Origin of the sequence: Streptomyces sp. NPDC056161 (genome assembly GCF_042268025.1) — a bacterium.
Classification (GTDB): domain Bacteria; phylum Actinomycetota; class Actinomycetes; order Streptomycetales; family Streptomycetaceae; genus Streptomyces.
The window spans coordinates 1-115,343 of sequence record NZ_JBHJUV010000005.1 but is presented as its reverse complement, the minus strand read 5'-3'; the positions used below and the strand labels follow the sequence as shown (position 1 = coordinate 115,343).

Genomic DNA, 115,343 nt, shown 5'->3' with positions numbered 1-115,343 from the left:
ACGAGCGCGGTCAGGGCGGTGCCTGCGAGCCGCTGCCCGCCGGCCCCCCTGTTCCGCCGTCTTCGCCGCTGTGTTGGCCGCATCTGCCGCCGTCCTTCCTCATCGATCGTCAAAAGAAGGGCAAACCGCGAACCAAATCGGGCATGCCCATGGCGGATCTTGGGCAGCTCAGGTGAACTCCAGCGAGTCATCTGTGAACAATCAGCCGAATGAACTTCCGGCAGGGGGCACCGCACCGCGCCGGACGGTATAAGGACCTGACGGTCCGGCACGGCGGGACCGTCGGCCGCGGATTCCCCTAAGGGGTCGGCCCCGACAACTCGGCGGGCTCGCCCGGCGATTCGCTCAGGGCCGTGCCGGGGTCCTCCCCCTCCTTGCAGATGATCCGTGCGACGGCGCGGGACCCGAGGATGGCGTCACCGCCCGAACGTCGATCTTCGCAAGGAGCCCCCATGCGAGCGCACAGCCGCAGAGCCGTCCTCACCGCTTCCCTCGCCGTGGCGGCGGGCACACTGACGCGCCCGGCCTTCGCCGCGCCCGGTGCCACCGCGCACACCTCCGCGGCGCCCGACGCGAAGGCGCTGAGCGCCGCTCTCGCCGGGCTGCCCGGAACCGACGCGACCGCCGCCCTGGTCCGGGTCGGCGGCACCGGCGGCAGTTGGCGGGGCAGCGCGGGCGTCCACGATCTGGCGAGCGGACGGGCGGCCGACCCCGACGCCCTGTTCCGGGCCGGTTCGACGACGAAGGTGGTGACGGCGGCGGCCGTGCTGCGGCTCGCGGCCCAGGGCGCCCTCGACCTGGACGTACCGGTCCAGCACTACCTCCCCGCCCTGCTCGGCCCGGCGTTCGAACCCGTCTCCGTACGCCGGTTGCTGAACCACACCAGCGGCATCAGGGCGGGTGACGGCTGGGGCGAGGACTTCGAGGACCAGTACGCGCACCGCTTCGAGACGTTGTCCCCGGCCCGGGTGGTGGCGTCGGCGGTGGCGAAGGGTCCGGAGTCCGCCCCGGGTGAGCGACAGCAGTACCTGAACATCAACTACACCGTCCTCGGGATGCTGATCGAGGAGGTGACGGGGCGCTCGTACGCCTCCGAGGCGGCCCGGCTGGTGCTGCGCCCCGCCGGGATGACGCACACGTACTTCCCGGGCACCGACCCGCGCGTCCGCGGCCCGCACAACCACGGCTACCAACTGGTGCGGAACGCCGACGGGACCACCCGGTTCGTGGACGTCACGGACTGGAACCAGTCGGACCGCTTCGCGGCGGGCGACATGATCTCGACGGCGGCGGACCTGGAGCGGCTGATCACGGCGCTGTTCCGGGGCCGGATCGTCCCACGGCCGCAACTGGGGGAGATGTTCACGCTTCCGCGGGGGATCGCCGACGCCTCCTACAGCGCCGGACTCCAGCGGTTCGAGTACGGGCACACGGCCTACTGGATCAAGTCCGGTGCCCGCTACGGCTACAGCACGGCGCTCGCCGCCACCCGCGACCTGCGTCGCACACTGGTGTACTCCGTCAACTCCACCGATGCCAAGGGCACGTCGATGAACCCCGTCGCCGAGCGCATCGCCATGGCGGCGCTCAAGCCGTAGCGAGCCGGGGCGGGGCCGCGCGCCGACGGGCGTACGGCGTGCGGGTGTGCGGATGTGCGGGCGTAGGGATGTGCTGATGTGCGGGCGTGCGGATGTGCGGGCCAAGGGCAGGGCGGTCACTGGCAAAGCAGGGGGAAAGGAATCGCTCCACGGCCCGTCGCCCGCCGTGTGATGGCCGGGTGGCAACGCGGTGTTCACGCGGTCGCCGTCGAGGGCCGCCAGTGTGCGGTGCCAGTCAGCTCACCTGCACGTCAGAGAGGCCACCATGACCGCACAGGCAGACACGTCGGACGGAGCGCCGCAGTCCTCCGAAAGGCTCAGCCGCCGCCACGCCCTGGGCCTGCTGGGTACCGCGGGGGCCGGCGCCGCCGTAACCCCGTTGCTGGGCGCGGGCCCGGCCGAGGCCGCCGTCCCGCTCGGCGCGCCGGCTCTCCACCTCACCGCGGACGCGTCCGGCGCGCCCCCGGTCCAGGGCCTGCACCTGACCTTCGGCGCGGACCCGTGCACCCAGATGACCGTGTCGTGGATCACCGACACGCCGGTGACCAGGCCGGAGGTGCACTACGGCACGCTGAAGCACGGTTTCGGGTCCAGCGTGGCGGCCCGCACGGTGAGTTACCTGGACGGCACGTCCAACCGTACGGTGCACGTCCACCACGCCACGCTGAACCGGCTCACCCCGGGCACCGACTACGTCTACCTCGCCACGCACGAGGGGACGACGCCCGACAGCGGTACGTTCCGCACGACCCCGCGCGGACGGACGCCGTTCACCTTCACCAGCTTCGGCGACCAGTCCGCTCCGCAGGTGACGTGGGCGGCGGACGGCACCGTGGCGCTCGACGCGAACTCGACACCCGCCACGAAGGACATCGTGACCGGCATCGAGCAGGTCGCCCCGCTGTTCCATCTCCTCAACGGCGACCTGTGCTACGCCAACCTCGACGTCGACCGGGTCCGCACCTGGAACAACTTCTTCACCAACAACACCCGTTCCGCGCGGTTCCGCCCCTGGATGCCGGCCGCGGGCAACCACGAGATCGAGAAGGCGAACGGCCCGCTCGGCCTCGGCGCCTACCAGGCGTACTTCTCTCTCCCCTCCACCGAGACCGACCCGGAACTCGCGGGCCTGTGGTATGCGTTCACGGCCGGTTCGGTGCGGGTGATCGTGCTCCAGAACGACGACAACTGCCTCCAGGACGGCGGCGACGTCTACATCAGCGGGTACTCCGGCGGACGCCAGCTCGCCTTCCTGGAGAAGGAGCTGAAGGCGGCGCGCTCCTCCCGGGACATCGACTGGGTGGTCGTCGCCATGCACCAGGTCATGATCAGCTCCTCGGACGCGAACGGTGCCGACCTGGGCCTGCGCCAGAAGTACGGTCCCCTGTTCGACCGATACGGCGTGGACCTGGTGCTGTGCGGTCACGAGCACAACTACGAACGGTCGCTGGCCGTCCGCGGTGTCGTCGCGGGCAGCGAGACCCTGACGCCCCGTCCGGCCTCCCAGGCCACCGACTCCATCGACACCGGGCTCGGCACCGTGCACATGGTGCTCGGCGGTGGCGGTGTCTCGGGAACCACCAACGAGAAGTTCTTCACCGACGGCACCGCGAAGGTGATCACCGCGGTGTCCGCGACGGCGGGCACGAACGGCAAGCGCACCTCCACCTACGTCAAGGAGCAGGCGGTCTGGGTGGGCGTCCGCGACGTCGAACACCCCTACGGCTTCGCGGCCTTCACCGTCGATCCGGGCCGGCACGCCGGTGACACCACCCGGATGCACGTGACGTACTACAACGTGAACAAGCCGCACGGCGAGCTGTCGGTGTTCGAGACCTTCACCCTGCACCGCAAGCGCTCCGACGGCCACGCCGGCTGACCCTGCGCGGGTCTGCCGCCGACGCCGACGCATACGGGCCGGGCGGCTGCCGCGGCCGTCCGGCCCGTGACCCACCGCATTTCCGCCGCCGCGCAGCGGCCTCGCGGCGATGCCGGCACGGGGCGGGGCGGTTCACCGACCGGCGAGATCCTCCCCTTGCCCGCTCCCGCTTCTGGTTGGCTGGGCGGCATGACATCTTCTGTGTTCGAGACCGCCCCGCCCGATCCGGCCGGGTATCTCAACCGGGTCGCCGGGTCCGAGCTGGGCCGCTCCTACAAACGACGCATGCTCGACGAACTGGCCCCGCGCCCCGGGCAGACGGTCCTCGACCTCGGCTGCGGCAGCGGTGCCGATCTCGAAGCGCTCGCGGCAGCGGTCACCGCGTCGGGCACGGTCATCGGCATCGACCACGACCAGCACATGGTGGACACGGCCCGAGCGCGCGCGGCCGGTCCGGCCACGGTGGACGTCCGGCTCGGCGACCTCCACGATCTGCCGTTGCCCGACGACGCGGCCGACCGGGCGCGCACCGATCGCGTACTGCAACATGTCGCCGATCCCCGTACGGTGCTCGGCGAGATCCGCCGGGTCCTGCGGCCGGGCGGACGGCTGGTCATGGGCGAGCCCGACTGGGAGACGCTGGCCGTCGACCATCCGGACGGCGACCTGACCCGTGCCTACACCCGCCATGTGGCCGAGCGGGTGATCCGCAACGCGGGAATCGGCCGACAGCTCCCCAGGCTGGCGGCCGAGTCCGGTTTCCATGTGCCCGAGGTCGTCCCCGTCACGCCGGTCTTCCGGGACGTCCGGGCCGCCGACCAGATCCTCGGCCTGGAGCGCTGCACACGGCGGGCCGTCGCCGCCGGCTACTTCACTGCCGAGGCGGCACGGACCTGGCTGACGCACCTCACGCAGGGCCCCTTCCTGGCGACGGTGACGTTCTACGTCGTCGTCGCCGAGGCGTGAGGAGGCACGGGCTCCGGTCGTGACCCGGCGCCCCGCGCCGGGCCGGCGCCTACTTCCCGGTGCCCACGGGGTCGACGGTGATGGCGGAGCCGGAGCCGTCGGTCACCGGGACGTTGATGCTGACGGGCAGGGTGAAGGAGTGGGTCTCGTCGGGCGGGGTGACGACAAGGCTGGTGAAGGTCGCGCCGGTGCCGCCCGAGTCGTTCGGCGGGTAGTGCAGGGTGAACCGGGTCTCCTCGCCGGGCTGCACGCTGACCTGCGGCGCGGAGAGCTTGCTCCGGTCGGCGCTGACGGTGCCGTCCTTGCCCTTGAGGTCGGCGCCGGGGAAACCGTGGAGGGTGCAGGCGGCGGAGCCGGTGTTCTTGAGGTTGACGATGAGGGTGCCTTCCGCCATGCCGCCGGAGGTGCTGAAGCCGAGCCGCGAGGTCTGGCAGGCGCCGGGGGCGCCGCCCGCGACCTGTCCGCCGTTGACGGCCTCGTGACCCGTGGACGCGCTGGGGGAGCCCTGCGTACCGGAGTTCCGGGAAGCGGAGTCCCCCGCGGAGGGGGAATCGCCCGCACCGGAAGACCCGCTGTCGTCGCCCTGGCAGGCGGTGACCGACAGGCCCGCGGCGACGGCGATGGCGAGGAGGGAGAGCTTCTGGGCGCGCATGGTTGCCTTTCAGGGCGTTCCCGCTCGCTTTGCAGGAGCGAGCGGCGGTGACGGCTTGCTGATCAACTAGACCACCCGGACGTTTGAAGGGTTCCGATCAACATCGCATCGACATCGCATCGGCATCGCTCCCCTACATTCCGGCCACACCGGGCTTCGCGGGGCCGGGCAACGCCCTGCGGAGCCGGGGCCGCCGGGGCCGGAGCGCGGGGCCACCGCCCGCGCGACGGCAGCGGCCCCGAACCGGCACTCGGACCGGGCGGCCGGGTGGTCCGAGCCGCCCGGCCGTCTAGCCGAACTGTCCGACCTGGTAGTCCCCGGCGGGCTGCCGGACGATGACATTCAGCCGGTTGAAGGAGTTGATCAGAGCGATCAGGGAGACCAGGGCGGTGAGTTGCTCCTCGTCGTAGTGCTTGGCGGCGTTCGCCCAGACCTCGTCCGTGACGCCCGCCGAGTCGGCGATACGGGTGCCCTGTTCGGTCAGCTCCAGTGCGGCACGTTCGGCATCGGTGAAGACCGTGGCCTCCCGCCAGGCCGCGACCATGCTGAGCCGCACCGCGGTCTCACCGGCCGCGGCCGCCTCCTTGGTGTGCATGTCGAGGCAGAAACCGCATCCGTTGATCTGACTCGCGCGGATCTTCACCAGTTCCTGCGTCGCCAAGGGCAGCGACGTCTCCCCCAGCGCCTTGCCCGCAGCGGTGAAGTGCTTCAGGATCTTGGCCACGGTCGGGTCGGCCAGGACGTTCAAACGGGCTTCCATCGTGTGCTCCTCTGTCGTTGTCGACGGCTGCACACAGAGGACGGAAGGAACCGGCCCGATGTGACATGGGCCGATGTGATCTGGGTCTCCGACGGCACCTGCCCATACCCGGATCGTGCCCGTACGGCACCCGAATCCCCGGACCGCCACTTTGCGTTCAATGTGTCGTTGATGTGGCTGCATAGTTTCAGCCACCATGAACTCAGCTGACCAGCACACTGACGGGCTCACCCGGCGCGGTCTCATCGTCGGCGCCGTCGCCGCCTCGCTCGTCGCCTCCGGTGGTGTCGCGACCGCGAGCCCCGCCCGGCAGAGCGGAGCGAGACCGGCCGGGAGCGGCGGTACCGCTCCCGGCGATCCGGCCCGTGGCGATCTCGACTTCTCCGTCCCGCAGTACCGGACGACCGTGCCCGGAGAGTCGGTCGAGGTGGACCGCGTGGACCGTCCCGTGGCCCCGGGTATCGTCCTGACCACCTTCAACACCTTCGGCCGCAGCGGCTGGACCCGGGTGCACGTGCTCAACGCCGACCTGGGCGACCGGTCGGTCGGCGTCGACCTGGTCGCGGCCGACGTGAGCGACACCCGCCCGGTCTCGGCCGCCGCCGACGCGCAGCACTCGGTCGCCGCCGTCAACGGTGACTTCTTCGACATCACCGAGACCAACGCCTCCATCGGCCCGGAGGTCCAGAGCGGCCGGTTGCGCAAGGGAACGAACCAGCACTCCACCGTCGCGATGATCGGCGCCGACCGGGTGGCGCGGCTCGCCGACTTCATGATCTCCGGCACAGTCACCGTGGCCGGCACGAAGCGGACGCTGGCCGCGCTCAACTCCGCGGGCGTGCCCGCCGACGGCATCGCCGTGTTCACCCCGCAGTGGGGACCGGGCAGGCGCACGCTCATCTCGGGGTCGGGTCCCTACACCGAACTCGTCGTCGCGGACGGCAGGATCACCTCGGTGGGCAGCGCGCTGACCGACACGGCCGTACCGGACAACGGTCTGGTCGTCCTCGGCCGCGGCGCCGCCGCCGCCGCCCAACTCGCCGGCGCCCGCCAGGGCGACCCCGTCACCGTGGCGTTCGAGCCGAAGACCGACAGCCCGTCGGCGCCGCAGATGGCGCTCGGCAGCAACGCGGTGCTCGTCCGCGGCGGCACGGCGATCACCTTCCCTCCCAATGACGGCAACGACGCGCTCAAGCCGCGCACGGTCATCGGCTGGCTGGACGGCGGACGCCGCCTGCTGCTCGTCGCGATCGACGGCTCGGCCGAGTTCTCCGCCGGGCTCAGCTTCAACGACACGGCCAAGCTCCTGGTGCGGCTCGGCGCCACCGAGGCGTTCATGCTCGACGGCGGCGGGTCCACCGAGATGGTCGCCCGGCGTGCGGGCGACAGCGCGGTGAGCGTCGTCAACACCCCCTCGGACGGCGCCGAACGGCCGGTGCCCAACGGCGTCGGCCTGTTCGGCCCGAAGGGCTCCGGCATCCTGCGCGGACTCGACGTACGGCCGGTGGCCGACCGGGTGGTGCCCGGACTGACCCTGAACGTCGCCGTCAACGGCTACGACGAGACGTGGTCACCCGTGCCGATCGACCGGCACCCGGTCACCTGGACGGCCCGGCCGGGCTCGCTGGGCCGGGCGAACGACGGGGTCTTCCGGGCGAACAAGCCGGGCACCGGCACTCTGCGCGCCCAGTCCGGCCGCGCCCGCGGCGAGAGCGAACTGCGCGTCGTCGGCGAGCTTCACCGGCTGGCCTTCGCCCAGCGGGCGGTCACGATCGAGCCCGGCGCGACGACGGCCGTCGATCTCGTCGGCCACGACGCCGACGGCTTCGACGCCCCGGTGTCGGCCCACGACGTGACGCTCGACTACGACAAGTCCGTGATCAGTGTGACCGCCCGCGCCGACGGGCGTCTCGGCGTCACCGCGGCCGCGGACGCGGACACCAAGGCCGCGATCGTCACGGCCACCGTGGGACCGGTCGCGGCGAAGCTCGCGGTGACCGTGGGTCTGAGCGCTTCGTCGCTGGCCGAGTTCGAGCCGGGCGAGACCTGGACCGCGGTCTCCGCCCAGGGCACCGCGTCGGTCGACATCGTGCCGGCGACCGACCGGCCCGGCGCCGCCGCGGACAACCACGCCGTGCGCCTCACCTACGACTTCACCGGCAAACCCAGCACCTCCGCGGCCTATGTGGTGGCGTCCGCGCCGATCACCCTGCCCGCCGGGACCAAGAAGCTGTCGCTGTGGGTCAACGGCGACGGCCGGGGTCACTGGCTGCGCGCCATGCTGCGCTCGCAGGGCACCACGAATGTGCCGTTCACCTTCACCACCGCCGTGGACTGGACGGGCTGGCGCCAGGTCGTCGGCGACCTCCCCACCGGCTTCTCGGATCCCATCACCTTGCTGCGCCTCTACATCGCCGAGACGTCGCAGACCAACAAGAACGCCGGGCAGTTGGCGTTCGACGCGCTCACCGCCCAGGTCGGCCAGCAGCCCGACACCACCGAGGCACCGCAGCCGGACCCGTACGTGATCGAGCAGGGCGGCGTCCCGCACGGCCGGTGGACGTTCGCGGTCCTGTCCGATCTGCATGTCAGCGCCGCGGCGGGGACGGACTCCTTCTCGGCGCGGCAGGCGGCCCTCGCGCTGGACCAGGCCGTCGCCGACAAGCCCGACTTCATCCTCATCAACGGTGACTTCGTGGACAACAACGGCGCCGCGGACTTCGACCTCGCCAACAAGCTGCTGAGCGAGCACGTGCCGAGCGGGCTGCCGGTCCACTGGACTCCGGGCAACCACGAGGCCGGGCTGTCGGCCACCGGGGGGCTCGACGCCTTCCTGGCCGCGACGGGCCGGCCGAACAAGCAGGTCTTCGACCACAAGGGCACCCGGTTCATCCTGCTGGACTCGCACACCGGCGACATGCGCACGTCCGACTGGGACCAGGTGCCGTTGCTGCAGTCCGAGTTGGCGAAGGCGGCGAAGGACCGGTCGGTCACGGGCGTGGTCGTCTCCTTCCACCACCCGCTGCACGACCCGTCCGGTGCCGAGGCGTCGCAGCTGTCCGACCAGTTGCAGGCCGGCCTCATCAAGCGCTGGCTCGCGGATTTCCGGGAGACCTCGGGGAAGCCCATCGCCCTGTTCACCGGTCACGCCCACACCGCGTCGGTCACCCGCGCCGACGGCGTGCTCGAAGTCACCACTCCGGCCGTGGGCAAGACCCCCTACAGCTCGCCCGACCAGGGCGGGTTCTTCGGCTGGATGAACGTCGGTGTCGATCCGCACCCCGCCCGGATCAGGGCCGGACAGCCCAGCCCGGAGACCCGGGACTGGCTCCAGGCCGAGAGCCGGCCGCTGATCGACGGGATCACGCTGTCGGCGCCCGGCCAGATCCCGGTGGGTTCCCGGGCGGCAGTCTCCGCGACCGCCACCACCAGCGAGTTCGGCCTCACCTTCCCGTTGCGCTTCCCGGCCAGCGTCGTCTGGGGCGGGGACCCGGGGCTCGTGGTGGCCCGGTCCGCGTCCGAGGTCCGCACGGCCACACGCGGCCCGAAGACCCGTGCCGTGCTCGATCTGACGTCCGGCGCACTGATCGCCGTACGCCCCGGGACGGTCACCGTGACGGTGACGTCGGGCGGTCTGACCGGCACCGCGACCGTCGACCTCGTCTCGTAGCGGGGCGGGTTCCCGCCGCTCACGACCGACCCGTCGGCCGGCCCGTGAGCGGCACGGCGAACCCGGCCCGCGCCGGTGGACGCGTACGCCGGGCAGAGCACCGGAGTTCCGGCGTCTCCCGGCGTGGCCGCTACAGGGTGCGCCCCATCCGGTCCGCGACCAGTTTCACGAAGCGGGCGGGCTCCTTGGGGCGTCCGCCCTCGGCGAGCACCGCCAGCCCGTGCAGCAGTTCCGCCGTGTCCGTCAGCTCCGCACGGTCCGCGCTCTCCTCGTACGCCTGGTGGAGGCCCCGCACCAGCGGATGGCCGGGGTTGAGTTCCAGGATGCGCTTGCTCGTGGGCACCTCCTGCCCCATGGCGCGGTACATGTCCTCCAACGCGGGTGTGAGGTCGTCGGTGTCGGAGACGACGCAGGCCGGGGAGACGGTGAGGCGCGACGAGAGGCGTACGTCCTTGACGTCCTCGGCCAGTTGCTCCTTCATCCAGCCGAGCAGGCCGGCGTACTCCTCGCTCCGCTTCTCCTTCTCCTCGTCCACCCCCTCGTCGGCGTCGGTCCCGAGGTCGATCTCGCCCTTGGCGACCGACCGCAGCCGCTTGCCCTGGAACTCGCCGACGGCGTCCACCCAGACCTCGTCGACCGGGTCGGTGAGCAGCAGCACCTCGACGCCCTTGGCGCGGAACGCCTCCATGTGCGGGGAGTTCTCGATGTTCTGCCGGGACTCGCCGGTGATGAAGTAGATGTCGTCCTGACCGTCCTTCATCCGCTCCACGTACTCCTGGAGCGTGGTGGGCTCCTCCTCGCCGTGGGTACCGGCGAAGGACGCCACGGCCAGGATGGCGTCGCGGTTGTCGGAGTCGGTGATCAGCCCTTCCTTGAGGACCGCTCCGAACTCCCGCCAGAAGCCGGCGTAGCGCTCCGCGTCGGCCGCCCTCATGTCCTTGATCGCGGACAGCACCTTCTTCGTCAGCCGCCGCTGGATCAACTGGATGTGCCGGTCCTGCTGGAGGATCTCGCGGGAGACGTTGAGCGAGAGGTCCTGCGCGTCGACCACGCCCTTGACGAACCGCAGGTACGACGGCAGCAGCGCCTCGCAGTCGTCCATGATCAGGACGCGCTTGACATAGAGCTGAAGGCCGCGCTGGTGGTTCTGGGTGAACAGGTCGTGCGGGGCGTGCTCCGGCAGGAACAGCAGTGCCTGGTACTCGAAGGTGCCCTCGGCCTGGAGCCGGACGGTCTCCAACGGGGCGCGCCAGTCGTGGCTGATGTGCTTGTACAGCTCGTGGTACTCGTCGTCGGAGACCTCGTCGCGCGAGCGGGCCCACAGGGCCTTCATCGAGTTCAGGGTCTCCGGTTCGGCCGTGGCCTCGTCGCCCTCGCCCTTCTCCGGGGCCATCCGGATGGGCCAGGTGATGAAGTCCGAGTACCGCTTCACGATCTCCCTGATCTTCCAGGGGGCGGTGTAGTCGTGGAGTTGGTTCTCGGGGTCGGCGGGCTTGAGGTGGAGGGTGACGGCGGTGCCCTGCGGGGCCTCGTCGACGGCCTCCAGGGTGTAGGTGCCCTCGCCGTGGGAGCTCCACCGGGTGCCCTGGGTCTCGCCGGCCCGGCGGGTCACCAGGGTCATCTCGTCGGCCGCCATGAAGCCGGAGTAGAAACCGACGCCGAACTGGCCGATGAGCCCTTCGGCGCCGCCGGTGTCCTTGGCCTCCCGCAGTTCCCGGAGGAACTCGGCGGTCCCCGAGTTGGCGATGGTGCCGATGAGCCGCCCGACCTCGTCGTACGACATGCCGATGCCGTTGTCGCGCACGGTGAGCGTGCGGGCTTCCTTGTCGGCCTCGATCTCGATGTGCAGATCGGAGGTGTCCGCGTCGGGTGCGTCGTCACGCAGCGCCGCCAGACGCAGCTTGTCCAGTGCGTCGGAGGCGTTGGAGACGAGCTCGCGCAGGAAGACGTCCTTGTGCGAGTAGACCGAGTGGATCATCAGCTGGAGCAGCTGACGGGCCTCTACCTGGTACTCAAACGTTTCGGTCGGCATGTTCGGTGTGTCCCTCACAGGTCCTGCTCGCCGGATCTGGTGAACATCACTGTAAAGCACCAAGTCAGCGCACAGCCGCCGTTGTTCGTCGAACGGGGCGCCCTCTTGTGTCCGGCGGGTGGATGTTCCATGCTCTGCGCCGTCCACCGTCCACCGTCCACCGCGTCTCCGGGACTCGTATGAACCCCACAGGTACCCCGGGCCCGCCCGCCGAGCCCGGTCCCGGCCTGCCCGGAGGGCCGGGCGGGACGGCCGCGGATCGCGGTGCGGACGGCGGCGAGCCGGGCGCGGCGCCGGGGCTGTCCCGCACGGTGCGGATCGGCTACGGGCTCGGTTCCCTCGCGACCGGCACCTTCGGCACCGTTCCCGGGCTGATCCTGCTCTACTACCTGACCGATGTGCTGGCCGTCGCGCCCGCGGTGGCCGGGGCGGCGGTCTTCCTGCCGAAGGCATGGGACGTCGTGGTCAACCCGCTGGTGGGGGCGGCGGCCGACCGCAGCCGGGCACAGGGCGGCTCCCGCCGGCCCTTCCTGCTGGCCGGGGCGCTGACCCTGCCGCCGCTGTTCGCGCTGGTCTTCGCCGCTCCCCCGCTGCACGGCGCGGGCGCCGCCGGATACGTCGCCGTGCTGTTCCTGCTGGCGGCGACCGCGTACGCGGTGTTCCAGGTGCCGTACGTGACGCTGCCCGTGGAGCTGAGTGATGCCGCTGTGGAACCGGCTCGCCCGCGCCCGGGGCACCGAGCGGGCCCAGTGGCACGCCTCGTTGCTGTTCACGGCCGGCGCCGCGGCGCTGTTCCCGGCCCGGTACACGCACGCCGCCGTCGGGTACGCGGCGGCGGCCCTGGTCGGTGTCGCCTACGCGGGCCTTCAGTTGCTGCCGCTGACCATGCTGGCGCAGACGCTGTCGGCGGACGCCGGGCGCACCGGGCGGCGCCGCGCCGCGACCTTCACCGGGCTGTGGACGGCGGCCGAGACGCCGGCGCTGGCGCTGGGACCCGCGGTGTTCGCGCTGGTGCTGGCGGTCACCGGGTTCCGCGCGTCCGACGCCGACGCCGACGAGGAAGTGGCCCAGCCTGCCGCGGCCCTCACCGCGGTCGCCGTAGGGACGAGTGTGCTGCCCGCCCTCGTCTCCCTGGCCGCGCTCCTGCTGCTCGGCCGCTACCGGCGGGAGTCCGCCGCCCCGGCCGCCGCCCTCACCCGCGCACAGAGAGAGAAGGACCGTGCCCCCTGACCCCGCCACCGAGACCGCCCCGGCCCCCGAGACCGACGTTCCCGCGCTGCCCGCGGGCCGCCCGGCCGACGAGTTGCTGGCCGAACTGCGCGAGCTGCGCGCCGGTGACGCCCCGACCCGGGGCGGCCGGACGTTCGCCTATGTCTACGACCCCGGGCTGCCCGACTTGGACGAGCTGGCCACCGCCGCGTACGGCGTCTTCGCCACGGTCAACGGCCTGGACCCGACGGTCTTCCCGAGCGTGGCGCGGCTGGAGAACGACGTGGTGGGCGCGGTGGCCGCGGTGCTGGGGGCGCCCGGCGCGCAGGGCAGTTTCACCAGCGGCGGCACGGAGTCGATCCTGCTGGCCGTGAAGACCGCACGCGATCACGCCCGTGCCGTGCGCGGGGTGACCCGGCCGCAGCTGGTGCTGCCGTCGACCGCGCACGCGGCCTTCCACAAGGCGGCCCACTATCTGGGTCTGGAGACGGTGGTGGTCCCGGTCGACCCGGTGACGTTCCGCGCCATCGCGCCGGCCGTCGCGGACGCCGTCACCGACCGGACCGCGCTGGTGGTGGCGTCGGCTCCGTCGTACGCGCACGGCGTGCTGGATCCGGTCGCCGAGATCGCGGCGGCCGCGGCCGAACGGGGTGTGCTGTGCCATGTCGACGCGTGCATCGGCGGCTGGTACCTGCCGTTCCTCGCCCGGACGGGCCGCCCGGTCGAACCGTTCGGCCTCTCGGTGGCGGGGGTGACCTCGGTCTCGGTGGACCTGCACAAGTACGGCTACGCCGACAAGGGGGCGTCCGTCGTGCTGTACCGGGACGGCGAACTGCGCCGCCACCAGTACTTCGCGCACGCCGACTGGCCCGGTTACCCGGTGGTGAACCCGACGGTACAGGGCACCAAGCCGGGCGGGCTGCTGGCGCAGGCGTGGGCCGTGCTGCACCACCTCGGCGACGCCGGGTACACGGCGCTGGCCCGCCGTGTCGCGCGGGCCGCCGAGGAGTTGCTGCCCGGTCTGCGGGCCACGGACGGCATCCGGGTGCTCGGCGAACCGGCGGGCAGTCTGGTCGCGTTCACCGTGACGGGCCCGGGCGGCGCCCCCGACCTGGGTCTGGTGCTTCAGGTGGCGGACGAGATGCGGGAGCGCGGCTGGTATCTCCAGCCGCAGCTCTCCCACGCCGGGCTGCCGCCGAACCTGCATCTGACGTTGACCCCGGCGACCGGCGACCGGGTGGCGGCGCTGCTGTCGGACCTCGCAGGGGCGGTCGCGGCGGCCCGGGAGAGCGAGCCGGTGACCGTGGATCCCGCAGTGGCGGAACTGGCCGTCGGGCTGGACCCGGACACGCTGACGCCCGAGGACGTGGCGGGTTTCCTGGCCTACGCAGGGCTGGGTGAGGGGCAGGGCCTGCCGGCCCGGACGGCGCCGGTGCTGCTCCTGCTGGACGCGCTGCCGCCCCGGCTCAAGGAGCGCCTGCTGACGGAGTTCATCGGTTCGCTGTTCCGTATCTGACGCCCCGTGGGCGCGGCGGGGGCTTCGACGGTCAGGTGCAGGCGCCGTCCCGGCGCGCGATGACCAGGGCCATGTCGTCGGTGCGCCGGCCCCCGGTGTACTCCCTGAGGTCGGCGGCGATCCGCCGGACCAGCGAGCCGGGTTCCTCGTCCGCCCAGGCCGCTACGCGCGCGCAGAGCGGGTAGAAGATCCCCTTGTCGTCGCGGGCCTCGCTCACTCCGTCCGTGTAGAGCACCAGGCGGTCGCCGCGGACGAACGGATACGTCGCGCAGACGTACGCGGAGGCGGACATGTCGCCGAGGCCGAGCGGTGGCGCGGGCTCGGGCACCGCCAGTGACCCGGGGGTGGAGCCGTGCAGCAGCAGCGGGGGCGGATGCCCGCAGCTGATCAGCCGCAGCACCGGTTCGTCGTCCGGGATGTCCACGATCACGGCGGTCACGAAGCGTTCGCCCAGGTCCTCCTCGGACTGCGAGAACTCCGCGAGTCCCCAGGAGACGGCGTCCTCCATGTAGGCGACCAGTTGCGGCAGCGAGACGTCCAGGTGGGCCGCGGCACGGAAGGCGCCCAGCACGATCGCCGTGTCGCTGATCGAGGCCAGCCCCTTGCCGCGGACGTCCCCGATGAGCAGCCGGGTGGAGCGGGTGGAGCGGGCGGCGGCGTAGAGGTCGCCGCCGACGCGGGCGTCGGCCTCGGCGCTGCGGTACACGGAGGCGAGGGTCATCGGACCGGCCCGGTCCGGGAGCGGGCGCAGCACGACGCGTTGAGCCGCGTCCGACACCGAGCGCACCCGGACCAGTTCCCCCTCCCGTCTGACGCGCAGACGGGAGAAGACGACGAGGAAGACGCAGAGCCCGATGAGGGCCGCGATCTCGACGAGGACGCTCTCCGTCTCCAGGGTGTGCCGCTCCAGTCCCGCGGTGGTCAGCGCCAGCACCGCCAGGCCGCAGACCAGCATGGTGGCCGTCGGGCCGGCGCCCACGGCGGTGGCGGCGCAGAGGACGACGAGCAGATGGGCGATGTGGATGTCCGGTGGCAGGAACAGGTCGGCCACCGGGATGGCGAGGATCGCCAGTACGGGGCCGAGCAACCACCATGAGGCCGCTGCCGTCCGGCGCCGGGGCCGCATGACCCCATTCGCCGTATTGCTTATGGTCTCAGCCGTCATACAGTCTCCTGTACCTTTCGCCCCTCCCTTCCCTAACACACGGCCCTCCACCCCGTCATCCCCCTGGGACCCACCTCCACCGATCGGGCCCGGCTCCCGCGACTGCCGAAGCGACGCCCCGTCGGCGCCCCTCCGCGCCCGATCGGGCGCGGACGGACACAGATGAGCACGGATGAGCACGGATAAGCACAGATAAGCACGGATGAGAGTCGGTGCCGTGGGAGCCGGGGGCGGGGCGGAAGGCCCCGGGACGGCCGCGGGTACCGCCGGAGCCGTGGTCTGGACGGCCGCGGACGACCGGGCGAGAGTCGGCCCCGTTCGCTTCCACCTCCCGAACGGAAGGGCAGATCCCGTGGACCTCACCGAGTTGCAGGAACGGGCCGTGCGCATCCATGACCTCTACGACGAGCTGAACCGTCGGGAGCGCGGCCGGGTCTGGGCCCGAAACGAGTTCATGCTGGGCTTCATGGGGGACGTCGGTGACCTGGCCAAGCTCGTCATGGCCGAGGACGGCGCACGGGAGGCTCCGGGCGGGCGGGCCGCGCTGGAGCACGAACTCGCCGACTGCCTGTGGTCGGTACTGATCCTGGCGTACCGCTACGAGGTGGACCTCGAAGGTGCCTTCCGGCGCACCATGGCGGAGCTCGACGAGGCCATCGGCGCCCGGCTCCCGAGACGTCCGTAGCACGCCGGCCGCCGGGCTCCGGCCGCTGCCGGGTCCGCGGTGCGGCGGCCGGGTATCCGGTACGGCGGCCCGTGGCCATCGGCGCCCGGCGGGACCCGCGGGAACGGGCCGGGGCGGCTCGCAAGGCGCCCCGACCCGTCCTGCGGTGGGTCAGAGACCCACGTCCCGGTCACGGATGTCCTCCAGGGACTCGCGCCGGACCAGAAGGCGCGCGCGGCCCCCGTGCACCGCGACGACCGGCGGGCGGCCGACCATGTTGTAACCGGAGGCCATCGACAACTGGTAGGCGCCCGAGACCGGGACGGCGAGCAGGTCGCCGACGCGTAGGTCGTCGGGCAGTTCGACATCGGCGGCGAGGAAGTCGCCGGCCTCGCAGTGCCGGCCCACCACCGTCACCGGGGCCGTCCGCGACGTCATGGGCCGGCCGATCAGCCGGGGCGCGTACCGCGCGCCGTACAGAGCAGGCCGCGGGTTGTCGCCCATGCCGCCGTCGACGGCGACGAAGGTGCGTCCGGCCGTCCGTTTGACGGACAGCACGTGGTACAGGGCGACGCCCGCCGGTCCCACGACGGCCCGGCCCGGTTCGATGATCAGACGGGGCACGGCGAGCCCCGCGGTCGCGCACGCCGCGGCCAGTTCCGCGCGGACCGTGCGGGCCAGCCGGGTGAGGTCGAGGGCCTGTTCGCCGGGGCGGTAGGCGATGCCGTGCCCGCCGCCCAGGTCGAGTTCGGGCAGCACGAGACCGTACCGCTCGTGCAACCGGGCCATGAATCCCACCAGGCGCCGTACGGCGACCGCATAGGGTTCGACACTGGTGATCTGGGAGCCCAGGTGGCAGTGCAGGCCGGTCAGTTCGAGCTGCGGCTGGTCGAGGATCCGGGCGATGGCCCGCTCGGCGCCGCCGTCCGCGATGGACAGGCCGAACTTCTGGTCCTCGGTCCCGGTCCGGATCTTCTGGTGGCCGCCGGCGCTGATGCCGGGCACCACCCGCACCATCACGCGCTGACGGCCGCCCGGCCCCAAGGCGGCGGAGAGCCTGGCGATCTCCGACGGGCTGTCGATGACGATGCGGCCGACGCCGAGCCGCAGGGCGGCGTCCAGGTCCGCGGGGGACTTTGCGTTGCCGTGCAGCACGATGCGCTCGGGCGGGAAGCCCGCGGTGACCGCGAGTTCCAGCTCACCCGCCGAGCAGACGTCGAGGCCCAGGTCCTCCTCCGCCACCCAGTGGATCAGGGCGCGGCACAGGAACGCCTTGGCCGCGTAGAGGACTTCGGCCTCGGGGAAGGCATGCCGGTACGTACGGCAGCGCTCGCGCACCTCGCTCTCGTCCAGCACGTAGACGGGGGTGCCGAAGCGCTCGGCGATCTCGGCCAGCGGCACACCGCACACGGCGATGTCGCCCCCGTGCTGTTCGCTGCTCGACGCGGGCCACACCGAAAGGTCGGTGGCGGTGAGAGCGGTGGGGACGGGCTCGTTGACGATGCTCATGCTGTCACCGCCTCTCAACCGACCCGCAGCGCCGCGGTCACGGACGCCGGGGTGACGGGGACGACCGACGCGGGTGTCGGTGCGGGTGCGGGCGCGGAGAACGGCGGGTCCACCGTGATGCGGGTCACCGCGAGCGGCGCGACCAGTGTGCGGAGCGCGGGCTCGGCCAGCCTGATCCACGCCTGCTCGGCGCCGAGCGTCGCGGTCAGCCGCCGCACCGAGGTGAAGCCGACAGCCGTCCGGCTGCCCAGGGGAGTGCGGAAGATGCGTACCGCGTGTCCCGACGGTCCCAGCCGGACCGGGACGAAGAGAGGTCCGGCCGGGTGCCGATCAGAGGGTTCCGGGTCGTCGCCCAGGATTTCTGCCATGGGATGCCTCCGAGAGGATCCAGTGTGGTTCACATGAGTGCTTGCTCGCCCTGGCCGCGGGGAGGCGGACCAGGGCGCACGGACGACGTTATGCCCGTCCGTCTCGGCCCACCGATGCCTCATGACGCGACGCTGACGGGCAGTGGTCCAACGCTGACGGCTCCCTGACACCGGCAGGAGAGGCGCACGGACCCGCGGTCCTGCCGCCCTTCGCCGGGCCGTGATGTGACGTGGGCCGCTTCCGTTCCCGCGGCTCGTGCGGGGGTGGTGTGCCCGTTGCGCGATCGGCGCTTCAGTGTCCGTTGCCCGTGCCGGGCGAGCGGGCGGGCGGGCGGCGCATCGCCTCCCGCCGCTCAGTGGCGCTACGGCGTCGGGGGTGCGGCTCGCCGCTCAGTGGGGGTGTGGTTCGTCGCGGTGCGTGGGACCGTGCGGCTCCTCGCAGTGACCGGCCTCGTCGGCCCGCTCCCCGGGACGGGTGACCTGGAGGACGGCCTCGGCGGCGTGGTCGACCTGCAGAGTGGTGTGGGTGATGCCGTAGTCGTGGCGCAGCAGTCCCTCCAGGTCGCGGCGGACGGCGTGGCAGTCGCCGTTCGGGTCGACCAGGACGTGCGCAGACAGCGCCGGCTGCCCCGAGGTGATCTGCCAGACGTGCAGATCGTGGACCTCGACGACGGTCGGCCGGGCGACGAGCGTGTCGCCGAGCAGGTTCGGATCGACGTCGGCGGGGGCGGCCTCCAGAAAGATCCGGCCGGACTCGCGCAGCAGCCCGTATCCGGCCTTCGCCATCAACGCGACGACGACGAGCGTGGCGATGGCGTCGGCGCGCGCGAAGCCGGTGAGCAGCACGACCAGGGCGGCGACGGCCGTGCCGATGAACGCGAACAGGTCGTTGAGGATGTGCTGGTAGGCCCCCTCGACGTTGAGCGAGGTGCGGTTGGCCCTGGAGATGCACCAGGTCGCGGCGATGTTCACGGCGATCCCGGCGAGCGCGGTGGCGAGCATCAGCCCGCCCGCCACGTCTGCGGGCGTGATCAGCCGGCGCACCGCCTCATAGGCCAGCCAGGCACCGAGCAGCAGCAGTGTCAGGCCGTTGGCCTGCGCGGAAAGGATCTCGGCCCGCTTGAGACCGTAGGTGAAGCCACCGCGCGCCGGGCGGGCGGCGAGCCGCATGGCGACGAGTGCGAGCACGATGGAGGCGGCGTCGCTGAGCATGTGCGCGGCGTCCGAGATCAGTGCCAGGGAACTCGCGATGACGCCCACGACGACCTCGGCGGCCATGAACACCGTGATCAGGGCGAGTGCGATGGCCAGCCAGCGGCGGTCGGCATGCGCCGCCACCCCATGGGAGTGGCCCGCGTGCCCGCCCGCGGCGTGGCCGTGTGCCGCGCCGTGGCCGTGCGCCGCGCCGTGGTCGTGCGCCGCACTCCGGTCGACTTCGTGCTCGCTCATCTCGGGTGCCTTCCCCCTCTGCGCGACGGATGCCCGACTCGCAGTGAAACCCATGGCCGGGGGAAACGCCAAAGACTGCACCGGTGACCGTTGTCATGTCCGTTAATCATCCTCTGACCTGCAAAGACATCGGCCGGTCGAGGTAGCTGGGACACCTCGCCCGCCGTGCCGCGGAAGCGGATACGCCCGCACGGCGCACGGAGCGCCGTCAGGAGATACGGAGGTCCGGCGGCGCCGTTCACCCGATGCGGTGATCGGACAGATGTACTCATCGACGCGTCGAGCCCAGCCCCGGTGGGCTTCCGGGGCTGATCGACGGCGCCCGGCACGGCACCCGGCCACTGACCGGAAGCACGCCCGGCACGCCTCCTCCGCACTATGCGCACATGATCGACTACCTTGTGTGCTCATGGTGGCTTGGTCGGTACGTCGCGAGCGCCGGCCCGCTCCCAGGACCGCGGCCGCACTGGTGGTGCTGCTCAGCGCGCTGGTCCACCTGCTCGGCTGCGCCCACGGCCCGGCGCTCGCGGGATCCGTCCGGGCCGACACCCCCCTCCTCGTCGCCGCGGTGTGCGACCGGACCTGCGCACCCGACGCCGTATCGGCCACGCGGACGGCGCCCGCTCCCGGGGGCGAGCAGCCGCACTGCCAGGACGCGGACGAACCGACGGTCCAGCCGCCCCGCGGCATCGCCCCGCCGGTCCCCGCCGTGGACGGCACCGCGCCCGCCGTCGCGGACCAGGACAGGTCCCCCGCCCCGAGGACGGGCCCGCCCGACGGGCCGGCCCCCGGACCGGCCACGGACGGCCGGTCCAGAGCCCGTCTGGGCGTGTGGCGGTCCTGACCGGCCCGTGAGCCGCCCGGACGCGCGGTGCGGCAGTGCCCGCCGCGCGGACGTGCGCCGCCGGTCGTCCCCTTTTTCCTTCCGACCACAGTGGCCGGCACACACCCGTGTGCCCCGGCCGCGGGAGAAGCACGCCCATGAACCAGCACGACGGCACCACGGTGCCGCACTCCCCCACGCCGCCCTCCCCCGACCCACACCGTCCCGAACCGCCCTGCCCCGACCCGCGCGATCCCGTGCGGGCGGCCTCCGTACCGCTCTCCCCCGTACCGCACCATCCGGTCCTGCGCCGTTCCGTCCCGCGTCTTCAGGTGCCGCGTTACCCCGCCGGGCTGCTCGCCGCCGCCAGACATCCGCAGCACACCCCCGCCGGACTCGTCGGCGACACCCCGGTCCTGTGGATCGGTGAGCCCTTCACCGCCGCCGGGCGCGGCTTCTGGGCCAAGCTCGAAGGCCACAACCCCGGCGGCATCAAGGACCGCACCGCCCTCTACATGGTCGACGCCGCCCGCGCGAGGGGCCGGCTGCGGCCCGGTGCCCGCATCGTCGAGTCCACCTCGGGCACCCTCGGCCTGGGTCTGGCCCTGGCGGGCGCGGCGTACGGTCACCCGGTCACCGTGGTCTCCGACCCCGGCATGGAGCCGCTGCTGACGGGCCTGCTCACCGCCTACGGAGCCGAGGTCGACCTGGTCACCGGCCCGCACCCGGAAGGCGGCTGGCAGCAGGCCCGCCGCGACCGGGTGGGCGAGATCCTCGCCGACCTGCCCGGCGCCTGGTGCCCGGACCAGTACCACAACCCCGACAACGTGGCCGCCTACGCCCCGCTCGCCCACGAACTCGTCGCCCAGCTCGGCCGCATCGACACGCTGGTGGTCTCCGTCGGCACCGGCGGCCACTCCGCGGGCATCGCCTCCGTGCTGCGCGGCTACTTCCCGCGGCTGCGCGTGGTCGGCGTGGACGCCACCGGCTCCACCATCTTCGGCCAGCCCGCGGCACCGCGGCTGATGCGCGGCCTGGGCAGCAGCATCTTTCCGCGCAACGTCGCCTACGGCCTCTTCGACGAGGTGCACTGGGTCGCCGCGCCCGAGGCGGTGTGGGCCGCCCGTCATCTGGCCCGGCACCACTACGCCACCGGCGGCTGGAGCGTGGGCGCGGTCGCGCTGGTCGCCCGCTGGCTGGCCGGCGTCCTGCCCGCCGAGGACCGTGTCGCCGCCGTCTTCCCCGACGGGCCGCAGCGCTACGTCGGTACCGTCTTCGACGACGCCTACTGCCGGCGTCACGGTCTGCTCGGCCGGCCGCCCGCCGACGAGCCGGACGAGATCGGCGACAGCGGCGACCGGGCCGTCACCCGCTGGACGCGCTGCGCCCGCGTCACCGACCCGCTCGCCGGCCCCGGCGCACCCCAGCTCTCGGGGGCCGCGCGATGAGGCACCTCTGGCGGCAGACCCGCTCCTTCCCGCCCGCCGCACAGCTGTTGATGGCCAATCAGTTCGCCATCAACCTCGGCTTCTACATGCTCATGCCCTACCTGGCCGTCCATCTGTCGGGGGCGCTCGGTCTCGCCGCCTGGGCGGTCGGGCTGGTGCTGGGCGTGCGCAACTTCTCCCAGCAGGGCATGTTCCTCATCGGCGGCACCCTCGCCGACCGTTACGGCTACAAGGCCCCCATCCTGGCCGGCTGTCTGCTGCGCACGCTCGGTTTCGGACTGCTCGGCTGGGTCGACGGCCTGCCCGCCCTGGTCGTCGCGTCCGCCGCGACGGGTTTCGCGGGCGCCCTGTTCAATCCCGCCGTGCGGGCCTATCTGGCCACCGAGGCGGGCGAACGCCGCGTGGACGCCTTCGCCACCTTCAACGTCTACTACCAGGCGGGCATGCTGCTCGGCCCGCTCGTGGGACTCGCCCTGCTGGCGGCCGATTTCAGGGTCGTCGGCACGGCGGCCGCTGCCGTCTTCGCCGCGCTGACCCTGCTCCAGTGGTACGCGCTGCCGGCCCGGCACGACTCCGCGGCCGGCCCCGGCGAGCGGGCGAGTGTGCCGGCCCAGTGGCGCACGGTCGTGGCCAACCGGCCCTTCCTGCTGTTCGCCGTCGCCATGATCGGGTCGTACGTCCTGACGTTCCAGGTCTATCTCGCCCTCCCGCTGGCCGCCGCCGACGCCCTGGGCGCGGACGGAACGGCGGTGACCAGCGGTCTGTTCGTGGTGTCGGCCGCCGTCGCCGTCATGGGCCAACTCCGGCTCACCGGCTGGGCCAAGCGCCGCTGGAGCGCCCATGAGGCGCTGGTGCGCGGGCTCACGGCGATGGGGCTCGCCTTCGTTCCGCTGGCGCTCGTCCCGCACCGGGCGGCGGCCGTCGTCGCCGCACTGGTGACCGCGGTCGTCCTGTTGGCGGCCGGCGGCGCGGTGGTCTACCCGTTCGAGATGGACACCGTCGTCTCGCTCTCCGGCGACCGCTTGGTCGCCACCCACTACGGCCTCTACAACACCGTGTCCGGTCTGGGCATCACCCTCGGCAACCTCGCCACCGGCGTCCTGTGGGACTTCGCCGTGCGGCACGACGCCCTCTGGCTGACCTGGGGCGCCCTGGCCTCGACGGGCCTCGCGTGCGCCGCCTCGATCGCCGCGCTCGCACGCACCGGGCGGCTGACCGTCCAGCCACGGCAGGGTGTGACGGCCTGATCGTCCCGGCTGTGAGGTCCCGGGCCGCGCGGCCCGGGACCTCCGCCCCGGGAACCACGACCGGAGGCAGTGAACGGTGCGGTGCCGGTCCCGAACAAAATCGTTGTGGCCGCCCGGCACCCCTGCTGTACGGTCCTGCCCATGGGTCTCTGCATGGCAATGACGCGGATCCGTCGCTCCTAGCGGCGGCAAGCGACCTCGACGGCACGCTCCGCCGCTTCCAGCACGTCAACTGCTGGGCGGCGCTCCCCGCGCCGCCCGGGCTTCCCGATCGACGCCCGGAGCGAACCAACCGTGCCCACCTACCGTCACGGCCGACACGAGTTCGGCCAGAACTTCCTCACCGACGACAGCGTGATCGACGCGATCGTCGATCTCGTCTCCCGTACCGACGGACCGATCGTCGAGATCGGTCCCGGCAGCGGGGCCCTGACACTGCCGCTCCAGACGTTGGGGCGGCCCATCACCGCGGTCGAAGTGGACCGGCGGCAGGCGCGCTCGCTGAGCGGGCGGGTCGATCACCGTACGACCACGGTCGTCCACGAGGACTTCCTGCGCTACCGCTGCTCGCGCCGGCCTCGCGCCATGCCTACCAGGGGTTCGTGCACGCCGTCTTCACCGGCCGCGGGCACGGCCTGCGCCAGATCCTGCCGCGGCTCGCCCCGCCGCACAGCGCGGACGCCGTCCGGCGCTGGCTCGCCGCACAGCATTTCGGCAGTACGCCGTTGCCGCGCGACCTGTCCGCCCGGCAGTGGGCGGAGTTGTTCGCGGTCGTCCGTCGACTGCCGCCGGACCACGGGTAGTCCAGCGGCAGGACGGGTCCGCCGGGGGTGCGGTGCGCGGTGTGCGGCCCGGACCGGCTCAGAGGGCGGCCAGCCAGTCCGCCACCGCGCCGGGGCGCCCGAAGCGGTGTGTCGCCAGCGGCGCGAACCGGGGGTCACGGGTGCGGCGTTCGACCTCCTGGTGGCGGGCCGTGTGCTGGGACCAGGCCCACCAGGCGGGGTGCTGCCGGCTCAGCCAGTCGGACCAGGTCTCCCGGTTGCCGCCGTAGAGCGCCTCCCGGGTCACCGTCCGCCGGATGGACCGGCGCAGGATACGGGGCATGACGACCCTTCTCGGGTAGTCGAGCCAGATGACGGTGTCCGCCCGTTCCCACAGCAGGTCGCGTACTTCCGGATAGCCGAGCGAGTCGAAGATCCAGCCGGGTCCGGCGGTCAGCGCCGCCACGTCGTCGGTCAGGGTGGGGTTCACGGACCAGCCGGGGCCGTCGAAGTACAGTGCGTCCATCTCGTGGTAAGGGAGGTCGAGACGGCTGCTCAACGCCCGAGCAAGGGTGGATTTGCCCGCACCTGTGACACCTACCACCAAGATCCGTTCCATGGAGGTGCACCCTACCGCCGCCGCGGCGGCGGCCCCCGGGGCGGACCGGTCCGGTACCGGCCGACGGCAGCGCACGCCCGACGGCTGCGGTGCCGCGGCGCCGGTGCGACCCGCCGCCCGGCGCCCATCCGCCGGTCTCGTCCAACGCCTTGGTGCCCGCCCCGTCCGACGTCGTGACGGCCGCCGCCCGGAACGTCGCCCCAGTGGCGGGGATCCGTGCGCGGGCGCACACCGTACGGCCGGCACCCCCGTGGCTAGCGCAGCGCGCTGCGCGGTGGACGCTCGCGGAGGGCGCCGTATCCGATGAAGTAGGCGGGCAGTCGGCTCACCAGGCGCGACGAGGCCAACAGGCCGGCCACGCGCCGGGCCCGCCGCACGTCGCCCATGGGCGGTCGCCCTTGCAGCACGGGGGCGATGAGGTGGGCATGGGCCAGGCGCTGGAGCCGCTGGGTGGCGACCGTGGTGGGACGGCGGCGGCGCTGGATGCCACGCACGTCGTGCAGGCCCACGTGCCCGCGGCGCAGCGGTCCCACCAGATGCCGCGCCGCGGCCACGGCGTCCTGCACGGCGAGGTTGATGCCGATGCCGAAGACCGGGGACATCGCGTGCGCGGCGTCGCCGATGCACAGCAGCCCGGGGCGGTGCCAGCGGCGCAGCCCGTCCTGGTGCACGTCGAGGAGCTTGACCTGGTCCCATGAGCGCAGCCGGTCCGTGCGGTCCGCGATCCAGGGGACGGCTGCGGCGTACTGGGCGCGGAAGCGGTCGAGGCCGGCGGCCCGGCGCCGGGCGTCGGAGCCCTTGGGGATGATCGTGGCGCACTGCCAGTAGTCCCCGCGGTCGATCATCGCCGTCAGGAACCGCTCGCCCGCGGCGCCGATGAAGCCGCAGGGGTCCCCTTCCTGCCGCGGCAGCCGGAACCACCAGGCGTCCATCGGGCAGTGGTAGCGACGCAGGCCCAACTCCGGCCGGGAGCGGGCGAGTGAGGAGCGGCCGTCGCAGGCCACGGTGAGCAGGGCGCGCAGTTCTCCGGTCCGGCCGTCCTCGGTGCGGTAGCGCACTCCCGTCACCCGGCCGCGTGCCACCAGGAAGGAGGTGGCCTCGGTGCCCATCCGCAGGTGGAAGGCGGGTTCGCGCCGGGCCTCGTCGGCGAGGAGGTCCAGGAGGTCCCACTGCGGCACCATCGCCACGTAGTTGTACGGGCCGGGCAGCACCGACAGGTCGGCGACGGTGATCTGCGGGCGGCCCGACTCCGCGGGCAGTTGGACGGTGCGCAGCCGGCGCTGCGGCAGCCGGGCGAACTTCTCGGCCAGGCCCAGATCGTCCAGGAGCGCCAGCGTCGAGGGGTGCACGGTGTCGCCGCGGAAGTCGCGCAGGAAGTCGTCGTGCTTCTCCAGGACCGTCACGTCGACGCCGGACCGGGCCAGCAGCAGGGCGAGCACCATGCCCGCGGGGCCACCGCCCACGACACAACACGTGGTCCGTTCCATCACGGCCCTGCCTTTCCGGAGAGCAGTAATTCATCGTAATTCATCATCCAATGAATAGAATACCCGCCGGGCCGCCGCTCGGCAGTCGGAACGGGACACCGAAGCGAGTTCGGCCGGAACCGGCCACACGGAGCCGCCCGGTCCGCCCAGGGCGCGGGGCCGACTCGACGCCACGGGTCCGGCACCCGCTCACCTGCATGACGATCACGCATACCGACCGTGCCGAACTTTCGTTGGACTCATGGACCGGGTGTTCCTAGCGTGGCAGTCATGAGTGCTTCGCGCATCGCCCTCGTCACGGGCGCCAACCAGGGGCTCGGCCGCGCCCTCGTCGAGGGACTGGCCGCCCGCCTGACCCCCGCCGACCTGGTACTGCTCACCGGCCGCGACCCGGAGCGCGTGGCGGACGCCGCCCGCGAGATCGCCCGGTCGCCCGGCGGTCGCGCCCGGGTCGAGGGACGGGTCCTGGACGTCACGGACACCGACGCCATCGCCCGCCTCGCCGACGAACTCGCGGCGCGGTACGGCGGGATCGACATCGTCGTCTCCAACGCGGTCGCCCGGCTGCTGCCCGACGAGTCGCAGGCGGAGCGTGCCGACGAGTTCATCGACGTGTCCAACACCGCCACCCACGCCGTGCTGCGCTCCTTCGGCCCCGTACTGCGCCCGCGCGGCCGGCTGATCGTCGTCGCCAGTTCCCTGGGCACCCTCGGCCACCTGGATCCGCGGCTGCGCCACCTGTTCGACGGCGCGAGCCTCGACCAGGTCGAGTACGCCGTCGAGTCCTGGCGCAGCGCCGTCCACCACGGGACCGCGGCGGAGGCCGGCTGGCCGCGCTGGCTGAACGTGCCCTCGAAGGTGGCCCAGGTCGCCGCCGTCCGCGCGGTGGCCGACGAGCGCCGTACGCACGACCTGGCCACCGGCACCCTGATCGCGGCCGTGTGCCCCGGCATGGTCGACACCCCCACCTCGCGCCCCTGGTTCAGCGACTTCAGCCAGGCGAAGTCGCCCGCCGATGCCGCCGAACCGGTCCTCGACCTGATCTTCGCCGAACACGTCGACCCCGCCCTCTACGGGCAGTTGGTCCGCTTCGGCAAGGCCCTGCCCTGGCACGACGGCACCCCTTTGGGGGAGCAGGACCGGATGCTCACCCCCTGACCGCACGGCCGACCCACACGCCTCAGCACACAGCACCGCAGGAGTTCACCCATGAGCGTCATCACCACCCCGTTCGGTTTCGCCAGCACGGCCGCCGAGGTGGCGGCGGGCATCGACCTCACCGGCCGCCAGGCACTGGTCACCGGCGCCTCCTCCGGCCTCGGGGCCGAGACGGCGCGCGCGCTGGCCGCCGCCGGCGCGGCGGTCACCCTGGCCGTGCGGGACGTGGCGGCGGGCGAGCGGATCGCCAAGGACATCACTGCGACGACCGGCAACCAGCAGGTGCGGGTCGCCCGTCTGGACCTGACGGATCCCGCGTCGGCCGACGCCCTCGCGGCCGGCTGGCAGGGCCCGCTGCACATCCTGGTCAACAACGCCGGTGTCATGGCCTGCCCCGAGCGGTACACCGAGCAGGGCTGGGAGTGGCAGTTCGCCACCAACCACCTCGGTCACTTCGCCCTGGCCACCGCCCTGCACGACGCGCTGGCCGCCGCCGGCGCCGCCCGGATCGTCGTCGTCAGCTCCACCGGTCACCAGCAGTCCCCCATCGTCTGGGACGACATCAACTTCGCCTTCCGCCCGTACGACGCGTGGCTCGCCTACGGTCAGTCCAAGACCGCCAACGTCCTCTTCGCGGTGGAGGCGACCCGCCGGTGGGCCGCGGACAACATCACCGCCAATGCCCTGATGCCGGGTGCCATCTACACCAACCTCCAGCGTCACACCGGCGGCCGGGGCAGCGGCCGGGTCCCGGCGGAACTGATCAAGACGGTGGAACAGGGTGCCGCCACCTCCGTCCTGCTGGCCACCTCGCCCCTGCTGGACGGCGTCGGCGGCCGCTACTTCAGCGACTGCAACGAGAGCGAGGTCGTCGACCGGCGCACCGGCACCCTCCACGGCGTGGCCCGCTACGCCGTCGACCCCGCGGGCGCCCGGCGTCTGTGGACGGTCTCCGAGGAGTTGCTCGGCCGTCGCGACCGGTCCGCCTGAGTCCCCGCGGGCCCCGCCGAATCCCCGCGGGCCCCGCCGAATCCCCGCAGGCCCCGCCGAATCCCCGCGAGCCCCGCCGAGTTCACGCGGGCCGGCCTTGGGTCACAGGGTGCCGGCCCGCCACCGGGCCTCCTCCGCGCCGAGGTCCGCCTCGCACGGCACCCGGGCGCGTACGGCGTCGAGCCAGTCCAGCAGGAGCCCGCCGACCGCCTCGTCGAGGTGGGCCCCGCTCGTCCCGGCGCTCCGGGCCAGCAGCGACAGCAGCCGGGCCGCGAGCGGGTCGTCCCGGTCGCAGGTCCCGCACAGCGCCGTCTCCTTGCATCCGCCGACCCGTGCCCCGGCGCGGTTGCGCCAGGTGTGCGGGTGCCGGACGACGAGGGCCACCGGGGCCGCACACCGGGGGCAGGGCGGGGTCCGCGAGATCCGCAGCTCGACCGGGACCGCCCGGCCCGCCCGTGGTGTCACGCGACCCCCGTCCAGGCTTCGGCGCCGAAGGTGCCCTTGACGTCGGAGGCGAGGGTGGCGGCGTTCACCCTGGCCTGGAGGGCGTAGACCGTGGTCCCGCGCACGCCGCGCACGCTGAGGTGGACGGGGGTGTCGCCCGGATGCTCGGTGAGGATGCGTTTCAGCTCGCTCACCAGGCGGACGGTGATCCGGTGGGCGGGCAGCGCCAGGCGGACCGGCGGCCGGCCGCCGTGCTCGGCCGCGGCGACGTCCAGCACGCCCAGTTCCCTGCCGAAGACGTTCAGGGTGCCGTCGCGGTCCTCGATCCGGCCAGTGACCGAGATGACGTGGTCCTCGGCCAGTGCGTGCTGCACCAACTGGTACGCGGCCGGGAAGAACAGCACCTCGACGGCCGCGTCCCGGTCCATGAGCTGTACGACGGCCCACGCGTTGCCCTGTTTGGTCACCTTCCGCTGGACGCCGGTGATGAGCCCCGCGAGCCGCACCTCCCCCGAGGTGCGGCCGGAGGCGAGCAGTTCGGCGATGGTGCAGTCGCGCGCCGCGGCGAGGATGTGCTCGGCACCGTCCAGCGGGTGGGCGGAGACGTACAGACCGAGCATCTCGCGTTCGGTGGACAGCAGTTGCCGGCGGGGCCACTCCGTGTCGTCGACGGGCAGGTCGAGGCCGAAGGACGGGGCGCCGCCCGCCTCGCCGCCGAGTCCGGCGAAGAGGTCGTCCTGCCCGTGGCTCGCCGCCTTCTTCACCGGGATGATCGCGTCGACGGCATCCTCGTGGACGGCGGTCAGGCCCTTGCGGGAATGCCCCAGGCTGTCGAACGCACCGGCTTTGATCAGGGATTCCACGGCGCGCTTGGTCAACGCGGGCAGTTCGGCCTTGTGCAGGAAGTCGGCGAAGGAGGTGAACCTCCCCTTCCGGCGGCGGGCGTCGATGACGGCCTCGATGACGCCGTCGCCGACGTTGCGCACGGACCGCAGGCCGAAGCGCACGTCGTCGCCCACGGCGGTGAACTCGGCGACGGATGCGTTCATGTCGGGCTGGAGCACACGGACGCCGTTCCTGCGGGCGTCGGCAAGATAGACGGCGGCCTTGTCCTTGTCGTCGCCCACCGAGGTGAGCAGGGCGGCCATGTACTCGGCCGGATAGTTCGCCTTGAGGTAGGCGGTCCAGTAGGAGACGAGTCCATAGCCGGCGGTGTGGGACTTGTTGAAGGCGTAGCCGGAGAACGGCAGCATCACGTCCCACAGCGCCTTGACCGCCTCGTCGGAGAAGCCGTTCGCCCGCATGCCGCCGTGGAACTTCTCCCATTCCGCGGCCAGGACCTCGGGTTTCTTCTTGCCCATGGCGCGGCGCAGCATGTCCGCGCCGCCCAGGGTGTAGCCGGCCAGTTGCCGGGCGATGGCCATGATCTGTTCCTGGTAGACGAGCAGGTGGTGGGTGGAGCCGAGGATCGGGTCCAGGGCCTCCTTCAGCTCCGGGTGGATGGGGGTGGGTTCCTGTCTGCCGTTCTGGCGCAGCGCGTAGTTGGTGTGTGCGTTGGCCGCCATGGGACCGGGCCGGTAGAGGGCGTTGGCCGCGGCGATGTCCTCGAACCGGGTGGGCGCCATCAGCTTCAGCAGGGCCCGCATGCCGCCGCCGTCGAGCTGGAAGACGCCGAGGGTGTTGGCCTCGGCGAGCAGCCGGTAGGTCCTGGCGTCGTCCAGGGGGATGACGACGGTGGCGGGGTCGCCGTCCATCGGGTCGACGGTGGCGAGGCTGACGCCCCGGTTCTCACGGATGTTCTCGATGGCCTGGTCGATGACGCCCAGGTTGCGCAGTCCCAGGAAGTCCATCTTGATCAGGCCCATGGCCTCGCACGACGGGTAGTCGAACCCGGTGATCCGGGCGCCGTCGGAGGCACGCAGGTGGAGCGGGATCCGGTCGGTCAGCTCCGTCTTGGACAGGATCACCGCCGCGGCGTGCACACCGGTGCCGCGGGTCAGCCCCTCCACCCCGCGGGCGGTGTCGACCACCCGCCGCACATCGGGTTCGGCGTCGTACATCCGGCGGATCTCCCCGGCCTCCGCGAACCGGGGGTGGGACGGGTCGAAGAGGGCGTCCAGCGGGACGGACTTGCCGTTCTGGTCGGGCGGGAGCGCCTTGGTGATCCGCTCGCCGTGGGAGAACGGATAGCCCAGGATGCGGGAGGAGTCCTTGATCGCGTTCTTGGCCTTGATCTTGCCGAACGTGTTGACCAGGGCCGTGTACCCGTCGCCGTACTTCTCGATGACGTAGCGGACCATGTGGTCGCGTCGGCGGTCGTCGAAGTCGAGGTCGACGTCCGGCGGGTTGATCCGCTCGGGGTTCAGGAACCGCTCGAACAGCAGGCCGTGTTCCAGCGGGCAGAGTTCGGTGATGCGGGTGGCGTAGGCGACGAGGGAACCGGTGGCCGAGCCGCGGCCGGGTCCGAGCGGGATCCCGCCTGCGCGGGCGTGGCGGCAGATGTCCGCGACGACCAGGAAGTACGAGCTGAAGCCCATGGGGCCGATGACCGCCATCTCGGTCTCGAACCGGTCGAGGACGTGCCGCGGCACGGGGTCTCCGTAGCGTGTGACCAGCCCCTTGTGGACCTCCTTGCGCAGCCAGGACTCCTGGGTCTCGCCCGGCGGCACATCGGGGAACCGCGGCATCTCGTCGACGTGGTCGAAGACCTCGTCGTAGGACTCGATGCGTTCGGCGATCAGCAGGGTGTTGTCGCAGGCCCGCGGCAGCTCCGCGAACAGTTCGCGCATCTCGGCGGCCGATTTCAGGTAGTAGCCGGAGCCGTTGAAGCGGAACCGCCCGGGGGCGTCCTTGTTCTTGCCGACGCCGATGCACAGCAGGTTGTCGTGGGCGTCGGCCTGGTCCTCGGTGACGTAGTGGGCGTCGTTGGTGGCGAGGAGCGGGAGGTCCAGTTCCGCGGCCAGGCGGATGAGGTCCGCGCGGACGTCCCGCTCGATGGCCAGGCCGTGGTCCATCAGTTCCAGGAAGTAGTTCTCCCGGCCGAAGATCTCCTGGTAGGCCGCCGCGGCGGCCCTCGCCTCCTCGTACTGGCCGAGGCGCAGCCGGGTCTGCACCTCTCCCGAGGGGCAGCCGGTGGTGGCGATGACGCCCTCCGGCCGACGGGCGATCAGGTCGCGGTCCATGCGCGGCTTGCCGGCCGGGAACTGGCCCTCGTAACTGGCCTGGGTGCTGAGCCAGAACAGGTTGCGCAGCCCCTGGGCGGTGCGGGCCCACATGGTCATGTGCGTGAACCGGCCGCCGCCGGAGACGTCCTTCGAGCCCTCCCCGTCGTCGCTCACGGCGCGCCGGCCGCCGGGCCCCCAGAACTCCTGCTTCCGGTTGAACCGGGACGAGGGCGCCACGTACGCCTCGATGCCGATGATCGGCCTGATGCCGTCGAAGTCCTCGGCGACCCGCGCGAACTCGTGCGCGCCGAACATGTTCCCGTGGTCGCTCATGGCGATCGCGGGCATCCCCTGCCGGCTCACCTCGGCGAACATCGGCCGGAGCTTCTGCGCGCCGTCGAGCATCGAGTACTCGGTGTGGTTGTGCAGGTGTACGAAGGAGTCCGGCACGGGTCAGTCATCTCCGCATCGAAGGAGGTCGGGTGAGCGAGGCCACGAAGGTCGGCGGGCATACACAACCAATAGTTGTTCAATGACGGTGTTCAGGGATCTCGGCCCGGTGATCTGCGCGACAAATATTCTGGACAGGTCCATCAAAGCGAGCCTCGGGGCGTCGGATCAAACAACCTCGCACCGGCGAGTCACAACTGACTGTTGTGCTACTAGGGTGGGCGATGTGGACCTCAACGCTGTACGCACCTTCGTCGCGGTCGCGGAATCAGGACAGTTCCAGCGGGCGGCCGTCGATCTGTCCCTCACCCAGCAGGCGGTCTCCAAGCGCATCGCGTCGCTGGAGAACGAACTCGGGGTGCTGCTGTTCACCCGCACGGCCCGCGGAGCCCGGCTCACCGTCGACGGACAGGTGTTCCTGCCGCACGCCCGCGATCTCCTGCACGCCCAGGACCGAGCGACCGCCGCCGTCAGTCCCGGCCGGCGTGCGCTGCGCGTCGACGTGGTCGGCCGCCGGCTGTCGCTTGCGGGTCTGCTGCGCGACTTCCACCGGGCGCATCCCGGCATCGCCCTCGACGTCATGACTCTCTTCGACGCGGACACGGCCGTCGCCGCCCTCCGGTCGGGCACCATCGACGCCACCTTCCGCGCCGTCGGCATGCCGGGTCTGCGGCTGCCCGACGACGTCGAGGCCGTACCGGTCTACGACGAACCGCTCCAGTTGCTCACCGGCCCCGCCCACGAGTTCGCGACCGCCACCGCGCTGACTCCCGCGCAGTTGGCGGGCCGCCGCATCTGGATGCCCGGCAACGTCCCCGGCACGGAGTGGACCGCGTACTACGACGCGCTGGCCGCCGAGTTCGGCCCGGCCATCGAGACGGCCGGACCCGACTTCGGCATCGAGGCCCTGCTCGACACGATCGCGGCGTCCACGACGCTGGCGACCTTCCTCAGCGAGCGGACGCCCCTGGTCTGGCCGGCCGGTTACGAACTGCGGCGCATCCCGCTGCACCGCCCCACCCCGGTCTACCCGCACTCACTCCTCTGGCACCGCCGCAACGGGCACCCCGCCCTCGCCGCGCTGCGCGACCACTTGGCCGCCGGGCGGCCGAACCGTCCCGGCACCGGCGTCTGGACGCCGCGGTGGGCCCGGCACCACCCGCCGCGGCAGGCGGCCGACCGCCGGGGTCCGGAGCCCCGCTGACCGGTGACTCAGCTCCCGGCCGCCCCGGCGGCCTCGTCGACGCGCTCCGCCGCCCAGGCCAGGAAGGCCCGTACCTCGGGGGCGGGCAGGGGTAGCGCGGACGCGCGCGGGCGCTCGAAGCTGCGCGCCGCGGCTTCGACGAGCGGCCGGAACTCCTCGGCGACCGCGGCGATCTCCCGCGCCGCCCGGCGCTTGGCCGCCCAGTTGCCGGTGCGGCAGAACACCACCGAACGGCAGCCGTTGAGGACCCGGTTGTCCGCGAGGTGGCCCTCGCCGTCGCTGTGCTCCCGCAGGGAGGCACGGATCGCGGCGAGCAGGTCCGACCGCCGCGGCGCGGCGATCGCCTCGCGGGCCGGGCGGCCGTACAGCGTCAGCCCGCGCTGGTGGGCGACGGAGCGGTCGATGACATACCAGAAGGACGGGGACCGTGCGGCGTCGAAGCACGCCTTGCCGGGCAGCAACGCGCCGGTGTTCAGGTCCAGCAGGTATCCGGCCCCGGCGGCCGGTGCGGCGACGCGATCCGCCGCGTAGACCACCAGTTCCAGCCCCGTCGCCGGGCAGGGCAGGCATGGGTGGGCGAGGGCTGACGCCAGCTCGCGCGGGCACCGCTCCGGCAGCGCCGGGTCGACCACGACGGTGATGTCGACGTCACTGCGCCCGTGCCGGTAGTCGCCCAGCGCCAGGGAGCCGACCGCGACGACACTCACCAGCCGGGGTCCGCACACCGCGCCGGTGCGCCGGACGAGTTCCGCCAGGTAGGCGCGGACCTCGGCGGGGACGGCGCGCGGCTCTGCGAGCGTATGGATCACACGGCCAGTATCCAGGCCGTCCGCCGTCCCGCCGTGCCGTGCCGCGGCGGGTCACCCGGTCGAGTTGGTCCGGGCAAATCCCTGAGCGGCCGGCTCACCGTTCACGGGCCCGTAACCCTGCGGCGTTCGCCGTCACACCTGCCCTGCCGATGTTGGGTACGGCACCGGCGCCCGCACGCGGTCCGTACAGCCTCACCGGCGCCCGCACGCGGTCCGTACAGAAAGTTGTTCACCCCATGCCCAGCAGCTGCTCGCCGAGGAGTCCGCGGACGGCGTGGACGCGCCGGTGTGCGTGGCACGACTCCTCGGCGCCACGGCCCGTTGAACCCGGCGCACCGCACCGGGGCCCGTTTCGCGGCGTCCGGGCCACGGACGCCGTCCGACTGCGAACAGGATCGCCTCATGACCCCTACACCCGACTCCCCCGACGCGGCGCTCACCGCGGCCGCCGAGGCCGCGCACACCGCCTATGCCCAGGCCCGCGCCACCCATGACCGGGCCGCGCTCGCCGAGACCGTCGACGAGGGCGCGGACGGCACCCCGACCATGCGGATCGACCGCATCGTCGAGGACGCCGTGCTGCGCGCGCTGGAGCCCCACCACGTCAACGTCCTGTCCGAGGAGAGCGGCTGGATCGACAAGGGCAGTGAGGTCTCCCTGGTCATCGACCCGCTGGACGGCTCGGCGAACGGGGCGGCCGGGGTTCCGCTGACCGCGTTCGCCGGGGCCGTCGCGATCGCCGGTGAGTTCACCGAGGCGTACACGGTGTGGCTGGACACCGGCCGGTCCTGGTGGGCGCACCGCGACGTGCCGACGCCGTACCGCACCTCGGGACGCACGGAGCTGGCCGGTGCCGCGCTGTCGCTGCTGCGTCCGCACACCGCCGAGCCGGGCCCGGCCGCGGCCTGGTGGGCAGCGGCCTCTCGGGCCGCGCGGGTGCGCATCCTGTCCACCACCTGCCTGGAGGCGGCCCTGGTCGCGGAGGGCGCCACCGACGCCTTCGCGGACGCCTGTTCGGACACGCACCGGCTCGTCGACCTGGCCGCCGCGGCGGTGATGGTGACCCGGGCCGGCGGCGCGGTGCTGGACGTGCGGGGCCGGCCGCTGGAGTTCGACACCGATCTGACCCGCCGCTGGTCGGGGGTGGTGGCGGCGACGCCGGAGCTGGGACGGGAACTGGCGGACACCCTCCGTACGGCGGCGGACGCGGCGACGGCCCGGTCCTGATCCGCGGCGGCCGGCGCGGCTCCGGCCGGACGGCGCGCGGGTCGGCTGATCGTGCGCGGCGACCGGGAGGACATGACCACCGGCATCGCCCTCGACCTGGCCGGGGACCGCTGGGCCGCCTGACCGCGCCGGTCGGACCGGGCGGCGCCGGGGCCGTCCGGTCCGAGCCGGCGCGGTCACGTCCCGCAGCCGGTCCCGGTACGTTCCACCAGGTCCTTGAGCCGGGCCAGGTCGGCGGCGACCATGTCGGCGTCCCGCTGGAACTCGGCGTCGCTCATGCCCGGCCGGCGGCGCAGGGTGAACACCACCTCGCTGCCGGTGCCGTCCGGGATCACGCGGAGCGGGTTGTGGACGGTCTCCCCCGAGGGCAGCGTGACGTCGTGGTCGAGGACGCCCAGGTCGTTGGCGGGCACGAAGGCCACCACGACGCGGCCCATCGGGGAGGACGGTGCGACCCACCGGCCGTCCGTCTCCTCGATGGACTCGCCCAGCCCGCGTGCCCACGCGGGCAGGTTGGCCGGGTTCGAGGCGTAGGCGTAGACGTCCGCCACGGGACGGTCGACGTGGATGCCGAGGTGACGGGATTCCCCGCGGATGTGCTCCATGGCAGCGACCGTAGCGGGCCGGCGGACGGTCTTCTTGAACGAATCGGACCGGCCGGCCCGCGGGCGCCGGCCCGCGGTCCGTGCTGTCCTGCGGTCCGTGCTGTCCCGCGGTCACTTCGCGGCCGCGGGAACGAGGGAGCCCCACCGGATCCGCGTCGCCGACAGGCAGACGATCAGCGCCGAGACGGCCACCGCCGCCATGCCCGGGACGAGTCCGGCCGCGCCCGCGATGAAGCCGATCAGGGCCGGGCCGACGAGCAGCCCGGTGGTGCCCATCGCGGCCACCAGCGCCAGGGCGTCGGAGCCCTTCGCCGCCGCGGCGACGTACACGCACGGCGTGACGGCCGCCGCGCCCAGACCCACGCAGGCGAAACCGGCCAGCGTGGGCACCACTCCGCCGGCCAGCAGGGCGAGCGCGAGCCCGATGCCGGCCACCGCGCTGCCGACGCGCACGACGCGCCCGTCGCCCCACCGGGTGCGCCAGCGGTCGGCGAAGACACGGGCCACCAGCATCATCCCCGAGACGACGGCGATGCCCATCGGCGCGAGTGTCCCGGACGCCTTCGCGACGTCCTTCATGTAGAGCGCGGACCAGTCGTTCATCGCGCCCTCGGTCACGGTGCCGAACACCATGGCGCACCCCATCCACAGCGTCATGCGCGACGGCACGGTCAGCGCCGAGCGGCCCCTCTTCGCGCCCTCGGGTGCCTGCGCGCCCGGGGCTTCGCCCGCCGCCTCGGCCGGCTGCGGCTCCCCGTCGGTGAGCAGCCCCGGCCGGGCGTACGCGAGCAGCAGCACCAGCAGGACGACGGCGGCCCCGAAGTGCGCGGTGAGGGCCGACGTCACGAGGTTGACCCCGGACGCCAGCAGGGCCGCGCCGAGCAGTCCGGCGCTGAAGGTGGCGTGCAGTTGGGCCATGGCGGTGCGCTGGAACCTCGTCTCCAGTGCGGCGCCCTGCGCGTTCATGGCGACGTTCAGCGCCCCCACGCCGACGCCGTCGCAGCAGATGACCAGCAGGGCCACCGGATAGTTCGGCACCACCGACAGGAGCACCAGCACGGCCGCCAGCAGCAGGGCCGACGCGAGGGCCAGCCGCCGGGAGCCCAGCCGCCGCATGAGGTACGCGACGAGCGGGAAGGAGGCCGCGGCCCCCGCGCCGCAGGCCATCAGCAGCAGGCCCAGCTCCGTCTCGGACAGGCCGAGCCGGGCCTTCAGCGTGGGCAGCCGCGCCGCCCAGGTGGCGTACTGGAAGCCGAGGATGCAGAACAGTGCGGCGATGGCCCACTTGGCGCGGCGCGCCTCGGCACCGGCGCGGAACCCGTTCATCAACCCGCTTCCTCCCCTTCGAGGGCCCGGCTCGCGTGCACCCCTGTCGACATGTAGACGGCGTTCGTGCCGTACCCCGGCGGGACGTGGACCTCGGGATGCGGCCGGTAGCCGTGCGCCCGCCAGAAACCCTCCATCCCGTCGATGGCGACCAGGGAGATCCGCTCGTACCTCCGCGTGGCGGCGACCTCCGTGAGATGGCGCAGCAGCCGCAGCCCGAGGCCCCTGCCGCGCAGCGGCCCGGCGACGACGATGTCGTGCAGATGGAGGTTGCGGGTGTGGAAGGTCAGTTCCTCCGGCCGGCTCAGGTCCGGGTAACGGAACATCGGGTAGGGCAGGGCGAGCACATAGCCCGCGATCCGGCCGTCGAGGTCGAGGACGAAGCAGGTGCCGGGCGAGATCCGGCCCCTGGACTCCAGGGCGGCCTGGCCCTCCGTGAGCGAACTGCCCGCGTAGGCGTCCGCCTCCAGGGCGGCGACCTGCGGCCAGTCGGCGTCGGCGACGGTACGGATGCGCAGCGGGTGGCCGGTCACCGCGTCCCCTCCACGGCCTTGGCGGGCCCGTCGTGTCCGTCGCGCGTCCAGGTGTGGGGCAGCGGGCGGAATCCGTTGAATCCCCGGGTGGTGTAGCTGGTGGCGTAGGCGCCGACGGACAGGATCCACACGGGGTCCCCCGAGGCGACGGCCGCGGGCACGGGTGTCCCCTGGTGCCGGGTGCCGTAGGCGTCGTCGCTGTCGCAGGTGGGTCCCGCGATCACCGCCGGCACCCGGTCCCCGCCGGGGTGGCCGGGGAAGACGAGGCGGTAGCGGAGTTGGTCCATCTCGTAGAGGCCGTTGAACTTGCCGCAGCTCAGGTACAGCCAGTGCGCCGTCTCGCCGCCCGGCTGCTCCCGGGATGTCAGCCGGTACACGTGCGCGCGGATGGCGCCGTGGTCGGCCACCAGGTGGCGGCCGGGCTCGATGACGAAGCCGAGGGGGGCGGGGCTGAGGTTCCTGAGCTGTTCCATGCCGTCGCGGATGACGGCGAACATCTTGTCCAGCGGCGGTTCGAGCGGGCGGCCCTGCCGGTCGAGGTAGCCGAGCGCGGGCAGTCCCCCGCCGAGGTTGACGTGATCCAGCACGATGCCCGCCGTGCCGAGCGCGGCCATCGCGTCGCAGAGCGAGTCGAACGCCTGCCGCCAGGCGTCGGCCGTCATCTGCTGCGAGCCGACGTGCACGGACAGTCCGGCCGGTACGAGGCCGGCCGCCCGTGCCGCGGTCAGTACCCGTACGGCGGCGTCCTGCCCGCAGCCGAACTTCCGGCCGAGGCCCCACAGGGCCCCTTCGCCACTGGTGGTGAGGCGGCAGAAGACCCGGGAGCCGGGCGCGTGCGCGGCGATGGCCGCGACGTCCTGGAGGCTGTCGGTGGCGAAGGTCCGCACCCCGAGCCGGTACGCCTCGGCCAGGTCCGCGTCGGACTTCACGGTGTTTCCGTAGTGGATCCGGTCGGCGGGCACTCCGGTTCCCAGGGCCTGGGCTATCTCGGCGGGACTGGCGGCGTCGAAGCCGGCACCGCGGTCGGCGAGGCAGTTCAGCACCTCTTCGACGGGGCACGCCTTGAGCGCGAAGCGCACAGCGATTCCGGGCAGTTCCCGTACCAGTTGGTCGTACTGGCCCTCGATCCCGGTCAGGTCGAAGACGATGCGGTCCGAGGTCGCGGCGGCGAGGGCGGACGCCAGCCGCGCGGGCAGCTGAGCGTTCACCCGCCCGCGCTCCCGAAGCCGCGGTCCCCGGCCGCCGCCACGAGCGGGGCCCAGGCGCCGGTCAGCAGCGCGAACTCCTCGATGTCCCGTTCGGCCTCGTCGAGGAGCTGGTCGCGCCGGGCGGCCAACTGGTCGGCGAACGCCTCGTACCGGCCGCCCAGTTTGCGGTAGGAGGTGTCGACGCGGTCGAGTCGCCACTCGTTCTCGGAGCGGTCCTGTCCGGTGCTCTCGCGCAGGAAGGCCACGACGGTGTCGGGCCGCACGCGCCCCTGGCCGTCGAGCAGTGTCTCGCCCGCCGCCGCCATCCTGGCGTAGACGAAGTTGAAGTACAGCATGGACAGCAGGAACTTCACGAACCGCGTCTGGTAGGCGGTGAACCCGGCGTCGGTGCGGCGTTCCGGGGTGTAGTAGTTCTCGATGGTGCGGTTGTGCAGTACACCGGGCAGCGCGGCGTCGTGGACCAGGTGGATGAGGAAGTAGTCGCTGCCGATGGTGCTGGTCGCCGGCGGCAGCGGTACGCGCTCGTACACCTCGTGGTCGAAGCTGATGTTGCACATGTCGACGCGCATCGGGTCGACCACGGTGAGCGTCGAGTGGTCCCCGGTGAACCGCGCCGACCCGGCACCGGTGAACGACTCCTCGACCAGTTGCCGCTTGCTCTCGTCGGGCCAGTCGACGGGCGCCCACAGGCTCACGACGTCGTGGTAGACGCCCTTGTCGAGCCGGGCGATCTCGCCGATGTCGACGGACAGTTCGCCGATGAAGGAGGAGCCCACCATGGACACGGTCCGCGGGGCGAGGGCCGGATCGAGGAGTGTCTCGGTCACGTCCTCGGACGCGTCGGCGGCGGTCTTGCCCAGCGACAGCAGTTCGTGGTGGACGGGGAAGACCGTGGCTCCGTCCAGGACCTGGTAGGTGCTGTCGGAGTCCCTGCGGTGCACGGACCGGCAGCCGAGCGCGGCGGCGATCAGGAAGGCCCGGTCGGTGCAGGCGCCGTAGGAGACGTCGGCCGGCAGCAGGAGCCGGAGCACGGTCTCGGGCTCGGCGACGCCGGACCGCCGGATCACGCTGCGCAGGAAGTCCCGCTGCGCCGCCTCGTCGACGTGGTGCACGACGACGTTCGCCGCGGCCGGGAGGTCCGCCGCGGCGCGGGCGTGGCCGGACCGGGTGGCGTCGTCGGCGGAGTCGAGGATCAGCAGGTGGACCTCGACGCCGAAGTGGCGGGCCGCGTACGCCGCCTCCTCGCCGATGGCGGCGATGGTGGTGGAGCACTCACGGTTCGTGGGGAGGGCGAGGCAGATCCGGTCGGGGCGACTCGCGCGGTTCACTCGGCGCCCGCCCGTCCGCTCCAGGGGTCGAGGCCCAGCAGGTTCCGGCCCAGGCCGTCGAGGGTGGCGGCGCCGTAACGGAGCGCTTCGGGCTGGTGCGCGTCGCCGAGCAGGGTGGCGTTCCAGTCCGGGGTGCTCAGCGTCCGCCACGACTCGACCCGCGAGTTCCGCAGCGTCTCGTGCTCTTCCAGGGCGGGCATCATCGACAGGTACTGGCAGGCCCGGACACCGTTGTCGGAGCTGTTGGGCGCCACGCCGTGCGCCAGCATGCCGTTGAAGATCAGCAGGTCGCCGGCCTGGAGTTCGGGACGGACGACCGGGAACTCCGCGCGGTCGATCCTCGGCCTGATCGGGTCGCGGTCCGCGGGCTGCGCCAGCCGCCACTCCTCGAACCGGTGGAACAGCCCGGGTGCGCACTGGAAGCCACCCAGCTCGGGCTGGGTGTCGTTGAGGGCGATGATGCCCTGCACGCGCTGCGGCAGCACCCCGAGGGTGGTGTCGACGTCCCAGTGCAGCTCGATGTCGAAGCCCTCGTCGGTGGGTGCGATGAGGGAGCGGGACCGGTTGCCCCGGTTGGGCGGGTTGAGGTTGAGCCGGTCGAGGGTGACCCACAGTTCCTCGCAGTCCCAGACGTCGACGAAGGCGTCGTAGACGCGCTGGGTCTGCCGGCTGTCCCAGAGGAGCTGGTGGTGGTAAGCCTCGACGAAGCCGTAGACGTGCAGGTCGCGGTCGAGGTCCGAGCGGAACTCGCGCTCCTCATACCAGGTTTCGGGCCGGTCGGGGTCCAGGCCCTGGAATTCCCAGGCGAATTCGAGCAGGCTCTTCGCCGCGCCCGGCGAGATGGCGTTCCGGACGACGACGTATCCGTACGTCTGCCAGAAGGCGTAGTCCTGCTCGGACAGCACGCGCAGCGGCCGGGACTTGTCGATGTGTCTCAGCGGAGTCTGGGCGAGGTAGGTCTCGCCGTCCGCGCTGAAGTAGGGGCGCTCGGAAGCGGCGCGGTACAGATAGGGGGCAGGCGTCGGCATGCAATCACTCCAGGGATCGAGTTCTTCAGCGGCCGAGTGGCTGAACCCCAGATCGCCACGATGATCGAACTGAGGTTCCCTCAACTTGGACTAGACCACTTGCCGGTGTCAACGCGCTCCGGCCGAAGCTGCCGCCAAGTGCCTGCGAACTGCCGGTGGTCGGGGCGACGGCGACCGGCGGCCGTCCGGTCCGTGGCCGGCCCGCCGCAGCCGCCTACGCTGCGGCGCGGGGTGGCGGACGCCGACGTGGTACGGGCATGCCGACGGGGCCCCTGCGGCGCGGCCGTGCCGCGGGGCCCCTGACGCAGGGGTCCGAGGTCAGGCCGCGACGATCCGCTCGGCCGCGGCCGCGCCGCAGACCTGGGCGGCCCCGTGCGTCGCGATGTACAGGGCGCCGCGCGGAGTGGACTGGGGGATGCCCATCTCCACCACGATCGTGTCCGGGCGGGCGGCGAGCAGCACGTCCAGCGCTCGGCGCATCCACGGGTGCCGGTGCTCGTCCCTGACCACCGCGACGACCCGCCGGTCCCGGGCCGAGGCGAGCGCCGCGGTGCCCGCGTCCGCCCCGGTGAAGCAGCCGCTGACGGTGCCCGGCAGCAGTCGCTCCAGTTCAGCGGCGACTCCCCACGGGGTCACGTCCCCGACGGCGATGTTCGGCTCGGGACTGAACGTGGCGACGTACACGGGCCCGTCGACCGCCGGCGCGGCCGTCCCACGCCGCACGCTGAGCGCGCGGCGCGCGGCGACGAGTCCGACCTCCGGGTCCGCCACCGCCTCCGCCCGCGCCGTCCGCCGCGCCTGCACGGTCCAGTGGGCCAGCCTGCGCACCCTGGCGGCGGCGTCGGCGAGCCGTTCCTCCGGGAGTTCGCCGCTGACGACGGCCGCCACCAGGGCGTCGCGCATCTTCAGCACGGTGCCCTCGTCACACAGGCCGCCACCCACGCAGATCGCGTCGGCGCCCGCCGCGATCGCCAGTACCACCCCGTGCTCCAGGCCGTACGCCTCGGAGATGGCCCGCATCTCGATGCCGTCGGTGACGATCAGTCCGTCGTAGCCCAGTTCGTCGCGGAGCAGGCCGGTGAGGATGCGGTGCGACAGGGTCCCGGGGCGTTCCGGGTCCAGCGCCGGGACCAGGATGTGCGCGCTCATCACGGCCTTCGTACCGGCCTCGATGGCGGCGCGGAACGGCACCAGTTCGCGCCGGCGCAGCGTCTCCTCGTCGACGTCGATGCGCGGGACGGCGTGGTGGGAGTCCACGTTGGTGTCGCCGTGCCCCGGGAAGTGTTTGGTCGACGCCGCGACACCGCTGGACTGCAGGCCCTGGACGTACGCCGCGGTGTGCCGCGCCACCAGTTCGGTGTCCGCGCCGAAAGCGCGTACGCCGATGACCGGGTTGTCGGGGTTGGCGTTGACGTCCGCGGACGGCGCCCAGTTGAGATTGACACCGCAGTCGGCGAGCCGCCGTCCCAGTTCGCGGGCGACGCGCCGGGTGAGGTCCGGGTCGTCGACCGCGCCGAGCGCGTGGTTGCCGGGGAACGCGGAGCCCGTGTGCACGTCGAGGCGGGTGACGTCACCGCTCTCCTCGTCGATGGCCACCAGCAGATCGTCCCGTTCCGACCGCAACTGGCCGGTGAGGGCGGCCACCTGTTCCTCGCTGACCACATTGCGGCCGAACAGGGCCACGGAGGCCAGACCTTCTCCGACCCGCCGGCGCACCCAGTCCGGTGCTGCGGTGCCGGCGAACCCCGGCTGCAGCACCGCAAGGGCATCGCGGGTGAGGGTCTCGTTACCGGTGGCAACAGTGATCATCGGAAGCGTCATCCCTTCACGGCACCGGTGGGCAGGCCGGACGGAGCCGCGTGTTGCAGAGGTGGAAAAATTTGCAGAAGACTCAGAAATCGGGCGGGAAGAAGTCAGATGGGCGACCGGACGGCACAGGGCACACCACCGCGACGGCCGGACCGCGCGGTGCCTCCTCCTCCCTCGGGCTCCCTCGGGGTTGCCACCGACCCGCTCCCGGCGGTGGACCGCGCACGCCGCCACCGCGTGCGGGCGCAACCCGTCACGCTAATGGTGTAGACCTGCAAGAGGGAGCTTGGCCTAGACTTTTGGGCAGCGTCAAGGTCACCAGGGGGTCGAACTCGACCATTTGGCGAAGAAAGTCACACCGGACACGGCTACGGACCGCATTCTTCATCTGGACTAGACCATAGACCGGTTGGAGGTTATAACGGGGTCCGTCGACCGAGCCGGGAAGGCAGTCCATGACCACCGACGTCAGCAGCAGCCCGCTCCGCAGGGCCGCGCCCGGCCGCGCGGCGCGCGTCCCGAAGTACTACACGATCAAGCAGCAGGTGCTGGAGATCACGGATGCGCTGAAGCCCGGCTCGCGCATGCCCGCCGAGCGATTGCTCGCCCTCCGGCTCGACACCTCTCGCACCACGGTCCGGCAGGCCATCCAGGAACTCGTGGGTGAGGGCCGGCTCGACCGCGTCCAGGGCAAGGGGACGTTCGTCGCCCGGCCCAAGCTCTACCGCACCCTCCTGCTCACCTCACACACCGAGGACATGCATGCCCAGGGCCTCGAACCCGCCTCGCGGGTGCTGGACGTCCGCCATGTCGAGGCGGACGAGAAGCTGTCGGGCCTGCTCGGCGTCACCACCGGCGAGAGCGTGCTGCGCGTCGAGCGGCTGCGGCTGGCGAACGGCGAGCCCATGGCCATCGAGACGACCCACCTGTCCGCCCGGCGCTTCCCCGAACTGCACGGTTCGCTGGCCAGGTACAGGTCGCTGTACACCGCTCTCGCCGAGGTGTACGGAGTACGCCTGGCGGAGGCCGAGGAGGTCATCGAGACCTCCCTCGCCACGCCTCGCGAGGCCGCGCTCCTCGCCACCGAGGTGGGTCTGCCGATGCTGCTGCTGTCCCGTCACTCCTGGGACGCGCACGGCACACCGGTGGAATGGGTCCGCTCGGTGTACCGCGGCTCCCGCTACAAGTTCACCGTGATGCTGACGCCACCGACGGGCTGACCGCCCGGCGGACTCGACCCGTCACCGCCCGCCGCCCCCGGCCCCCGCACGTCGCCACGCGGTCTCCCCCTCCGACTCCCCGGCTCCGCACGTTCAAGGACGCCGCCGACGTACCGTCCTCCCTCCCCCCCTTCACCGACCTCGCTCTGGAGACGGTCCTGTCCGGCCCCAGACCCGACGCACCTCCCCGCACGGCGAGCACCAGGCGGCTTGCCGCGGGCTCACCACCCGCCCGGCGTCCGGACGCCGGGGCAGCACCGAACGACGAAATGGGCGTGAAGTGAGCGATACAAGCACGGTGGACGCGCTGGCGGCGGCGTTGGTCGACGCGCGCGAGGCCGCCTGCCTCACCCAGGAGGACCTCGCGGAGAAATCGGGGCTCAGCGTGCGGGCCATCCGCAACCTGGAGACCGGCCACACCGCACGGCCCCGGAAGCAGTCCCTGCTCCTGCTCGCCAAGGCCCTCGGTCTGTCCCCCGCGGAGGTGGCCCGGCTGCTGCGCACACCCCGCACCGAGAACCGCCCCGAGCGGCCGTCCTGGCTGCTGCCCGCGGAACTGCCCGCGGCCCCGGTCGGCCGGCTGGTGGGACGGGAGCGGACCGCCACCTCCCTGCGGGCCCACCTCGCCGTGCGACCGGCCCGCGGCCACGGACGGCCCGCGGTCGTCGTCGGACCTCCCGGCGCGGGCAAGACCTCCCTGGTGCTGGAGGTGGCACACGGCGTACGCGATCTGTTCCCGGACGGACAGGTCTTCGTCGATCTGCATCCGGCGGCCACCGACCCGTTCACACCCGACAAGCTCGTACGCCGCATCCTGCGCTCGCTCGGCGGCGTACCCGCCGCGGAGAACCCGGAGGAGGCGAGAGCCCAACTGCGGGACGCGCTGAGCCGAAGACACGTCCTGGTGGTCCTCGACAACGTGGACAGCGAGGCGCAGGTACGGCCGCTGCTGGTGGACGACGCCCGCAGCGCGGTCCTGGTCGCCGCGCGACGTGAACTGACCGCGCTGCCCGCGCAGGTGCGGCACCTGATCGGGGCGCTCGGCGCCCGGGACGCCCACCAGTTGCTGGAGGACCTGGTGGGGACCGTGCGCACCCGCGCGGAGCCGTCGGCCGCGACGAGCATCGTGCGCTCCTGCGGACGGCTGCCACTGGCCCTGCACATCGCCGGCCTGTGGCTGTCGGCACGGCCGCACCGGACACTCCGCGACCTCGCCGACCGGCTGGTGGACGAGCGGAACCGCATGCCGTTCCTGCGCGTCGGAGACCTGTCGCTGGAGGCGAGCGTGGCGGCCTGCCACCGGGTGTTACCCGCCCCCATCGCGGCGTCGCTGCGCCGGCTCGGCGCGGTGCGCGGCGACTTCGGCGTCGAGGACGTGGCCGGCCGTGCCGCACCGTCCCGGCAACTGGCCGTGGACCTCCTCGACGAACTGCAAAGCCGCCAGGTCACGTATGTCAGCGAGGTCCGCGGGAACGGACAGGTCCGCTACCGCTTGCACGACGCGGTGCGGCTGTACGTGGCGCACTGCTGCGCGGGCCCGGCGGACGGCGACGGCCGCCCGGCGGGCCATGTCTGGCTCCCCCGCCAGACGGGGCGCACCCAGCACCGGATCCAGCGGCTGCGCCACGTCACATGAACCCCGCGGTCCGGCCCGCCCGCACGGCCGCACGGGCCGGGTCCGAACCGTCCGCCGTACGGTCCTCGGTGACCGTGTCACCGGGGCATGGCACCATCGCCGGAGGAGCCAGGGAGGTGCCCGTGCAACTGCGCAACGTCTCGGTGGACGATGTCGACGCGTACATTCGGATGCGGTGCGATCCCGTCATGATGGCCGACCTGGGCGGCCCCCTGCCGCGGGCAGGCATGGCGGACAAGGTCCGGCGGGACGCCCGGCAGGCCGCGGCGGACCTCGCCTGGCTCAAGATGATCGTCCCCGATCCGGACGTCCCGGACGTGGTGGCGGGGACCGTGACGCTGTGGTCCCATGACGGCGAGAGCGGACCGGTCTCCGAGATCGGGTGGATGGTGCTGCCGGAGTTCCAGGGGCAGGGGCTGGCCAAACGCGCCGTGCGCACCTTGCTCGAACAGGCCCGGGACCAGGACCGGTGGGGTGTCGTGCACGCCTTCCCGGCGACGGGGAACGCGGCGTCGAACGGCATCTGCCGCTCGGTCGGCTTCCGGTTCGTCTCGGAGGTCGACGTCACCTTCGCGGGCCGCGTCCTGAGAACCCGTCACTGGGCCATCACTCCGCGCACGGATCTGAACTGAGGACGGCGCGGTGCGGACGGGCCGCGTCGCCGCGGCCGCCAGCCCGCCCCGCCGCGGCCGCCGGCCCGCCCCGCCCGGTGACTACGCCTGCTGCGGAAGGCGGTAGACCGACACATGAGAACGTGACTCGTCGGTGAACTCGGCGCCCGACCAGTCCGCGTGCCTGGCCTCCAGCTCGAACCCGGCCAACTGGGCCATGAGGTCCAGTTCGGCCGGCCAGATGTAGCGGTGCGGGCTGCGGTCCAGCCGCGCCTGGCCGGTCTCGTCGAAGTGGAAGTGATGGGAGACGACTCGCTGGCGCAGCACGTCATAGGTGTCCAGGCCCAGATAGCCGGGTTCCGAGTGCCAGACGGTCGCCGCCTGGCCCGGCGGGAGCTTGCGCAGTTCGGGTACCCACAGCTCGATCACGAACCGGCCGCCGGGCCCGAGGTGGCGGGCCGCGTTACGGAAGCACTCGACCTGCTCGGCCTGGGTGAGCAGGTTGGAGATCGTGTTGTAGACCAGATAGACGAGGGTGTATGCGCCGGGGGCGACAGTGGTCGCCATGTCCCCCATGACCACCGGGATGGTCGCCTCGTCCGCCTTCGCACGCAGGCGCGCCACCATCGGCGGTGACAACTCGATGCCGGTGACCGGTACGCCGCGCGCCGCGAGCGGGACGGCCACCCGACCGGTGCCGATGGCGAATTCGAGGGCCGCGCCGTCACCCGCGAGCCCGGCGAGACGCTCCACGGTCGGCGCCAGGACCTCCGGCGCGAACATACCGGTACCCGGTGTGTCGTACCGCTGAGCGGTGTCGGCGTCGTAGATCTGCTGCGGTCCGTCCGTCTCCTCCTGCATTCCGCCAACGTTCGCGCCCCGCAGGGCCGATGTCCAACGAATATCCACCGGCGACGAGCACCGGACCGCCACGGATGAGGGGGCACGCTTGTCCGGGCGGGCCGCCGCGCAGAACACTGACCTGGTGACAGACGAGGTGACCCAGCAGCTTCTCGACCGTTTCGTCGGCGCCCTGTGCGCCCTGCCGTCGCTGATCGCCGTATGGGCGCACGGCTCACTGGCCGGCGGCGACCACCGGCCGGGGATCAGCGACCTCGACCTGATCGCGGTGGTCGCCGAGCCGTGCACGGCCGCGGAGGAGGAGCAGTTGGCCGCCCTCCACCGGGACCTGGCGACAGCCTTCCCGTCGGCGTCCGCGCTGCACTGCGGCTACGTCGTGGCGGACACGTGGGGCGACCACACCCGCCGCCATCTCACCTGGGCGCACGAGGAGCTGATGCGCCGGCCGGTCACCGCGGTGACCCGTTGCGAACTGCTCCGGTTCGGCAAGGTCCTGTACGGGCCACCGCCTGCCGGGCTGCTGCCACCCGTCACGGACCGCCAACTCGCCGACTTCGTCGTCGACGACCTCTCGTCCTTCTGGCGCCCCGCCCTGGACCACCCGGACCGGTGGCTCCGGGACGTCTGGGTCGACCTGGGACTGCTCACCCTGGCCCGGGCGCATGTCACGCTGCGCACCGGACGGCTGATCACCAAGTCCGAGGCGCTCGACGTCCTGAGGGACCTGAACGCCCCGGCGGACGTGGTCGAGGACATCAGGCGACGCCGGTACGGTCCGCCGGCTCCCGCCCCCGCCCCCGCACCGTGGGCCTCGCGCCGAGCGGAACTCACCCGTGTCTTCCTCCGCCGCGCGATCGAGGACGTGGTGGCCGGCCACCGCCCGTAGCGGCCCGGTGCCGGGGGGCCGCGGTGCCGGGTGGCCGCGGTGCCGGAGCGGTCCCGCTCGCCCACGTACCCTGGCCCCGTGCCACCCTCCCGTCTGCATCGCGTCGCCGTCCTCGTGCTCGACGGGGCGAAACCGCTCGACGTCGGGATTCCCGCGCAGGTGTTCACGACCCGTGCGAGCATGCCCTACGAGGTGCGGGTGTGCGGCGCGGAGCCGGGCCTCGTGACCGGCGGCGACGGGCTCTCGTACCACGTCGCGCACGGCCTCGACACGCTCGCGTGGGCCGACATCGCCTTCGTCCCCGGCTATCGCTTCCCGGACCGTGACGACCCGCCGCGGGCCGTCGTGGACGCCCTGGTCGCCGCCCACGACCGGGGCGCGCGGCTCGCCGCCATCTCGACGGGTGCCTTCGCGCTCGCCGCCACGGGTCTGCTCGACGGCAAACGGGCCACGACACACTGGCACTACACACGGGCGCTCGCGGCGAAACACCCGCTCGTCCAGGTCGACGAGAACGTGCTGTTCGTCGACGAGGGCGATGTACTGACATCCGCGGGGGCCGCCTCCGGCATCGACCTGTGTCTGCACATCCTGCGCCGCGACCTCGGCGTGGCGGCGTCCAACCACGCGGCCCGGCGGCTGGTCGCGGCCCCCTACCGCAGCGGCGGCCAGGCCCAGTACGTGCCGCGCAGCCTGCCGGAACCGCTCGGCGAGCGGTTCGCCGCCACCCGCGAGTGGGCCCTGCACCGGCTGGACGAGCACCTGACCCTAGAGGTGCTCGCCCGGCACGCGGCGGTGTCCCCCCGCACGTTCTCCCGGCGTTTCGTCGAGGACACCGGGTACACGCCGATGCAGTGGGTCATGCGCGCCCGTATCGATCTCGCCCGGGAACTGCTCGAACGTTCGCAGCGGAGCGTCGAGCAGATCGCCGCCGAGGTCGGTCTCGGCACCGGCACCAATCTCCGGCTGCACTTCCAGCGCATTCTCGGCACCACGCCGAGTGAATACCGGCGCACCTTCACCCAGGGCGAATGATCCGCCGCCGCGTGGCGTGATCCTTACGAACCGTGGCACTCCCGCCGCTGCCGTCGCGGGCCGCCGCGCGCGAGGCTGACCGGGAGACGAAGGGAAACCCATCATGACCCGTATCGCCGTCAACGGATTCGGCCGTATCGGACGCAATGTGCTGCGCGCGCTGCTGGAACGCGACAGCGACCTCGATGTCGTCGCCGTCAACGACCTCACGGAGCCCGCCACGCTCGCGCGGCTCCTCGCCTACGACACGACGGCCGGGCGGCTCGGCCGGCCCGTGAGCGTCGACGGGGACACCCTCGTCGTCGACGGCCGCCGTATCAAGGTGCTCGCCGAACGTGAGCCGGCGAAGCTGCCGTGGGCCGAACTCGGTGTGGACATCGTGCTGGAGGCGACGGGCCGCTTCGCCTCGGCCGCCGCGGCCCGCGCGCATCTCACCGCGGGCGCGGCCAAGGTGCTCGTCAGCGCGCCGTCGGACGGCGCCGACGTGACGCTCGCGTTCGGCGTGAACACCGACGCCTACGACCCGGCCGCGCACACGATCGTCTCGAACGCCTCGTGCACCACCAACGCGCTCGCCCCGCTGGCCTCGGTGCTCGACGGGCTCGCCGGCATCGAGCACGGGTTCATGACGACGGTGCACGCCTACACGCAGGAGCAGAATCTTCAGGACGGTCCGCACCGCGACGCCCGCCGAGCCCGTGCCGCGGCGGTGAACATCGTGCCGACCACGACGGGTGCCGCCAAGGCGATCGGCCTCGTGCTGCCGAACCTCGACGGCAAGCTGTCGGGCGACTCGATCCGGGTGCCGGTGCCGGTGGGCTCGATCGTCGAACTCAACACGACCGTCAGCCGTGAGGTGACCCGCGACGAGGTGCTGGCGGCGTACCGGGCCGCGGCCCAGGGGCCGCTCGCCGGCGTCCTCGAATACTCGGACGACCCGCTCGTGTCGTCCGACATCACCGGCAACCCGGCCTCGTCCATCTTCGACTCGGCTCTCACCCGCGTCGACGGCCGCCACGTCAAGGTGGTCGCCTGGTACGACAACGAGTGGGGCTTCTCGAACCGTGTGATCGACACGCTCGAACTCCTCGCCACCCGCTGAGCCGGCGGGCCGGAGACGGTCGGTTCCCCCGCCGAGGCGGCGTACGTGGACGGCCCCGGGCCCGGGAGCGGACCGGGCCGTCAGCGGCCTGGCTCCGCCGGGGCTTCGAAGGCGATCCAGACATCGGGCGGCGACTCCGGTCTGCCGGGCACCGGCCTGGGCTCCTCCGTCCAGGCGTCACCGGCGATCTCCGCTGCCACGCGCCGCCAGAAACGCACGGCGGGGGTGTTGTCGGCCTGGAAGGCGACCTCCCAGGGCCCGGGATGCCTGGAGATCACCTCCTGCACGGCGCGCAGCCCGACTCCGGCACGCCGCGCACCGCTCACGACGAAGAAGCTGTTCAAGACGCGCGGTACGTCGTTCAGACCGCGTACGAAGGCGAGTCCGACGGGACGGTCGGCGCTCTCCAGCAGGTACGGAGCCCAGCCGGGGTCCGTGAGTGCCGCGTCCAGCCGGTCGCTGCGGAAGGTGCCGTCCGGTTGCGGCAGGACGCCGGAGAGTCCGGCCAGGTCGTGGCGGAACATCAGCCAGAGGCGTTCCAGGACAGGACGGTCGGCGGCATCGGCGAGGCGTACGGATACGTCGGGCATGAATCTCCCAGGTCGGAGGGGGAGGTGGGGGCCGGCGCCCGACACGGGCGGGATCGGCCGCCCGGTGGGCGCGGGACCGACGCGGATCGCGTCCAGGCAGGAACAGGCATGAAAAAAGCCTCCCTGGCGGGGCGAAGCCCGGCCGGGAAGGCGTACATACCGACCGTCACATTACCACCGGTCGGGTACGGGTCCTGCACGACATGTGGTCCGCGCCGCAACGCGGCGGGCGGCAGCCGCGGTTGAGGGCCGGGCTCCGGGGAGGCCGACCCTCATCGGGGAGCTACCTCCTCCAGCAGACCTGGTGCTCGGACACCCAGAACCTCTGTTTGTGTCCGTTGTGCTCAACGGTCACCCAGTGCCCGGACACGGTTTTGCAGTGCTCTCGGGCAGTCTCGGTGGTGATCGAGGACGTCGGTGCCGCACTGGCCGTACCCACGCCCGCGAGGACAGCTCCACCGGCCAGCAGCGCCGTGGTGACCCCCGCGCCCATGACTCGTACGGTTCGGCTGCGCATGGCTCACACCTTCTTCGCCTTTCGACATCGGGTTGTTCCCCCCTTCCAGCTTGCGAGGGGAGACCTGCGGCTGCATCTGGAGCGAGCGGGGCACACGGCAGGTGCCGTCCTCCACCCGGCACCGCGTGGTGGGGCCGGCTGCTATGTTCGCGACCACATGTGTGCCGTACCCGGTCGCCCCCGTAACCCCGGGACGGCACGAGGTAACCCCATGACGGCACGAGCAGGAGAGATCGCGTGACCACTCGGGTGTTCTTCGTGTCCGCCGCCATGGGTGCCTCGCTGCGGCAGGCCCGCTTCGACGACGGCGGCTCCATCGACAACGGCGGTGCGGAGCAGGCCCGTTCGGCGGCCCGGACGCTGCCCTCCGCCGCCCGCGTCCTCGCCTCGCCCGGCGTGCGCTGCCGGGAGACGGCCGCGGCACTCGGCCTCGACGCCGCGGTGGCGGCCCAGTTGGCGGGTCTCGACGTGGGGCGCTGGCGCGGGCGCACGCTGGAGGAGGTGAGGGCCGCCGAGCCGGAGGCCGTGGGCCGCTGGCTCGCCGACCCGGGCTCCGCGCCGCACGGGGGTGAGTCGGTGCGGGACTTGTGCGGACGGGTCGCGGGCTGGCTCGATGCCGTGGCGGGCACGGACGGCCGTACGCTCGCCGTGGTCGAACCGGAGATCGTACGGGCGGCCGTCGTCCACGCCCTGGGCATGCCCGTGGTGGCCTTCTGGCGCCTCGACGTCGCCCCGCTGACAGCGACCGAGCTGAGCGGCCGGGCCGGCCGCTGGAATGTCCGGCTGGGGCACCCGCTCGCCCGGTCGGAGGCCGGATAGCGGCTGGAGGCCCGACAGCGGCTGGAGTGGCGGGCGGAGCGGGCCCGTGAAAAAATCTTCGAAGCGCGTGTGACCTGCCGCACGCTCGTGTCGGGTACGTATTCCTGACGGCTGCACGGCACGCGGAGACCGACGGCTCGTGGGCCTCGTGCGACGGTCGCCCACGCTCGTTCTTCAGTTCTTCTTCGAAGGAGGAGAACATGGACCTGACGTTCGACCCGTCGGCCTTTCCACCCCTGGCGCTCGGATTCTTCGGCCTCGGCACCGGATATCTGATCTACGGACCGCACGAGTTGTTCGGATATCCCGAAAAGAGCGAATCGACGGATCGGGCCCTCGGTGTCTGGGGCGTGATGATGCCCGGTCTGTGCCAGTTCGTCGCGGGGCTCATCCTGTTCATCGGGCTGACCTGGTTCGAGGTCTTCACCAAGTCACCGCCGCTGTACATGGCCGCGCTGGCCTTCTCCGTGTACGGCGTCCACTGGTTCGCGCTCGGCATCAACCGTTATCGCGGAAATGAGCCTCGTACCAACGCCGGTATGTGCATCGCCTACTTGGTGGTGTCCGCGATGGGTGCCACCATCTTCTTCAGAGTCGGTGACTGGCCGGTGGGCCTGCTGTTCCTGGGCCTTTTCGCCGTCTATTTCTGGCACTTCTTCACCGTGATCGGCGTCAAGCCGGCCGAGCGCATCTACGGACTCTTCCACACCCTGACCGGCTGCTGGCTCATGTATCTCACCTACGCGGTCGCCGTGAACTCCTCTCTGGGCTACCACTGGCCGGTATAGGCGAGGGGCGGCTGAGGCCGGAAGTGCGTGGCGGGACCGGAGACCGACGGGTCTCCGGTCCCGTTGGGTTCGGAAAGCCGGACTTCCCCAACGGGCACGGGAGCGTCGTCGGTCACGTGCCCGGTTCGCGGAATCAACGCGCGGCCGGAACCGCCTTGCCGGCCGCGGCCGTCGCGGGCTTCGGATGCAGCAGCCGCTCGGCGAGTTCCCCGAAGGCCAGACCGAATCCGCCCCACAGGACGGCCTGGACGGCCAGGGCGGACAGCCGGAACCGCCACAACAGCGTGGCCGGGAAGCCCGCCGGCACCTCGTTCACGGACGGCAGGAACGCATACGCCAGTCCGATCACGAGGGCGAACGCGGCGACCGCCGTGACGGTGGCGTACCACGTGCCCAGCCGCGGGGTGAGCCGCTTGCCGAGGATCGCGGCGCCGATCGCGAGGAGCACGCCGAGCAGCATCATCAGGAAATACAGGGCGGTCCGCTTGCCGATGGTGTCGGGAGCGCCGACGGACGGCGGGTTGGCCGGGTACTTCAGGAACGGCACGACGTACACGGCGAGCAGCGCGCAGCCCGCCAGCAGCAGCGCGGTCGCCCGGGGGCCGAAGCGCCCGACGCGGCCGAGGGCGACGCAGAAGGCGAGCGCCGCGATGCCGCCGAAGGCGATGCCGTAGACGAGGACGCCGGTGGCGAGCCCCGCGGTGGACTGGAGGGAACGGGAGACGACCTCCGTTTCGTGCTCGTGGGCGTGGGCGTCCTCGAAGCCGATCGCCTTGTCGACGCTCGGCTCACCGAGGAAGTAGGCCACGATCAGGGCGAGTACACCGGCCGCGAGGCCGGCGAGCATGCCCCGCACGAGAAGGTTCCGTACGGTTTCGGAGTTCATGGGCGTGCGGTGTCCCCTCGCGTCAGTGGCAGGGGAAGCCGAGCAGGTGGCGGGCGTCGTGGACCCATTCGTGGACGTCCGTGCCGCTGAACACGGAGGTGGCGCCCTGCTCGGCGCCGACGAAGTACAGCAGGATCAGCATCAACAGGCCGAAGAAGACCGCCCAGGGCGCTATCGCCTTGAGCGGTACCTTGGCGGGGACGACCGGAGTGGTGGCTGTCGGCCGGGCGACGGTCTGCGCCATGGCAGGACCTCCTCTGGGAGCTCGCGTCCCATCTCGGTGGTGCACTGGACGACAGTCACGGGTCTGACTCACGAGCGGCCCGGGGGCCCTCACATACAGTGGCGCGACCGTGCCGGATTCCCACCGGCTTCCGTCGTACCGTCGTCGATATCGCACAGACCGTACCGCGCGGCGCGGGCCGGGCCAAGACCGCATCCGCCCGAGACGATCTCGGCCTCGCGGCGAAGGGCCCGGTTCACCGGGCCGCTTCGGGGCCTCCGCCGGGTCCGGCGAGCCCCAGTTCACGGTCGCCGAGCGGGGCGAAGAAGCGCTCCACGTCGGCGTCGGTGACCTCGGCGAGGGTGCCGGGGAACCAGCGCGGGGTGCGGTCCTTGTCGATGATCTGGGCCCGGATGCCCTCCACCAGGTCCGGGGTGCTCAGGGCCGCGCAGGAGACGCGGTACTCCTGGTCGAGGACCCGTTCCAGCGCCCCGAGCCGCCGGGCGCGGCGCAGCGCGGCCAGGGTCACCTTGAGTGCGGTGGGCGACCTGCCGAGCAGGGTGTCCGCCACGTCCCGCGCGGCCGGGTCGTGGTGGGTGAGCAGCCGGTGGAGGATCTCCTCGACAGTGCCCGCGGCGTAGCACGTGTCGATCCACTCCCGCTGTCCGGCCAGCTCGCTCGGCGGCGGCGGCTGTGCGTGGCGGGCGAGGACGGCCCGTACGGGCGCACGGGTGAGGTCGGCGAGGAGGCGCGGCAGGGCGGCGGAGGGTACGTAGTGGTCGGCGAGCCCGCACACCAGGGCGTCGGCAGCGCTGATCCGAGAGCCCGTCAGCGCCAGGTGGGCGCCCAGTTCGCCCGGTGCGCGGGCGAGCAGATGGGTGCCGCCGATGTCGGGGACGAAACCGATGCCGGTCTCGGGCATGGCGATCCGGGACCGCTCGGTGACGATCCGGACGCTGCCGTGCGCGGAGATGCCGACACCGCCGCCCATGACGATGCCGTCCATGACGGCGACGTACGGCTTGGGGTAGCGGGCGATGCGGGCGTTGAGGCGGTATTCGTCGCGCCAGAAGGCCGCCGAGGAGGCGCCGTCCCCGTCGCGGGCGTCGCCGTGGACGGCGCGGATGTCGCTGCCCGCGCACAGGCCGCGCTCCCCCGCACCGGCGATGACGACGATCCGGACGGCCGGGTCGCGCTCCCACACGGTGAGCGCCTCGTCGATGCGCCGCACCATCGCGTGGTTCAGCGCGTTGAGGGCCTGGGGCCGGTTGAGAGTGATGTGGGCTGCCTGCCCCGCGGTGTGCAGCAGAACGGGTTCCTCGGTGCCGGTCATCCGGACGTCTCCGTCGCTCCGCGGGCCTCGATGACACACATGATCTCGTGGGTTCCTTCTGCGTTGTGGTGGACACACAGGTCATGACGAGGTCTCCGCGGGAAGCGGGCCGGCCGGAACTCGATCACCGATCGCAGTGGCGGCGGGGCGACGCCGGATGCGCACGGCTCCCTCGCCATGGCTTCGATCGTCGCTCTCCCCCTCGGCGCAATGCAAAGCGTCACCGTCCGGAGGTGTCCGCTCACGGAGAGTGCTCCGCCGACGGCCGCGGCGGGCGCGGCCACCGCGGCTGCGGCCCGTGCGAGCGCTGCCCGGCTCCGTGCCGGGACGGCCGCCCGCTCGCGATGCCGACCGGGTGCGCCGGTCCGCCGGCCTGCCGGTTCGGGATGTGACACGGTCGCGGCGGCGTGATGGCATGGGCACATGGAGTTGCGGGAGCTGCGGGCGTTCGTGGCGGTGGTGGAGGAGGGCGGGCTGTCCGCGGCGGCACGGCGGCTGCACGTGAGCCAGCCGGCCCTGTCCCAGACGGTCGGCGGTCTGGAGCGCCAGCTGGGTGTGCGGTTGCTGGTGCGGGGCAGCGCCGGGGTACGGGCCACCGAGGCGGGCACGGCGCTGTTCGCGGAGGCGCGCGCGGTGCTGGCCCGGCATGACCAGGCGTTGCGGGTGATGACCCGGTACACCGGTCCGGGCGGTGGGGCGCTGCGGATCGGGATCCCGCTTGAGCTGCCCACCGGCCTGCTCGATCCCGCGTTGGCGGAGCTGGCGGCGGCACATCCGGACACACGTGTGCAGGCCAGGCACCTGTCCACTGCGGAGCAACTGGCGTCCTTGCGGACCGGTGAGCTGGACGTGGGGTTCCTGCGGGAGCGCCCGCCGGGTCCTGAGTTCGACGCGCTGCTCGTCGTACGGGAGGAGTTGGGCGTGCTGCTGGCCGCGGAGCGCGCGGCGGAACTCGCCGGGCCCGACGGCATCGCGCTCGACGCGCTCGACGCGCTCGACGCGTTGCAGTGGGTGGGTTTCCCCCGCTCCGGCAGTCCCGCCTGGTACGACGAGCTGACGGCGGTCCTCCGCGGGCACGGCCTCGATCTCGGTCCCGAGCCTCCGCAGGGGCAGGTACTGATCGCGGACGTGAAGCTGGCCGCCGTGGCGTCCGGGCGGGCTTTCGCGCTGGCGCCGCCCGACTGGCAGCCGCTGCCCGACCATGTCGTCTGGTCGCCCCTGGTCGGGCGCCCGCTGGTGCGGCGCACCTGGGCGGTCTGGCCGGCCGACTCGCACCGCCGCGACCTCGGCCGGTTCATCGCCGCGCTCGACCGCCCGGCGACCGGTTGAGCGCGGCGCGGGGCACTTTCAGTTACGTTCCCCGGGACACCGGGCACCCGCCGGAAGCGCCTGCCGAGAACACGAGGCACGCCTTCGCGGGGCCACGCGGAACCGCCGGGCGTGCGGCAGGACAGGACAGGACAGCACGGAGATGCCCGGCACTCCGCAGCACCGGACGCGGACGTCGTGCGTCCCGCGACACCGGACGAAACCGCCTGCCGTTCCGAGGCAAAGGACGCGAGACGTCTGCCGTCCCGCGGCAAAGGACGGGAGACGTCTGCCGTTCCGCGGCAAGGGACGGCAGACGCCGGGCGGGACGATGCGCGCCGGCGTCCGCCGTCCCGTTCGGTGCGGGTCAGACAGCCGTACGGCCGCCGTCGACGGGCAGGACCGCCCCCTGCACGAAGCTGGCCGCGTCACTGGCCAGATAGCCGATGGCCTCGGCGATCTCCTCGGCCGACGCGGGCCGTCCGGCGGGGGCCTGTGCGGCCAGCGCGTCCAGGTCCTCGCCCATGGCGGCCGTGCCCTCCGTGCGGGTGGGGCCGGGCTCCACCGCGTTGACCCGCACCCCGTGCGGGCCGAACTCGGCCGCCCACGACTTGGTGAGCAGGTTCAGCGCCGCCTTGCTCGATCCGTAGAGCGCCATCCCCGCCACGCCGTACTCGGCGACCATGGTGCTGACGTTGACGATCGCGCCGTGACCGCGCTCGGCCATCGCCGGGGCCAGCGCGCCCACCAGGTAGAACGGCGCCTTCACGTTCAGGTCGTAGACGGTGTCCACTTCGCTCGGCGCCGTCGAGGCCGTCGGGCCGAACGGGAAGACACCCGCGTTGTTGACGAGGATGTCCACCCGGCCCCCACCCAGCTCGATCGCCGCCCGCGCCAGCTGTCGCACCGACTGCGCGTCCCGCAACTCGGCCGCGAGGAAGTCCGCCTTGCCGCCCTTCGACCGGATGGCGTTGACCACCGTCTCGCCGCGGGCCGCATCGCGTCCCGCGACCAGCACATGTGCACCGCGCTCGGCGAGGAGCGCCGCGGTCGCGGCGCCGATCCCACTGGTCGCTCCGGTCAGCAGGGCGACCCGCCCGGACAGATCAACAGAACCCATGACAGCCGTCCTTCGTATCGAAACGTATCGAAAAGTGAGGGGCCGGCGGACCGGTGTCTGCCCCGCGCCCGTCGTCCCGCCTCCTCGTCCGTGAGGTGACGGGAGGTCCAAGGGGCCTGGCCCTTCCTGGGATTCCACCCCGCCCATAGGCGGATCCGATGGCCTGCATAAGCGCGGGCCTGCCGCGCGGCGCACCGGTCCTGGTCCGGGCCGCCGATCGGCCGTGCGGGCCGGGTCCCGTGCGGACCGCGAGGCGGCGCTTATGACGGCCCTTCGCGAAACCTATGACCACGGGGCGGAGGAACCTGTCGGTCTCGTGGTTGCACGACATGGCCGACGCGTGGGTCTCCCCCCACCGTGTCATGGCTTCCCCGGGTCCAGCCAGCGGAGGTGTTCGCCGAGTTGTGCGGATCCCCCGGCGCCGTCCTACGATGGCCAGGGTCACGACAAAACGGCCGCATCCGGTCACCTGTGGCCCGCCGCGGGTGGCGCGCCTCCGGGAGCACCGGGGTCATGGAAGTCAGGCGCCGCATCCTCGCCCGTTCCGCCGCCGTTCTCGCCGGCACCGACCGCGCACGGCCACTCCCTCGCCCCGCCGCTCCGCCGCTCCCCCGCCGGACCGTGCGCGCCCGGCACCCGCGGCCGGCCCGAGAACAGGTCAGGACCAGCACTGATCGTGAGGTGAGGACAGCATGAGCGAACCGCATGAAACCCAGGAAACCGCCACTTACGACGTGATCGTGCTGGGCGCCGGCCCGGTCGGTCAGAACGTCGCCGAGCACGCCCGCGCCGCCGGCCTGTCGGTAGCCGTCGTGGAGCGGGAACTCGTCGGCGGTGAATGCTCCTACTGGGCCTGTGTCCCCAGCAAGGCGCTGTTGCGGCCGGTCATCGCGGTCGCCGACGTGCGCCGCGTGGACGGTGCCCGGCAAGCCGTCACGGGCCGACTGGACACCGACGGCGTGTTCGCCCGGCGTAATCGCTACGTCACCGACTGGGACGACTCCGGGCAGGCGCTGTGGGTCAAGTCCATCGGCGCCGACCTGTTCCGCGGCCAGGGCCGCCTCGACGGCCCCCGCCGGGTCACCGTCACCCGGGACGACGGTGCGCGCCAGACCCTGACGGCCCGGCACGCGGTGGCCATCGCCACCGGCAGCCGCCCGGTGCTGCCCGACATCCCCGGCATCGCGGAGGCCCGGCCCTGGACCAACCGGCAGGGCACCGACTCCAGCGCCGTGCCCGCCCGGCTCGCCATCGTCGGCGGCGGTGGCGTCGGCGTCGAGATGGCCACCCTCTGGCAGGGCCTGGGTTCCCAGGTCACCCTGCTGGTCCGGCGCCGCCTGCTGCCCCGTATGGAACCGTTCGCCGGGGAACTGGTGGCGGAGGGGCTGACCGGCGCGGGGGCGGACGTGCGGACCGGCGTGCGGGTGACCGCGCTGCGCCGGCCGGATCCCGCCGGACCGGTCACCCTCACTCTCGACGACGGCGCCGAACTGGAGGCGGACGAGATCCTGTTCGCCACGGGCCGCACCCCCGGCACCGACGACATCGGCCTGGAGACGGTCGGCCTCACCCCCGGTTCCTGGCTGGACGTGGACACCACATGCCTGGTCCGGGGCGTCGACGGCGGCTGGCTGTACGCACTCGGCGACGTCAACCACCGTGCCCTGCTGACCCATCAGGGCAAGTACCAGGGCCGGACGGCCGGCGACGCCATCGGCGCCCGCGCGGCCGGCCGGCCCGTCGACGACGCGCCCTGGGGCGATCACGCCACCACGGCCGACCAGCACGCGGTGCCCCAGGTCTTCTTCACCGATCCCGAGGCGGGCGCCGTGGGCCTGACCGCCGAGCAGGCGGAGCGGGCCGGCCACCGCGTCAAGACGGTCGACCTGGACTTCACTGCCGCCCAGGGCGCCAATCTCTACGCGGACGGCTACCAGGGACATGCCCGGCTCGTCGTCGACGTCGACCGTGAGGTCCTGCTCGGGGTCACCTTCGTCGGACCCGGGGTCAGCGAACTCCTGCATTCGGCGACGGTGGCGGTGGCCGGCGAGGTCCCGCTCAAACGCCTGAGGCACGCGATCGCCTGTTTCCCCACCGTGAGCGAGATCTGGCTGTTCCTCCTCGCCGCCTACCAGCGCGAGCGGGAGCAGTCGCCGACCGCCTCCGTGTGACGGCCCCGGCCTCAGGGGGCCGGTCCGGTGGTCCGGCTGCCTGGCGGTCACCCGGGCACGCGGTCCGCAGCGACGGTGCGTCCCGGCCGGGCCCGTACCGGCGGGCCCGTGCCGGGGTAGGAGCGCGTCCACGGCGCGATGGAGCGGGCCCGCACACAGCAGTGGCTCCGTCCGCCGTACTGACCATGCGGCGGACCCCGTCGGCTCACGACTCCTCGGGGAGTGTGTCCTGCCGGAGCCGGTGCGGCGTGCCTGGTACCGGCCTCCATAGGCAAGTCCTTCCCTGGCACGCCGTGTCCGCCCACGGCACCGTGGTGGTGCGGCCGGAAGCAGAACGGTCGCCGGAGCCCGCCCTCGCGGGCCCGCTCTCCCCTCTGTGCGACTGGAGCACCACCGTGAGGACCAACGTCACCTTCCCGAGCGCCGGCATCGAACTCGCCGGGCACCTGTACGTCCCGGACGGCGAGGCGGCCGGTCCGCGTCCGGCGGTCGTCGTCGGCCATCCCGGCAGCGGTGTCAAGGAGCAGGCCGCCGGCCTGTACGCGCGGCGCCTGGCCGAACAGGGCTTCGTCACCTTGGCGTTCGACGCCGCCTACCAGGGCGAGAGCGCGGGCGAACCGCGCGGCCTGGAGGACCCGGCGCACCGGGTCGAGGACCTCAAGGCCGCGGTCTCCTTCCTGACCACGCGCGCGGAGGTGGACCCCGACCGCATAGGCGCCCTGGGCATCTGTGCCTCCGGCGGCTACGCCCTCACCGCGACGGCGTCCGACCACCGCATCAAGGCGGTCGCCGCGGTCTCCGCCGTCGACATGGGCCGTCAGTTCCGGGTGGGCCCCGACGGCACCCAGGATCCGGCCGTCTTCCAGGGCATGCTGGACGCGGCCGCCGCGGCGCGCACCGCGGAAGCCCGTGGCGAGGGTGTGCAGTCCTTCCCGCTGTTCCCGGAGACGGCGGAGCAGGCCCGCGCGCTGGGTGGTCAGCACGCGGTGGAGGGCTTCGAGTACTACCGCACGGACCGGGCCCGGCACCCGCGCTCGGCGCAGGCCCTCACCTGGTCCAGCATCGACCGCATCGCGTTCTTCGACGGGTTCGCCTCCGTCGGCCTGATCGCCCCGCGCCCGCTGCTGCTGATCGTGGGCAGCAGGGCCGTCACCTCCTGGATGAGCGTCCACGCCTTCCAGCACGCCGGTGGTCCCAAGGAGTTGCACTGGATCGACGGCGCCGGCCACGTCGACCTCTACGACAAGGAGATCTACGTCGACCCGGCCGTCGAGAAGCTGTCGGAGTTCTTCCGGACCCAGCTGGGCAAGGCCGAGTAGTCGGCCATCCGGAGCAGCCGAGTGGCCGGGCCGCGCCGAGCACGGGTCGTCCGTGCCCGGTGACCGGTTGTCTCCCCCGGCCGGTCACCGCCTCATGCCGACGGCGGCATGCGAACGCCCGGGTCGACGTCGGTCGGACGTCGGTCCGGGCGCCTGCGGTTCAGCGGGGAACGAGCTTGAGCGTCGCCGCGCGGGCGACGCGGCTCATCACCGGACCGGAGTCCCCGGCACCGTACTTGGACCGGTACGCGGCATCGATCTCCTCGGCCCGTCCGGGCTCGGCGGTCTCGACCGTGACGGCTCGTTCCATGCCCTCGATCCCGACACGCGCCCGACGGCTGCGCCGGGCCGTCCGGTACCAGCGTGAGCGCGCTCCCCGGTACGCGCGGATGTAGATGTCCCCGCCCACGGTCACGAAACCGAGCGGGACGGGATCGCCCGGCGTGCCGTCCCTGTCCTCGGTAGCCAGGCTCAAGGCGTGCGCGGCCGCGATCCGGGAGGTTTCGTCGCTGGTCCAGGGGTTCATGTCCGACTCCTTCACGGCCGGCGCAGCCGTCCGGCCGTTGTGCCTCCCCAGTGTCCGGCAGGAGCCGGGCGGGTGCCTGGTACTGGTGTCCCCAGGCAGCACCTGCCGGGTGACGGCCGCCCCGTGACGAGGTGGTGACGCCGTCGTCAGGCGGTGCTCCGCCCGGCCGCGGCGATCAGCGGACGGTGTCCGGTCAGCGCCGCCCGCGGCACCGCCGGCCGACGGTCGCGGCTCACGCTCCCGCCGACACGTTGGCCGTCAGCTGCCGCAGGATCCGTTTGGCCTCGCTGAAGTCGTCCGGTGTCAGCCCCATGGCGGAACCGATGGCGACCGGCACCGCCGCGGCCCGCTCACGCAGCGCGCGGCCCTGCTCGGTGAGGTGGACGGAGACGGAGCGTTCGTCGTCGGCGCGGCGTTCGCGGCGGATCAGGCCGCCGGTCTCCAGGCGCTTCAGCAGCGGGGAGAGGGTGCTGGACTCCAGTTGGAGGGCCGCGCCGACCTCCCGGACGGTCACGCCGTCCTGTTCCCACAGCACGAGCATGACCAGGTACTGGGGATAGGTGAGGCCGAGTTCGTCCAGCAGGGGCCGGTAGCGTGCGGTCACCGCCCGTGAGGCGGCGTACAGGACGAAGCACAACTGGTCCTGGAGCAGCAGCGATCCCTGCTCGGCGGGCTGGTCCTCGATCTGGTCCATGACGTCGTTCCCATCGGCTGGTCGGAGGCCGCCTCCTGCTGCGCTCGATGACGACGACCATATCGCACCCTGTTTAGTCGTGCACGACTGAAAGGTGGCCGACAGCGACACCCGTCGGGGCCGGGCCGGGGAGCTTCACCGTGTTGTCTCGGTGCTCACCCGCAGTCGTGGCCGGAGCCGTCCGCAGACGGACCGCGGGGCGGCGGGGAGAACACCAGGTCGGCTCGCTCCAGGGTGGCGGCGATGAGTTCGGCGTTGCGCTGATCGCTGCCGAGCGACCACGCACGGGCCTCCGCAAGGGGTTTGCCGTAGGACACATGGCGTCGGACGAGCCGGTCCAGCCGTGTCCCGTCGTCGATGGCGATGTACCACGCCTCGTCGAGGAGCGTTCTGACACCCGTCCAGGGACCGTCGTCCAGCAGCAGGTAGTTTCCTTCGGTGATGACCAGGGGGGTCTTGGCCGGTACCGGGATGGCGCCCGCGACGGCTTCCTCGAACTCGCGGTGGAACTGCGGGGCGTACACGCTCTCCTCCTCCGGCTCGCGCAGCCGGCGGAGCAGGGCGGCGTAGCCCGCGGCGTCGAAGGTGTCCGGGGCGCCCTTGCGCTGCCGGCGGCCGAGCCGCTCCAGTTCCGCGTTGGCCAGGTGGAAACCGTCCATGGGCACCACGACGGCCGTGTCCGGACCGAGTGCGGCGGCCAAGTGGGCGGCCAGCGTGGACTTTCCGGAACCGGGTGCCCCGACGATGCCCAGGATCGCCCGCCGACCGGTCGCCGCCAGGGCGCGGGCGCGTTCGTGCAGGGTGGAGAAGGCCGTTACGGCATGCGCTTCGGGCGTGTCCGGGCCGGGTGAGCGGAGGTCGTGCGGGTGCGTCACCGGGACCACCGGTCCGTCCTGTCGGCGTCTTCGGCTTCGGTGTCGCCCGGGTTGACGGTGAGTGAACCGCGTACGCCGGAGGCCGGACGCGGCGCCGGGGCGGCATCGACGGTCCGGAATCCGGCCGTGGTGACGGCCCTCATGTGTCCGCTCAAGACTGCTGTCCTCCAGTTCGGGGGGCCCGGGAGCCCGCCCCGCCAGAGTACTTCGCCGACGTGCTCGCAGGTCGTGCCCCGAACCCACGGACCACTGGGCGTTCTCGCCGTCCCACGGCGGGGCAGGGCCCTGACGGATCCGGGGTCCACCGCCGGCATCCGGCCGATCGACCGTGGCAAGCGGATCGTCGCGGTCCGCAGGGCCTCGACCTGAGCGTGGGCCCGGGGAGGATTCCGGCGCGTCAGGCCCCTACCCCGAGCGTGCTGCCCGGTGTCGGTGATGCCAAGGTGGCCGATGAGGTGGAACCGCAGGGTCAGGATCCCGTCTTGGTACATGACCCATTCCACGACGAGCAGTCTGAAGTGGAGCCGTTGAAGATCGCCATGCAGTCACGGTACGAACCGCCACTGACATCGACGAGTGTGGTACGGACGCCGTCCGCGGTCGCGGTCCTGTCCGCCCAGGTCCGATCCGGCGCGCTGGGCCGGCCCGACCGCCCGGCATCGGTGACGGTCGGGGCCGGGCGGCCCGGACGGCGGTCCGTCCTTGCCGCCCGGTCGCCGAACGGGTTGCGGAGGTCACGGGTGTGTCCGGATGTCCTTGCAGAGTCGTCGCAGGAACCGGAAATTCTGTCGAACACCGATACGTTGGGGTGCTCAGGGTGCAGGTGTTCCAGGAGGGACGGATCGGAATGACCCAAGAGCAAGCCGGCGTGCGGTTCACCCTCCTGGGACCGCTGCGGCTGATATCGCAGGACGGCACGGCGCTCCCGGCGGGCCCGCCCAAGCAGCAGGCGATGCTCGCCGCGCTGGCACTGTCGCCCGGCCGCGCCCTGTCCATAGCACGGCTGACGGACGCCCTCTGGGGCACGCACATGCCGGCCAGCGGCGTGTCCACGATCCGCACCTACGCCTGGCGAATACGGCAGTTGCTCGCCCGCGCCGGAGCGGGCGGGGGTGTGCTGGTCTCGGTCGGCGACGGCTACCGGCTCGCGGTGGCGCCGTCGGTCGTGGACGCCCTGCACGCCGAGGAACTGGCCGCCGCGGCACGCCGGCACCTCGCGGCGGGCGAGCCGCGCCAGGCCCGGCAGGCACTGGCCGACGCACTCGTCATGTGGGCCGGTGAGCCCCTGGCCGGGGTTCCCGGACCGTTCGCGGAGCGGGCCCGGGACGGGCTGACCGAGCTTCACACCGCGGTCACCGAGCAGCACTTCGAGGCCGAACTCCAGCTCGGCCACTACCAGCAGGCGCTCCCCCGGCTCACCGAGGTGATCGCGGAGCACCCGCTGCGCGAACGCCCGTACGTGCTGCTGATGCGCGCGCTCTACGGCATGGGCAGGCAGGTCGAGGCGCTCCAGGTGTTCCACGATGCCCGTCGGCTGCTGGTGGAGGCCCATGGCGTCGAGCCGGGAGTGGAGCTGACCCAGGTCCATGAGCGGATCCTGCGCGGGGACAGCGCTGTGGCCCCGCCCCCGGCCCGTGCGGAACATCCCGTCCCGGCCGCTTCCCCCACGGTGCCCGAGCAGAGCGGACCCCGTCCGCCGGTACCCGCCCAACTGCCGCCGGACCTGCCCGATTTCACCGGCCGGACAGCGCAGTACGCACAGCTGGAGGCCGTGCTGACGGCACCGGACCGCAGCTCCCCCGCGATCGTCGCCATCACCGGGATGAGCGGGGTCGGCAAGACCAGCCTGGCGGTCCATCTGGCGCACCGGGTGCGCGAGCAGTACCCGGACGGGCAGGTGCACGTCGACCTCGGTGACCCGGACGGCAAGGGCGAACCTCTGAGCGGCGCCGACCTGTTGGGCCTGCTGCTGGCGAGCCTCGGCGTGCCCGCGGACCGGACACCGGGCAGCCTCGCCGAGCGCCGGGGCCTCCTGCGGTCGGTCCTGGACGGCCGCCGCGTCCTGATCCTCCTGGACAACGTTTCCCAGGCCGCCCAGATCCGTGACTCGCTGCCCGGCACCCCGGGCTGTGCCGTGCTCATCACCAGCCGCACCCGGCTGGACGGGCTCCCGCTGCACGCGCAACTGGCCCTGGAGGTCTTCGAACCGCAGGAGGCGCTCGATCTGCTGCAACGGGGCATCGGCACACAGCGCCTGGCAGCCGAACGCAGCGATGCCCTGGCCCTGGTCGCCGCGTGCGGCCGGCTGCCGCTGGCCATCCGGATCGTCGCCTCCCGGCTGGCTGCACGGCCCCGTTGGACCCTGAGGTCCGTGGCCGAACGGCTGGAGGACGAGCGGCGCCGAATAGCGGAGCTGCGCTCCGGGCCGCTCGCCGTCGAGGCGGTGTTCCAGGTCGGCTACCGGCAGTTGGCGGCGCAGCAGTCGAACGACTTCGTCCTGCTCGCCACGGTCGCCGGAGCCGAGTTCGCCCTGTCCGAGGCCGCCGCGGTGCTCGATCTGGACCCCGCCGACGCGGAGCTGCGGCTGGAGGCCCTGGTGGACGCGGCCATGCTCGACGAGCCGATACCGGGCCGCTTCCGCTATCACCAGTTGCTGCGCTCCTTCGCCCTCAGCCGCGAGCACGACCGGGCGCAGGAGCGGGCCGCACTCGGCCGGCTGCTCGTGTCGCTGCTGGCCACGGCCCGCAATGCCTTCGCCCTCGCCGTGCCGGGCGATCCCACGGGCGATGCGCTCGGCACGGGGCTCTCGGACGTGCCGGGCATCATGATGTCCGATCTGCGCTCGGCTCGGGCCTGGGCGGCGAGTTCCGCGGACACCGTCGTCGCGGTCTGCGCCCATGTCGTCGAACTCGGCACCGCGCCGCTGCTGCGGATCGCCGTCGACCTGCTGATCGCGATGAGCCCGTTCGCCGACGAACTGCGCTCCAACCGGCTGGCCGCGACCGCCCGGAAGCTGGCCGACGCGGTGGCCCGGATCCCGGAACCGGCGACGGACCGGCGCGGGTACCAACGGGTCGTCGGCCGGGCCGAGTTCCTGTGCAGCACCGTCGCGCTGCACACGTCGAGGCCGGACGAGGTCGAACGGCACGCGCGCCGCGCGGTGGCCGCCGCCTCGGCCGGGAAGGACCCCGTGATCCTCCGGCAGGCGCTCAACGACCTCGGGCTCGTCGCGCAGCTTCGGCACGACTACCGCCTGGCCTCGGCCTGTTTCCACCAGGCGGTCGAGCTGGCGCGCGAGTTGGGCCACCGCTCGGGCGAGGTGGCGAGCAGCCTGAACGCGGCGCTCGCCGGGCTGCGCGCCGGCGATCCCGACACGGCCGTCGCCACCTGCGAGTCCGCCCTCGCGGTCGCCCGCGGGATGAACGACGCGCCGGGTACGGGGTTCGCACTCTACGTCCTCGGGCTCGCGCACCATGCGCAGGGCCTGTACGAGGCCGCGGTCGAACGGTTCACCGCGTGCGTGGAGCACTGCCTGACGGCCGGCATCCGGGACCGCGAGGCGCACGCTCGTTTCCGGCTCGCCGACACCCTGCTCGCCCTCGGACGGCACGAGGACGCCCTGGCCCAGGCCGGCCAGGCGCTGCTGCGCTGCGAGGAGCTGGGCGTCGCCCGGGACCAGGCGCACGCCCTGATGGTCCTGGGCCGGGCGCTCGCCGCGTCCGGCCGGACCGCGGAGGCCGTCGAGCGGCTGACCCGGGCCCGGGGCCTGTACGTGGCACTCGGACTGCCCGAGGCGGAGGAGGCCGCCCGGCTGGCGGAGACCGTCTCGCAGCCGCCGCTCCGGCTCGTGACCGAAAACCCGGGGGCCGCCTGACGACGCACAGTGGGCCCATGACGTCCGATACCGCCGACGACGCCCGGCACCGCGCCTCGCGGCGTCGTCGCGGCCCTCTGGGGAGTCCCGTGAGTCCCGTGAGTCCCGTACGAGGGCAGTCGGCCGGCTCGCGGTGTCCGGCATCTGAAGCGGCGGACCGGTCCGGCGCGAAGCGCCCGACCGGTCCGGGGCGGATCTCAGCTGGTGGGCAACTCGCTGGAGATGGTGTTGTTCCAGTCCGTGTTGCCGTAGCCGGTGGCCTGAGGGGCGGAGACCCGGTCGCCTGCCGAGGGTTCGTGCGCGACGGTGCCGACACCCGCGGCCACCGCCAACGCCAGCGCCGCGACGGCACCTGCCCTGCGCCGGGCCGAGACCTCGCCGCTGGTGCTCCCGATCATGAAGTGAACCCTCCTGATTGCGTGACGCCGGATACCTAGTGCGTCCGAGCTGATGTTCCGGCATCCCGATCTATGTCCGATGGACAGTCGATGAACACGGTGCCCGGTAGTGGGCCGTGCGCTTTCCAGTGGGTTGCCGCAGGTGGAAGCGGTGGAGAGGCCGGGCGTCCGCGTCGCGCCGAACGGGCCGGTGCGGGCGTGGAGAGGCCGGGCGGAGACAGCGGTGGGCCGGCCCGCCCGGCACGGTCACGGTCGCGGCTGCGGGCCCGGTGCGCGGGCCGCACCGCACCACCCCACGGACATCAACTAAAGTTAGGCTAACCTTCGTACATGGCGAAGATCCCTCGGCTCATGCCGCAGCACCCCCGGATGTTCCGCGCCGAAGTCGTGCGCACCGCGCGCGTCTCTCCGTCCATGCACCGCGTGACCGTCACGGGCGCGGACCTCGCCGAGTTCCCCTGGCAGGGCTACGACCACTGGTTCCGCCTCTTCCTGCAACTCCCCCATCAACACCGGCTGCGGCTGCCGGAGTTCACCGGGTCCCGGTGGTGGCAGCCGTATCTGGCCATCCCCGAGGCGGAGCGCCCGCACTGCGCGAACTACACCGTCGCCGGCTTCCGCCCCGGTGCGGCGGAGATCGACATCGACTTCGTCGTGCACCTCGGCCCGACGGGAGAACTGGAAGGCACAGCGGCGATCTGGGCGTGCCGGGCCCGGCCCGGCGACGCGCTCGCCCTGCTGGACCAGGGTGTCCTGTTCGACTGCCCGCGGGACGCCTCGGAGGTGCTGATCGCGGCCGACGAGACCGGTCTGCCCGCCACGACCGGCATCCTGCGCTCGCTGCCGCGCGGCACCGTGGGGCGGCTCATCCAGGAAGTGCCCACCGCCGGGGACGTACGCGACCTCGACGCGCCCGCCGGCCTGACGGTCACCTGGGTGGTCCGCGAGGGCGGCACCTCCGTGCCCGGCACGGCGGCACTGGGCGAACTGCGCCGTCACACCAGCGCCGACGCGGCCGGGTACGCCTTCGTCGTCGGCGAGTCGGCCCTGGCCACCGAGGGACGCAGGCATCTGCACCGGGCGGGCCTGCCGAAGGACCGCATCACCTTCTCGGGCTTCTGGAAGTACGCGGCGGCCCAGGCCGCCTGACCGGCCCCCGGCCGGCCGGCGTACGGTGCCGCCGGACCACCCGCGCGTCGCGCTGGCGCCCTCCGGGCCCCACTGGTCGGGCGTGTACACCGAGCGACGTCAGGTCGCCCTCGGCCGGGCCGGCTCCTCCGCCGAGCCGGCCGCCCCGCTCAGGGGAGGCGGGCCACACCCGCGTAGATTCCGCTCTCCTCCGGCGCGGGCGGCGCGGTCTTGAACCACTCCGTGGCCGTCACCACGCCCGGGTCCACCGACTCCAGGCCGTCGAAGAAGCGCTCGACTCCGCCGCGGGTGCGGAAACCGAGCCGGATGCCGCCCTTGGCGTACTCCTCGGTGACCTGCCGGACCTGCTCCACGAAGCGGTCCGACGCGGCGTGCGACAGCACGAGGTAGCTGCCCGAGGGCAGCGCGTCGAGCAGGTTGCGCACGATGCCGTAGGCGTCCTCGTCGTCGGGGACGAAATGCATCAGCGCGATCAGCGACATGGCTATGGGGCGCTCGAAGTCGAGCACGCCCCGCGCGTGTTCGATGATCTCCTCCGGCTTGCGCACGTCGGCCTCGATGTAGTCGGTCGCGCCCTCGGGACGGCTGACCAGCAGCGCCTCCGCGTGCGCCAGCACGATCGGGTCGTTGTCCGTGTAGACGACCTTCGCGGTCGGCACGATCCGCTGGACGATCTGGTGCAGGTTGGGTTCCGTGGGGATGCCCGTACCGATGTCCAGGAACTGGTCGATGTTCTGCTCGGCCAGCCAGGCCGCGGCGCGGTGCATGAACTCACGGTTCTGCCGGGCGGCGGCGTGGGCCTCGGGCGGCAGCTTCTCTCCCACCGCCTCGTCCACGGGGTAGTTGTCCTTGCCACCCAGGAGCCAGTCGTAGACCCGCGCGGGATGCGCCTTGCTGGTATCGATCTTGCGGGGGCCGGGGGTGCCGGTCGTCATCACGGACTCCGTCGCTCGGTGGACCAGTGAGCACTGGCGATCACCGCAGTCTGGCACACCTCCGTACGTGCGAAAACGCATGGGGCGGGACCGCCCTGGGGGCCGGCGTACACGCGCACGGCCGAGGCGGCCGGTGCCGCCACGGGCCGTCCGCGACCGGTCCCGCCCGCGTACGTGCCGGAGAATCCGGCCGGCCCGGCGGCGCACGGGGCCGGGTCGGAACGAGTCCGGTGTCCTTCCGGGGCGCCCGGCCGCCCCCGCACCGTCGCGCCGGCCACCGCCCGGCCGCCAGGGGACGGCCACGCCCGTGCGGACCTGTACGACAGCCATGCCTGTGCAGACCTGTACGACAGCCATGCCTGTGCAGACCAGTACGACGACCACGCCCGTGCAGACCAGTACGACAGCCACGCCCGTGCAGACGTACGACGGCCACGCCCGTGCAGACCAGTACGACGACCATGCCTGTGCAGACCAGTACCAGGCACATGACCGGCCGGGCACGGACACTGGAGTCATGGAACATCAGGGCACCCACCACTCCGGCACCCATGAACTGGGCGAATTCCTGCGCTCCCGCCGTGCCGTCCTCGACCCCCGGGACGCGGGTCTGCCGGACGACGGCCGGCTGCGCCGGGTGCCCGGCCTGCGCCGCGAGGAACTCGCGCAGCTCGCGCACGTCAGCGTCGACTACATCGTCCGCCTCGAACAGGGACGGACCCGCCGGGTCTCCCGACCCGTCCTCGACGCCCTCGCCGACGCGCTCCAGCTGGCCCCCGACGAACGCGCCTACCTGCTGACCGTCGCCGACGTCGCGCCCACCGCCCCCACCCGCCGCCCCGGGCGGCCCGAGGTGGCACCGCGCCTGCGGCAGCTCCTCGACACCATGCCGGACATCCCGGCCATGGTCCTCAGCCGCCGCATGGACGTCCTCGCCTGGAACCACGCGGCCGCCGCCCTCCTCACCGACTTCGGCGCGTTGCCCCCCGCCGAACGCAACCTCATCCGCCTCACCTTCCTCGACGCCGACTTCCGTGCCCTCTACGACGACTGGCCGCGCGCCGCCCGCGAATGCGTCGCCGTCCTGCGCATGGAAGCCGGCCGCACCCCCAACGACCCGGCCCTCAACGCACTCGTCGGCGAACTCAGCGTCCAGGATCCCGACTTCCGCACCTGGTGGGCCAGCCACCAGGTCCGCGGGCCGCGACAGCTCACCAAGACCTACCGCCACCCCGTCGTCGGCCCCGTCACACTCGACGTCCAGCAGTTCTCCGTCGAGACCCACCCCGACCAGCAGCTCGTCGCCTACACCACCGAGCCCGACTCCCCCTCGCACGACTCGCTGCGTTTCCTCCTTCAGTGGTCGACGGCCCCCGACGGCCACCAGGCCGAGCCCCGCCGAAAGATCCAGCGGCCCCCGGCCGTCGGCTGACCGCGCACACCCCGCCCGGTCGGCACCGGCACCGCGTGTGCCGGGGGCGACAATGACCCGGACGATCAAGCGGACCGGCGGAGACCGGAGAGGGGCGGGGCGGCCATGGGCAGTGCGGCCACAGTGCTGGTGGTGCAGAACAGCGCACAGGCGGGACCCGGACGCTGGGGCCGATGGCTCGCGGAGGCCGGTGTCGAGGTCGAGGTGGTACGCGGGGACGCGGGCGAGGCGGTGCCGCCTCGGCTCTCGCACCAGGCGCTGATGGTGCTGGGCGGCGGGTATCTCCCGGACGACGACGAGCGGGCCCCCTGGCTGGCCGGGACCCGTGACCTGATGCGGCAGGCGTTGGCGGACGAGGTGCCCGTCTTCGGGATCTGCCTCGGCGGGCAGATGCTCGCGCAGGTGGCCGGCGGCGAGGTGGCCGGTGAGCACGGTGAGCCGGAGTTCGGCTCCACCGTGCTCACGATGCGGCCGGAGGCGGCACGCGACCCGCTGTTCCAGGGGCTGCCGGAGCACCCGACCGCGCTGGAGAACCACGTGGACGCGGTCGTACGGCTGCCCGCTCGGGCGCACTGGCTGGCCGGCAGCGAGCGGTGCCCGTACCAGGCGTTCCGCGTCGGTCAGGCGGCCTGGGGCGTGCAGTTCCACCCCGAGGCCGGAGCGGACCGCATACCGGAGTGGTCCGAGGAACGGCTGCGCCGGTACGGGACGGACCGGGCGGAGCTGTACCGGGTGGCCACCGAGCGGGAACCGGCCGCCGCCCAGGTGTGGCGTTCGGTGGCGCTGCGGTTCGCCGCGCGGGTGAAGGGAGGCCGGAGCCCGGTGTAGTACCGGGCCCAGGGGAAAGAAGAACGGGCCGCGCACTCGCCGGTCCCGGTGTCCCCGGCCGTCCTTCCGGTCTTCTCTCCGGTCGTCGTCAGGTCGGCTGCGCTGGTCCGGCCGCCCTCCCGGGCGGTCGCCCGCTCTCCGGGCCGGGGCCGCGCGTTCGGAGGCATCGGCTTCCCGGGCGGCAGCGTACGCAGGCCCGGCACTCAGTCCCGTGCCCGGCCGCCCCCGCCGGGCAGATCCGCCCAGACGACGCGACCCGTGCCGTTCGCCGCCTCGTGCACGCCCCACGCGTCGCTGAGCCTGTCGACCAGCAGCAACCCGCGTCCGCCCTGGTCATAGGTGCCGGGTTCGCGCATCGCCGGGACGCTCGCGCCGCGCCGCTCGTCCTCCACCTCGATGCGCACCCCGTCGCCGAGTACGCGCACACGGCAGACGATCCGGCTGCCGCCGGAGTGGGCGATGGCGTTGGTGACGAGTTCCGACAGGACCAGGATCGCGTCGTCGGCCGGTTCGTCCGCCAGCCCCCAGCCGGCCAGCAGGGTGCCGACGAGGCAGCGGGCCTGCGCGACACAGGCGGCGCCGGCCGGCAGGCCGAACTCCTCGAAGTGGGAGGCCGGCCCGTGAGCCGCCTGTCCCGTGTCCGGATGTGGGAGCGGGAGCGGGACCATCGCAGTTCACCCTTCGCCTGACTGCGCCGTTGTCGGACGGATCCTCATCGCGTCGGTCCGACGCGAAACCCGGGCTGATTTGTGGTCGTGCCCGGCCTTCGGCGGTCAAATGTGACCAGACCACCCTCGCACCGACGCATCATTTCTGCAACCAGCACTCTGCACATTTCAGAATGACAGAACGTGCTTTACTGGATGTGGAGAGATCGATCTGTTTCGGGTTCGCCCCTGAGGGGAATGGCATGCCGTCGGCAACCGACTGGAGCGGAGCACCCTCCGTACTGCGGATGATCCTCGGAAAGCAGCTGGAGGAACTGCGCACCAGGGCCGGTCTGAGTTTCGAGGATGCCGCCGCCGCGATCGGGGTGAGTCACTCGACGATTCGCCGCATGGAGGCGGCGAAGGTGGCACGGCTGCGCCTCGCCGAGACCGAAAAGCTCCTGCGGATCTACGGTGTGACGGACCCGCAGGAGATGGAGGAATTCCTTCAGTCGGTGCGCCAGGCCAACGGGCAGGGCTGGTGGCACGAATTCCGGGACGTCGTCCCCGACTGGCTGCCCTCCTACTTGAGCCTGGAGCAGGCGGCCCAGCAGATCCGCGGCTACGAGGCGCAGTTCGTCCATTCCCTGTTCCAGACCGAGGACTACGCGAGGGCCCTCGCCCGCTCCGACGCCCCGCACGAGACGGAGGAGACGACGGAGCGCAGGGTCGCCCTGGTCCTGCGCCGGCAGCAGCTCCTGTCCCGCGAGGCACCACCGCACCTGTGGGTGATCATGGACGAGACGGTCTTCCGCTGGCCGGTGGGCGGCCCGGCCGTCATGCGCGCCCAGGTCGACCACCTGATCGAGGTGAACCGGCTGCCCCACGTGACCGTGCAGATCATGCCGTTCCTGAACGGACCGCATCCGGCGATGCACGCCGGCGCGTTCCATCTCTTCCGGTTCCGGGCCAGGGAGCTGCCCGACATCGTCTGGCGCTTCGGACTGACCGGCTCCGCCAGCCTCGACAAGGCCGAGGACGTCGTCGCCCACCGTGAGGCCCTGGACCGCCTCGGTGCGCAGGCCGCCTCGGCACGCCGGACCGAGGCCCTCCTCACCACCCTGCGGGAAACGCTCTGACGGTGTCGCGGCGCGCCGCACTGCGTTCTGGAGCTGACCCGCGGGTGTGGCGGGAGCGACGGACGCGTCGGACGACGGATGGCCTGCCGAACGGATCGACACCGGCATCGCGCGCGGCGCGCGTCTGTGACCGCGTCATCGGGGGCAAGGGCTTCTGTCCCGCGGACGAGAAAGCCGGGGACTCCATGGTGCGGGAATGGCCCGCATTGCCGGTGCACCGCGGGCCGACCGTCAGTTCATGAACCGGGGGTGACCTGGCTGTGCGACGAAGCCGGAATACGGCAGTTCCTCGACATCGGCATCGACATCGGCACCCGCACCCCCGCCTCGGGGAACCTGCATGAAATCGCGCAGTCCGCGGCGCCGTCGCGCGGGTCGTGTACGTGGACGACGACCCGATCGTGCCGACGCTGTCGGGGCTATTGCCGTCCGCCTCTCCGGAGCGAGCGACGGCCTGCGTCGAGACCGATATGCACGACCCCGGAAGCGATCGTCCGCGCACCCGAATTCCGGCGCCGCACGATCTGCGCCGCCCCGTGGGGCCGATCGTCGTCGGCGCCGCGCAATTCGTGCTGGACGAGGACGACGTTGTAGGTGTCGTCCGCCGTCGCCTCGAACCGCTGGTTCCGGGCTGCTATTTCGCGATGTCCGTCGGGACCGACGATTTCGCACCGCGGGAAATGCACCGTGCCGCAAGGGAATTCGCGGCGCACGACATGCCCGTGCGACTGCGCACCCGCGCCGTGGCCGAGGAGTTCTTGGCCGGCCCCGAACTGGTCGCGCCCGGCCTCCCGCAGGTGCGCCACCGGCGGCCGGACGCGGCGGGCTCCCCGGTTGTCCGCGAACCGTCACCGGTGGGGAGCGCGGGGTTCACGGCCGCTGCCTAGGGTGGCTGATCGCCACGGGCTCCCCCACCCCGCGTGGGCGACACACCTCGGGAAGCGGCCGACGGCCGGGCCTGCCGCGCGTTTCCCGGGGCATACTCACCCCCGCTCGTCCCGGACACCGCGTGCCCTGTCCGCCGCGGGCCCACCGCACTCTGCTCCGGAGGTTTGTGTGAATCGCAGCACCCGACGGTCCACTCGCGCCCTGCTCGCCGCCCTGCTCGGCGCCGCCGCCACGCTCGGCGCGGCATCGCCCGGCGCCGCCTCGGCGGAATCCGCCGCGCCTCCCGTCCCGCTGCGGGTGGCCACGTACAACATCCATGCCGGAGCCGGGCAGGACGAGGTCTTCGACCTCGACCGGACCGCGGAGGCGATCCGGGATCTCCATGCCGATGTGATCGGGCTCCAGGAGGTCGATGTCCACTGGGGTGCTCGCAGCGACTTCGCGGACGAGGCCGGGCAACTCGCGCAACGACTCCACATGCGTGTCTTCTTCGCCCCGATCTACGACCTGCCGCCCAGCACGGAGCACACCGAGCGGCGGCAGTTCGGGGTCGCGGTGCTGAGCCGCCTTCCGGTGGTCGGCGCGGAGAACCACGAGATCACCCGGCTCTCCACCCAGGACCCCGACCCCGTGCCCGCCCCCGCCCCCGGTTTCGCGGAGGTGACGGTCCGGGCCCACGGCACCCTGGTGCACCTCTACTCGACCCACCTCGACTACCGCGCCGATCCCGCGATCCGGCGGGCCCAGGTGGACGACATGCTGGGCGTGCTGGCCGCGGACTTTGGGCCGAAGGTCCTCGTCGGCGACTTCAACGCCGAGGCCACCGCGCCCGAACTGGCCGAGTTGTGGGGCCCGCTGGCCGACGCCGCGCCGAACGGGGGCAAGACCTATCCGGCTCTCGACCCGGTCTCCCGTATCGACCTCGTGACCGTTTCGTCCGGGATCAGCGTCACCGGTGTGCGCGAGGTGGCGACCACGGCGTCGGACCACCGGCCGGTCGTCGCCGACCTCCTGGTCCGCCGGCCCGGCCGATGAGCGGCGACCGGTCGCCGGGGCCACGCCTCGCGGTGGGCAGCGGGTCCGAGTGAACCTCTGGCCACGATCCGGGAAACCGGCCGACCGGGCGGAACACATTCGAGCCGTTCCGTTGTTGTGGTCCTTGATCGATCACCGTCAGGTGTCCGGAAGAGAAAAGAGAGAGCAATGTTCCACCGCATCCTTGTCGCCGTCGACGCCAGCCCCAACCGGCACGCCGCTCTCCGGCTGGCCGGAGAGCTCGCCGGGCTGACCGGCGCCAAGGTCAACGTCCTGCACATGGCGGCGTCCGAGGCCACGCTCGCCGCCGTCGTCCCCCTGGAGGACGAGGCGGAGGCCAAGGCCGTCCTCGACGAGTCCGTCGCCGAGCTGCGTGACGCGGGTGTCGACGCTCAGGGCACCCTCGCCGTGGGCCTGACCACCCAGATCGCTCCCACCATCGCCGGCACCGCGGAGGACTTCGAGGCGGACCTCCTGATCCTGAGCCCGCACCACCGCGGTTCGCTCGACGCCCTCTTCAACCCCCGTGTCAGCGACGCCGTCGCGCACGCCAGCCGGACGCCGATCCTCCTTGTCCCCGAGAACGGCGAGAAGGCCGCCGACGCCAAGGTCTGACCCGGACACGGCCGTTCGGTGCGGCCCGGCGAGTCAGGCACGCCCCGGACGGCGGGCCCGGACGCACCGCGATGCGGTACGCCGGACGCGCGCGCACCCACTCTTGACGAGTACACGTACAGCCCACAGAATGACCCCGCTGCATTGTGACAACGTTGTCCAACGTACTCGGGGAGGGCTTACGCCCATGAGATGGACCCAGCGCATACGCCGTACGGGCACGGCGGTGGCGGCGATCGCGCTTCTAGGCGCCGCCCTCGCCGCGCCCTCCGCGCAGGCCGCGACCGCACGGAACGAGCGACTCACCGATCTGGTCAACCCGTTCATCGGCACCGAGAACGAGGGCAACACCTACCCCGGTGCGGCCGTGCCGTTCGGGATGGTGCAGTTCTCGCCGGACACCGGGCACAACACCGGATACGACTACTCCCAGAACCACATCCGGGGCTTCTCCCTGGTCCACCTCTCCGGTGTCGGCTGCGGCCTGGGCGGCGATCTGCCGGTGCTGCCGACCACCGGCGACGTCACCGAGACCGACAACGCCAAGTACCAGGCCGAGTTCAGCCACGACACCGAACAGGCCGGCCCCGGCTACTACAAGGTCGGCCTCAAGGACGGCATCGAGGCCGAACTGACCGCGACCGCGCGCACCGGTGTGCAGCGCTACACCTTCCCCGCCACCGACAAGGCCAACGTCCTGCTCGACGCCGGTCAGTCGCTGCACCGGAACCTTTCCGGCAAGGTCGAGATCCTGGACGACCGGACGGTCCGCACCGAGATCACCGGCAGCGGCTTCTGCCAGGACACCGAGCCGTACACCGTCTACACCGTCACCCGCTTCGACCGGCCGTTCACCGCGTACGGCACCTGGGACGGCGGCACGGTCACCGACGGGTCCAGGACCGGTCGGGGCGGGGCCTACGTCCGCTTCGACACCGGCAAGGACCGGACCGTCGAGGCGACCACCGCGCTGTCGTACGTCGACGCCCACGGCGCCGAGGTGAACCTCCGTGCCGAGGGCGGCCGTTCCTTCCGGCAGGTGCGTGACGCGGCCGAGCGGGCGTGGGAGGACCGGCTCGACGACGTCCGCGTGCAGGGCGGCGGCGACACCCTGCGCCGTACCTTCTACTCGTCCCTGTACCGGTCCTTCCTCGCACCGAACGTCGGCAGCGACGCCGACGGCCGGTACACCGGCTGGGACCAGAAGATCCACCGCGCGCAGGGCTTCACGTACTACCAGAACTGGTCCCTGTGGGACACCTACCGCACCCAGTCCCAGCTGCTGTCGCTGCTCGCGCCGCGCGAGGCCCGCGACATGGCGATCTCGGTCATCAAGATCGACGAGGAGAGCGGCTGGCTGCCCAAGTGGGGTTACGGCACGGTCGAGACGAACATCATGACCGGTGACCCGGTCACCCCGTTCCTGACCAACGCCTACCAGCAGGGGCTGCTGAAGGGCTACGAGGAGCGGGCCTACCGCGCCCTCAAGAAGAACGCCGACGGCGTCCCGCCCGCCGGCTCGCCCGCGGTGGGCCGCGAGGCGAACAAGGAGTACATCGCGGACGGCTTCGCGCCGTACCTCAAGGGGCGCCCGCACGCCAAGCCCGGTGACTCCGACTACGACCACGGCGCGTCCGCGACACTGGAGTACGCCCTGTCGGACGCGATGCTCGCCGAGATGGCGCGGGACCTCGGCCACACCGCGGATGCCGCACGCTACGCCTGCCGCGCCCAGAACTACCGCAGGATCTTCGACCCCTCGACCGGTTTCTTCCGGGCCCGGGACGCCTCCGGCGCCTTCACCGGACCGGCCGACCCGGCGCAGAGCGAGGGCTTCCACGAGGGCACTGCCTGGCAGTACCAGTGGCTGGTCCCGCAGGACCTGCCCGGCATGGTGGACCTGATCGGCGGCACCGGGGCGGCCAACGAGCGGCTGGACTCCTTCTTCGCCTACGACCAGTTGGTGCAGGACCCCGCGAAGACGGCGCGCGAGGTGTGGGTGAACGGCCCGTACGCGTACTACAACGCGGACAAGTACAACCCGCAGAACGAGCCCGACCTCATCGCCCCGTACACGTATCTCTCCACCGGCCAGCCCTGGAAGACGACCGACGTGGTGCACGCGGCGCTGACCCTGTTCACCGACACCCCGACCGGGATGACCGGCAACGACGACCTCGGCACCATGTCGGCCTGGAACGTGCTGTCGTCCATCGGCATCTTCCCGGTGCAGCCCGGCTACGACACCTGGGGCCTGTCCACGCCCGTCTTCGACCGGGTCGACCTCACCCTCGACCGGCGCTACTACCCGCACGGCGCGCTCACCGTGACGGCGCCGGGCACCTCCGACGCCACCCGCTACATCCAGTCGGCCCGCGTCGACGGCGCCGCGTACGGGCGGACGTATCTGACGACGGACGACCTGCGGGGGACGCGTGCGCTGGACTTCACCGTCGGCGCCGAGCCGTCCGGGTGGGGAACGTCCGCGAAGACCGGACCGCCGGCGCTGAACTGACCCACCGCCGGGCCGGCCGTACGGCGGCTCAGCGCGAGGCGAGCTGGGCGGCGGCGCACCGGGTGCGCTGCCGGCCCAGTCCCTCGATCTCCAGCTCGATCACATCGCCCTCGGCCAGGTAGGGGAACCGTCCGGACAGGGCCACGCCCTGCGGGGTGCCGGTGTTGATGACGTCGCCGGGTTCCAGCACGAGGAACTGCGACAGCTGCCGGACGAGTTCCGCCACCGGGAAGATCATGTCGGCGGTGCTGGAGTCCTGCCGGGCCTCGCCGTTCACCCAGGACCGCAGCGCGAGCCGCTGCGGGTCGGGGATCTCGTCCGGGGTGGCCAGCCAGGGGCCCAGCGGGTTGAACGTCTCGCAGCTCTTGCCCTTGGACCACTGGCCGCCGGAGCGCTCCAGTTGGAAGGCGCGTTCGGAGACATCGTTGCTGAGCGCGTAGCCCGCCACGTAGGCCAGGGGATCGTCCGCCGCGGTGAGATAGCGGGCCGTGCGGCCGATGACGACGGCGAGTTCGACCTCCCAGTCGGTCTTCTCGGATCCGGGGGGAATCAACACGTCGTCCTCGGGGCCGACCACGGTGTTGGCCCCCTTGTAGAACAGGATCGGCTCGGTGGGCGGCGCGGAGCCGGATTCGGCGGCGTGGGCGGCGTAGTTCTGACCGATGCAGAGCAGCGCGCCGGGCCGGGCGAGGGGCGGTCCGACGCGTTCGCCGGCGATGGCGGTCGCGGGCAGGGCGTCGTCGGCCAGGGCCGCGGCGGCGCGGGCGATGCCGTCGGCGGCGAGGAAGGCGGCGTCGATGTCCGGGGTGAGTCCGGACAGGTCGAAGCAGCGGCCGTCGGGGGTGCCGGCCACCGGGCGTTCGCGGCCCGGTGCGCCGATCCTCATCAGTCGCATGTGTCGGCTCCAAGTGGTTGTGCGGGTCGGCGGGTCGGCGGGGCCCGGGAGCGGTACGGAGTCCGTCCGGGCCGGGGTTCACTCGACGCGGGCGAGGGCGGTGCGGTCGACGGTGTGCAGCAGGGGCTGTCCGGTCGCGAACCGTACGATCTCGTCCACGGTGCTGTCGCCCAGGGCCCTGCGGCACTCCACCGTGGCCGCTGCCTGATGGGGTGTCAGCAGTACGTTGGGCAGGTGCCGCAGGGGGTGGTCGGGAGGCAGCGGCTCGGTGTCGTACACGTCGAGCGCCGCGTCGATCCGGCCGGTGCGCAGCGCGGCGACGAGGGCCTGTTCGTCCACCAGCCAGGAGCGGGCGGTGTTCACCAGGCCCGCGCCGTCCGGCAGCAGGGCCAGTTCCCGGGCGCCGATGAGGTGGTGGGTCTCGGGCAGCGCCGGGGCGTGCACGGCCACGATGCGGCTCGACCCGAGCAGGTCGTCCAGCGCGGCCCTGCGCACGCCGAGCCGGGCGGCCTCCGGGTCGGTGAGCAACGGGTCGTGGACGCTCACCCGGGCGCCGAGGGCCGTGGCGAACGCGATGTAGGCGCGCCCGGTGCGGGAGGCGCCGATCACGCCGACCGGGCAGCCCTGGATCTCGTGCCGCGGTGGTGCCGCCGAGGCCCGGTCCCAGTCCGCGCCGCCGCGCAGGGCGTGGTCGAAGCGGTGGACGCGGTGCAGCAGGGCGAGGGTGAAGGCGAGCGCGACCTCGGCGACCGAGCGTGCCATGGCGGCGCCCGCCTGGGTGACCCGGACGCCGCGCGCGAAGACTTCCTGCCCGGCGTACGGGCTGATCGCGCCGCCGGTGTGCGCGAGCAGCGCCAGCCCCGGTGCCGCGGCGAGCAGTTCGGCGTCGACCCGGGCGGTGCCCCAGGCGGTGACCAGGACGCGGGCGGACGGCAGGACGGCGGCGAGCGCGTCCCGGTCCGTGTGGTCCTCCAGTACGGTCACGTCCGCCACGGAGCACAGCCGCTGCCAGGCGGCGGGGGTGAACAGCTGGGCGCGCAGCGCTTCGGGCACCGCCACCACGGTCGGTACCCGTGTGCCGGGAGCGGGCCCGGCGGTGAGGTCAGCGGAGCCAGTCATCGAGGTGCTCCGCCACGAACGCGTCGTCGGTGACCCACGGGTGGGCCTTGCAGACCCGGGTCAGTTCGTCGGCCTGTCCGGGCGACAGGTGCTCGGCCGGGTCCAGGCACCAGGTGCCCGCGAGCAGGCCCTGGCGGCGCAGCACCTCGTGCACCCCGGCGATGCAGCCGCGGAAGCCGCCGCGTACGTCGAACACCGCCGCGTTGGCCTCGGTGAGCTGCGGCGCGCGGCGCAGCAGTTCGACGGTGAGGGCGTGGTCGCCCGCACGGGCCCGGCGCACCTCCGCCAGCAGCCGTACCGCGGTGTGCGTCCACACCGCCCACTGGCCGAGCAGCCCGCCGGCGAACCAGCGCAGGGCGCCGCCACGGGTCCGGTAGGGGGTCAGCAGGTCGGTGACGATGGCGTCGTCGTTGCCGGTGTAGAGGGCGACGTCCGCGGCGCGGTCGGCGTTCGCCACGGCGTCGACGACCTCGGCGGTGCGGTAGCGGTCGAACGGCGCGGTCTTGATGGCGACGACGGAGGGGATGTCGGCGAGGGCGCGCCAGAAGGACGGTGACAGATAGCGGCCGCCGACCGCCTCCTGGAGGTAGAAGCCGATGACCGGCAGCACCTCGCCGACGGCGCGGGCGCGGTCCAGCAGGGCGGCTTCGTCGGCGCCCGGCACCTGGGGGCTCAGCAGCACGGCGTCGTAGCCGAGTTCGGCCGCGAGTTCCGTCTCGGCGACGGCCTGCGCGGTGTAGCCGCAGGCGCCGGCCACCCGGACGACGGGGCGGTCCGCCTCGCGGTCGACGGTCTCGGCCGCGAGTTCCAGCACCGGGCGGAGCAGGCCGACGGACGGTTCGCGGATCTCGAACTGGGTGGTGTGCACGCCCACGGCGATGCCGCCGGCACCGGACGCGAGGTAGTAGCGCGTCAGGGCCCGCTGGCGGCGTTCGTCGAGCCGGCGGTCGGCGCCCAGGGCCAGCGGGTGGGCGGGGACGACCGTTCCGCGGGCGAGCAGGTCGAGCGGGGCGGGCGCGGGCACGGGGTGTGGTTCGCGGTGCGCCCCGGGGTGGGGCAGCGCGTCGGGGTGCGTCACGGGGGTCAGAACCTTCCGTCGCGGACGTCGAACTTCGTGGGCTTGCCGGACAGTGGCTGTCCGTCGTGTATCCAGCCCGCCTGCCAGGACACCAGGGTGGCCAGCGGGACGGCGGGATAGCCGAACTCCGCGTGGCAGAGCGAGGCGTCGGAGAGCAGACCGGTGCCCGACTCCTCGCCCGCGAAGTGCGCCGTGGTGCCGAACTCGGCGGCGAACCGGTGCGCGAGGCGCCGTACCGACGCGGTCTCGGGCCCGGTGACGTTGACGACGAAGGGGTCGGCGGCGGCCCGGGTGAGCGAGCGCAGCGCGACCTCGTTGGCGTAGCCCTGCCAGACGACGTTGACATGGCCGGTGGCGAGGGAGACGGGCGCGCCGGAGCGCACCGCGTCCGCGATGTCGGCGAGGACGCCGTAGCGCAGGTCGACGGCGTAGTTCAGCCGGATCAGGGACACCGGGGTGCCGCTGCGCCGGGCGTGGTGGCCGAAGACCCGTTCGCGGCCCAGGCAGGACATCGCGTACTCGCCGACGGGCCCCGTGGGGTCGTCCTCGGCGCTGCCGGAGTCGGCGACGGAGACCAGCGGATAGACGTTGCCGGTGGAGAAGGCCGCGATGCGGGCGCGTGGGTAGCGGCGGGCGATCCGGTCGGGCAGGGCGGCGTTGACCGCCCAGGCGGAGGTGGGGTCGTTGGCGCTGCCGAACTTGGCGCCGACCATGAAGACCACGTTTCCGGCGTCGGGCAGCCGCCCGGGGTCGCCGTCCATCAGGTCGAAGGGGACCGTCTCGACGCCGTCGGCGGCGAGCGCGGCGGCGGCCTGCGGGTCGGACCAGCGGGAGACGGCGCGCACGGCCAGGTCGCCGCGTCCGGCGGCGTCCAGGGCGCGGCGGGCGAGCCGGCACAGGCTGGGTCCCATCTTGCCGCCGGCGCCGAGGACCAGCAGGTCCCCGTCGAGGCCGGCCAGGTCGGCGACGAGGGCAGGCGAGGGCGTGGCCAGCAGGTTCTCCAACTCGCCCGCGTCGCGGGGCCGTTCGAGGGCGGGCGCGGGGGCGGTGGTGGGGGGTGCGGATTGCATACGGCTCCTTGGTGGCCGGGGTCAGAAGGGCCCTAGCCCTTGACGGCGGATCCGACGACGCCCTCGGTGAAGTACCGCTGGCCCACCAGGTAGGCGCTGAAGATCGGTACGAAGGCGATGACGGAACCGGCGAGGACCTGGTTGAGCGGGACCTGCTCCTGCTGGAGCGAGGCGATGCCGACGGTGAGGGTGCGCATCTCGGCGCTCTGGCCGACGATCAGCGGCCACAGGAAGTCGTTCCAGTGCCACAGGAAGACGAAGGTGCCCAGGGTGGCGAGGACCGGTTTGAGCAGCGGCAGCACGATGCGGAGGAAGATCTGCAGTTCGCCGCAGCCGTCGAGGCGGGCCGCCTCGAAGATCTCGTCGGGCAGCCCGAGGATGAACTGCCGCATCAGGAAGACCGCCTGGGCGTTGGCGAGAGTGGGCACGATCAGGCCCCAGTAGGTGTCCACGCCGCCGAGCTTCGAGATCAGGATGAAGGTCGGGATCATGGTGACGTGGTAGGGGACCATGACCATCGACAGGAACGACCAGAACATGGTCTCCCGGCCGGGGAAGCGTTTCTTGGCGAAGGCGTATCCGGCGAGCGAGGCCAGCAGCAGCACACCGACGACCGAGACCAGCGAGTAGACCAGGGTGTTCAGCAACCAGCGCGGCACGTCGCGGGAGCCGAGGACCTCGGAGTAGGCCCCGCCGGTGAGGTGCCAGGGGAACAGGCTGCCCGGCAGGTCGACCGCGCCCTGGGGGTGCAGCGAGAGGACCACCATGGCGTAGAAGGGGAACAGGGTCGCCACCGAGGCCAGGGCGAGCAGGACACCCCGGACGAGCTTGCCGGTCCGGGTGGGCCGCAGCCCGGCCGGAACCTCGGAGGCGGGGGCGCGGCGCCGGCCGCGGCCGGGCCGTGCCGGGGCGGTCCCGCCGGGTGCGGCGGGCGGTGCGGCGGGGGCCGCGGGGGCCTGTGTCGTGGGCGCCATGTCACTTCTCCTTTCCGAGGACGGTCCGTTGGACCAGGGCGACGACGACGGTGAGGACGAACAGCGCACAGCCGATGGCGCTGGCGTAGCCCAGGTCGAAGTACTTGAAGCCGGTGTCGTAGAGCTGGAAGACCAGGGAGTAGCTGGCGTTGGCCGGGCCGCCGCCGGTCATCATGTAGACGGCGTCGAACACCTGGAAGCTGTTGGTGGTCTCGATGACGGCGAGGAAGAAGAAGGCCGGCCGCAGTTGCGGCGCGACGATGTGGCGGAAGCGCTGGAAGGGGCCGGCGCCGTCCACCAGTGCCGCCTCCTCCAGTTCCGCGGGGAGGTCCTGGAGCCGGGCGAGCACGATGAGCATGCCGTACCCGCATCGCGACCAGATGCCGACCAGCGCGAGGGCGGGCAGCACCAGTACGGAGTCGCTGAGCCAGGACTGGTCGGGCAGCCCGAGAAAGCCCATCAGGGCCGACCAGGGGCCCTTGGTGGAGAAGATCCACACGAAGACGGTGGAGGCGAGGACCAGGCTGGTGACGACGGGCAGGAAGAACACCGAGCGGAACAGCTTGCTGGCACGGAAGGCCCGCCGGGTGAGCAGGGCGAGGCCGAGCGAGGCACCGATCCCGAGGGGGACGGCCAGCACGGTGTAGATGACGGTGACCTTGAGCGCGGACCAGAACAGCGGGTCCGCCAGCAGGCGCCGGAAGTTCTCCAGGCCGGTGAAGTGCGTGACGTCGCCGGGCACGTAGTCGGTGAAGGCGAGCAGCAGGCCGGCCACGCCGGGGCCGAACCGGAAGACGACGAACAGCACCAGGCAGGGCAGGACGAACAGCAGCCCGGCCCATGCCTCCTTGCGGCGCAGCGACCCGCGGACGGTCCGGGCGGGTCGGGGGCGTTCCGCGACTGCGGCCACGGGACCTCCTTGGGTGGGTGGGGCCGCGCGCGGCGGCGCGGCGGGTAGGTGGGGACGACGACTGCGGCGGGCGGCCCCGGCGGGCCCGGTGCGGGCGTGCCGAGCGCCGGGGGTCCGCCCGTGGTCAGCGCTTGCGGGCGATGATCTGGTCGGCCGCGGACGCTGCCTTGTCCAGTGCCTGCTTCGGGCTCTCCTTGCCGAGGAGCGCGGACTGGATCTCCGGTGCGAGGACGCCCATCACATCGCGGGCGGCGGTGGTCAGCGGGCCCACGTCGGCGACGTCGAGGACCTTCTCGGTGGCCTGCTGCATGGTGTCGCCCGGGTAGAGGTCGGTGGCGTCGGTGCGGGCGGGGAAGTAGCCGCCGGGCTTGACCAGCCCGGCGACGTTCTCCGGCTGCGCCACGAACGAGATCCACTTGCCGGCCGCGCTGGTGTCGCCGCCCTTGAACAGGGCGAGGGTGCCGACCGTGCCGTAGGCCACCGGTTTCTGCCGGGTGAGGGCGGACCCGATGACGATGTTCTCCTTGCCCCAGAAGCCCGCCACCTCCGCGGCGGTGTTCTGCCAGGTGCAGGCGACCTTGCCCCTGGCGAGGTCGGTCTGTTCCATCGACGGGGTCTTGGTGATCAGGTCCTTCGGCGTCCAGCCGTGGTCCGTGAAGGTCTTCAGCCAGGTCAGGGCGGTGACCCCGGCGTCGCTGTTGAACGCGGCCTTCTTCCCGTCGGTGGAGAACACATCGCCGCCGGCCTGCCACAGCAGCGGGTAGTAGGTCATGTTGAGGGTGGCGGTGGTGTCCCCGCTGTAGGTGATGGCGTAGTAGCCCTTCTCCTTCAGCCGGGGGGCCAGGGCGGCCAGGTCGTCCCAGGTGGTCGGCGCGGAGTGCACGCCGATCGCGTCGAGGGCCTTCTTGTTGCACATGAGCGGGTACACCGACATCAGCACCGGGGTGGCCATCGCCTTCCCGTCGACGGTGACGGCCTTCATGGCGCTGGGGCGGTAGGCGGACTTGGCCGAGGCGGGCATGTACTCGTCGGCGGGGACGAGGTTGCGCTGGTAAGCGGCCAGTTGGTCGGGGATCAGATAGGCCACGTCGGGTCCCTTGCCGGCGGCGAGGGCGGTGGTCAGTTTGGTGTCGCGGTCGGCCCAGGGGTAGGTGGAGACCTTGACGTCGATGTCCGGGTTGGCCTTCTCGAACTTCTTCTCCAGGCCGTTCCAGTAGGCGGCGTTGGCCTTCTCGTCGTTGATGACGGGATAGGCCCAGGTGGTGACGGTGGCCTTGCCGCCGGCCGTGCCGCTGCCGCCGCCACAGGCGGCGAGGGTGAAGGCGGAGGTGACCGCGGTCGCCGCGGCGGCGAGCCGCGTGGTGCGGGTTCTCATGGAGGACTCCTCGGGTGGTGGTGTGCGGCGGTATGCGGAATGTCCGGGTCGGTCGGCGCGGCGGACCGCGGGCTCAGCGCGGCGGGACGGTCTCGACGGTCCCCCGGTGCCGGGAGCGCTCGGCGGCGAACGCGGCGAGGTGGCTGCCCAGCGACTCGGCGGGACCTGACCGGATGTGGGTCCGGTCGCCGGTGGCGAGGGCGGTGACGAACGCCTCCGTCAGCACGGTGTCGCCGCCGCCGTGGCCGTCGGCGGCGTTGGAGCCGCTGGGTCCGGTGGTGCGGACGGTCACCGTGTCGTCGCGGAAGTCGTGGACGACGACCTGTTCGCCGTCGCCGCGCAGCCAGCCGTGGCTGCCGAAGATCCGGGTCTGGCGGTGGGTCTGCTCGGTGAACGCGGACACGGTGAGGGTGGCGGTCACCCCGCCGCTCAGCCGCATCGCCACCACCTGGTGGTCGACCACGTCGTTGTCGCTGTGGTAGACGCAGCGTCCGTACGGGCCGGTGCGCAGGGCCTCGGTGAGCACCGGTTCGTCGTCGGGTCCGTGGGCCGCCGCGGTGACGTGGCTGACGGGCCATGAACCGCCGGTCCTGCGCAGCGCGGGGTAGTACAGCTTGCGGGCCGAGTAGGGGCAGCCGGATTCGACCGGGCAGGTCAGGCAGGTGTCGGTGGCTCCGTCCGGGGCGTTCTCCGGCCGGAAGTGGACGAGGTCGCCGAAGCTGGCGACGGTCTCGATGCGACGCCCGGTCACATAGGCGATCCAGTCCAGGTCGTGGCTGGACTTGGCCAGGACGAGGGGCGACGACCGGTCCTCGCGCCGCCACGGTCCGCGGACGTAGCTGTGGGCGAAGTGCCACCAGCCGACCGGCTCCAGGTGTTCCACCCCGGTGATCCGGCCGAGCACCCCCTCGGCGACGACCTCGCGCACCAGGTCGGTGTACGGGGTGTAGCGCATGACGTGGCAGACGGCGAACGGCACGCCCGCCGCCTCCACACCCGCCACCAGGGTGCGGCACTCCTCCTCGGTGGGGGCGAGCGGTTTCTCGGTCATGATGGCGTATCCGGCGCGGGCGAGCGCGAGCACCGGTTCGACGTGCTCCCGGTCCTGGGTGGCGAGGATGACGCCGTCGGCGATCCGGCCGTCGCGTTCGGTGGCGGCGAGGAGTTCCCGCCAGCCGGGGTACTGGGTGTCGGCGCGGGCCGCCGCGCGCGCCCCGGGGTCGGGGTCGGCGACGGCCACCAGCCGGGCCCGGTCGGGGTGCTCGTGGATCCAGCCGGCGTAGGTGAGGCCGCGGTTGCCCGCGCCGACGAGCGCGATACGGACGGGACCGCCGCCGGCTCGCGCGTTCGGCGCGGTGGCTGCCGTGGAGTGGGTTTCGGGCATGGTGTCGTCCAGGTTCGGTTTCGGTCCGGTGCTCGCGGGCAGTGTCGCCGGCGCGGCCGGGCGGCTCAGATCAGCAGGTTTCCGACGGTGTACTGGATCTCGGTCCGTTCCGGCGGCAGCGCGGTCCGCTCGGTGCCGTCCTCCACGCATCCGCTGTGCAGCAGGTGGCTGTCGGCCTGGAACGCCCCGGCCTTGAGTTCCAGCCGGCCGCCGGTGAAGGTGCAGCCGGTGGCCTGGTAGCGGTTGGGGCCGTCGGTGATCAGCAGGTGGGCGGTCGGGCCATCGGCCGCCTCGGACACCAGGCCGTCCAGGTGCCAGGTGACGGTCCGCTCTCCCCCGGTGCGGCTCAGCAGGGCGGCCGCGTTGTTGGTGCCGGTGAGCCGTGCGCCGGAATCGATGCGCAGCCGTTGGTCGTGCGCGGAGTCGAGCCGCAGTCCGGTGTCGGTGAGGGTGCCGCCGCGCACGGTGGTGTCGCGGTGCGCGACCGTGGTGGGGCCGGCCTTCGGGTCGCCGGTGAGGGTGCAGTCCTCCAGGACCAGGGTGCCGGCGCCGTCGAAGGCGCTGCCGCCCAGGCCGCCCAGGCCGCTCAGCACGACGCGCTGGAGGTGCAGGTCCGACGCGACGGTGGCGGCGGTGACCGGGTTGGCGTCGCCCTGGGTGAAGTCGGAGTCGGCGATCACGTTGGGGCGCCGGGAGCGGCTGGACGCCTGGCTGATCACCAGGGGTCCGGAGGCGGTGCAGCCGCGGATCTGCACACCGTCGGCGTTCACCCACAGCATGCCGGAGCCCGCCTGGGCGTTGCCGATGACGTGCATGTCCTCCAGCGTCAGGTCGGTGACCGCGACCCGGGCGACGAACCACGAGCACACGTGTTTGCGCACGGTGATCCGTTTCGCGGCCGAGCCCCAGGCGGCACCGGAGTTGGCGAACGTCATCAGGCCCGAGTTGCCGGTGTAGACCAGGTCGTGCTCGAACTGGCCGTGGGTGACGAACGGCCCCTGGTCGTCGCCGTCGCCGTGGCAGTTGGTGACGTAGCCGTAGGCGGACGCGGTCCAGTCGTTCAGGTGGCGTGCGTTGGCGACGTGGCAGTCCTCGACGTGGCCGTACAGGCAGTAGATCTGCTGGGTGAGGTAGCCGGCGCCGCCCCAGGTGACCGAGGCCGGGTTCTTCAACTGGCACTGGTAGGTGTGGAAGTAGGTGCACCAGCGGCGCATGACGACGGGCCAGAACGTGCCGGTCGCGTCGATGCCGGAGACGTCGCAGGACACCGCGTACTCGTACGCCACCGGGTGGGATCCGGTGTAGGTGTCGCCGTCGGGCACGCCCTCGAAGACCATGTTGCGCACGTGGGCGCGCTGCACGGGGTCGACCCTGGTCCAGGTGAAGGTGCGGCCCGCGGCCAGTTCCCAGCCGATCTTGTAGTTGACGCGGATGTGTGTCGCGTCGACGACCTGTGTGACCTGGACGAGTTTCTGCACCTCCTTCTGGTAGGTGCCGCCGCCGGCGGGGGCGTCGATCTCCACCGCCCACCACTGGCCCACCTGGAACCGCCCCGTGTCGGGCACCTCGAAGACGTCGGCGAGATCGGGCATGGGCTTCGTCAGGGACGACTTCACCACGGTGTCGGTGACCTCGCCGCGGAAGTACAGGACGGCGCCGAAGGGGTTGTCGTAGGAGTTCTTCTCGATGCCCGCGGTGCTGACCCGGTGGCCGCCGAAGTCCAGCTCGACACGGGAGCGGCCGAAGGTGTGCCGGTTGGTGAACAGCAGGTCGGTGTGGGCTTCGACGCGGTGCACCGAGTCGTCGGCGACCATCGCGTCCAGCGCCGCGTCGGCCGGTGCGGAGTCGTCGAACAGGCCGAACCTGCGGAAGTCCATGATGCCGTCGTGCACCTGACGCCAGCGGCCGCTGTGGCCGGGCCGGTCGGGCGCCAGCACCGTGCCGCCGTTGTGGGCGGCGGTCGAGGCGGCGTCCCAGCGTACGACCATGCCGCCGCCGTCACCTGGGGTGCGGTAACCGGCGACGACCGCCGTCGAGCCGTCGCGCAGTCCTTCCGGTTTCAGGGCGCGAAGGCGCGCGACGGTGTCCACGGCCCGGACGCCGGACGCCTGGGACTCGGCGGCAGGTGCCGCTTCGGCGGTGGCGGCGGTGGCGGTCGCGGCAGTGGCGGCGGTGACCGCGGCCAGCAGGCCGGTCACCGAGCCGGCCCGGAGCAGGGCGCGGCGGCCCGTCGTGCCGGGCGGGGCCGGCGTGGCGGTGGGCTGGGTCGGGGGTGAAGGGGGACAGGGCTCTGCAACGGGACGGGTGGGAACGCTCACGGGACCTCAGGCCTTCATCGGATGGGCGGTGAGGAGTTCCCGCGATGACGTGGACCGGCGGACGGACGGGCCGGACCGGTCACGCACGGACGTGGGTGCCGTGCGTCGGGCGGATGGCTGGGGATCGGGTCGTGGGGGATGCGCGCCCCGGGCAGGGACAGCGGCGACCGCGGTGCCGGTGGAACCTGCCACCGGACTTGTGCGAGGAAGCTATGTGCTCGACAGGATGCCGTCAAGACAGTTCACCGATGAAACAGGAAAGTAACGGAGGGAGAAAAGGGGGGGGTTGGACGGCCGCTGACCGCATCGCGCCGCCGTCGCCTCACCGTGCGCCGGCCTGCGACGGACGGGCGGCGGGGTCGGCCGGTGTGGGTCGCGGCCGGGTTCGGATGCCGGGTCCGGAGGCCCGCTTCGGAGGCCAGGTTCGGAGGCCAGGTTCGAAGGCCCGCTTCGGAGGCCGGGTTCGGCGCCGCGGTCCCGGACCCGGGCACCCACGGACGGCACTTCACGGCACCCGTCACCCGCGCGTGGCCCGGCGGACGACGGGACCGCGCACACCCGTGGGGCCCGTCGCGCGCACCTCGGGCCCGCCGTGCACACCTGTGGCCGGCGCGCACACCTGCGGCCGTCGTACGGGCCTGGATCTCGGCACGCACACCTGTGGGCAGGCGTGCACACCCGGGGAGACACCGCACGCCGCAGGCGGCACGACGACCCGCCCGCCCTACTCGGCGGGCCGCCGACTTCGGCGCCGTGCCGTGGTCAGCGCCTCCCCCGCGCCGGCCGGGCCCCCGCGCTCGCTCGGCGTCCCCGCCCCGTCAGGTCAGGACGCCCGTCGCCTCCGCCGCCTCCCCCGCCGCGCCGAGTGCGCGGCTGATGTCGCCGGCCGCGTCGCGCACCTGGCGGCCCAGTTCCTGGAAGCGCCAGCCCGGCAGGTCGAGCTTGAGACCGGTGACACTGATCGCGCCGGCCGTGCGCCCCGCGTGGTCGCGTACGACGCTGCCGATGCAGAAGATCCCGTCGGCGTCCTCCTCGTCGTCCAGCGCGTAGCCCGCCGTACGCACGTCCCTGAGGTGGGCGAACAGCGTCTCCACGTCGGTGATGGTGCGCGTGGTGCGGCGGGGCAGTCCGGCGCCGGCGATCAGCGCGCGGGCCTCGCCCTCGGGCATCGCGGCGAGCAGTGCCTTGCCCAGTCCGGAGCAGTGCGGCAGCTCCCGGGTGCCCATGCGCAGGTCGAGCCGGGGGCCGGCGTCCAGGTCGACCTGGTCGATCACCACGGCGTGCCCGCTCTCCAGCACGGCGACCCGGGAGGCGAGCCCGGACCGTGCGCTCAGCTCGCGCAGCACCGGCCGTGCCACGTCGCGCAGCGACACCTGCTCCTGGGCGCGTTCGCCGAGCCGGGCCAGGCCCATGCCCAGGCGGTAGCGCCGGTTCATGCCCTCGCCGTCGTCGGCCACCAGGCCGTAGTGCCGCAGGGTCTGCAGGATCCCGAAGGCCGCGCTCTTGGAGATGCCGCACCGCTGGCCGATCTCGGTGACGCTCATCCCCTGTCCGGGCGCTCCCGACGCGAGGACCTGAAGGATCTCGGCCGCACGGCCGACGGTCTTGACCCAGTACTTCGGCTGGTGAGAAGCCTCCTCGCCGAGGGTCTCACCCACATTGTTCCGCATAGCAGAACAGTCTATCCGTCTGTCGACCCTTGACGGGTGCGGATCACGAGAACTACCATCCACATTGTTTTGCTATACGAAACAGCGTTCTGAAAAAACGAAAATCCTGCGATGACTGCCGGGCGGATGGCGCACCGGGAACAGCGGCCGGGCAGGGCCCTGTCCCACTTCACCCGCATTCAACGCATTGGAGCAGCGACATGACGCTCGCCGAGCGCGCCCGCCGGGTCATCCCCGGAGGGGTCAACAGCGGCCAGCGCAGCATCCCCGGACTGACCGACCTGGTGATCGCCCGTACCGAGGGGTCCCGCTTCTGGGACGTCACCGGCCGGGAGTTCACCGACTACCACGCCGCCTTCGGTCCCCCACTGCTCGGTCACAACGACCCCGACGTGGCCGCGGCGGTCGCCGGCGCCCGTGTCTCGCTCGGGCTGACCGGCGTGGCCGTCACCGAGGGCGAGATCGCCCTGGCCGAACAGCTCGTCGAACTGGTCCCGTCGATGGAGAAGGTGCTGCTGACCAGCACCGGCAGTGAGGCGACGTTCCACGCGCTGCGCGTGGCGCGCGCGGCGACCGGACGCCGGCTGGTCGTCAAGTTCCAGGGCTGCTACCACGGCTGGCACGACTCGGTGAGCCTCAACGTCATCTCCGCGCCGGACCGGGTCGGCAGCCCCGACCCCACCTCCACCGGCATCCTCCCGGAGGTGCTGGCGGCCACCCTGGTGCTGCGCTTCAACGACGTCGAGGCGGTCCGCCGGGCCTTCGCCGACCACGGGCAGGACATCGCCGCGGTCATCCTGGAGCCCGTCCCGCACAACGTGGGCGCCCTGCTGCCCACCGACGCGTTCCTGCGCACCCTGCGCGAGGAGTGCACCAAGGCCGGCAGCGTCCTGGTCTTCGACGAGGTCATCACCGGTTTCCGGCACGCGCTCGGCGGCTACCAGTCCATCGCCGGTGTCGTCCCCGACCTCACCACCCTGGGCAAGGCCATCGCCAACGGCGCCCCAGTCGGCGCCATCGGCGGCCGGGCCGACCTCATGGACCACTTCAGCTCCCGGCCCGGCGGCCCGGTCTTCTTCGCCGGCACCTACAACGGCCACCCGGACGTGGTCGCCGCCGCGCTGGCCACCATCCGCAAACTCCGCGAGGAACCGGTGCACGAGCACGTCTTCCGGCTCGGCGACCGGGTGCGGGCCGGACTCACCGAGCTGTACCGCACCCTGGACGTGCCCGCCGTGGTCACCGGCTACGGCTCGGTGTTCGTCAGCTACTTCATGTCCGGCCCCGAGCCACGCAGTTACGACGACCTGCTGGCCAACGACACCGCCCTCTTCGTCGGCTACCGGCGCCGCCTGATCGACGAGGGCGTGTTCGAACTGCCGCTGAACCTCAAGCGCAGCCACCTGTCGTACGCGCACACCGACGCGGACGTGGACCGGCTGCTGACGGCGACCGAGACCGCCGTACGGCACGCCCTCGCCGAGGGCGGCGCCGATGACCTGGAGAACGCCACGACCATGGGCGGAGCGCTGCGCTGATGCTGACCGTCGACACCAGCCGTCCGGCGGGCCCCGCCGGCCGCATCACCCGGGTGGAGACCCTGGCCCTGGGCACCGCGTGGCGCGACTTCGGCTACGTACGCCTGCACACCGACGAGGGACTGACCGGCGTCGGGGAGATCACCCATCCCTACCGGGTACAGGAGACCTGTGCCCTGGCCGAGGCGATGGGCCGCCGCCACCTCGTCGGCGCCGACCCCTTCGACGTGGAGGAGCTGTGGCTGCGCCTGTACCAGGGCGACTTCCTGCGCGGCGGCGACATCGGCGGGATCGTCGTCTCGGGCGTCGACCAGGCGCTGTACGACCTGATGGGCAAGGCCCTCGGGGTGCCCGCGTACCGCCTCACGGGCGGCGCGACCCGGGACCGGGTGCGGGTGTACGCCAACGGCTGGTACACCGGGGAGCGCACACCAGAGGTGTTCGCCGCCAAGGCCAGGGCTACCGTCGCCAAGGGCTACACCGGTCTCAAGCTCGACCCGTTCGGTGCCGGGCTGCACGAACTCGACCGCTTCGAGCTGCGCCGTTCGCTGGCGCTGGTCGAGGCCGTCCGCGAGGCGATCGGCCCGGACGTCGACCTCTACATCGAGGGGCACGCCCGGTTCGCGATGGGCACCGCCCGCCGGCTGGTGCACGAGCTGGCGCCGTACGACATCGGCTGGTTCGAGGAACCCCTGCCGTGGACCCACATCGAGCGCTACGCCGAACTGCGCGCCCAGGCACCGTTCCCCATCTCCGGCGGGGAGCACTTCCACAACCGCTACGAGTACAAGCCGCTGTTCGCCACGAACGCCGTCGACATCATCCAGCCGGACCTGTCCATGGCGGGCGGCTTCACGGAACTCCGCAAGATCGCGGCGCAGGCGGAGGCGCACGGCATGACGGTCGCGCCGCACAACTCCAACTCCCCGCTGTGCACCACCGCCTCGGTGCACGCCGCGCTCGGGCTCACCAACTTCACCGTCCTGGAGACCTTCGACGGTCTGCTGGAGCCGTACGTCTTCGAGGCGGTCAAGGGCGCCCTGCCCGTCGTGGACGGGCACATCGGGCTGCCCGACCGGCCCGGTCTCGGTGTGGAGCTGGTGGACGAGGTGTTCGCGGAGCACCCGCCCACCCATCTGTTCTGGAACATGTTCGCCGAGGGCTGGGAGAAGAGGAACCGCACGTGATCGTCGACGTCCACTCACACCTGTTCCGGCACAGCCACGACTTCGACGACACGTTCCGCGCCGAGTCGGCGCGGGCGCACGCCGGCGAGGTGGACCTCACGGTGCGCTGGGAGGACTACGCGGCGACCGCACCGCCCGGCACCCGCACCATCGTGGTGGGCGGCAAGGCGCGGCGCAGCGGCCTGTGGGTGGACGACGCGGCGGTCGCCGCGTACGTCGCGCGGCGGCCCGACCGGCTCATCGGCTACCTCGCCCTGGACCCGACCCAGCCGGGCTGGCAGGACGAACTGCGCCACGGCCACCAGGAGCTGGGGCTGCGCGGCATCAAGCTGATGCCGATGTACGCCGGGTTCGACCCGGCTGCCGAGGAGTACGACCCGCTGTACGCGTACGCCGAACGGCACGGGCTGCCGCTGCTGGTGCACACCGGCACCACCTTCGTCTCCCAGGCCCGTCTGGAGTACGCGATGCCGCGCCACCTGGACGAGGTCGCCATCCGTCACCCCGAGCTGCGGATGGTCCTCGCCCACCTGGGCCACCCCTTCGAGGGCGAGTGCATCGCGGTGATCCGCAAGCACCCCCACGTGTACGCCGACATCAGCGCGCTGCACTACCGGCCCTTCCAGCTCTGGCACAGTCTGCGCCTGGTCCAGGACTACGGGGTCTGGGACAAGCTCCTGTTCGGCAGCGACTATCCCTTCACCACCGTAGACGCCTCGATCGAGGGCCTGCGCCGGATCGCCGCGATCCCGGGCATCCCCGGGCTCGACCCGCTGGACCGCGACGCGGTGGAGGCCCTGATCCACCGTCCGTCGCTCGACCTGCTGGGCCTCGGCTGACCCGGCGCGCCGGGACCGCCGCACGACAGGAGACCACTCATGGACCGCTTCGACCTGACCGGACGCACCGCACTGGTCACCGGCGCCGCCCGCGGCCTGGGCCGGGCCTTCGCCATCGCGCTCGCCGAGGCGGGCGCCGGTCTGGTCCTGACCGATCTGCCCGGGACGGCCGACCTGGAGGTGACCGCGGCGCGGATCGAGGCGCTGGGCCGTCCGGTCCACGTCCTGCCCCAGGACCTGAGCCGCACCGGCGAACTGCGCGGCTTCGCCGACCGGGTGCGCGCGGCGGGGCCCGTGCACATCCTCGTCAACAACGCCGGCGTCGCCGCCCTGGAGCGCTTCAACGAGATCACACCGGAGAGCTGGTACCGGGTGATGCGGGTCAATCTCGACGCCGTGTTCTTCCTCAGCCAGCGGATCGCCGAGCACATGGCGGCCGACCGGGTGGCCGGCCGCATCATCAACATCACCTCGAAGAACGCCCTGGTCGCCGAGGCGGGCCTGGCCCACTACAACGCCTCGAAGGCGGCCGTCGACCTGCTCACCCAGACCCTCGCCGTGGAGCTGGCGCCCCACGGCATCACCGTCAACAGCATCGCGCCCGGCATGGTGCACACCCCCATCGACGGTGAATTCCCCTTCGACCGCGAGGCGTTCGAGGCCGCGTACCGGGAGCGCATCCCGCTGGGCCGGTACGCCGATCCCGAGGAGTGCACCGGGGCGCTGCTGCTGCTCGCCTCGGACGCCGGCGCCTACCTCACCGGCACCCGCATCGTCGTCGACGGCGGTGTGCTGGCCGACCAGATGCCCCGTACCCGCTTCATGCCGCCCTACCGCTCCACCCTCACCACCGAGACCACCGAGACCACAGAGACCACAGAGACCTCTGAGACCACCGAGACCACCGAGTAGCGCACCGCGACGGCCGAGCAGTGCTCCGCGCGGGCACGGCACCGGACAAGGAAGGCTTCCACCGCGATGAGATCCGACGGCACGGCCCACGAACCCGCAGGACCCGCCCCGGGCGCGGCCGACGCCGGCCGGCCGCGCCCCGCACCCGGCTCGCGCCGCAGCCTGCTGAGCGCGGGCGGACTGGGCGCGGCCCTCGCCGCCACCGCCGTACTCGCGGCGCCGGGCACCGCGTACGCGGGCCACGGGACGGCGGGGACGGCCGAGGTGACCGGCGCCGACACCGTGGCCGCCCTGCTCGCCCTGCCCTCCAGGAACCGTACGGACGGCGAACGGGCCGTGGTGGCCGGCTACCACACGCCGGGCGACGGGGGCGGCATGGCGCTGCGCTGGGACGCCCGCTCCACCGCCGCCCACAACGGCGGGACCGTGCTGACACCCGACGACCGCCCGGCCCGCGGCCGGTGGCGCCAACTCCACGACGGTGTCCTCGACTTCCGCCGATTCGGGCATTTCGACGCGTCGCGCCCGGCCGACGACGCCCTCGACGCCCTGCTCCGCGACGACACGGTGCACCGGATCGAGGCCCACACCGACCTGCTGTTCCGGCGTCGCCACACGGTCGGCCGGTCCCGTCTGGAGTTCGACTTCGGCGGCCATGAGGTGCACACCGGCGGCATGGAGAAGAACACCCACGACAATCCGTTCGGGGCGCTGCTGTACTGCGCGGGCATCCCGACCGGCACCGTCGTCCGGTACGCCCTGGCCGCGAAGGTCGTCGAACTCACCGACTGCTTCCCCGTCCCGGACTCGACCGCCTTCACGGTCGGTGAGTGGTGGAGCCTGCGCGGCGACGAGGTGTCCGGCGGCGGAGCCGACGAACGCGAGTTGCAGAAGCTGGTGCAGATCACCGAGATCGTCGACGCCACGCGGGTCCGGGTGAACTACCTCAACGGCTGGGAGCTGGCGGCGGGGCGTACCGTCACCTGGACCCGGGTCCGCCCGGTGGAGCGGGTGCACGTGCGCAACATGGTCTTCCTCGGCGCCGGGCAGGACACCGGTGCCGTCGACGACGAGTACTCCGGGTCGCATCCGGTCGCATACGAGTACGCGGTGGACTGCGACGTGTCCGGGATCCACGCCACCGGCACCTTCTGGCCGGTGATCATGCGGCGCTGGTGCACCCGGTTCCGCACCGAGAGCTGCTCGCTGAAGAACCCGCCCACCGTGATGTACGGCGGGGCCGGCTACCTCACCCAGCAGATCTACTGTCTCTACGGCCGGGTCGCCGACTGCACCACGAGCAATGTCCGCCACCTCAACGACCTGACCGCGTCCGCCTACTGCCATGTCGTCAACTGCCACGGTGACGGCGACGACGAGGGCGGAAACCCCTTCACCACCCATGGGCAGTACGAGCACGACCTGGTCTTCGAGGGCAATTCCGGCCTGATGGACATCGCCAACTCCGGTGCCCAGTGGGGTATTTCGGCGAAGCGCATCACGGTGCGGGACCACGTCTGCTCCTGGTTCACCGCGAACACCAGGATCACCGATCTGACGTTGGAGAACGTCAAGGTCGTCCCTCGTCCGACCTTCGACTCGGACGGCACTCTCGTGGTGAACGCCGACGGCGCGCAGCTGAGGGGGTGCAGCGCCAGGTCCTTCGCGCTCGCCCAGCGCTCCAGCCGCTCCGCCCGCCCCACCACGGTGACCGACTGCGTCTTCGCCCCGCCCGCCGGCAGTGTGCTGGTGCAGACTCCGGTGACCAGTGCGGTGCACTTCGTGCGCTGCGTCCTGACCGGCCTGGACGGCAACGTCCTGCGCGGCTCGGGCCAGGTCGTCCTCACCGACTGCACCCTCACCGGAGCCGACGACCACGCCGCGGCCCCGCTCCAGGTCGGCGCGTCGGAGCTGCGCATCGAGGGCGGCACCCTCAGCGGCACCGGGATCGTGCTGACCGCCGTACGCGACCAGCGGATCAGTGCCGGCGGTGGCGCCCGGCTGGCCGGCGGCAACTCCGGCGGCGCGCTGCTCGACCGGGCCCCGGGGCAGGACGCCGCCACCGTCGTCTGGGATCTCGACGGCATCCGCAGCACCGCCGCGGCGGGCGTCGCGCATGTACGGATCGGCTCCGGCACCAATCACTACGCGGCGGTCGGCGCCCGCTTCGAGGGCGGCACGCTGGAACTTCGCCCGGAGGCGTTCGCCGGTGACTCCACCCTGCTGCACACCGCCTGCACCGAGCGGGACGTCACCCGTGCGGCGCTGCCCGGCGACGGCGAACGCGTCCGGGTGGCGGACAACCTCGTCGTCTGAACGGTCCGCCCCGCCCCCTTCATTCAATTCACCCCATTCACCCGACATCCACCCGACATTCCCTCGATTCATCTTATTCATCTGATTCATTCAAGAAAGGCACCGTATGCAGTTCCGGACCGCGACCCCGGACGACGAGGTGTCGCTGGCGCACCTGTGGCACACCGCGTTCGGCGATGCCCCGGTGCTCGCCCTCTGGCGCTGCGATCCGGGCCGGCACGACCGCACGTTCGTCGCCGTCGAGGACGGCCGGATCCTGTCGGCCGTGCACTGCCTGCCCCGGCCGATCCGGTCCGCCACGGGCACGGTGGAGCGGGTCGGCTGTGTCGGCAGCGTCGCCACGCTCCCCCGGGCGCGCGGACGCGGCCTGGTCAGACGGCTGATGACGGCGGCGGCCGAGGCGATGACGGCCGACGGGTGCGCCTGGTCGCTGCTGTTCACCGGGACGCCGGAGGTCTACCGGTCGGCCGGCTGGGAGACGTTCCCGGCGCCGTCCTGGCACGGTGTCCTCCCGGCCGCCGTCGCCGTCCCGGGACGCCCCGGCATCCGGACCGCGGGCCCCGACGACCTGCCCCGGCTCATGGCCCTGCGCGCACGGTTCGACCGGGAACGGCCACTGACCACCGTCCGTACCGAGGAGGACTGGCGCTGCCGGATCCCCCGCTGGTACGACGACTCGTGCCTCACCCTGGTCACCGAATCCACCGGAGCAGGAGGTACGGCTCAACCGGGCGGCTTCGCGGTCGCCCGGCTGCCCGCACACCGGACCGAGATCGTGGAGATCGCCGTCACCGGCCCCGCCCCGGCCGCGACCGCCCACGCCCTGCTGGCCGCCGTGGCGGCCCGCGCCCGGACGGCGGGCCGCACCGAGGCCGTCGTACGGCTGCCCGACGTCCCGGAGGTGCGGGGCGCGGTGCGCCGGCTGCTGCCCGCGGCCGAAGCGGTCACCGAGTACACCGGCATGGCCCGTCCCCTGCTCGCGCCGCGCGAAGCCGTCCGGGCCACGGTCACCGCGCCCGGCGCCGTCCACTGGTTCGGCGACTCCTTCTGACCGCCGCCCCGCCGCGCCCGGCCGATGGCAGACTCGGCCGTTGGAGCCGCGTGTTCCAGGGTCTCGTGACCCGTGTGCGGACCGTCGAGGAGGGGTGGCCGGGATGGAGCGGACAGCGATGGACCTGCGGACCTACGCGGTCCGGGCCCGGACCGGGCCGTGCTTCGTCTGCGCACAGGTGGCCGGGGATCCGGGGTACCGGCACGAGGTGGTGTACGAGGACGAGGCCCACCTCGCCTTCCTGGACCGGTGGCCCACCCTGCCCGGCAAGGTACTGGTGGCGCCGAAGGCCCATGCCGAGCATGTGGTGCGGGACTTGGACGAAGGGGCGTTCGGCCGGCTCATGGGTGTGGTGCACCGGGTCGCCTCGGCCGTGGAGGCGGTCTTCGCGCCGGAGCGGACGTATCTGCTCTCGCTGGGCAGCCAGCAGGGCAACGCCCATCTGCACTGGCACATCGCGGGGCTGCCGCCGGGAGTGCCCTACGAGCGGCAGCAGTTCCACGCGCTGATGTCGGAGCACGGCGTGCTGTCCCCGACCCCGCAGCAGCAATCGGAGACGGCGGCCCGGCTGCGGGAAGCCCTGGCCGCTCGCTCCCGCTGACGGCCGCTCCTGCACCCGGCGCGCGGCCCTTCACGCCGCCTTGTCCGCCGCCCCGGCAGGGGCGGAAAACCGGCTGACCGTGGCGAGCGGCGCGTGCTTGCATGGGGGCATGGTGTCTGCCGACCGCTTGCTCGCCTTCGCCGCGATGTCGTTCGTGCTGATCGTCATTCCCGGGCCCAGCGTGCTGTTCGTCATCGGGCGGGCACTGGCGCACGGGCGGCGCGCGGCCCTGACCACCGTCCTCGGGAACACACTGGGGGCGTATGTGCTCGTCGGGGCCGTGGCACTGGGGATCGGCGCCGTCGTGGAGCGCTCCGTCGTCGTCTTCACGGTGCTGAAGCTGGCCGGCGCCGCCTACCTGGTGTACCTCGGCGTCAGGGCGTGGCGGCAGCGTGGCTCCCTGCGGGCGGCGTTCACCGCGGACGAGGCCGGCCGGGGGAGCCTGCGCACGCTGTGGGAGGGGTTCGCGGTGGGGGTGGCCAACCCGAAGACCATCGTGTTCTTCGCGGCCGTCCTGCCGCAGTTCGTCGAACCCGGCCGGGGCCATGTGCCGGCCCAGATGCTGCTGCTCGGAGTGGTCTTCAACATCATCGCCATCGCCTCGGACAGCGTCTGGGGTCTGGTCGCCGCCACCGCGCGGGACTGGTTCGCCCGCTCCCCGCGACGGCTCTCCCTGGTGGGCGGAGTCGGCGGGCTCGCGATGATCGGACTCGGGGTGACCGTGGCCGCGACGGGCCGCAAGGACTGACCGCGCGGACCGGGACCGGGCTGCCGAGGGGGACAGGAAACCCATAGTTCCGTGATATGTATCACAGCCACTCCGGGAATTAGCCCTCTGCGATAGTAGGCACCGGTCCGGCGACATTCTGGATTTGTCCGTCTTGGTATCTGTGTCCGCCCCGCCCGGAAATGGGCCGTCCTCGCTCGCTCCGCGTACTCACCGGATTCTTTGCAGCAAATGGTTTCTGACGGGTCGACGGCTATCGGGACGGTCCGTGAAATGCGGGCCTGCACGGCTGCAATGTCCTGACAAGAGGCGTGCCACCTACGAGGTGCGGTAGTACCGAGGCCCTTTGCGCCGCAAATGAATCTCTCCTGAGAATCGACGCGCACGACATCGCCGCCGTCCGGGGGCGGGTCCACGCAGCGAGCCAGCCGCGCAAGGGGCGCTCGGCGATCACCGAGTGAGGTCACGCATGGGGAACCATCGCAAGAACAACACATACCGGCGCATACTCGTCGCCGCCCTCGCCGTGGGCGTGGTCGGCGTACCGTCCGCCGCCATGGCCCGCGCCGACTGGGCGAGTCCGGGCGGCTCGGGTCAGCAGTCCGGCAACGCGGCGAACGCCGCGGGGACGAGTTGGTGGAGCAACGGCAACTGGCATCGGGACTGGAACCAGGGCGCGAACCAGCAGTGGCCCGCCCCCGGGGGCGGCGGCCAGGGCGGGGCGGCAGGCCGGCCGCCGGCCGGTGGACCGCAGGCACCGGGCAGTGGGCCCCAGGCCCCCGGCGGTGCGCCGCAGGCACCGGGCAGTGCGCCCGAGCAGCCCTCGGCCGGTGCGCCCGAGCAGCCGACCGCCGCGCCGGACACGTCGCAGACCGGCGCCCCCGAACCCGGGAGCCGGCCGCAGTCGAAGCCGACGCGGCACCACCACTGGAAGCCCAAGCCGCCCAGCGAGCCGGCCCCCGAGCCCAGCTCGTCGACGGCCGCGCCCGCCCCGAGCGACACGCCCGCGGACTCGCCGAGCCCGTCGGCGACGGACTCGCCCAGCCCGTCGGCCACCGACACCGGGTCCGCGACCGCCGACCGCATCCTCGAACTCGTCAACGCCGAACGCGGCAAGGCGGGTTGCTCGGACCTCAAGCTCAACGACACCCTGACGAAGGCCGCACAGGCGCACAGTGACGACATGGCGGCCCACAAGAACATGTCGCACACCGGGTCCGACGGGACCTCCCCGGGCGACCGCATCACCAAGGCCGGCTACACCTGGAGCGCCTACGGCGAGAACGTCGCCTACGGTTTCTCGACTCCCGAGCAGGTGATGTCGGCCTGGATGTCCAGCCCCGGCCACAAGGCCAACATCCTCAACTGCGGCTTCAAGGAGATCGGTGTCGGTCTCTCACAGCCGGGCAGCTACTGGACCCAGGACTTCGGGACCCCCAAGTAGCCGACGAGGAGTCCGCAGGCGGGTGGCCGACGCGATGCCGTCGGCCGCCCGCCGCGACACCAGTCACCGGTCCGCCATTCGCTCCGCCGGCCCGGAAGCTGTTCGGCTTGTCATGGACCTTGCCGAGAGGTGATCGGACCTCTAATTTCCCAGGCATGTCTGAAGAGTCGCGTTTCATCTCCCGTAGAACCACCCTGAAGGCCAGCGCCCTCGCGGCTGGCAGCGCAGCGTTAGGCGGGGCGGCTTCCGGTCTTGCCCAGGCCGCCCCCCCAAGAGTCATCGGATGTCTCGGCAGCGACTGTCCGGCCAGTCCAGCCCTCCGTGCTGTGGTACACGGCACCGGCCGCGGACTGGGAACGCGAGGCGCTGCCCATCGGCAACGGCGCACTGGGCGCCATGGTCTTCGGCACCGTCGCCTCCGAACACGTCCAGTTCAACGAGAAGACCCTGTGGACGGGCGGCCCGGGCTCCGCACAGGGCTACGACCACGGCGACTGGCGCACCCCGCGCCCCGGCGCCATCGAGGCCGTCCAGGACGACCTCGACCGCCAGGGGCGGCTCACGCCGGAGGCCGTCGCCGGCCGGCTCGGCCAGTCGCGCGTCGGCTTCGGCGCCCACCAGACCTTCGGCGACCTCCATCTGGACCTCCCCGGCACCCCGGCGGCGAACGACTACCGCCGCGAGCTCGACCTCGACAACGGCGTCGCGGCGGTCGCCTACACCGACGGACAGGTGCGCCGGAGACGGGAGTTCTTCGCCTCGTACCCGGACGGTGTGATCGTGGGACGGCTGGCCGCGGACCAGCCGGGCCTGGTGGGCTTCACCCTGCGCTACTCCTCGCCCCGCAAGGACTTCACGGCGACCTCCGCAGGCGGACGGCTGACCGTGCGCGGCACGCTCGCCGACAACGGGCTGCGCTTCGAGGCCCAGGTCCAGGTCCGCAGCTCGGGCGGAACCGTGTCGTCCGGCGCCGACGGCACGGTCACCGTCACCGGAGCCGACAGCGCCTGGTTCGTGCTCGCGGCCGGCACCGACTACGCCGACACCCACCCCGGCTACCGCGGCGCCGACCCGCACGCCGCCGTCACCCGCGCCGTCGACCAGGCGAGCGGGTACCCGTACGACGCGCTGAAGGCCCGGCACGTCGCCGACCACAGCGCCCTGTTCGGCCGCGTCGCTCTCGACATCGGCCAGTCGTCCCCGCCGGACGTCCCCACCGACCGGCTGCTCACCTCCTACAGCGGCGGCGCGAGCCCCGCGGACCGCGCCCTGGAATCCCTTTTCTTCCAATACGGCCGCTATCTACTGATCGCCTCCTCGCGGGCCGGCTCGCTGCCGGCCAATCTCCAGGGCGTCTGGAACCAGAGCACCACGCCCCCCTGGTCGGCCGACTACCACGTCAACATCAATCTGCAGATGAACTACTGGCTCGCCGAGGCCGCCAACCTCCCCGAGACGACCACCCCGTACGACCGCTTCGTCGAGTCCATGCGCGCACCCGGGCGGCACACGGCGCAGGAGATGTTCGGCTCGGCCGGGTGGGTCGTGCACAACGAGACCAACCCGTACGGCTTCACCGGCGTCCACGACTGGGCCACCTCCTTCTGGTTCCCGGAGGCGGCGGCCTGGCTCACCCAGCAGCTCTACGAGCACTACCGGTTCGGCGGCTCGACGGACTACCTGCGCACCACGGCCTACCCGGTGATGAAGGAGGCCGCCGAGTTCTGGCTGGACAACCTGCGCGCCGACCCGCGCGACGGCAGGCTCGTGGTCACCCCCAGCTACTCCCCCGAGCACGGCGACTTCACGGTCGGCGCGGCCATGTCGCAGCAGATCGTGCACGACCTGTTCACCAACACCCTGGAGGCCGCCGGCATCCTCGGCGACTCGGCCGCCTTCCGGCAGCGGGTCGAACAGGCCCTGGCCGCTCTGGACCCCGGCCTGCGCATCGGGTCCTGGGGCCAGTTGCAGGAGTGGAAGGAGGACCTGGACGCCCCGACCGACGACCACCGGCACGTCTCCCACCTGTTCGCGCTGCACCCCGGCCGGCAGATCGAGCCGGGCACCGCCTGGGCCGAGGCCGCCAAGGTGTCGCTGACCGCACGCGGCGACGGCGGCACCGGCTGGTCGAAAGCCTGGAAGATCAACTTCTGGGCGCGGCTGCGCGACGGCGACCACGCCCACCGGATGCTCGGCGAGCAGCTGAAGTCGTCGACGCTGCCCAACCTCTGGGACACCCATCCGCCGTTCCAGATCGACGGCAACTTCGGTGCCACGTCCGGGGTGGTGGAGATGCTGGTGCAGAGCCAGCACGGCGTCGTCGAGATCCTCCCCGCGCTGCCCGCCGCCTGGTCGGACGGCTCGGTGCGCGGGCTGCGCGCCCGCGGCGGTGCGGTCGTCGACATCGACTGGGTGGACGGCAAGCCCACGCAGGTGGCGATCACCGCCACCCGCACCCGCCGGCTGACCGTGCGCAGTGCCCTGCTGAAGCACGGCGAGACGACGCTGAAGGCGGTCGCGGGGCGCCGCTACGAGTGGCGTTGATCCGTCCTGGCGGCCGGGCCAGCGGAACTCCGGGGACGACGGACCGGCCCCCGGACCCCGGTCCCCCGTCGGCGTGAGGGCCGGGATCCCGGTGACGGCCGGGGCGCCGACGGCCCCGCCACCGCCCGCCGTCGCCCCGGGCACCTGCCCGGGGCGACGGCCTTGTTCGGGACGGATCAGGGGACGAGCTGCCACTGTTCGAGGTAGCCCACGTCGATCGAGGCGTGGTCCTGGACCCGCAGCTTCCACGTTCCGGCGACGGGCTGCGCGGAGGCGTCGAGGGTGAAGGTCTGGTCCACGTTGTCGGCCGCGCCGCCGCTGCGGTTGAGCAGCGAGTAGACGGTCCCGTTCGGACCGACCAGGTCGACGGTCAGGTCGCCCCGGTAGGTGTGCACGATCTTGACGTAGACCTGGGTGGTGGCGGAGGCGTTGCCGGTCCGGCCGGAGACGGTGATCGAGGACTCCACCGCCGCGCCCGCGTCCGGTATGTCGACCCGGGTGGCGTTGGCGAAGATGTCGGCCACCCGCCAGCCGAAGGAGACGGTGGCGCTCGCGCCCGTGTCGTCGGTGACCGTCAGGGTCACGTCACTGGTGCCGATCGTGGTCGGGGTGCCGGAGATCAGTCCCGTGCCGCTGATGGAGAGGCCGTCCGGGAGTCCGGTCGCCGTGTAGGTCAGTCCCGCACCGGTGTTGGTGGTGAACGCGTCCGCCTGGAGGGACACCTCCTGCCCGACGCCGCTGATCTGGTCCCCGACGGGGGCCACGTTGACGCCCGGTGCGATCCGCCGGCCCACGTTGATCGCCGCCCACGCGTCGGCCACGGCGAGGTAGGTGGGGCTGTAGGCGCCGAACAGGTCGCCGGCCGCCTGGAGCGTCGCGGTGCGGGCGCCCGCGTAGTCGGTGGACGACGTCATGTACGTGGTGAGGGCGCGGTACCAGATGCGCTGGGCGTTGTCGATGCCGATGCCGGTCACCGGCAGGCCGTCGTAGGTCGGGCTGTCGTAGGCGACCCCGTTCACGGTCTTCGCGCCGCTGCCCTCGGACAGCAGGTAGAAGAAGTGGTTCGCCGGGCCCGAGGAGTAGTGGACGTCGACGCTGCCGAGCGTGGAACTCCAGTAGTCGCGGGAGACGCCGTCCTTCGAGGGCTCGTCCATGTAGCGCAGCGGGGTGCCGTCGCCGTTGATGTCGATCTTCTCGCCGACCATGTAGTCGGGCACGTCGGCGGTGAGATCGGCGTGGAACTCCACCGCGGCGGCGAAGATGTCCGAGGTCGCCTCGTTCAGACCGCCGGACTCGCCGGAGTAGGTGAGGCCGGCGGTCGCGCTGGTGACGCCGTGGCTCATCTCGTGCGCGGCCACGTCGAGCGCGGTCAGCGGGTTGGCGTTGCCGGAGCCGTCGCCGTAGGTCATGCAGAAGCAGCTGTCGGACCAGAACGCGTTGACGTAGTTGTTGCCGTAGTGGGCCCTGCTGTAGGCGGCCACTCCGTCGTCGCGTATGCCGTTGCGGCCGAAGACGTCCTTGTAGTAGTCCCAGGTCGCGGCCGCTCCGTAGGCCACGTCGACGCCCGCGGTCTGACGGTTGCTCTGGGTGCCGTCGCCCCAGACATCGTTGTCGTCCGTGAACAGGGTGCCGGTACCGGAGGTGCCCTGGTTCAGGTCGTAGGTGCGGTGTCCGGCGCGGTCGCCGTCGACGAGTTGGTACGTCGAGCCGGAGAGCGTGGTGCCGAGCGGCACCGTGCCGTTGTACTGACCGGTCCCGGTCCCGGTCTGGACACCCTCGAAGCTGTCAAGGCGCTTGCCCGAGACGGCGTCGGTGACGACGTGCAGCTCGCTGGGCGTTCCGTCGCGCTGGACGCCGCCGACCACCGTCTCCCAGGCCAGCGCGGGCTGGCCGGCCGCGGCCCAGACCACGAGGCGCGGGGCGCGGTCGACGCCGGGGCGCACCGTGCGGGCCTCGGTCGCGGCGGCGAGTGCCTTCGTGCGCACCGTGGCGGCGGAGACCTTCGGTGTGGTGGTCGGCACGGCGAGGTCCGCCCCGGTCGCCTTCGACACCGTCAGCCGACCGCCGTCGGCGTGCACGACCAGGTCGCCGCCGAGCACGGGCAGACCGTCGTAGGTGCGCTCGTAGCGGGTGTGGGTGGTGCCGCCGGCGTCCTGCACGACGTCCTTGACGACGAGTTTCTCCCCGGCGCCGAGGCCGAGCGCCTTCGCGGTGGACGCGGCGGACGTGGTGGCGCTCCTGAGCAGCGCGGCGCGCTTCGCCGCCGAGAGCCGCGCGGGGGCCGCGGCGGCCCGCGGGACGGCATTGATCTTCGCCGGGCCGCCGCGGTCGGCGGCCACGGCGGCGGTGCCCTGCACACCGGTGGCGAGCAGGGCGCTCACGGCGGTGAGCACCAGGGCGGCGGTGCATCTGGAACGGGTGGGGTGACGGTCCTGCCGGAACAAGGGCGTTCTCCTTCTGTGAGGGCGGTCTCGGTGGAGACCGGGAGACCGGGAGAGCGGGTCGGGCCTGGTACGGCCGTCCGGCGGCGCGCGGGTGGACGGGGCACCGCAGGAAACGGCGGCTGTGCGGCCCGCCTGCGGAAGTGCCCCGTGGACAAGGTGTGAAGGTGCGTTCAGCAGAGTGACACTTCACCCACTGAACTGTCATGCCTAGAACAACCTTACGGCTCAAAATGGCCGCTCCCGACTGCCGTTCGACCGCTCGGGCCACTACTTTTCGGCCGGACACGGCCGCACCCAGCCGGACACGACCTGCACGCGCACGGCCGGACACCCCGTGGCGGGTCCTGGCCCCTGCCGCGGACGGCCGGACACGGCACGGCGGCCCGGACATCGAGGAGTTCTGGGTGTCGGGGGCCGCGGCCCGGTGCGAAATGCCCTATGAGGCGTGCCGTATCGGCGGCCCGCACGCGGGGCCGGTCAGCCGGATCCGCCGACCGCCGCGGGGTGGAGGTCGCCGCGCCGCCGGCGCGGCCGCGTCGTCGTGGCGACCGGCGGCATGGACCCGTTCACCGCCGCGGCCCCGGTCGCTCCCGGGGCGCCGGGCCCGACACCGCCGACGGCAGCGGGAGGGTGGGGCGGGCGGACGCCTCGCGCCGTCAGGACGCCGGGCCGATCGCCGACGGGCCGCCCGCGTCCACGTGCGGAAGCGCGAGATGCGCCAGGTCACGAGGTGGGGGCGAGGTGATCGGCCACAGTGGGGCGGCGGAGCCGTCGGCGAGCGCGGCCGGCGCGTCGGTGAGGTTCATGCGGTCGCGCAGCCGGCCGTAGAAGTCCATCGGGCCCAGCCGGACCGCACGGAGCCGGCGCGGGGACGCGTACACACCGATCCAGTCCCCCGGGTCGAGGACCCCGCGCAGTTGTCCGTCGACGCTCACCGCGGCCCGGCCCGAACGTTCGAGCACGCGCAGCGCGATGGGTTCGTCGGGCGCGGCGACGACCGACCTGTTGAACGCCATGTGCGGGGCGACCGGCGTGAAGATCAGGGCGTCCGCGCGCGGCGAGACGACGGGGCCGCCCGCGGCGAAACTGTAGGCGGTCGAACCCGTGGGGGTGGCCACCAACAGCGCGTCGGCGGAGTAGGACGCCAGGAGCCGGCCGGCCAGATACACGCCGACGGACACCTGCCGGTCGCGGGCGAGCTTCTCCAGTACGACGTCGTTCAGCGCGGTGACGTCCAGGGCGACGCCCCACTCGTCGCCGCTCTCGCAGTCCACGCGCACGCGGGGCGGTGGCAGCAGGGGGCCTCGGCCGTACCGCAGCAGCGCCTCCATGCCGGCGGGCACCTGGAGGCGGCAGGAGGCCCGCAGGGCGAGCAGCATGCGGTGCTCGACGTTGATCCGCCCGTCCAGGACGGCGTCCAGCGCGGAGCACACAGCCGGGGCGGGAACCTCGGTGAGGAAGCCGACCCGGCCCAGATCGACGCCGAGGACCAGGGCGTCGTGCTCCGCCGCCAGCCGGGCACCGCGCAGAAAAGTGCCGTCGCCGCCGAGGGTCACGATGAGATCGGGGTCGCCCGCGGCGGCGATCTCCTCGGCGACGCCGTGCCGCCCGCCGTCGTGCCACACGTCGATGTCCGCACAGCGCACGTCGTGCTCCGCTCCCCACTCGCGGACGGCCTGTGCGGCCTGTGCGGCCTGTGCGCGTCCACCGTGGACGACCAGGCCGATCCGGCTCACGGTCATAACCGCCTCCAGGGACACGGGGCCGACGGGGCCGCGCCGACACGGCGCACCGGGCAGGGTCACCATCGAGCCTGCCACGTCATCGCATGCCACGCCGCCGGACGCCGCCCGCGCCGCGGCGGCCGCCGCGTGCCTCGGGCGGTCGCCGCGGGCCTCGGCGGTCGCCGCGGGCCCCGGCCGGCGGTCGCCGCGGGGTCCCGGCGACCGCTCAGCGGGCCAGGTACTCGGACAGCCCGGTCAGCAGCCGGTCGACGTCCTCCGTGTCGTTGTAGGGCGCGAGCCCGATGCGCAGACCGCCCGAGTCGCCGAGGCCGAGGCGCCGGGATGCCTCGACGGCGTAGAACGAGCCCGCCGGTGCGTGGACGTCACGCTGTGCGAGGAAGTGGTAGGCGTCCGTCGTGCCACGGCCCTCGAACGTCAGCAGCAGGGTGGGGGTGCGGTCGGCGGCCCGGGAGTGCACCGTGACGCCGTCGAGCTGGGACAGCCCCTTGTCGATCCGGGCGCGCAGTGTCCGTTCGTGGCCCTCCAGTGCCTCGTACGCGGCGGCCAGGCGCTCGCGCCGCGATCCCGTGGCCCGCGGGTCGAGGCCGGCGAGGAAGTCGACCGCCGCGCGGGTGCCCGCGAGGAACTCATAGGGCAGCGTGCCCAGTTCGAACCGTTCCGGGACCACGTCGGTGGCGGGCTCCAGCTTGTCGGGGCGCAGGCTCTCCAGCAGTTCCGGCCGGGCGGCGAGCACCCCGTGGTGGGGGCCGAGGAACTTGTAGGCCGAGCACACGAAGAAGTCCGCGCCGAGCCGCGCCAGGTCGACCAGTGTGTGGGCGCAGTGGTGGACGCCGTCGACGTAGGTGAGCGCCCCGGCGTCGTGCGCCAGGCGGGAGATCCCGGTGATCGCGGGACGCGTGCCGATCAGGTTGGAAGCGGCGGTGACGGCGACCAGCCGGGTGCGTTCGGAGAGCACGGCACGGATGTCGTCCACGGTCAGTTCGCCGGTGGCGGGGTCGAAGTCGGCCCAGCGCACGGTGGCGCCGGCCCGCGCGGCGGCCTGGACCCAGGGGCGGATGTTGGCGTCGTGGTCCAGGCGGGTGACGACCACCTCGTCCCCGGGCGCCCAGGTCGCGGCGAGCGTACGGGAGAAGTCGTAGGTGAGTTGTGTGGCGCTGCGCCCGAAGACGATCCCGGACGGCTGCGCGCCGAGGAGGTCGGCCATGGCCTGACGGGCCCCGGTGACCAGGGCGTCCGCGTTGCGCTCGCCGGGCGTCTGCCGGCCCCGGTTGGAGAGGGGCTGTGCCAGCGCGTCGCCGATGGCCCTGATGACGGCCTGGGGGGTCTGGGTGCCGCCTGGTCCGTCGAAGTGAGCGATCCCCGCGTCCAAGGCGGGGAACTCGGCGCGGAGGGCGCTGATGTCGTACGTCACGTAGGGCTCCTGTGGGTGCGGGCGGAATCGCGGGCCGTCGGCGGAACACGGTCCTGGCGACCGTGCGGGTCCGTGGGAGGGCGGAGGTCTCGGTGCGCGGTCGGGGACGGACGGTGGCGGGCCTGGGGGGCGGTGCACCGGTGGGGCGGACGGCCGGTGCGCGAGTTACGGACGGCGCGCGGAGGTACGGACGGACACGGCGCGGTACGCGGGTGCGGACGACTGCCACGGGTGGGGACGGGCTGGCCGCAGGCGCGGACGGCTGCCTGCCACGGACGGGCAGGCCGCGAATGCGTGGATGCGCGCGGCCGCCGACCGGGACGGACCGGCGCGCCGGTGCACGTCGCCCGCACGGTGCCTACGCCCGCGCGGCCCTCACTTCGAGCTTCTTCGTCTCCGGCACCCCGTCCGAGGCCGCGGCCGGGGCCGGGCCGGCCGCCGCCCGCGGCGAACGCAGCCGGTCGCGATGGGTCCGGGCCGCCGCCATCAGCGTGTCCAGCGCCCCACGTGTGCGGATGAGGTCGTCGATGTGCTCGGAGAGCCGGTCGCGTTCCTGGGCCATCCGCTCCAGCGCGGCGTCGGACGTCTCCTCGCTGGGCGAGTCGACGCAGGGCAGCAGTTCGGCGATGGTGCGGCTGGAGAGTCCCGCCGCGTACAGCCGCTGGATGAACGAGACCCGCTCGACCTCGCTCTCCGTGTAATGCCGCTGGCCGCTGGCGCTGCGGGAGCTGGTGAGCAGCCCCTGGTCCTCGTAGTAGCGCAGGGACCGGACGCTGACCCCGGCCCGCGACGCCAATTCCCCGATGCGCATGCCGCCTCCCGGCTGTGAACCGTCACACAGAACTTGCCTCTGACGTCGATGTCAGGTTCTAGCGTAACCACCGTGCCCGTCTCCGGGCACCACGCACCACGCACCACAGTGCACGAAGCACCAAGGAGACTCGACGTGACAACCCTCTTCACCGGCTACCGGCTCGGCGGACTGGCTCTGCCCAACCGTGTGGTCATGGCACCGATGACCCGGGTACGGGCCGCCGTGGGCGGTCTCGCGACGCCCTCGATGGCACGCTACTACGCCCAGCGGGCCACGGCGGGGCTCATCGTCTCGGAAGGGGCGCAGCCCAGCCTGATCGGGCAGTCGAACCCCGGTACGCCGGGGCTGCACAGCGCCGAACAGGTCGCGGCCTGGCGCACGGTGACCGACGCCGTGCACGTCAACGGCGGCCGGATCTTCGCGCAGATCATGCACGGCGGACGGGTGTCCCACCCGGACACCACCGGGCACCGGCCCGTCGGGCCGTCCGCCGTGCCCGCGGTCGGCGACGTGTTCACACCCACCGGGCCGCAGCCCGCGCCCGAACCACGCGCGCTGGCCACCGACGAGGTGCCCGAGCAGGCGGAGTCGTACGCGCACGCCGCGCGGCGGGCCGTCGACGCGGGCTTCGACGGTGTGGAACTGCACGGCGCCAACGGCTATCTGATCTCGCAGTTCCTCTCCACCAACGCCAATCTGCGCACCGACCGCTACGGCGGCTCGGCGACCCACCGGATCCGGTTCGCCGTCGAGGCCGCCGCCGCGACCGCCGACGCGGTGGGCGCCGCCCGTACCGGGATCCGCCTCTCCCCCGGCGGCGGGTTCTGGGGCGTCGAGGAGACCGACGTCGTCGAGATGTACACCGCGCTCCTGGCCGAGCTGGCCCGCCTCGGACTCGCCTACGTCCACCTCGAAGCCACCGCCGACGACGAGACGCTGCTGCGGCTGCGCCGCGCCTGGCCGGGTGCCCTCATCATGAACCCGGTGCTGCCCATGGGCCCCCGGCAGACCGACCGGGCCGCGGCCGACCGCTGGCTGGGCCTCGGCGCCGACCTCGTCAGCTTCGGGCGGGCCTTCATCGCCAACCCCGACCTGGTCGAGCGGCTGCGCACCGGACTCCCGATCGCCCCCGTCGACGAGACCACCTACTACCAGGGAGGCGACGCCGGCTACCTCACCTACCCCGCCTACCGGCACGCGGCCTGACACGTCCGCCCCCCGAACGGCGTGCCCGGCCGGTCCGGTAACGGCTGTCCGGCGCGGCACACCGGGTGCCCGCCGGGCGTGTGGCCGATACTGGCGACGACGGGGCAGGCGGGCGGGCCGGCCGCAGGAGGTGCGCGAGCCTATGGGAAAACTGGGCGGCGCCCGGCCGGCGAGGCTCCTGGCCTGGCTGCGCGCGCACGATCCGGATCTCGCGGCGACCCGTCGGGCCGGGCGCACCGCCCTGGTCATGCCCGCCCTGTTCGCGCTGTGCAACCGGGTGATCGGGTCGTCCCAGATGGCGACCTTCGCCGCCTTCGGGTCCTTCTCGATGCTGCTGCTGGTCGATTTCTCCGGTCCGATGGTGCAGCGGCTGCGGGCGCACCTCGGTCTGGCGGCGGCCTGGGCGGTGCTGATCTGCCTGGGCACGGTGGTGGCCCGGATGACCTGGCTCGCGGTGGCCGTCATGGTGGTGACCGGCTTCCTGATCCTGTTCTCGGGTGTCGTCAGCTCCGTGCTGGCGGGTGCGACGACCGCGCTGCTGCTGGCGTTCGTCCTCCCCGTGACCTCGCCGGCGCCGTTGTCCCAGCTTCCCGTCCGACTGGCCGGAGCGGGGCTCGCGGCACTGGCCGCCCTGCTGGCGATCTCCTTGCTGTGGCCCCGGCCCATCGCGGACCCGCTCAGTGCGCCGGCCGCACGGGTGTGCCGTGCGGCGGCGGCGCAACTGCGGGCCCATGTCGCCCGGTCGGCGGGGGCGGCGGACGCGCCGACCAAGCGGCACTGCGACGGGCTCGGCGCGCAGACCGCCGCGGCGGCCGCCGAGTTGCGCTCCGCCTTCGACGCGACTCCGTACCGGCCCACCGGTCTGTCCGTCGGCTCGCGCGCCGTCGTCCGCCTGGTCGACGAGCTGACCTGGCTCACCGCCATCGTGGGACACAGCGCGCGGCCCGCAGCCGACTGCCGTCACTGCGACACGGAGGCGCACGCCGTGCAGCGGGCCGCCGCCACGGCCCTCGACCGGGCCGCCGCCCTGCTCACCGAGCCACGTGCCGCACCGGACTCGCTGCCCGCCGCCGTGACGGATCTCCGCAAGGCCGTGCAGGGCCTGGAACTCGGCGCCACCACCCGGCTGCCCGTGCACCACCCGCCCGGCACCGAGTCCGAGGTCCGCGCCTTCCTCGGCACCCTGGACGTGTCCTTCCGCGCGCAGGAGCTGGGGTTCGCGACCCTACAGATCACCGGCAACGTCCAGGTGGCCGCGGCGGCGGAGCGACGGAGCTGGCGGGAGCGGCTGCTCGGCCGTGAGCCCTGGGCACTGACCGAGCCGCTCGCCGCCGCCCGGGAGCGGGCCGCCGCCCATCTCCAGCGGCACTCGGTCTGGCTGCACAACAGCCTGCGCGGCGCCCTGGGGCTCGGCATCGCCGTCGCCCTGGCCGACCTGACCGGCGTCCAGCGTTCGTTCTGGGTGCTGCTCGGCACGCTCTCGGTGCTGCGCTCGAACGCGCTCAGCACGGGGCAGAACGCGATCCGCGCCCTGGCCGGCACCATCGCGGGATCGCTCGTCGGCACGGGGCTGCTGCAACTCATCGGCCACCACGGCACCGCGCTGTGGCTGCTGCTGCCGCTCGCCGTGTTCGTCGCCGGTGTCGCCCCGGCCGCCATCTCCTTCACGGCGGGTCAGGCGGCCTTCACGGTGACGCTCGTCGTGCTGTTCAACATCGGCAGGGACCCGGACTGGCACATCGCGCTGCTGCGGACCCAGGACATCGCCCTCGGCTGTGCGGTGAGCGTGCTGGTGGGGCTGTTCTTCTGGCCGCGCGGCGCGGCGGCCGCCGTGGACCGGGCGCTCGCCACCGCGTACACCGACAGCGCCCGGTATCTGGCCGAAGCGGTGGAGTACGCCGTGGGCAGGTGCGGCGGGCCGGCGGTCACCGCCGACGCCCCGCTGGAGGCGGGTCGCCGGGCGGCCGCGTCGGCCCGGCGGCTCGACGACGCCTTCCGCAGCTATCTCGCCGAGCGCGGCCCCAAGCACGTCCCGCTGGCCGACATGACCACGCTGGTCACCGGCATCGTCGGACTGCGCCTGGCCGCGGACGCGGTGCTGGGCCTGTGGCGGCGGGCCGGTGCCCCGCCCGCCGAGGCCGACCGGGCCGCCGCCCGGCCCGTGCTGCTCCGTTCGGCCGACCGGGTGACCGGCTGGTACCGGGAGCTGGCCGCGTGCCTCGACGACGGGTGCCCGGTGCCCGAACCGCTGCCGCCCAGCCGGGAGTTCGCGGCCGGTCTGGTCGCGTCCGTGCGCCGCGATCTGCTGGACGAGCACGGGCGGGCCTCCGACACGGCGGTCCGCATCATCTGGACCGCCGACCATCTGACGGCGGCCCGGCGCCTCCAGCCCGGACTGGCCGCCGCCGCGAAGAGATACGCGGACTGAGCACACCCCGAGCGCACACCCCGAGCGCACACCCCGAGCGCACACCCTGAACGCACACCCTGAACGCACCGCGAGCCCACCCGAAGGCCCCGCGGCCCGACGTCAGGGCCGGTCCGCGGGCGCGTGCCGACCACTCACGGTGCCGTCACGGTGTGGCCGGGTGCCGTCACGGGAGGTTGCGGGCCATGACGACCCGCTGGACCTGGTTGGTCCCCTCGTAGATCTGCGTGATCTTCGCGTCCCGCATCATCCGCTCCACCGGA

Annotated in this window: 93 protein-coding genes, 3 pseudogenes and 1 riboswitch (1 of these 97 running past the window's edge); of the genes and pseudogenes, 48 read left to right on the top strand and 48 right to left on the bottom strand. The window is 72.6% G+C overall.

Annotated elements, in window-relative coordinates; genetic code table 11:
- On the bottom strand, positions 1-83 hold the start of the coding sequence (locus ACFC09_RS06935) for a metallophosphoesterase (protein ID WP_376524558.1). Its footprint begins 3,910 nt before the window's first position; only the first 83 of its 3,993 coding nucleotides appear in the window; its start codon is at positions 81-83; the stop codon falls past the left edge of the window.
- 369 nt (positions 84-452) lie between these two features.
- Between ACFC09_RS06935 and ACFC09_RS06930 the strand changes: the two genes are divergently transcribed.
- From ACFC09_RS06930 to ACFC09_RS06920, 3 genes are all read left to right on the top strand, one after another.
- Positions 453-1,598, top strand: a complete 1,146-nt coding sequence (locus tag ACFC09_RS06930) for a serine hydrolase domain-containing protein (protein WP_376524556.1) — start codon at positions 453-455, stop codon at positions 1,596-1,598.
- A gap of 265 nt (positions 1,599-1,863) precedes the next feature.
- Positions 1,864-3,477, top strand: coding sequence for a purple acid phosphatase family protein (locus tag ACFC09_RS06925; protein ID WP_376524555.1), 1,614 nt, complete (start codon positions 1,864-1,866; stop codon positions 3,475-3,477).
- Between the two features lie 189 nt (positions 3,478-3,666).
- Positions 3,667-4,443, top strand: coding sequence for a methyltransferase domain-containing protein (locus tag ACFC09_RS06920; protein WP_376524553.1), 777 nt, complete (start codon positions 3,667-3,669; stop codon positions 4,441-4,443).
- A gap of 49 nt (positions 4,444-4,492) precedes the next feature.
- Here ACFC09_RS06920 and ACFC09_RS06915 read toward each other — a convergent pair whose 3' ends face one another.
- Entirely contained in the window at positions 4,493-5,095 is a 603-nt protein-coding gene (locus tag ACFC09_RS06915) for a DUF4232 domain-containing protein (RefSeq protein ID WP_376524552.1), read from the bottom strand.
- 289 nt (positions 5,096-5,384) lie between these two features.
- Positions 5,385-5,855, bottom strand: coding sequence for a carboxymuconolactone decarboxylase family protein (locus ACFC09_RS06910; protein ID WP_376524550.1), 471 nt, complete (start codon positions 5,853-5,855; stop codon positions 5,385-5,387).
- A gap of 196 nt (positions 5,856-6,051) precedes the next feature.
- Between ACFC09_RS06910 and ACFC09_RS06905 the strand changes: the two genes are divergently transcribed.
- Positions 6,052-9,525 carry a phosphodiester glycosidase family protein gene (locus ACFC09_RS06905; protein ID WP_376524549.1) on the top strand — a complete coding sequence of 1,158 codons (3,474 nt, stop codon included), beginning with the start codon at positions 6,052-6,054 and terminating at the stop codon, positions 9,523-9,525.
- 130 nt (positions 9,526-9,655) lie between these two features.
- Here the strand turns inward: ACFC09_RS06905 and htpG are convergent, their stop codons facing one another.
- On the bottom strand, positions 9,656-11,557 hold the full coding sequence (htpG, locus tag ACFC09_RS06900; protein ID WP_376524547.1) for a molecular chaperone HtpG: 1,902 nt from the start codon (positions 11,555-11,557) through the stop codon (positions 9,656-9,658).
- A gap of 122 nt (positions 11,558-11,679) precedes the next feature.
- Here htpG and ACFC09_RS06895 point away from each other — a divergent pair.
- The 3 genes and pseudogenes from ACFC09_RS06895 to ACFC09_RS06885 form a co-directional block, all read left to right on the top strand.
- Positions 11,680-12,201, top strand: a pseudogene (locus tag ACFC09_RS06895) (MFS transporter); the annotation flags it as partial.
- A gap of 55 nt (positions 12,202-12,256) precedes the next feature.
- Entirely contained in the window at positions 12,257-12,787 is a 531-nt protein-coding gene (locus tag ACFC09_RS06890; RefSeq protein WP_376524546.1) for an MFS transporter, read from the top strand.
- Positions 12,777-14,282 carry a pyridoxal phosphate-dependent decarboxylase family protein gene (locus ACFC09_RS06885; RefSeq protein ID WP_376524544.1) on the top strand — a complete coding sequence of 502 codons (1,506 nt, stop codon included), beginning with the start codon at positions 12,777-12,779 and terminating at the stop codon, positions 14,280-14,282. The genes ACFC09_RS06890 and ACFC09_RS06885 overlap by 11 nt, the downstream gene beginning before the upstream one ends.
- A 31-nt stretch (positions 14,283-14,313) precedes the next feature.
- Here the strand turns inward: ACFC09_RS06885 and ACFC09_RS06880 are convergent, their stop codons facing one another.
- Entirely contained in the window at positions 14,314-15,447 is a 1,134-nt protein-coding gene (locus ACFC09_RS06880; protein WP_376524542.1) for a PP2C family protein-serine/threonine phosphatase, read from the bottom strand.
- A 352-nt stretch (positions 15,448-15,799) separates the two neighbouring features.
- Between ACFC09_RS06880 and ACFC09_RS06875 the strand changes: the two genes are divergently transcribed.
- Positions 15,800-16,132 carry a nucleotide pyrophosphohydrolase gene (locus ACFC09_RS06875; RefSeq protein ID WP_376524541.1) on the top strand — a complete coding sequence of 111 codons (333 nt, stop codon included), beginning with the start codon at positions 15,800-15,802 and terminating at the stop codon, positions 16,130-16,132.
- Between the two features lie 150 nt (positions 16,133-16,282).
- Here ACFC09_RS06875 and lysA read toward each other — a convergent pair whose 3' ends face one another.
- The 3 genes from lysA to ACFC09_RS06860 all read right to left on the bottom strand — a co-directional run bounded on the left by lysA (position 16,283) and on the right by ACFC09_RS06860 (position 19,437).
- On the bottom strand, positions 16,283-17,620 hold the full coding sequence (lysA, locus tag ACFC09_RS06870) for a diaminopimelate decarboxylase (protein WP_376524539.1): 1,338 nt from the start codon (positions 17,618-17,620) through the stop codon (positions 16,283-16,285).
- Between the two features lie 14 nt (positions 17,621-17,634).
- On the bottom strand, positions 17,635-17,988 hold the full coding sequence (locus ACFC09_RS06865) for an SAV_915 family protein (RefSeq protein WP_376524538.1): 354 nt from the start codon (positions 17,986-17,988) through the stop codon (positions 17,635-17,637).
- 390 nt (positions 17,989-18,378) lie between these two features.
- Positions 18,379-19,437 (bottom strand): cation diffusion facilitator family transporter, encoded by a 1,059-nt coding sequence (locus ACFC09_RS06860; protein WP_376524536.1) that lies wholly within the window; start codon positions 19,435-19,437, stop codon positions 18,379-18,381.
- A 409-nt stretch (positions 19,438-19,846) separates the two neighbouring features.
- Here ACFC09_RS06860 and ACFC09_RS06855 point away from each other — a divergent pair, with 409 nt between their 5' ends.
- The 4 genes and pseudogenes from ACFC09_RS06855 (at position 19,847) to ACFC09_RS06840 (ending at position 23,758) form a co-directional block, all read left to right on the top strand.
- Positions 19,847-20,281: a hypothetical protein gene (locus ACFC09_RS06855; protein ID WP_376524535.1), complete on the top strand. Its 435-nt coding sequence runs from the start codon at positions 19,847-19,849 to the stop codon at positions 20,279-20,281.
- A gap of 137 nt (positions 20,282-20,418) precedes the next feature.
- Positions 20,419-21,708: a PLP-dependent cysteine synthase family protein gene (locus ACFC09_RS06850; protein ID WP_376524533.1), complete on the top strand. Its 1,290-nt coding sequence runs from the start codon at positions 20,419-20,421 to the stop codon at positions 21,706-21,708.
- Positions 21,705-22,955 carry an MFS transporter gene (locus tag ACFC09_RS06845; protein WP_376524531.1) on the top strand — a complete coding sequence of 417 codons (1,251 nt, stop codon included), beginning with the start codon at positions 21,705-21,707 and terminating at the stop codon, positions 22,953-22,955. The genes ACFC09_RS06850 and ACFC09_RS06845 overlap by 4 nt, the downstream gene beginning before the upstream one ends.
- Positions 22,956-23,249: 294 nt before the next feature.
- Positions 23,250-23,758, top strand: a pseudogene (locus ACFC09_RS06840) (rRNA adenine N-6-methyltransferase family protein).
- A gap of 58 nt (positions 23,759-23,816) precedes the next feature.
- Here ACFC09_RS06840 and ACFC09_RS06835 read toward each other — a convergent pair.
- A complete protein-coding gene (locus tag ACFC09_RS06835; protein WP_376524530.1) occupies positions 23,817-24,335 on the bottom strand; it encodes an adenylate kinase in 519 nt (172 codons plus the stop codon).
- Between the two features lie 254 nt (positions 24,336-24,589).
- A complete protein-coding gene (locus ACFC09_RS06830; protein WP_376524528.1) occupies positions 24,590-25,822 on the bottom strand; it encodes an FAD-dependent oxidoreductase in 1,233 nt (410 codons plus the stop codon).
- 270 nt (positions 25,823-26,092) lie between these two features.
- On the opposite strand from ACFC09_RS06830, the gene ACFC09_RS06825 reads away from it, so the two are divergent.
- Together ACFC09_RS06825 and ACFC09_RS06820 are read left to right on the top strand one after the other, a co-directional pair.
- Complete coding sequence (locus ACFC09_RS06825) at positions 26,093-26,980, top strand: SDR family NAD(P)-dependent oxidoreductase (protein WP_376524526.1); 888 nt, start codon at positions 26,093-26,095, stop codon at positions 26,978-26,980.
- A gap of 51 nt (positions 26,981-27,031) precedes the next feature.
- Positions 27,032-27,970 (top strand): SDR family NAD(P)-dependent oxidoreductase, encoded by a 939-nt coding sequence (locus ACFC09_RS06820; RefSeq protein ID WP_376524524.1) that lies wholly within the window; start codon positions 27,032-27,034, stop codon positions 27,968-27,970.
- Between the two features lie 102 nt (positions 27,971-28,072).
- Here ACFC09_RS06820 and ACFC09_RS06815 read toward each other — a convergent pair whose 3' ends face one another.
- Together ACFC09_RS06815 and dnaE are read right to left on the bottom strand one after the other, a co-directional pair.
- A complete protein-coding gene (locus tag ACFC09_RS06815) occupies positions 28,073-28,435 on the bottom strand; it encodes a DUF6300 family protein (protein ID WP_376524523.1) in 363 nt (120 codons plus the stop codon).
- Positions 28,432-32,028 (bottom strand): DNA polymerase III subunit alpha, encoded by a 3,597-nt coding sequence (dnaE, locus tag ACFC09_RS06810; protein ID WP_376524522.1) that lies wholly within the window; start codon positions 32,026-32,028, stop codon positions 28,432-28,434. Before dnaE ends, ACFC09_RS06815 begins: the two co-directional genes overlap by 4 nt.
- A gap of 226 nt (positions 32,029-32,254) precedes the next feature.
- On the opposite strand from dnaE, the gene ACFC09_RS06805 reads away from it, so the two are divergent.
- Positions 32,255-33,232: a LysR family transcriptional regulator gene (locus ACFC09_RS06805; RefSeq protein WP_376524521.1), complete on the top strand. Its 978-nt coding sequence runs from the start codon at positions 32,255-32,257 to the stop codon at positions 33,230-33,232.
- Between the two features lie 8 nt (positions 33,233-33,240).
- On the opposite strand, the gene ACFC09_RS06800 is transcribed toward ACFC09_RS06805, so the two are convergent.
- Entirely contained in the window at positions 33,241-34,041 is an 801-nt protein-coding gene (locus ACFC09_RS06800; protein ID WP_376524520.1) for an aminoglycoside adenylyltransferase domain-containing protein, read from the bottom strand.
- Between the two features lie 402 nt (positions 34,042-34,443).
- On the opposite strand from ACFC09_RS06800, the gene ACFC09_RS06795 reads away from it, so the two are divergent.
- The gene (locus ACFC09_RS06795) at positions 34,444-35,268 is read left to right on the top strand and encodes an inositol monophosphatase family protein (RefSeq protein ID WP_376524518.1); all 825 of its coding nucleotides are present in this window, start codon (positions 34,444-34,446) and stop codon (positions 35,266-35,268) included.
- 176 nt (positions 35,269-35,444) lie between these two features.
- Here the strand turns inward: ACFC09_RS06795 and ACFC09_RS06790 are convergent, their stop codons facing one another.
- The 7 genes from ACFC09_RS06790 to ACFC09_RS06760 all read right to left on the bottom strand — a co-directional run bounded on the left by ACFC09_RS06790 (position 35,445) and on the right by ACFC09_RS06760 (position 43,105).
- The gene (locus ACFC09_RS06790; protein ID WP_376524517.1) at positions 35,445-35,873 is read right to left on the bottom strand and encodes an SRPBCC family protein; all 429 of its coding nucleotides are present in this window, start codon (positions 35,871-35,873) and stop codon (positions 35,445-35,447) included.
- A 111-nt stretch (positions 35,874-35,984) separates the two neighbouring features.
- Positions 35,985-37,199, bottom strand: a complete 1,215-nt coding sequence (locus ACFC09_RS06785) for an MFS transporter (protein WP_376524515.1) — start codon at positions 37,197-37,199, stop codon at positions 35,985-35,987.
- Entirely contained in the window at positions 37,199-37,732 is a 534-nt protein-coding gene (locus tag ACFC09_RS06780; RefSeq protein WP_376524514.1) for a GNAT family N-acetyltransferase, read from the bottom strand. Before ACFC09_RS06780 ends, ACFC09_RS06785 begins: the two co-directional genes overlap by 1 nt.
- Complete coding sequence (locus tag ACFC09_RS06775; RefSeq protein WP_376524512.1) at positions 37,729-38,940, bottom strand: type III PLP-dependent enzyme; 1,212 nt, start codon at positions 38,938-38,940, stop codon at positions 37,729-37,731. The genes ACFC09_RS06780 and ACFC09_RS06775 overlap by 4 nt, the downstream gene beginning before the upstream one ends.
- Positions 38,937-40,268, bottom strand: a complete 1,332-nt coding sequence (locus ACFC09_RS06770) for a DUF6271 family protein (protein ID WP_376524511.1) — start codon at positions 40,266-40,268, stop codon at positions 38,937-38,939. The genes ACFC09_RS06775 and ACFC09_RS06770 overlap by 4 nt, the downstream gene beginning before the upstream one ends.
- Positions 40,265-41,296, bottom strand: a complete 1,032-nt coding sequence (locus ACFC09_RS06765) for a phytanoyl-CoA dioxygenase family protein (protein ID WP_376524509.1) — start codon at positions 41,294-41,296, stop codon at positions 40,265-40,267. Before ACFC09_RS06765 ends, ACFC09_RS06770 begins: the two co-directional genes overlap by 4 nt.
- Positions 41,297-41,614: 318 nt before the next feature.
- Positions 41,615-43,105, bottom strand: coding sequence for a glycoside hydrolase family 3 protein (locus ACFC09_RS06760; RefSeq protein WP_376524507.1), 1,491 nt, complete (start codon positions 43,103-43,105; stop codon positions 41,615-41,617).
- Between the two features lie 455 nt (positions 43,106-43,560).
- On the opposite strand from ACFC09_RS06760, the gene ACFC09_RS06755 reads away from it, so the two are divergent.
- The 3 genes from ACFC09_RS06755 (at position 43,561) to ACFC09_RS06745 (ending at position 46,593) form a co-directional block, all read left to right on the top strand.
- On the top strand, positions 43,561-44,325 hold the full coding sequence (locus tag ACFC09_RS06755; RefSeq protein ID WP_376524506.1) for a GntR family transcriptional regulator: 765 nt from the start codon (positions 43,561-43,563) through the stop codon (positions 44,323-44,325).
- A 280-nt stretch (positions 44,326-44,605) separates the two neighbouring features.
- The gene (locus ACFC09_RS06750) at positions 44,606-45,961 is read left to right on the top strand and encodes a helix-turn-helix domain-containing protein (protein WP_376524504.1); all 1,356 of its coding nucleotides are present in this window, start codon (positions 44,606-44,608) and stop codon (positions 45,959-45,961) included.
- 122 nt (positions 45,962-46,083) lie between these two features.
- Complete coding sequence (locus ACFC09_RS06745; protein ID WP_376524724.1) at positions 46,084-46,593, top strand: GNAT family N-acetyltransferase; 510 nt, start codon at positions 46,084-46,086, stop codon at positions 46,591-46,593.
- A gap of 81 nt (positions 46,594-46,674) precedes the next feature.
- Here ACFC09_RS06745 and ACFC09_RS06740 read toward each other — a convergent pair whose 3' ends face one another.
- The gene (locus ACFC09_RS06740; protein WP_376524503.1) at positions 46,675-47,433 is read right to left on the bottom strand and encodes a class I SAM-dependent DNA methyltransferase; all 759 of its coding nucleotides are present in this window, start codon (positions 47,431-47,433) and stop codon (positions 46,675-46,677) included.
- A gap of 124 nt (positions 47,434-47,557) precedes the next feature.
- On the opposite strand from ACFC09_RS06740, the gene ACFC09_RS06735 reads away from it, so the two are divergent.
- The 3 genes from ACFC09_RS06735 (at position 47,558) to gap (ending at position 50,456) form a co-directional block, all read left to right on the top strand.
- On the top strand, positions 47,558-48,319 hold the full coding sequence (locus tag ACFC09_RS06735; RefSeq protein ID WP_376524501.1) for a nucleotidyltransferase domain-containing protein: 762 nt from the start codon (positions 47,558-47,560) through the stop codon (positions 48,317-48,319).
- A gap of 78 nt (positions 48,320-48,397) precedes the next feature.
- Complete coding sequence (locus tag ACFC09_RS06730) at positions 48,398-49,354, top strand: GlxA family transcriptional regulator (protein WP_376524500.1); 957 nt, start codon at positions 48,398-48,400, stop codon at positions 49,352-49,354.
- 103 nt (positions 49,355-49,457) lie between these two features.
- Positions 49,458-50,456: a type I glyceraldehyde-3-phosphate dehydrogenase gene (gene gap / locus ACFC09_RS06725; protein WP_376524499.1), complete on the top strand. Its 999-nt coding sequence runs from the start codon at positions 49,458-49,460 to the stop codon at positions 50,454-50,456.
- Between the two features lie 80 nt (positions 50,457-50,536).
- Here the strand turns inward: gap and ACFC09_RS06720 are convergent, their stop codons facing one another.
- Positions 50,537-51,046: a GNAT family N-acetyltransferase gene (locus ACFC09_RS06720; protein WP_376524498.1), complete on the bottom strand. Its 510-nt coding sequence runs from the start codon at positions 51,044-51,046 to the stop codon at positions 50,537-50,539.
- A gap of 283 nt (positions 51,047-51,329) precedes the next feature.
- Positions 51,330-51,563 (bottom strand): hypothetical protein, encoded by a 234-nt coding sequence (locus ACFC09_RS06715; RefSeq protein WP_376524496.1) that lies wholly within the window; start codon positions 51,561-51,563, stop codon positions 51,330-51,332.
- A 237-nt stretch (positions 51,564-51,800) separates the two neighbouring features.
- Here ACFC09_RS06715 and ACFC09_RS06710 point away from each other — a divergent pair, with 237 nt between their 5' ends.
- Positions 51,801-52,382, top strand: a complete 582-nt coding sequence (locus ACFC09_RS06710) for a histidine phosphatase family protein (protein WP_376524495.1) — start codon at positions 51,801-51,803, stop codon at positions 52,380-52,382.
- Positions 52,383-52,582: 200 nt separating this feature from the next.
- Positions 52,583-53,170: a hypothetical protein gene (locus ACFC09_RS06705; RefSeq protein ID WP_376524494.1), complete on the top strand. Its 588-nt coding sequence runs from the start codon at positions 52,583-52,585 to the stop codon at positions 53,168-53,170.
- Between the two features lie 133 nt (positions 53,171-53,303).
- Here the strand turns inward: ACFC09_RS06705 and ACFC09_RS06700 are convergent, their stop codons facing one another.
- From ACFC09_RS06700 to ACFC09_RS06690, 3 genes are all read right to left on the bottom strand, one after another.
- Positions 53,304-54,056 (bottom strand): CbtA family protein, encoded by a 753-nt coding sequence (locus tag ACFC09_RS06700; protein ID WP_376524493.1) that lies wholly within the window; start codon positions 54,054-54,056, stop codon positions 53,304-53,306.
- Between the two features lie 22 nt (positions 54,057-54,078).
- Positions 54,079-54,300 carry a CbtB-domain containing protein gene (locus ACFC09_RS06695; RefSeq protein ID WP_376524491.1) on the bottom strand — a complete coding sequence of 74 codons (222 nt, stop codon included), beginning with the start codon at positions 54,298-54,300 and terminating at the stop codon, positions 54,079-54,081.
- 36 nt (positions 54,301-54,336) lie between these two features.
- A riboswitch (cobalamin riboswitch) is annotated at positions 54,337-54,478 on the bottom strand.
- A gap of 57 nt (positions 54,479-54,535) precedes the next feature.
- On the bottom strand, positions 54,536-55,612 hold the full coding sequence (locus ACFC09_RS06690) for an enoyl-CoA hydratase/isomerase family protein (RefSeq protein WP_376524489.1): 1,077 nt from the start codon (positions 55,610-55,612) through the stop codon (positions 54,536-54,538).
- A gap of 423 nt (positions 55,613-56,035) precedes the next feature.
- Here ACFC09_RS06690 and ACFC09_RS06685 point away from each other — a divergent pair, with 423 nt between their 5' ends.
- Positions 56,036-56,941: a LysR substrate-binding domain-containing protein gene (locus tag ACFC09_RS06685; RefSeq protein ID WP_376524488.1), complete on the top strand. Its 906-nt coding sequence runs from the start codon at positions 56,036-56,038 to the stop codon at positions 56,939-56,941.
- Positions 56,942-57,287: 346 nt separating this feature from the next.
- Here the strand turns inward: ACFC09_RS06685 and ACFC09_RS06680 are convergent, their stop codons facing one another.
- On the bottom strand, positions 57,288-58,040 hold the full coding sequence (locus ACFC09_RS06680; RefSeq protein WP_376524486.1) for an SDR family NAD(P)-dependent oxidoreductase: 753 nt from the start codon (positions 58,038-58,040) through the stop codon (positions 57,288-57,290).
- A 692-nt stretch (positions 58,041-58,732) separates the two neighbouring features.
- Here ACFC09_RS06680 and ACFC09_RS06675 point away from each other — a divergent pair.
- Positions 58,733-60,211 (top strand): dihydrolipoyl dehydrogenase family protein, encoded by a 1,479-nt coding sequence (locus ACFC09_RS06675; protein ID WP_376524485.1) that lies wholly within the window; start codon positions 58,733-58,735, stop codon positions 60,209-60,211.
- 395 nt (positions 60,212-60,606) lie between these two features.
- Positions 60,607-61,530 (top strand): alpha/beta hydrolase, encoded by a 924-nt coding sequence (locus ACFC09_RS06670; RefSeq protein WP_376524483.1) that lies wholly within the window; start codon positions 60,607-60,609, stop codon positions 61,528-61,530.
- A gap of 160 nt (positions 61,531-61,690) precedes the next feature.
- Here ACFC09_RS06670 and ACFC09_RS06665 read toward each other — a convergent pair whose 3' ends face one another.
- The 3 genes from ACFC09_RS06665 to ACFC09_RS06655 form a co-directional block, all read right to left on the bottom strand.
- Positions 61,691-62,056 carry a DUF2255 family protein gene (locus ACFC09_RS06665; protein WP_376524481.1) on the bottom strand — a complete coding sequence of 122 codons (366 nt, stop codon included), beginning with the start codon at positions 62,054-62,056 and terminating at the stop codon, positions 61,691-61,693.
- A 232-nt stretch (positions 62,057-62,288) separates the two neighbouring features.
- Positions 62,289-62,750 (bottom strand): MarR family winged helix-turn-helix transcriptional regulator, encoded by a 462-nt coding sequence (locus tag ACFC09_RS06660; RefSeq protein ID WP_376524480.1) that lies wholly within the window; start codon positions 62,748-62,750, stop codon positions 62,289-62,291.
- Positions 62,751-62,905: 155 nt separating this feature from the next.
- Positions 62,906-63,625, bottom strand: a complete 720-nt coding sequence (locus ACFC09_RS06655; protein ID WP_376524479.1) for a nucleoside/nucleotide kinase family protein — start codon at positions 63,623-63,625, stop codon at positions 62,906-62,908.
- Between the two features lie 847 nt (positions 63,626-64,472).
- On the opposite strand from ACFC09_RS06655, the gene ACFC09_RS06650 reads away from it, so the two are divergent.
- Positions 64,473-67,499, top strand: coding sequence for a BTAD domain-containing putative transcriptional regulator (locus ACFC09_RS06650; RefSeq protein WP_376524478.1), 3,027 nt, complete (start codon positions 64,473-64,475; stop codon positions 67,497-67,499).
- Between the two features lie 197 nt (positions 67,500-67,696).
- On the opposite strand, the gene ACFC09_RS06645 is transcribed toward ACFC09_RS06650, so the two are convergent.
- Positions 67,697-67,897, bottom strand: a complete 201-nt coding sequence (locus ACFC09_RS06645; protein ID WP_376524477.1) for a hypothetical protein — start codon at positions 67,895-67,897, stop codon at positions 67,697-67,699.
- A gap of 330 nt (positions 67,898-68,227) precedes the next feature.
- Between ACFC09_RS06645 and ACFC09_RS06640 the strand changes: the two genes are divergently transcribed.
- Positions 68,228-69,046, top strand: a complete 819-nt coding sequence (locus ACFC09_RS06640) for a siderophore-interacting protein (protein ID WP_376524476.1) — start codon at positions 68,228-68,230, stop codon at positions 69,044-69,046.
- 149 nt (positions 69,047-69,195) lie between these two features.
- On the opposite strand, the gene ACFC09_RS06635 is transcribed toward ACFC09_RS06640, so the two are convergent.
- Positions 69,196-69,981 carry an SAM-dependent methyltransferase gene (locus ACFC09_RS06635; protein WP_376524474.1) on the bottom strand — a complete coding sequence of 262 codons (786 nt, stop codon included), beginning with the start codon at positions 69,979-69,981 and terminating at the stop codon, positions 69,196-69,198.
- A 517-nt stretch (positions 69,982-70,498) separates the two neighbouring features.
- On the opposite strand from ACFC09_RS06635, the gene ACFC09_RS06630 reads away from it, so the two are divergent.
- Positions 70,499-71,413 carry a helix-turn-helix transcriptional regulator gene (locus ACFC09_RS06630; RefSeq protein WP_376524722.1) on the top strand — a complete coding sequence of 305 codons (915 nt, stop codon included), beginning with the start codon at positions 70,499-70,501 and terminating at the stop codon, positions 71,411-71,413.
- Between the two features lie 105 nt (positions 71,414-71,518).
- The gene (locus ACFC09_RS06625; protein WP_376524473.1) at positions 71,519-72,241 is read left to right on the top strand and encodes a type 1 glutamine amidotransferase; all 723 of its coding nucleotides are present in this window, start codon (positions 71,519-71,521) and stop codon (positions 72,239-72,241) included.
- A 203-nt stretch (positions 72,242-72,444) separates the two neighbouring features.
- Here ACFC09_RS06625 and ACFC09_RS06620 read toward each other — a convergent pair whose 3' ends face one another.
- Positions 72,445-72,909 (bottom strand): ATP-binding protein, encoded by a 465-nt coding sequence (locus tag ACFC09_RS06620; RefSeq protein ID WP_376524471.1) that lies wholly within the window; start codon positions 72,907-72,909, stop codon positions 72,445-72,447.
- Positions 72,910-73,151: 242 nt separating this feature from the next.
- Between ACFC09_RS06620 and ACFC09_RS06615 the strand changes: the two genes are divergently transcribed.
- The 5 genes and pseudogenes from ACFC09_RS06615 to ACFC09_RS06595 all read left to right on the top strand — a co-directional run bounded on the left by ACFC09_RS06615 (position 73,152) and on the right by ACFC09_RS06595 (position 79,080).
- On the top strand, positions 73,152-74,027 hold the full coding sequence (locus tag ACFC09_RS06615; protein WP_376524470.1) for a helix-turn-helix domain-containing protein: 876 nt from the start codon (positions 73,152-73,154) through the stop codon (positions 74,025-74,027).
- A gap of 46 nt (positions 74,028-74,073) precedes the next feature.
- Positions 74,074-74,914, top strand: a pseudogene (locus tag ACFC09_RS06610) (SAM-dependent methyltransferase).
- A gap of 169 nt (positions 74,915-75,083) precedes the next feature.
- On the top strand, positions 75,084-75,950 hold the full coding sequence (locus ACFC09_RS06605; RefSeq protein WP_376524469.1) for an endonuclease/exonuclease/phosphatase family protein: 867 nt from the start codon (positions 75,084-75,086) through the stop codon (positions 75,948-75,950).
- 168 nt (positions 75,951-76,118) lie between these two features.
- Entirely contained in the window at positions 76,119-76,565 is a 447-nt protein-coding gene (locus ACFC09_RS06600) for a universal stress protein (protein WP_376524468.1), read from the top strand.
- Positions 76,566-76,752: 187 nt separating this feature from the next.
- On the top strand, positions 76,753-79,080 hold the full coding sequence (locus tag ACFC09_RS06595; RefSeq protein ID WP_376524466.1) for a GH92 family glycosyl hydrolase: 2,328 nt from the start codon (positions 76,753-76,755) through the stop codon (positions 79,078-79,080).
- Between the two features lie 28 nt (positions 79,081-79,108).
- Here the strand turns inward: ACFC09_RS06595 and ACFC09_RS06590 are convergent, their stop codons facing one another.
- The 10 genes from ACFC09_RS06590 to ACFC09_RS06545 all read right to left on the bottom strand — a co-directional run bounded on the left by ACFC09_RS06590 (position 79,109) and on the right by ACFC09_RS06545 (position 91,873).
- Positions 79,109-79,975 carry a fumarylacetoacetate hydrolase family protein gene (locus tag ACFC09_RS06590; protein WP_376524465.1) on the bottom strand — a complete coding sequence of 289 codons (867 nt, stop codon included), beginning with the start codon at positions 79,973-79,975 and terminating at the stop codon, positions 79,109-79,111.
- Between the two features lie 78 nt (positions 79,976-80,053).
- Positions 80,054-81,094: a hydroxyacid dehydrogenase gene (locus tag ACFC09_RS06585; protein WP_376524463.1), complete on the bottom strand. Its 1,041-nt coding sequence runs from the start codon at positions 81,092-81,094 to the stop codon at positions 80,054-80,056.
- Positions 81,078-82,118: a dihydrodipicolinate synthase family protein gene (locus tag ACFC09_RS06580; RefSeq protein ID WP_376524720.1), complete on the bottom strand. Its 1,041-nt coding sequence runs from the start codon at positions 82,116-82,118 to the stop codon at positions 81,078-81,080. The genes ACFC09_RS06585 and ACFC09_RS06580 overlap by 17 nt, the downstream gene beginning before the upstream one ends.
- 59 nt (positions 82,119-82,177) lie before the next feature.
- Positions 82,178-83,242, bottom strand: coding sequence for an NAD-dependent epimerase/dehydratase family protein (locus ACFC09_RS06575; protein ID WP_376524461.1), 1,065 nt, complete (start codon positions 83,240-83,242; stop codon positions 82,178-82,180).
- A 32-nt stretch (positions 83,243-83,274) separates the two neighbouring features.
- A complete protein-coding gene (locus ACFC09_RS06570) occupies positions 83,275-84,216 on the bottom strand; it encodes a carbohydrate ABC transporter permease (RefSeq protein ID WP_376524460.1) in 942 nt (313 codons plus the stop codon).
- Position 84,217: 1 nt separating this feature from the next.
- Entirely contained in the window at positions 84,218-85,126 is a 909-nt protein-coding gene (locus ACFC09_RS06565; protein WP_376524458.1) for a carbohydrate ABC transporter permease, read from the bottom strand.
- A 124-nt stretch (positions 85,127-85,250) separates the two neighbouring features.
- The gene (locus tag ACFC09_RS06560) at positions 85,251-86,501 is read right to left on the bottom strand and encodes an extracellular solute-binding protein (RefSeq protein WP_376524456.1); all 1,251 of its coding nucleotides are present in this window, start codon (positions 86,499-86,501) and stop codon (positions 85,251-85,253) included.
- A gap of 73 nt (positions 86,502-86,574) precedes the next feature.
- Positions 86,575-87,885, bottom strand: coding sequence for a Gfo/Idh/MocA family protein (locus tag ACFC09_RS06555; protein WP_376524455.1), 1,311 nt, complete (start codon positions 87,883-87,885; stop codon positions 86,575-86,577).
- A gap of 65 nt (positions 87,886-87,950) precedes the next feature.
- Positions 87,951-89,762: a peptidase C14 gene (locus tag ACFC09_RS06550; RefSeq protein ID WP_376524719.1), complete on the bottom strand. Its 1,812-nt coding sequence runs from the start codon at positions 89,760-89,762 to the stop codon at positions 87,951-87,953.
- 1,259 nt (positions 89,763-91,021) lie between these two features.
- Positions 91,022-91,873, bottom strand: coding sequence for an IclR family transcriptional regulator (locus ACFC09_RS06545; protein ID WP_376524453.1), 852 nt, complete (start codon positions 91,871-91,873; stop codon positions 91,022-91,024).
- 200 nt (positions 91,874-92,073) lie between these two features.
- Between ACFC09_RS06545 and ACFC09_RS06540 the strand changes: the two genes are divergently transcribed.
- The 10 genes from ACFC09_RS06540 (at position 92,074) to ACFC09_RS06495 (ending at position 105,032) form a co-directional block, all read left to right on the top strand.
- The gene (locus ACFC09_RS06540) at positions 92,074-93,411 is read left to right on the top strand and encodes an aspartate aminotransferase family protein (protein WP_376524451.1); all 1,338 of its coding nucleotides are present in this window, start codon (positions 92,074-92,076) and stop codon (positions 93,409-93,411) included.
- Positions 93,411-94,598 (top strand): mandelate racemase/muconate lactonizing enzyme family protein, encoded by a 1,188-nt coding sequence (locus ACFC09_RS06535; protein WP_376524449.1) that lies wholly within the window; start codon positions 93,411-93,413, stop codon positions 94,596-94,598. Before ACFC09_RS06540 ends, ACFC09_RS06535 begins: the two co-directional genes overlap by 1 nt.
- Entirely contained in the window at positions 94,595-95,437 is an 843-nt protein-coding gene (locus tag ACFC09_RS06530) for an amidohydrolase family protein (protein WP_376524448.1), read from the top strand. The genes ACFC09_RS06535 and ACFC09_RS06530 overlap by 4 nt, the downstream gene beginning before the upstream one ends.
- A 39-nt stretch (positions 95,438-95,476) precedes the next feature.
- Positions 95,477-96,349: an SDR family NAD(P)-dependent oxidoreductase gene (locus tag ACFC09_RS06525; RefSeq protein WP_376524446.1), complete on the top strand. Its 873-nt coding sequence runs from the start codon at positions 95,477-95,479 to the stop codon at positions 96,347-96,349.
- A gap of 66 nt (positions 96,350-96,415) precedes the next feature.
- Complete coding sequence (locus ACFC09_RS06520; protein ID WP_376524444.1) at positions 96,416-98,665, top strand: peptidase C14; 2,250 nt, start codon at positions 96,416-96,418, stop codon at positions 98,663-98,665.
- 106 nt (positions 98,666-98,771) lie between these two features.
- Positions 98,772-99,716 carry a GNAT family N-acetyltransferase gene (locus tag ACFC09_RS06515; protein WP_376524443.1) on the top strand — a complete coding sequence of 315 codons (945 nt, stop codon included), beginning with the start codon at positions 98,772-98,774 and terminating at the stop codon, positions 99,714-99,716.
- Between the two features lie 103 nt (positions 99,717-99,819).
- Positions 99,820-100,317, top strand: a complete 498-nt coding sequence (locus tag ACFC09_RS06510; RefSeq protein WP_376524442.1) for an HIT family protein — start codon at positions 99,820-99,822, stop codon at positions 100,315-100,317.
- 109 nt (positions 100,318-100,426) lie between these two features.
- The gene (locus tag ACFC09_RS06505; protein WP_376524441.1) at positions 100,427-101,065 is read left to right on the top strand and encodes a LysE family translocator; all 639 of its coding nucleotides are present in this window, start codon (positions 100,427-100,429) and stop codon (positions 101,063-101,065) included.
- Between the two features lie 448 nt (positions 101,066-101,513).
- Positions 101,514-102,488 (top strand): CAP domain-containing protein, encoded by a 975-nt coding sequence (locus ACFC09_RS06500; protein WP_376524439.1) that lies wholly within the window; start codon positions 101,514-101,516, stop codon positions 102,486-102,488.
- A 321-nt stretch (positions 102,489-102,809) separates the two neighbouring features.
- Positions 102,810-105,032 (top strand): glycoside hydrolase N-terminal domain-containing protein, encoded by a 2,223-nt coding sequence (locus ACFC09_RS06495; protein ID WP_376524438.1) that lies wholly within the window; start codon positions 102,810-102,812, stop codon positions 105,030-105,032.
- A gap of 176 nt (positions 105,033-105,208) precedes the next feature.
- On the opposite strand, the gene ACFC09_RS06490 is transcribed toward ACFC09_RS06495, so the two are convergent.
- The 4 genes from ACFC09_RS06490 to ACFC09_RS06475 form a co-directional block, all read right to left on the bottom strand.
- Positions 105,209-107,476: a M4 family metallopeptidase gene (locus ACFC09_RS06490; RefSeq protein ID WP_376524436.1), complete on the bottom strand. Its 2,268-nt coding sequence runs from the start codon at positions 107,474-107,476 to the stop codon at positions 105,209-105,211.
- Positions 107,477-108,132: 656 nt separating this feature from the next.
- A complete protein-coding gene (locus tag ACFC09_RS06485) occupies positions 108,133-109,218 on the bottom strand; it encodes an NAD(+)/NADH kinase (protein WP_376524434.1) in 1,086 nt (361 codons plus the stop codon).
- Positions 109,219-109,426: 208 nt separating this feature from the next.
- Entirely contained in the window at positions 109,427-110,632 is a 1,206-nt protein-coding gene (locus ACFC09_RS06480) for a cysteine desulfurase-like protein (RefSeq protein ID WP_376524433.1), read from the bottom strand.
- Between the two features lie 358 nt (positions 110,633-110,990).
- A complete protein-coding gene (locus ACFC09_RS06475) occupies positions 110,991-111,443 on the bottom strand; it encodes a MerR family transcriptional regulator (RefSeq protein WP_376524431.1) in 453 nt (150 codons plus the stop codon).
- A gap of 135 nt (positions 111,444-111,578) precedes the next feature.
- On the opposite strand from ACFC09_RS06475, the gene ACFC09_RS06470 reads away from it, so the two are divergent.
- Both ACFC09_RS06470 and ACFC09_RS06465 read left to right on the top strand, forming a co-directional pair.
- Entirely contained in the window at positions 111,579-112,652 is a 1,074-nt protein-coding gene (locus ACFC09_RS06470) for an alkene reductase (protein ID WP_376524429.1), read from the top strand.
- A gap of 142 nt (positions 112,653-112,794) precedes the next feature.
- Positions 112,795-115,080: an FUSC family protein gene (locus ACFC09_RS06465; RefSeq protein ID WP_376524428.1), complete on the top strand. Its 2,286-nt coding sequence runs from the start codon at positions 112,795-112,797 to the stop codon at positions 115,078-115,080.
- A gap of 166 nt (positions 115,081-115,246) precedes the next feature.
- On the opposite strand, the gene ACFC09_RS06460 is transcribed toward ACFC09_RS06465, so the two are convergent.
- Positions 115,247-115,343, bottom strand: a 97-nt coding sequence (locus ACFC09_RS06460) for an acyl-CoA dehydrogenase family protein (protein WP_376524717.1), incomplete at its 5' end; no start/stop codon positions are given.

Excerpts from the sequence above, each read along its gene's own strand:
- ACFC09_RS06755 (WP_376524506.1), top strand. The coding sequence starts at position 43,561 with ATGACCACCGACGTCAGCAGCAGCCCGCTCCGCAGGGCCGCGCCCGGC.
- ACFC09_RS06765 (WP_376524509.1), bottom strand. The coding sequence starts at position 41,296 with ATGCCGACGCCTGCCCCCTATCTGTACCGCGCCGCTTCCGAGCGCCCC.
- ACFC09_RS06585 (WP_376524463.1), bottom strand. The coding sequence starts at position 81,094 with ATGACTGGCTCCGCTGACCTCACCGCCGGGCCCGCTCCCGGCACACGG.
- ACFC09_RS06820 (WP_376524524.1), top strand. The coding sequence starts at position 27,032 with ATGAGCGTCATCACCACCCCGTTCGGTTTCGCCAGCACGGCCGCCGAG.
- ACFC09_RS06615 (WP_376524470.1), top strand. The coding sequence starts at position 73,152 with ATGCCGTCGGCAACCGACTGGAGCGGAGCACCCTCCGTACTGCGGATG.
- ACFC09_RS06660 (WP_376524480.1), bottom strand. The coding sequence starts at position 62,750 with ATGGACCAGATCGAGGACCAGCCCGCCGAGCAGGGATCGCTGCTGCTC.
- ACFC09_RS06560 (WP_376524456.1), bottom strand. The coding sequence starts at position 86,501 with ATGAGAACCCGCACCACGCGGCTCGCCGCCGCGGCGACCGCGGTCACC.
- lysA (WP_376524539.1), bottom strand. The coding sequence starts at position 17,620 with ATGAGCATCGTCAACGAGCCCGTCCCCACCGCTCTCACCGCCACCGAC.
- ACFC09_RS06890 (WP_376524546.1), top strand. The coding sequence starts at position 12,257 with ATGCCGCTGTGGAACCGGCTCGCCCGCGCCCGGGGCACCGAGCGGGCC.
- ACFC09_RS06925 (WP_376524555.1), top strand. The coding sequence starts at position 1,864 with ATGACCGCACAGGCAGACACGTCGGACGGAGCGCCGCAGTCCTCCGAA.
- ACFC09_RS06700 (WP_376524493.1), bottom strand. The coding sequence starts at position 54,056 with ATGAACTCCGAAACCGTACGGAACCTTCTCGTGCGGGGCATGCTCGCC.
- ACFC09_RS06675 (WP_376524485.1), top strand. The coding sequence starts at position 58,733 with ATGAGCGAACCGCATGAAACCCAGGAAACCGCCACTTACGACGTGATC.
- ACFC09_RS06620 (WP_376524471.1), bottom strand. The coding sequence starts at position 72,909 with ATGGTCCCGCTCCCGCTCCCACATCCGGACACGGGACAGGCGGCTCAC.
- ACFC09_RS06555 (WP_376524455.1), bottom strand. The coding sequence starts at position 87,885 with ATGCCCGAAACCCACTCCACGGCAGCCACCGCGCCGAACGCGCGAGCC.
- ACFC09_RS06930 (WP_376524556.1), top strand. The coding sequence starts at position 453 with ATGCGAGCGCACAGCCGCAGAGCCGTCCTCACCGCTTCCCTCGCCGTG.
- ACFC09_RS06465 (WP_376524428.1), top strand. The coding sequence starts at position 112,795 with ATGGGAAAACTGGGCGGCGCCCGGCCGGCGAGGCTCCTGGCCTGGCTG.
- ACFC09_RS06855 (WP_376524535.1), top strand. The coding sequence starts at position 19,847 with ATGGTGGCTTGGTCGGTACGTCGCGAGCGCCGGCCCGCTCCCAGGACC.
- ACFC09_RS06795 (WP_376524518.1), top strand. The coding sequence starts at position 34,444 with ATGACCCCTACACCCGACTCCCCCGACGCGGCGCTCACCGCGGCCGCC.
- ACFC09_RS06525 (WP_376524446.1), top strand. The coding sequence starts at position 95,477 with ATGGACCGCTTCGACCTGACCGGACGCACCGCACTGGTCACCGGCGCC.
- htpG (WP_376524547.1), bottom strand. The coding sequence starts at position 11,557 with ATGCCGACCGAAACGTTTGAGTACCAGGTAGAGGCCCGTCAGCTGCTC.
- ACFC09_RS06520 (WP_376524444.1), top strand. The coding sequence starts at position 96,416 with ATGAGATCCGACGGCACGGCCCACGAACCCGCAGGACCCGCCCCGGGC.
- ACFC09_RS06515 (WP_376524443.1), top strand. The coding sequence starts at position 98,772 with ATGCAGTTCCGGACCGCGACCCCGGACGACGAGGTGTCGCTGGCGCAC.
- ACFC09_RS06600 (WP_376524468.1), top strand. The coding sequence starts at position 76,119 with ATGTTCCACCGCATCCTTGTCGCCGTCGACGCCAGCCCCAACCGGCAC.
- ACFC09_RS06790 (WP_376524517.1), bottom strand. The coding sequence starts at position 35,873 with ATGGAGCACATCCGCGGGGAATCCCGTCACCTCGGCATCCACGTCGAC.
- ACFC09_RS06910 (WP_376524550.1), bottom strand. The coding sequence starts at position 5,855 with ATGGAAGCCCGTTTGAACGTCCTGGCCGACCCGACCGTGGCCAAGATC.
- ACFC09_RS06550 (WP_376524719.1), bottom strand. The coding sequence starts at position 89,762 with ATGGACTTCCGCAGGTTCGGCCTGTTCGACGACTCCGCACCGGCCGAC.
- ACFC09_RS06545 (WP_376524453.1), bottom strand. The coding sequence starts at position 91,873 with ATGCGGAACAATGTGGGTGAGACCCTCGGCGAGGAGGCTTCTCACCAG.
- ACFC09_RS06575 (WP_376524461.1), bottom strand. The coding sequence starts at position 83,242 with ATGCAATCCGCACCCCCCACCACCGCCCCCGCGCCCGCCCTCGAACGG.
- ACFC09_RS06640 (WP_376524476.1), top strand. The coding sequence starts at position 68,228 with ATGGCGAAGATCCCTCGGCTCATGCCGCAGCACCCCCGGATGTTCCGC.
- ACFC09_RS06830 (WP_376524528.1), bottom strand. The coding sequence starts at position 25,822 with ATGGAACGGACCACGTGTTGTGTCGTGGGCGGTGGCCCCGCGGGCATG.
- ACFC09_RS06715 (WP_376524496.1), bottom strand. The coding sequence starts at position 51,563 with ATGCGCAGCCGAACCGTACGAGTCATGGGCGCGGGGGTCACCACGGCG.
- ACFC09_RS06535 (WP_376524449.1), top strand. The coding sequence starts at position 93,411 with ATGCTGACCGTCGACACCAGCCGTCCGGCGGGCCCCGCCGGCCGCATC.
- ACFC09_RS06880 (WP_376524542.1), bottom strand. The coding sequence starts at position 15,447 with ATGACGGCTGAGACCATAAGCAATACGGCGAATGGGGTCATGCGGCCC.
- ACFC09_RS06590 (WP_376524465.1), bottom strand. The coding sequence starts at position 79,975 with ATGCGACTGATGAGGATCGGCGCACCGGGCCGCGAACGCCCGGTGGCC.
- ACFC09_RS06650 (WP_376524478.1), top strand. The coding sequence starts at position 64,473 with ATGACCCAAGAGCAAGCCGGCGTGCGGTTCACCCTCCTGGGACCGCTG.
- ACFC09_RS06500 (WP_376524439.1), top strand. The coding sequence starts at position 101,514 with ATGGGGAACCATCGCAAGAACAACACATACCGGCGCATACTCGTCGCC.
- ACFC09_RS06625 (WP_376524473.1), top strand. The coding sequence starts at position 71,519 with ATGGGCAGTGCGGCCACAGTGCTGGTGGTGCAGAACAGCGCACAGGCG.
- ACFC09_RS06785 (WP_376524515.1), bottom strand. The coding sequence starts at position 37,199 with ATGAACGGGTTCCGCGCCGGTGCCGAGGCGCGCCGCGCCAAGTGGGCC.
- ACFC09_RS06510 (WP_376524442.1), top strand. The coding sequence starts at position 99,820 with ATGGAGCGGACAGCGATGGACCTGCGGACCTACGCGGTCCGGGCCCGG.
- ACFC09_RS06825 (WP_376524526.1), top strand. The coding sequence starts at position 26,093 with ATGAGTGCTTCGCGCATCGCCCTCGTCACGGGCGCCAACCAGGGGCTC.
- ACFC09_RS06720 (WP_376524498.1), bottom strand. The coding sequence starts at position 51,046 with ATGCCCGACGTATCCGTACGCCTCGCCGATGCCGCCGACCGTCCTGTC.
- ACFC09_RS06540 (WP_376524451.1), top strand. The coding sequence starts at position 92,074 with ATGACGCTCGCCGAGCGCGCCCGCCGGGTCATCCCCGGAGGGGTCAAC.
- ACFC09_RS06850 (WP_376524533.1), top strand. The coding sequence starts at position 20,419 with ATGAACCAGCACGACGGCACCACGGTGCCGCACTCCCCCACGCCGCCC.
- ACFC09_RS06485 (WP_376524434.1), bottom strand. The coding sequence starts at position 109,218 with ATGACCGTGAGCCGGATCGGCCTGGTCGTCCACGGTGGACGCGCACAG.
- ACFC09_RS06845 (WP_376524531.1), top strand. The coding sequence starts at position 21,705 with ATGAGGCACCTCTGGCGGCAGACCCGCTCCTTCCCGCCCGCCGCACAG.
- ACFC09_RS06635 (WP_376524474.1), bottom strand. The coding sequence starts at position 69,981 with ATGACGACCGGCACCCCCGGCCCCCGCAAGATCGATACCAGCAAGGCG.
- ACFC09_RS06905 (WP_376524549.1), top strand. The coding sequence starts at position 6,052 with ATGAACTCAGCTGACCAGCACACTGACGGGCTCACCCGGCGCGGTCTC.
- ACFC09_RS06685 (WP_376524488.1), top strand. The coding sequence starts at position 56,036 with ATGGAGTTGCGGGAGCTGCGGGCGTTCGTGGCGGTGGTGGAGGAGGGC.
- ACFC09_RS06475 (WP_376524431.1), bottom strand. The coding sequence starts at position 111,443 with ATGCGCATCGGGGAATTGGCGTCGCGGGCCGGGGTCAGCGTCCGGTCC.
- ACFC09_RS06835 (WP_376524530.1), bottom strand. The coding sequence starts at position 24,335 with ATGGAACGGATCTTGGTGGTAGGTGTCACAGGTGCGGGCAAATCCACC.
- ACFC09_RS06665 (WP_376524481.1), bottom strand. The coding sequence starts at position 62,056 with ATGAACCCCTGGACCAGCGACGAAACCTCCCGGATCGCGGCCGCGCAC.
- ACFC09_RS06860 (WP_376524536.1), bottom strand. The coding sequence starts at position 19,437 with ATGAGCGAGCACGAAGTCGACCGGAGTGCGGCGCACGACCACGGCGCG.
- ACFC09_RS06760 (WP_376524507.1), bottom strand. The coding sequence starts at position 43,105 with ATGATCACTGTTGCCACCGGTAACGAGACCCTCACCCGCGATGCCCTT.
- ACFC09_RS06695 (WP_376524491.1), bottom strand. The coding sequence starts at position 54,300 with ATGGCGCAGACCGTCGCCCGGCCGACAGCCACCACTCCGGTCGTCCCC.
- ACFC09_RS06705 (WP_376524494.1), top strand. The coding sequence starts at position 52,583 with ATGGACCTGACGTTCGACCCGTCGGCCTTTCCACCCCTGGCGCTCGGA.
- ACFC09_RS06690 (WP_376524489.1), bottom strand. The coding sequence starts at position 55,612 with ATGACCGGCACCGAGGAACCCGTTCTGCTGCACACCGCGGGGCAGGCA.
- ACFC09_RS06865 (WP_376524538.1), bottom strand. The coding sequence starts at position 17,988 with ATGGCAGAAATCCTGGGCGACGACCCGGAACCCTCTGATCGGCACCCG.
- ACFC09_RS06595 (WP_376524466.1), top strand. The coding sequence starts at position 76,753 with ATGAGATGGACCCAGCGCATACGCCGTACGGGCACGGCGGTGGCGGCG.
- ACFC09_RS06680 (WP_376524486.1), bottom strand. The coding sequence starts at position 58,040 with ATGGGTTCTGTTGATCTGTCCGGGCGGGTCGCCCTGCTGACCGGAGCG.
- ACFC09_RS06645 (WP_376524477.1), bottom strand. The coding sequence starts at position 67,897 with ATGATCGGGAGCACCAGCGGCGAGGTCTCGGCCCGGCGCAGGGCAGGT.
- ACFC09_RS06630 (WP_376524722.1), top strand. The coding sequence starts at position 70,499 with ATGGAACATCAGGGCACCCACCACTCCGGCACCCATGAACTGGGCGAA.
- ACFC09_RS06915 (WP_376524552.1), bottom strand. The coding sequence starts at position 5,095 with ATGCGCGCCCAGAAGCTCTCCCTCCTCGCCATCGCCGTCGCCGCGGGC.
- ACFC09_RS06920 (WP_376524553.1), top strand. The coding sequence starts at position 3,667 with ATGACATCTTCTGTGTTCGAGACCGCCCCGCCCGATCCGGCCGGGTAT.
- ACFC09_RS06740 (WP_376524503.1), bottom strand. The coding sequence starts at position 47,433 with ATGCAGGAGGAGACGGACGGACCGCAGCAGATCTACGACGCCGACACC.
- ACFC09_RS06570 (WP_376524460.1), bottom strand. The coding sequence starts at position 84,216 with ATGGCGCCCACGACACAGGCCCCCGCGGCCCCCGCCGCACCGCCCGCC.
- gap (WP_376524499.1), top strand. The coding sequence starts at position 49,458 with ATGACCCGTATCGCCGTCAACGGATTCGGCCGTATCGGACGCAATGTG.
- ACFC09_RS06505 (WP_376524441.1), top strand. The coding sequence starts at position 100,427 with ATGGTGTCTGCCGACCGCTTGCTCGCCTTCGCCGCGATGTCGTTCGTG.